This is a genomic window from Qipengyuania thermophila, assembly GCF_004153605.1.
Classification (GTDB): Bacteria; Pseudomonadota; Alphaproteobacteria; order Sphingomonadales; family Sphingomonadaceae; genus Qipengyuania_B; species Qipengyuania_B thermophila.
Window position 1 is genome coordinate 1 of sequence record NZ_SDSI01000001.1, and the last position, 111,316, is coordinate 111,316.

A 111,316-nucleotide genomic window follows, 5' to 3' on the forward strand; every position below is an offset into this window, starting at 1 on the left:
CCGGCGCCGGTCGCGGTTCGGGCCGGGCGTCGCGCGGCACCTGCAACCGCGACACGTCGACGGCCCCCGGCTCGACCGCCGCCGTGCGCGTGGCGCTGAACTGGGCGAACAGCTCGGCAAAGGCAGGCGCGCTCGTCGCAGGCTGCGGCGCAGGAGCGGAGGTGGCCGCCACCGGCACCTCCAGCCGCAGCGCAGGCGCCGCCGGTTCTGCCGGCGCCGCGGGAAGCTGAAGCCGCGGCGCAGGTTCGGCCGGCACAGCTGCGGGCGCCGGCACAGCTGCGGGCGCAGATGCTGGCGACGAGGCGGCCGCGCTCGACGCCGCCACGTTCGCGGAAGGCGCGGCTGCACCCCGTGCGCCCGGCCCCCGTACCGAAGTCACGCGGGCGCCGCGGCTGGCGGGCGCGGCCGGCGGAACGGAGGCGCCGAGCGGCGGTCCCGCCGGCGCGAGGCGGGAAGACTCCCGCGCCGGTTCGGCGGGACGAGCGGCGAGAGCGGGCGCCGCTGTGCCGGCGTTCTCGGGGAACACGCCGAGATGCACCGCCGCGACCTGCTGGGTCGAGGTCAGCCGGCCAAGCTGTCCCAGATACGGGACGAGAGCATCGGCAAGTCCGGCGGGCATCACCTGGCGCGCCAGATCGACGGCTTCGCGCTCCCGCGCGAGGATCGCCAGCCCGAACGCCCGCACCCTGTAGGCATGGACGTCCCGCGCCTCGAGCAGCGGCAGCAAGGTGGCCTCGAACCCGGCCCGGTCGCCGGTCACCGCCTGGCTGATCGCCAGCTTCTCCCGCACGCGCGGATCGTCGCCCCGCGCGAGGGCGAGACGGTACTGCTGCTGCGCAGAGACGTGGTCGCCGACGAGATCGAACGCCAGGCCGCGCTCCGCGGCGAAGAGCGCGACCTGCGCCCCGCCCTGCTCCGCCTCGTGGAACAGGCGCAACGCCTCGACCGGGCGACGCTGGAACACCTGCACGGCGGCAAGACCCAGCTTGACCCGCGGGTCGCCGGGGGCGAGCGCCTCGGCCCGGCCGTAGAAGGCCACGGCCGCATTGATGTCCTCGAGCTTCAGCGAGGCGTTCCCCGCCTCGATGAGCGCCGCAACGCTGCGCGGTTCGGCCGCCAGCCGCTGCAGCGCCCGGCGCAGGTCATCGGCCGCGCGGGGTGGAAGCGGCTGCACGATCTCCCGCTGCGCCTGCGCCGGCGCCGCGTCCAGCATCGCCAGGGGCAGGCCCAGCAGCAGCGCCGCGCCGCGAAGCAACCGGCCGCGGCACCGTGCGCCGGGCAGCGGAGTGCAGGATGAGCCTCGCATGCCGTCAGCCTACCGAGCGTGGTTGAACCCCGCCTGACCGCCTACTGGTTGTTCTGCCGGCCAAGAAAGCGGGGGATGTTGAGCGTCGGACCGGCCTCGTCGTCCTCGTCATCCTCGTCGGTCTTGCTGCCGCGGGACAGATTGGCCATCCGCTCGAACAGGGTCGATCCTGTCGCCGCGCCGGCGCGCGAGCCGCGGCCCGTTCCCGCGTCGTCGCCCGCCTCCGCCGCGCTGCGCCGGCGCCCTTGCGGCTTGGTCTGCAGCAGGCTGGCGGGCGGCTCGAGCGGAGCCGTGTCGTCGACGAAGCTGTCGCCAAGCTCCAGCGGCTCCTCGTCGCGCACCTGCCGGCCGCCGGCCGCCAGGCGCCCGCCGGCCGCCTGCTCCCGGTCCGGCCGCTCGGCGCGCTCCTCGGCCTCGCCTCGCCGCAGTCCGGCCAGCGGATCGACAATGCCGTCCACGTCCTCAAAGGCCTCGTCGTCACCGCTTTCGTCGAACGCATCGCCATAGGCGACGGCGACCGGCTCCTGCGGGGCAGAAGCCGGCGCGGCCGCGACGGGCGCGCGCGGCGCAGCGCCCTCGTCGCGCGCCGGATCCAGCGCCGGCCGGCGCGGCGGGCGGGCGTCGGCCAGCACGAACGGCTTGGGCTCCGCCTCCGCCGGCGCTGCCGCGCTGCTGTCGATGCCGGTCGCGACGACCGACACGCGGATGCGTCCCTGAAGCTCGGGATTGAAGGCCGATCCCCAGATGATGTTCGCATCCTCGTCGACGAGGTCGCGGATGTGGTTGGCCGCTTCGTCGACTTCGAGAAGCTTCATGTCCTCGCCGCCGATGATGGAGATGATAACGCCCTTGGCTCCGGCCATCGACACGCCGTCGAGCAGCGGGTTGGCGATGGCCTTTTCCGCCGCCTCCAGCGCGCGGTTTTCGCCCTCGCCCTCGCCGGTGCCCATCATGGCCTTGCCCATCTCCTGCATCACCGACCGCACGTCGGCGAAGTCGAGGTTGATGAGGCCCGGCATGACCATCAGGTCGGTGATCGAGCGCACGCCCTGCTGCAGCACCTCGTCGGCGAGCTGGAACGCCTCCTTGAAGGTGGTGTCGGGTTTGGCGACGAGGAAAAGGTTCTGGTTCGGAATCACGATCAGCGTGTCGACATGCTTCTGCAGTTCGGCGATGCCCGCTTCGGCAGCGCGCATCCGCCGCGTGCCTTCGAACTGGAACGGCTTGGTCACCACGCCCACCGTCAGCACGCCCTTGCGCCGGGCCGCTTCGGCGATGACCGGGGCCGCCCCGGTTCCGGTGCCGCCACCCATGCCCGCAGCGATGAACACCATGTTGACGCCGTCCAGCGCCTCCTCGATCTCGCGCGCGGTCTCCTCGGCTGCCGCCTTGCCCACTTCCGGCCTCGCGCCTGCGCCCAGACCCCCGGTGATGGTCGGGCCGAGCTGAATCCGGTGTTCGGCGGTGGAATTGCTCAGCGCCTGCGCATCGGTGTTCGCCACGATGAAATCCACGCCCTCGATCTGCGCGGCCATCATGTTGGCGATGGCGTTTCCGCCCGCACCGCCCACGCCCACGACCATGATCTTGGGGCGCAGTTCGTCGGACGGAGCAGGGCCGATATTGATGCTCATAGCATGGTTCCTCGATTCATCGCTCGTGCGGGACCCGGCGCATCCGGGTGGCGGAGGACTGCGCCTGGCACGAGAGTGGGCTGGTCGGCGGGTGGGTTAGCACGGCAGGGGACAACGACGCAAAACCTCCGTGGTGAAAAAATCGTCAGAAATAGGCCCGCACCGCCCTCAGCAGCCGTTCGAAGGCGCTGCCCTTCCGGGGGTCGGCGGCGGCCTGCGCGGCGTGACCGGCCGCGCGGATGTCGTGCGGCGGATCCGCGGCATACAGGCACAGCCCCGCAAGCACGGTGAAGCCGGGGCCGGCATGCGCCGCCGGCAGGCCCGGCAAGGCGGGCGGGCGGCCGATGCGCACCGGCCGGGCAAGCGCCCCCTGCACATAGTCGGCGATGCCCGCCAGTTCGGCGCCGCCGCCGGTCAGGACGACCTTGCCGGCGCGTGCGTGGCCGAAGCCGAGTTCGCGCAGGGCGTCGCCAAGCGCCGCGGTGAGCTGTGCCAGCTGATCGGTGACCACGGTCACGAGCTCGGCGCGCGGCACCCGGTTGCGGTCGTCGGCGCCGCGCACCGTCACCTCGTCCGCGTCCTCGTCGGTGGGGCTGAACACGCACACCATCTCCTTGTGGTCGGAAGGAGTGGCGATGGCGGACCCGGAGACGCATTTCAGCCGCTCGGCGTGCTTGCGCCGGATGCCGAAGTGCGATGCCACGGCGTCGGTGATCCCTCCGGCGCCAAAGGGGATGGCCCGCATGCCGAGGATCATTCCGGCCGCATGCACCGACACGTTGGTCACATCCGCGCCCAGCTCGACCAGCGCCACGCCCAGCTCGCGTTCCTCGCGGGTGAGGCACGCGGCGCTGGCGGCCAGCGGGGAGGCCACCACCTCTTCGACATCGAGATGCGCATGCTGCACCGCCTCGATCAGATTGCGCACCGGCGGTCCGTCGGCCAGCATGACATGCACGTCCACGCCGAGCGTTTCGGCGTGCAGGCCGCGCGGTTCGGCCACCCCGTGCGCGCCGTCCAGCGTGTAGTGCGCCGGCTGCGCATGGAGCACCGTGCGGCCTTCGGGCTGGATGTGCAGCCGCGCAGCGTAGAGCAGGCTGTCGATGTCCTCCTCCTCGACCCGGCGGCCGCCGATCTCGATGTCGACCCGCTCGATGCGGCTGTGCAGGCCGGCCGCGCTGCACCCGACCCACACGCGGCCGACCGCCACCTGCGCCTCGCGTTCGGCCCGCTCCACCGCGTCGCGCACGGCGAAGCTGGCGCCGTGGATCTGCGTCACGTAGCCGCGCCGCACGCCCTGGCTGGCGCGATGGCTGGAGCCGAGCACGGTGAGCGCGCCGGACTCGTCCTGCCCGACGATCATCGCCGAAGTGCGGAACGAGCCGATGTCCACGGCGGCAAAGGTCTTGCTGACGCGGGTGTCGCCCATGAGTGTCAGCGCGTCTCCGCCCGTCGGGTGCCGCTGCGCGTGTCCAGCTCGGCCAGCCGGGCATCGCTGCGGCCGGGGACGCGCATGTACATGCGGTCCGGCGCGCGCATGTCGAACCAGCTCACCTCGCCGCCCAGCAGACGGTTCGTGCCGTCGAGCCGGGCAAAGGTGACCAGCGCCGCCGCGGCGGTGACCTCGTCCTGCGGCAGAGCCAGCACCTGCCCGGTGTCGAAGTGCAGATCCCAGCGGCGGTTGCCGATCCAGTGCGCTTCGCGGACCCGGCCCTTGAGCGCCGGAGCGGCATCGAGCAGGTGCTCGAGCTCGCCGACCTGCCGCGCCGCGCCCGCGCCCGCGACCCGCAGCAGCTCCGGCATGGCCGCCGGGTCGACCGGCTCCAGCGTCTCCCCGGTCGCATCGATCAGAACCGTTCCTTGCGCAGTCCGCAGTACGGCGTGGGGCTGCCGCTCCACCACGTCGATGACGAGCATGTCGGGCAGCTGGCGCGACACGCGCGCATCGGCCACCCACGGCAGGGCAAGCAGATCCTCGCGCAGGGCGGCGGCGTCGAAGCCGGCCATCGACTGTTCCCGCTCCGCCAGCGCGCGCCGGTAGATGAGCTGTTCGTCCATCCGCTCGACCCCGGTGACCGCGACCCTGTTCACCCGGTAGCCGGCATCGGCGGCAATCTGCGCCAGCCGTTCGCCGGCGAGTGCGGGCAGACCAGCCAGACTGGCGACGAACCATGCCAGCATGGCCGCCATGGCCAGGATGAGCACGACCAGCAGCGCATGCAGCCGCTCGGCGGAGATCGGCAGCACGGCGAGCACGCTGTCAAGTGTGGAATGGGTGCGTGCTCGCATCGCGCGCGCGGCGCCCGCCCGGCTGCGCGCCGCGGCAGCGCGGCGCACGCCCTTGGCGCCGCCCCGGCTAACCGTCGCCATCGGAAACTTTCCCGAAGCGCGTCAGCGCATCGGCGACGATCAGTTCCACGAGCTCGGCGTAGCTGATGCCGCAGCTGCGGGCCTGCTCGGGCACGAGGCTCAGCGGCGTCATGCCCGGCTGGGTGTTGATCTCCAGCACGTAGAGGCCGCTTTCGCCCAGTTCCTCGTCCCAGCGCAGATCGGTGCGGGTCGCCCCGTGGCAGCCCAGCGCCCGGTGCGCCGTCAGTGCATGCTCCATGCACAGGGCGGCGATGTGCGGCGGAATCTCGGCCGGGCAGACGTGCTCGGTCAGACCGTCCGTGTACTTCGCGTCGAAATCGTAGAAGCCGCTCTTGGGCCGCAGCTCGGTGACGCCCAGCGCCCGCGGTCCTCCCGCCTGCGCCAGCACCGCCACGGTCAGCTCGCGCCCCTTGATGTAGGGTTCGGCCAGCAGTTCGGCGAATTCCTGCCACGGTCCGGTGGCCTCGCGGCGAATGGGATTACCGTAATCCGACGCATCGGTGACGATGGCCACGCCGACCGACGACCCTTCGTTCACCGGCTTGAGCACGTAGGGGCGGGGCAGCGGATCGGCGGTGTGAATGTCCTCGCTGCGCACCACCCGGCCGCCGGGCATCGGGACACCGTGCGGGATCAGCGCCTGCTTCGTCAGCTGCTTGTCGATCGCGATCACCGACGTCGCCAGCCCCGAATGGGTGTAGGGCAGCCCCATGAGGTCGAGCAGCCCCTGCACTGTGCCATCCTCCCCCGGCACACCATGCAGGGCGTTGAACACCACGTCCGGCGCCGCCGCCGCAAGCCGGGCGGGAACATCGCGGTCCATGTCGATCCGCGTCACCCGGTGTCCGCAGTCTTCCAGCGCGTCCGCCACGCCCTCGCCGCTCATCAGCGACACCGGCCGCTCGCTCGACCAGCCTCCCATCAGAACGGCAACATGAAGCTTCGCCAGACCGCTCACGGACGCCCCACCCGCTGAATCTCCCATTGCAGATCAACACCCGTGCGGGCGCGCACCCGGTCGCGCACGAGTTCACCCAGCCCTTCTATCTGCGCGCTGGTGGCGGTGCCAGTGTTGATCAGGAAATTGGCATGTTTCTCGCTGACCTGCGCGTCACCGAGGCGCAGGCCGCGGCACCCGGCAGCATCGACGAGGCGCCATGCCTTGTGGCCGGGAGGGTTCTTGAAGGTCGACCCGCCCGTCCGGGTGCGCAGCGGCTGCGTCGCCTCGCGCGCCGCGGCGATCCGGTCCATCTCGGCGGCGATCGCCTCGGGGTCGCCGGCCGTGCCGCGGAACCGGGCGCCGACGACCACCGCCCCTTCGGGCAGGTCCGAATGGCGGTAGGTGAAGCCAAGCTCGCAGGCGCCGAGCCGCAGACACGCGCCGTCGGGCATGATGACGTCGCAGTCGTGCAGGATGTCGGCCACTTCGCGGCCGTAGGCTCCGCCGTTCATCCGCACGAACCCGCCCACGGTGCCCGGAATGCCGCGCAGGAATTCCAGACCCGCAAGGCCGGCGTCGCGAGCCCCGGATGCAACGCGGATGCCCGAAGCGCCCCCGCCGCAGGCGAGCAGCCCCCCCTCCTCCACCGTCACCCCGGCGAAGGCCTTGCCCAGCCGGATGACGACGCCCGGGACGCCGCCGTCGCGCACGATGAGGTTGGACCCCAGCCCGAGCGCCATCACCGGCAGCCGGCCGTCGAGCCAGCGCATGAATGCCTGAAGGTCGTCGCGGTCCTCCGGCTCGAACAGCCAGTCCGCCGCACCGCCGCTCTTGAACCAGGTCAGCTTCGCCAGCGGCGCGTTCTGGATCAGCGCGCCGCGGACCGGAGCCTCGGACAGCAGCGCCGGCGGACGATCGTCGCACCCGCCGTCCGGCGCATGGCTGCCGTCGAAGTGCGGCCAGTCTTCGGGCTGGTCACTCATGCGGCGCGCTCCTCCCGGGCACGCTGAAGATCGCGCGGGAGAGCCGCCGCCCAGCGGGTGATGTCACCGGCCCCGAGGCACACGACATGGTCGCCGGCCTGAACCGCGGATGCGAGGACGTCGACCAGTTCGGCGTAGTCGCGCACGGCCACCGCCGCGCGGTGACCTTGCTCGCGCAGGCCCTCGGCCAGCGCCTCGGCGTCGATCCCCGGCACCGGCTCCTCGCCGGCGGGATAGACCGGCGTGACAAAGACCATGTCCGCATCGGTGAACGCCGCCTTGAACTCCTCGAACAGGTCGCGCAGCCGCGTGAAGCGGTGAGGCTGCGCCACGGCGAGGACGCGGCCGGGCACCGCGCCGACCGAAGCCGCCTCGCGCGCGGCGGCGAGCACCGCCCGGATTTCGACCGGATGGTGCGCATAGTCGTCGATGATGGCGACCTCGCCATCCCCGGCCGTCACTGCGCCGACGCGGGTGAAGCGTCGCTTCACGCCCACGAACCGCGCCAGAGCCGCACGGATGACATCCGCCTCACAGCCCAGCTCCAGCGCCACCGCGATCGCCGCCAGCGCGTTCTGCACATTGTGCCGGCCCGGCATGGGCAGATGGATGTCGGCGATGCGCGTGGTGGCCCCGTCGCGGGCGCGGTGGACCACATCGAAGTCGTTGCCGCCCGCCCGGGCGCGCACCTGCTCTCCGCGCACATCCGCTTGCGCCGCAAATCCGTAGGTGACGACGCGCCGGTCGCGGATGCGCGGGATGATTCGCTGCACCTCGGGGTGATCGAGGCACAGCACCGCCGCCCCGTAGAACGGCACGTTGTGGATGAACTCGACAAAGGCGTCGCGCACCGCCTCGAACGAGCCGTAATGGTCGAGATGCTCGGGATCGATGTTGGTGACCACGGCGATCTGCCCGTCGAGGCGCAGGAAGCTGCCGTCGCTCTCGTCGGCTTCGACGACCATCCAGTCGCTCGCGCCCAGGCGAGCGTTGGAGCCGTACTGGTTGATGATCCCGCCGTTGATGACCGTGGGATCGATCCCGCCCGCGTCCAGCAGCGCCGCGACCATGCTGGTGGTGGTGGTCTTGCCGTGGGTGCCGGCGACGGCCACCGTGCGCTTGAGCCGCATCAGCTCGGCCAGCATCTCCGCGCGCCGGACCACCGGGATGCGCCGGTCCAGCGCGGCGACGACTTCCGGGTTGCTGCGCTTGACCGCGGTGGAGGTCACGACCACCCCCGCATCGCCGAGATTGGCGGCTTCGTGGCCGATGGCGACGTTGATGCCGCGTTCGCGCAGACGCTCGACCGTGGCGCTCTCCGCCGCGTCCGAACCCTGCACCGCATAGCCCAGATTGTGCATCACCTCGGCGATGCCCGACATGCCGATGCCGCCGATGCCGACGAAATGGATGGTCCCGATGCTGGTGTCGACGCCCCTCATCGCCCGCGCTCCCGCCCGTTGATGCCGGCCGCGGCACCGCGCGGTCCTGCGGTGGCGGCCTTGCCCTGCCGGTCGTGGACGCGGATCACGTCCATCAGTCCGGCGCCGCCGCACTGCTCGACAAGATCGGCCAGGTCGCGAGCCGCGTAGGGGCGGCCACAGTTCCACGCCGCATGGGCGGCGTTCGCCAGCCCGTCGGGACGCTCGGCCAGCACCTTGATCTGCCGCGCCAATTCCTTGGGCTGGAAGGCGTGCTCGCGGATCGCCCGCGCTCCGCCCGCCGCGACAAGCTCCCGCGTGTTGGCGGCCTGATGATCGTCGGTGGCGATGGCGAGCGGCACGAGGATGGCGGGCCGGCCGACCACCGACAGCTCGGCAATGGTGGAGGCGCCCGCCCGGCCGATGAACAGATGGGCATCGGCCAGCCGGGCCGCCATGTCCGTGAAGTAGGTGCCCAGCTCCGCGGGAATGCCGTGTTCCCGATAGCGGGCGCGCACGGTCTCCAGATCCTCGGGCCGGCACTGCTGCGTGACCTGAAGCCGCTGCCGCAGGGCGGGCGGCAGCATCGCCAGCCCGTCCGCGACCACGGCGGAAAGGATGCGCGCACCCTGGCTGCCACCCGTGACCAGCACCCGCAGCAGCCCCTCGTCCGTCGGCCGGGGATAAGGCTCGCCGCGCAGGTCGAGAAGCTCGGCCCGGACGGGATTGCCGACGAGATGCACCTTGCGCCGGGCCGCAGCGGGGATCCGGTCAACCTGCTCGAAGGCGGTGGCGATGGCATCGACCCGCCGGGCGAGCAGCCGGTTCACCCGTCCCAGTACGGCGTTCTGTTCGTGCAGCACCGTCGGGATCCCGGCGCTGCGGGCCGCGAGCAGGGTCGGCAGCGACGGATAGCCGCCGAACCCGACCACCGCGCTCGGCTGGAAGCTGTCGAACAGCCGCAGCGCCATGCCCCGTCCGCGCAGCACCGCCAGCACTCCTCCCGGCCAGTGCAGCGGATTGCCGCCGAACCGGCCGGCGGGAATCACATGGGTCGTGAGCGCGTCCGGCCGTCCCGGAATGGCGGCGCCGCGCTGATCGGTGATGAGCGCGACGTGGTGGCCACGCCGTTCAAGCTCCACCGCCAAGGCGAAGGCCGGCAGCAGATGGCCACCGGTCCCGCCTGCGGCGAGAACGTAGTGCCGGGTCGGTCCGGTCATCGGTCGGCGTCCCGGTGGATGGAGGCGACGGCCGCGAGTCGGCGCGGCGGCGTGGTTACGCGGCTGTCCAGTCCGAACAGCCGGGCGAGACCCGGCGTCGTACGCGACAGGTGCGGATTGCGCCGCGAGATGCTGAGCAGCAGCCCGACCGTGAGGCAGATCGCGATCGTCGACGACCCGCCATAGCTGACCAGCGGAAGCGTCATCCCCTTTGACGGAAACAGCTTGAGATTGACGAGAATGTTGATGAACGCCTGCCCGCCGAGCACGGCGGTGAGCCCGGTGGAGGCGAGCATGGTGAACAGATCGTCGGCGTCGAAGGCGCGCATCAGCGCGCGCAGCACGATGACGAGATACAGCACCACCACCATCGCGCAGATGAGCAGGCCGAACTCCTCGCCGATGACGGAGAAGATGTAGTCGGTGTGCGCCTCGGGCAGCGACAGCTTGCGCGTGCCGAGCCAGAAGCCGGTGCCCGTCCAGCCGCCGGCAAGCAGCGTGCGCCAGGCGAGATCGACCTGGTCATAGGCGGAGCCGCCGCCCAGGAACGCGTCGATGCGGCTGCGCGCATTGTCGTAGAAGACGTAGGCGGCGAGCAGCAGTCCGGCGCCGGCGGCGAGCAGCACGCCCAGCCGCGCCAGCGGCACGCCCGCCAGCAGCAGCAGCACGCCGCAGACGCCGGCGAAGATGACCGCGCTGCCCAGATCCGGCTGCATCATCAGCAGCGCGATGACGACCGCTGTGAACGCCATCGTCGCCTGAATGACGGGGAGATCCGTTTCGCGCAGGCGCCACGACAGCACCCACGCCAGCGCGACTGCGAAGGCCGGCTTCAGGAACTCCGACGGCTGGAAGCGGATGCCGAAGTTGAGCCACCGGTGCGCGCCGTTCACCTCGACGCCGATGAGGGGCACGAGCAGCAGGCAGACGCTCATCACTCCTGCCATCAAGACGGCGATGCGGCGCGCACTGGTGCGGGGGAGAAGCGACACCAGCAGCAGGGTGCCAAGCCCGAGCGTTTGCCACACGAGGTGTTGCCAGAAGAAGTGGAGGTCGGACAACGCAACGTCGCTCGTGGACAGGCGGCGGGCCGAGGCCGGGGACGCCGCCGCGACGGCAACCGTTCCGATGCCCATCAGCAGCAGGACGAGCAGCAGCAGCGGACGATCGATCTCGCGCCACCAGATCCGCAGCTCCGCCTTCAGCCGGTCCGCCGGGGACGCCGCCCGGCTGTCCCCGCGCGCGCCCGGTGTTCTGCCGTTCACGCCCGCCATGCTCATGCGCCGGCTTCCCGACCGGCCGCCCTTGAATCCTGAGCCGCCGCATCACCGACAAGCGCGGCGAATGTGCGGCCGCGCTCCTCGAAGTCAGCGAACTGGTCGAAACTCGCGCAGGCGGGTGACAACAGCACCACGTCCCCCTTTGTCGCCGCCGCGGCGGCCCGACGAACTGCTTCGGCCAAGGTGCCGCATTCCTCCACATTCGTCCTGTCGGCCAGCATCGCGGCGAAGGACGGACCCGCCTCGCCGATGGTATAGGCGACCGCGACATGCGCGGTCCAGTCGGCAAGCGGCCCCAACCCCGCCTCCTTCGCCTGCCCGCCCACGATCCAGTGGACGATCGGCCTTCCGTCCTGCGGCGGAAAGGCCGCCAGGGCCAGCGCCGCGGAGGCAGGATTGGTCGCCTTGCTGTCGTTCACGAAGGCGACGCCGTGGCGGGTTGCGATGTGTTGCAGCCGGTGCGGCAGGCCGGCGAAGGTCTGCAACCCGTGCATCAGCGCGTCCTCGCCTGCGCCCAGCGCATTGCAGACCGCGATGGCGGCGGCCGCGTTCTGCGCGTTGTGCGGTCCCTGCAGGGCCGGCCATCTCCGCTGGTCAAGCCCGGGCACCGCCGGGATGGTCCGGACGTCCCGCCCTTCGTCCCGAAGCGTGTCGGCCAGCGCGCGGCTCGGCAGATCGGACGTGCCGACCACCGCCACCTGCCCCGGCTGCTGCATGGCGAACAGCCTTGCCTTGGCCGCGGCATAGGCGTCGAAATCGGGATAGCGGTCGAGGTGATCGGGCGTCACGTTGAGCAGCACGGCCACGTCGCAGGCCAGCGTGCGGGTGAGGTCGATCTGGAAGCTCGAGAGTTCGAGCACATAGACCCCGCCGTCGGGCAGCGGCTCCTGCGCGAGGATCGGCAGACCGATGTTACCCCCCATGGTCGCCGACACGCCTGCAGTCACGAGGAGGTGATGGACGAGCGCGGTGGTGGTCGACTTGCCATTGGTGCCGGTGATGCCCACCACCCGGTGCCGGGGCAGGCCTGCGCGCGCGCCGGCGAACAGCTCCACGTCGCCCACCACCGGAACGCCGCAGGCGCGGGCGTGCCGCGCGATCGGGTGGCGGTTCAGCGGGACGCCGGGGCTGACGACGATTCCGGCGGCTCCGGTCAGGTCGCAGGCGAGCGGATCGGCGATGGCGGCGCGTCCGGCGAAGGGCGCGCGGGCCTGCGGATCGTCGTCCCACACCAGCAGATCGGCCCCGGCCGTCAGCAGCGCCTCGGCCGTGGCGCGGCCCGATCGGGCGAGACCGAACACCACATAGCGCTGGCCGGCCCAGGCGGTGCTGGTGATCACCGCAGCTTGAGGGTCGACAGACCGATAAGCGCGAGCACGATGGCGACGATCCAGAAGCGGATGACCACGGTCGACTCGCTCCAGCCGAGCTGCTCGAAATGATGGTGGACGGGGGCCATGCGGAACACCCGTCGCCCGGTCCGCTTGAACCAGAACACCTGCACGATCACCGAAAGCGCCTCGAACACGAACAGCCCGCCGACGATCGCCAGCACCACTTCGTGATGGCTGGCCACGGCGATCGCCCCCAGCGCGCCTCCGAGCGCCAGACTGCCCGTGTCGCCCATGAACACCGCGGCAGGCGGTGCGTTGAACCACAGGAAGGCCAGCCCCGCTCCCATGATGGCCGCGCAGAAGATCGCCAGCTCGCCCGCCCCGCGCACATGGGGGATGCCGAGATAGGTCGAGTAGTCGACCCGCCCGACGAGGTAGGCGATGATGGCGAAGGTGCCCGCCGCGATGATGACCGGCATGATCGCCAGCCCGTCGAGCCCGTCGGTGAGGTTGACCGCATTGCCCGCACCGACGATCACCACGGCGGCGAAGACGTAGTAGAACGGGCCGAGCGGGATCGACACGCCCGGCAGGAACGGCACGTAGAGGTCCGTGCTGATCTGGCTGACGATGATCCACGCCGCCAGCCCCGCAACCACGAATTCCAGCATCAGCCGGACGCGTCCCGACACGCCGCGGTGGCTATGCTTCGTCACCTTGTCGAAATCGTCGAGAAAGCCGATGATGCCGAAGCCGCCGGTGACCGCCAGCACCGCCCAGATGAACGGGTTGCGCAGGTCCATCCACAGCAGCACGCCGAGCATCAGCGACACGAGGATCATCAGCCCGCCCATGGTGGGCGTGCCGCGCTTGTTGAGGTGGGATTGTGGCCCGTCGACGCGGATGGGCTGCCCCCGCCCCTGCCTCACGCGCAGCATGGAGATGAAGCGCGGTCCGATGAGGAGACCGATCAGCAGGGCCGTCAGCAGCGTCGCGCCCGCCCGGAAGGTCTGGTAGCGGACGAGGTTCAGGATGCCTTCGAAGTTCAGCCACTCGGCAAGAAGGAACAGCATTCACCCCGTCCGGTGCAGGAGTTCGTCGACCAGTCGCGCAAGCTGCATGGAATTGGAACCCTTGACCAGCACTGCATCCCCTCCGATCAGACCGTAGGCGCCAATATGCGCGATCGCGTCTGCAACCGTGGCGAAGTGCACGCAGTCGGGCTTGCCGCCGGCTGACTGGATCCCGCTGCTGCGCAGCTCCCGCGCCAGCGCCTGCATCTCATCGCCAACGAGCACCACATGGTCAAGTCCCGCGCTCTTGACCGCCTCGGCCAGCCCGGCATGGAAGCGTTCGGAGAAGTCGCCCAGCTCCTTCATGCTTCCCAGCACCGCGATCCGGCGACCGGCCGGCGTCTGCCCCAGTTGCGCCAGCGTGGCCCGCATGGAGGCCGGATTGGCGTTGTAGCTCTCGTCGATTACGAGAGCCTTGCCCCCCGCCGCGGGCACCCGGTGGCGCGCCCCCCGTCCCTTCAGCCCGCCCATCTCCGCCAGCGCCAGCCCGGCAGCGCCGGCGTCGCCGCCGACGGCCAGCACCGCCGCCATCACGGCCAGCGCGTTCATCGCCCAGTGCTCACCCGGTTCGGCCACGGAGAACACGAGCCGCCCTCCCGAATGCTCCACCGTGACGAGCGAACCGCCGTTCGCGGCCGCGATCCGGTCGACCAGCCGCATGTCGGCACCGGGGGAGGCCCCGAACGACACGATCCGGATGCCGTACGCCCGCGCCGCCTCGGCAAGCTGAGGGAAATAGGGAGAGTCCGCCGGGATCACGGCTACACCGCCCGGTTCGACGCCGTTGAAGATCTCGGCCTTGGCGGCGGCGATCGCCTCCATCGAACCCAGGTTCTCGATGTGCGCGGGCGCGATGGCGGTGATGACCGCGACATGCGGGCGCACCTGACGAGTCAGCGCGTCAATTTCGCCGGCGTGATTCATGCCCATCTCGAACACGCCGAACGAGGTGCGGGCGCTCATCCGGGCGAGCGACAGCGGCACCCCCACGTGATTGTTGTAGGAGCGCACGGAGCGGTGGGCCCGGCCGCGGCTTCCCCGCTCCAGCGCGACGAACAGCGCCTCCTTGACGCCGGTCTTGCCGACCGAGCCGGTCACGCCGACGATGGTCGCGCGCGACCGGCGGCGCGCGTGCGCGGCGAGGTCGTGCAGCGCCTGCCGCGTGTCCTGGACAAGGATGTGCGGATGATCGACCGGCCGCGAGACCAGCGCCGCCCGCGCGCCACGCGCCATGGCCGCGTCGACGAAGGCGTGGCCGTCCGCCTGCTCGCCCGGCAGGGCGATGAACAGGTCCCCGTCGCGCACGTCGCGGCTGTCGATCTCGACACCCGAGACGCAGAAATCCTCGCTCGCCGTTCCGCCGGTCGCCGCGGCGAGTTCGGCCGCGGTCCAGAGCGCCGCCGCCGCCGCTCCGTCGGGCCGGGACGGCCAGCGGGAGAGAGCCGGGATGGACGTCATGTCATGTCTCCTTGCGCCGCGCAGTCGCGCGCGACCAGCACGTCGTCGAAGGGAAGCACGCGCACGTGTTCGTCCCGCCCGACGATCTGTCCCTGTTCGTGCCCCTTGCCGGCGATCAGCACGATGTCCTTCGGCCCCGCCATGGCGACGGCCGCGGCGATCGCCTCCCGCCGGTCGCCGCGCTCGATGACCTCAGGGCCGCCGTCCTGCCGCGGGATGCCGGCCAGCACGGCCGCACGGATGGCCGCCGGATCCTCGCCCCGGGGATTGTCGTCGGTGACGATCACGACGTCGGCGGCGGCGGCAGCGGCGCCCATCTCGGCCCGCTTGCCCTGGTCCCGATCGCCCCCGGCGCCGAAGACGATCAGCAGACGGCCCCCGACATGCGGCCGCAGCGCGTCTAGCGCGGCGGTGATCGCTTCGGGCGCGTGGGCGTAGTCGATGTAGATCGGCGTGCCGCGACGCGAGATCGCCGCCCGCTCGAGCCGCCCGCGCACCGGCTGTAGCCGGGCCAGACCGTCGAAGGCGTGACGGACCGGGACGCCGGTGACGATCGCCAACCCCGCCGCCACCAGCGCATTCGCCGCCTGATAGGCGCCGATCAGCGGCAGCGACAGTGTCTGGCGTTCGCCGGCGCATTCCACCACCAGCTGCTGGCCCAGCTGCGACGTAGCGTGGGTGACGAGGCGAAGGTCCGCGTCCGCGTGCCCGCCGACGCTGAACACCTGCCCGCCGCGGCGGCGCACCGCGTCCGCCACGCGCGTGTTCCATGCGCTGCCGTCATGCCAGACGACCGCCGGGGCGCCGGCGGGCAGCAGCTCGGTGAACAGGCGAAGCTTGGCCGCGAAATAGTCCTCCATGGTGCCGTGGTAGTCGAGGTGGTCGCGGCTGAAGTTGGTGAATGCCGCCGCGCTCAGGGCGACGCCTTCGCTGCGGTGCTGCGCGAGGCCGTGGCTCGAGGCTTCGAAGGCGACGTGGGTGACGCCTTCGCGGGCAAGCCCCGCCATGTTGGCCAGGAAGGTCACGATGTCGGGCGTGGTCAGCCCGGTCGACAGGCTGCCGTCCGGCGTCGTCACGCCCAGCGTGCCGATCGAGGCGGCCCGATGCCCCGCCATGCGCCACAGCTGGCGGGTCATCTCGACGGTCGATGTCTTGCCGTTGGTCCCGGTCACGGCGACGATCGTGTCGGGAACAGGCCGGAAGAAGGCGGCAGCGAGCGTTGCGAACAGGGCGCGGGGCTCGTCGGCCGCGATGTGCACGGCGCCTTCCACCCTCACCGACGGACGCGCGACCACCGCCACGGCGCCGGCGGCGATAGCCGCGTCGATGAACGCTTCGCCGTTGAAGCGGCTGCCCGGAAAGGCGCCGAACACGGTGCCGGGGGCGACCTTGCGATGATCGATCGCGAAGCCGGTCACGCGGACGTCCGGCGACGGCACCGCCGTTTCATGGCCCGCACGTTCGAGGAGGGCAGTCAGCCTCACCGCTGCGCCTCGGGCACGAGCGGGACGAGATCGCTGATGTCGACGTCGCGCGTCTCGTCCGGGCGCACGCCGAGGATCGGGCCGATGCGGGGCACCAGCCGCCCGACGATCGGCGCCGCGTTCCAGGCGGCGGTGCGCTGGTACGAGCTGGCGACCGTGCCGCGCGGTTCGTCCAGCATCGCGATGACGACATAGCGCGGCCGGTCCATCGGGAAGGCGGCGGCAAAGGTGGAGACGATGGCGCTGCGCTGGTATCCGCCGGCCCCCGGCTTCTCCGCCGAACCGGTCTTGCCCCCGACGCGATAGCCGGGAGCATCGGCGTTGCGCCCGGTGCCGAACCGCGAGGTCATGCGCAGGAGCTGCCGCATGCGCGAACTGGTCGACTCCTTGAACACGCGCCGCCCCTGCGGCACCTCGCCGGGCGCCAGCTTGTGCATGGTTGCCGGCCGCCAGATGCCACCGTTCACCATGGCGGCGTAGGCGCTGGCGAGGTGCAGCGGGGTCACCGCCACGCCGTGACCGAACCCGATGGTCATGTTCTGGAGCCGCGGCCAGTTGTCGCCGGGCCAGATCGGATAGCCGCGGGCCGGCAGCTCGATGGCGGGCCGCTGGTTCATGCCGAGATCGATCATCGTCTGCCTCAGCCGGGCCGGCCCCAGCTCGTCCGCCACCCGCGCCGTCACGGTGTTGGAGGAATGCATGAGCATCTGCGGGATGTTGAGCGTGCTGCCGAGCGGGTGGCTGTCGTTGATGGTGAAGCGACCGACGCGCACCGGGGTCGCGTCCCAGCGGGCACCGAAATCCCGCACCACGCCGGCGTCGATGGCCGCCGCGATGGTCAGCGGCTTGAACGTCGACCCCAGCTCATAGACCTGGTTCGTCACCCGGTTGAACATCAGCTGGGCGCCGACCGCGTCCAGCCGGTTGGGATTGAATTCAGGCATGGAGGCGAGCGCCAGCACCTCGCCGGTGTCCACATCCAGCACGATGCCGGCGGCGCCCTGCGCGGCGACGAGCTTCATTCCGCGCTCCAGCTCGTCCTCCAGTGCGCCTTGGACGCGCATGTCGATGGACAACGGCACGGGTGTCGCCCGCCGCGCCGGGTCGCGCAGCCGCGCATCCAGCACCTGCTCCATCCCCAGCCGGCCATGGCCGTCCGCGCCGACATAGCCGAGCACGTGCGCGGCCAACGTGCCCTGCGGATAGTGACGGTCCATCTCGCGCGGGGTTTCGAGCGCGATTTCGCCCAGATCGTGCACACGGTTGGCATCTTCCGGAAGGATCCGCCGGCGCAGGTAACCGGCGCGGCCGGCGGCCAGCTGCGCCCGCAGGCGCTCTTCGTCGAGATCCGGGAAGATGGCATGCAGACGAGCGGCCACGCGCACGGGCGTGTCGACCAGCGGCGACTGTCCCTCGCCCATGGCGTCCGGATTGAACCACAGGGAATAGGCCGGAAAGGCGCGCGCCAGCGGCACGCCGTTGCGGTCGGTGATTTCGCCGCGGGCCGGAAGGAGGGCCTGGGCCAGCGGCGTGCCGGTGGCCGCTCCGGCATCCGCGCCGACGAACACCAGGCGCACCAGCGCCACGAAGGCGACGAACATGAAGAACGCCGCCACCAGCAGCAGCCGCTGCCGCGCGCGCGCAAGGCTCTCGCGCCGGATGTTCACCAGCTGGACGCGCCCCGAGCCGAGCGCGCGATCGAGGGTCAGCGCATTCACGGGCCGCTCCGCACCAGCCGGGTGCCGTAGGCTGCCGCCGTGCCAGTTCCTGCGGTCAGCCGCCGGGCAAGCCGGGCCGCGTCGGACCCGCCTTGTTCGGCGCGGCCCGCTTCCTCGTCGCTCTCGTCGGAGGTGGCGAGCAGGGCCACGGCCCGATGGAACTGCTGGCGGCCACGCTGCACCGCGTCGCTGTCCAGCGCGCGGGCAAGTTCCGTCAGGGCGCCGGAACTCATCTCGACATGACCGCCCCTCGCCAGCCGGATCGGTGACGGGGCACCGCGCGCGGGATCGGCACCCAGGGCCGCGAGCTGCGTGCCGTCGTCGATGAACTGGTCGCCGGAGGGCGCCCGGAAGCCGAACTCCACCTCGTTCCACTCGGCCAGCTGGCGCTGGCTCGAGCGGGTCTCGAACTCGGTTTCGAGCAGCAGGCGATCCTGCTCGACCTGCACGATCCGCCGCTCGAGCCAGTGCACCTCGCTGCGCACCGCGTTGACCCGGAGGGTGAGCGCGACGGCTGCGACCGCGGCCACCAGCACGAGGGCGGTGCGGGCGGCGCGGCCAAGGGTCGGCAGTGCGGCGATGCGGATCGTGGTCATGCCATCTCCTGCATTGACGGTGCGGGTTCGCGGGGCGGATGGGCGGTTCTCGCGGCGTGGCGCAGGACTGCCGACCGGGCGCGCGGGTTCCCCTCCACCTCGGCGTCAGAGGGGCGGATCGGGCGGCTGACGTTTCGGAACACCGGCGCGGGGGGCGATTGCTCCGGCAGGTGACGCGACACGGCGCTCCGGGCACTGGCCTCGCGCAGGAAGGTCTTGACGATGCGATCCTCGAGACTGTGGAAACTCACCACCGCCAGCCGGCCGTTCTCGCGCAGCAGCCATTCCGCCGCCTGCAGACCGGCCTTCAGCTCGTCCAGCTCTCCGTTGACGTGGATCCGGATCGCCTGGAACGTGCGGGTCGCCGGATCCTTCCCGGCACCGGCTCGGTGGCCCAGCGCCCGGCGCACGACCCGTGCCAGCTCGCCGGTCGTGCGCAGCGGCCGGGCGGCCACGATGGCGCGCGTCACCCGCTGCGACTGCCGTTCCTCGCCGTAGCGGTAGAGCACGTCGGCAATCGTCTCGGGCGCAGCGTCGTTGAGGAAGTCGGCCGCCGACAGGCCCGTCTGGCTCATCCGCATGTCGAGCGGGCCGTCGAGGGCGAAGGCGAAGCCGCGCTTGGCCTGGTCGAGCTGCATCGACGAGACACCGATGTCCATGACCACACCGTCGACGGCGCGCACGCCGCAGGCCTCGAGCGCCGCGACCATTTCGGAGAACCGGCGGTGGTGCAGCACCAGCCGCGCATCCGGCCCCTGCGCCTCGGTCCAGGTCGCGCCGCTGGCGATCGCGTCCGGGTCGCGGTCGAAACCGTGCACGCGCGCGCCCCGGTCGAGCAGCGCACGGGTGTACCCGCCGGCCCCGAATGTCGCGTCGACGACCACGTCGCCGGGCCGGGGATCAAGCGCGGCCATGACCTCGTCGAGGAGAACGGGAACATGCGCCGCGGTCATTGGCGCCGTCCCCGCGACGCGCCTGCATCCGCAACAAGGCTGGCGCAGGCTGCCTTGGCTGCGTCCCACTCGGCGCCCATGCTGTCGAGCACGGCAGGGTTCCACATCGTGAAGAAACGTCCGGCGCCCTGAAAATACAGGCCCTCGCCAATGGCGGCCAGAGTCCGCAGGTGATCGGGCATGACGAAGCGTCCGCTGTCGTCGAACGGCACCTCGGTGAAGGCAAACAGCTGCGAGGCGCGCAGATCGCGATCGTAGTCGCGGCCGAGCCGGGTGTTCAGCTCCTCCTCCCGGTCGAGCTGCGCTTCCAGCTCGTCCTTCCGCGACAGGCCGAAGCCGATGAGGCAGTTCCACCGCTCATGCTTGGCGAGGCACAGCACGCGCCCGTCGCTCGAGTCGCGGACGGCCTTGCGGAACAGCGGCGGCAGCACGAAGCGGCCCTTGTCGCCGGCGGGCGAGTACGCTTGGCCACTGTACCCTGCGAATGCCACTTCCCCCGCCGCCTCCAGCAAAGCCACAACCCCGCTGACACGACCTCCCCGTGCACCCCCGCGCGTTCGCGCGGGCGCTCATCCCGTGGTCCGGGATGCGTGAATACGTGCGCCTGCTTCTGCTTCCGATGGTGTAACCACACGCATGCGGGGATGGAAGGGAAAAATACGGGAATTTGCGGGAAACGCAGCCAACTTCTTGAATCCCAGCAGTATCCTTGCTGACGCGGGCGAATGCGGCGCCCCCGCCACGACGGGCGAAGGTCATCGCCGCAGGGCGCGCAGGGACAGGAATGGCCGCATCCGCAGCCGCGATCGCGCGCCTATCCCGTAAAATCCCCGAAAGGAGCGGCGCCGACCCTCAGGGGGTGTCGAAGCCGAGAGCGAGTATGGCTGCGAAAGCGGCGCGCGTTGCGGCGCTGTCGCGTTCGCGGTCCATGAAGGCGGTATCCGCCACCAGCAGCACCCGTCCCTCACCGACGCGGCAGATTGCCAGCACACCTCCTGCACCGATGGTGCATGGCCGGTCACCCCCGCCGTCAAGGACGCGCCATTCGGCGTGCTGGTCAAGCGGGAGCGAAGCATGGCCCACGGTGACCGCATCCTGCTGATTGTCGGGGATGACCATCGCCAGCCCCCATCGCGCCACGACCGGCGGCACCAGCGCCACGTCGTTGAAGCGCCGCGGGTCGCCCAGCGGATAGCGGGAGTGCTCCGTCACCAGCGGGTCGAGAACCAGGATCGCGCGCCCGCCTTCGCGCACCCAGCGGTCCAGAGCCACGTTGTCAGCCGCGGTGATGGCGCGCGGCTGCGCGATGAACAGGTGGCGCAGCCCGGCCAGCTCGCTGACCGGGACGCCCTGGTCGTCACCCAGCCGGTCCAGCGGAACCAGCTCATGCCGTTCCTCAAGCACGGTTCGCGCCCAGTGCGTTTCCTGCGGCCCGCGCAGCGCGTCGGCCACGCCGTCCGGCTCGCCCCAGTAGATCGGCAGACCGCTGATGAACCCGAGCGCCGTGCGCTCCTGCACGGCGGTCCCCCGCGCCGCCGCGTGTCCGCCCCCCTGCTCCGGGGCGCAGGCGGCAAGGGCGAGGAGAACCGCGCCGATCAGGCCGGCTCGGCGCATGCCGAGGCCCGGGTCACTGCGGCGCCGGCGGCGGTGCCGCGGCCCGGCCTGAACTCGCAGGTGACGGGGAGGAACGGCTGTCCGGCAGATTGGGGACGACGCCGGCGCTGATCAGAGGGTCGGTCGCCGCCGGGGACGGAGGCGGCGAGGGAGAAGTCACGGCTTCGGGCACGGCCGCCCGCTCGGCGAGATCGGCGCGCCGTTCGATGGCATCGGCAAGCGACACGAGCAGAAACATTGCCGCCACTCCGCCGACGCCGAATTGCAGCCGCTGCAGCGTCTCGCCGCGGCGCCGCCGGTCGCCAGGCTCCGCAAGCCGGCGGCGTTTTCGTCCTGCGCCGTCCGTGCGGGTCAGCCGCCGGACGAACTCGCTGTTCGAAACCATTCCCGCCTCTTGCGCCAGAACAGGCGCAGGATCAAGCAATTGCGGCCACCGCCCGGAGCCTACGCCTTCAGTCCTCCGGCGCGATCGCCACCCTCAGCCCGTCCAGCGCGTCGGTGACCGGAAGCTGGCACGACAGGCGCGAGGTGGGACGCCGGTGCTCGCTGCTCTCCAGCAGGTCGTCCTCGTCGGCGCTCATCGGCGGCAGCCGGTCGAGGTGGGCCGGATCCACATGCACATGGCACGTCGCGCAGGAGCAGCACCCGCCGCACAGCGCCAGCAGTTCGTCGAAACCGGCGGCGCGAATCGCCTCCATCACGCTGAGGCCGGCGGTAGCCTCCACCGTGCTTTCGCGTCCCTCCCGGTCGACGATGGTGAGTGCAGGCATGGATGGCTCCTGGCAAGAAGGTGCTGGCTGTGCGCGGCCGGTGGCTGCTAGAGCGCACGCATGCCATTTGCAAGCTGCCCCCCGCCCCGCAGCGTCCGGTGACGCCCGCGCATCACGAACTGCGCCGGGCGCTTGGTCACCTCGCCCGCAGAGACCCGGCGGTGGCGTTGCAGCTCGAGCAGGCCGGCTGGCCGGAGCCGCGCGTGCGCCCGCGCGGCATGGCGACGCTGCTGCGCACGATCGTCGGACAACAGGTCAGCGTCGCGGCGGCCGACGCGATCTGGAGGCGGCTGGCCGAGGCTCTGGACGGCGCGAACGATCCGGCCCGCCTCGCCGCTGCCAGTGACGCCAGCCTGCGCGCCTGCGGCCTGTCTCGGATGAAGATCGCCTATGCCCACTCGCTTTCAGCGCACCTTCTCGACGGCAGGCTCGTTCTCGGCGCGCTTCCCGCTGACGACGAGGAGGCCGTGCAGGCGCTGACGCGGGTCAGCGGGATCGGCCGGTGGTCGGCGGAAATCTATCTCATGTTCGCCGAGCAGCGGCCGGACATCTGGCCGGCCGGCGACCTTGCCGTGCGCGAGGGCATGCGGCGCATCCTCGCGCTGGAGGAGCGGCCGTCCGAACGCGCTGTCCGCCAGATGGGACCGCGCTGGTCCCCGCACCGGTCGGCGCTCGCCCTGCTCGCATGGCACGTCTATGCGGCGCCGCCGCTGCGATAGCGGTTGCCCTTGCCGTGACCGGCGTGCCATGCTCTGCCCGACGGACCGGCGCAGTGCCGGCAGGAGAGGACGGGAAGGCGCATGATGATCCGACACACGCGATGGACACTGAGCTGCTGCGCCGCGCTGGCGCTGAGCGCTTGCGCGACCGTCCCTGCAAACGATGGAGTTGCAATGACCGCCACCCGCACCGCCACCGACAGCCGCACGGCGCAGGTCGCGCCGCTGATCCCGCGCGAGGTGCTGTTCGGCAATCCGACCCGGTCGGGCGGCCAGATCAGCCCCGACGGACGCTGGCTGAGCTGGCTGGCACCGGTGAACGGCGTGATGAACATCTGGATCGCTCCGGCCGACCGCCCCGAAGCCGCGCGGTCGATCACCGCGGCGACCGAGCGGCCCATCCGGCAGCACTTCTGGTCGCCCGACGCCCGCAGCGTCCTGTACATCCAGGACAAGGGCGGCGACGAGAACTTCCTGCTCTACGCCATCGACGTGGCAAGCGGTCAGGAGCGCAACCTCACCCCGTTCGAGCGCACCCGGGTGACGATCGTCGGCACGTCGGAATCGCGCAAGGACCGCATTCTCGTCGGCCTGAACAACCGCGACGCGCGGTTTCATGACGTGCATCTGCTCAACCTGAACACGGGCGAGCTGACGCTGGTGCTGGAAAACAACAGCTTCACCGGCTTCCTCGCCGACGACAATCTCGACCTGCGCATGGCGGTGCGTCCCAACGCCGCGGGCGGGAACGACTTCTTCCCCATCGTCAACAACCAGGTGGCGCAGACACCGTCGGAGAGCACCACGCTGGAGGATGCGCTCACCACCAGCCCGGCCGGTTTCACGACGGATGGCCGCACGATGTACTGGATCGACAGCCGCGGCCGCAACACCGCCGCCCTGATCGCCCAGGATGTCGCCAGCGGCGAACGCCGCGTGATCGCGCAGAACGAGCGCGCCGACATCGGCGGCGTCCTGGCGCATCCGCGCACGGGCGAAATCCAGGCCTACTCCTTCACCTACCTCAAGCCGGAATGGACGGCGATCGATCCGAAGATCGGGGCATCGCTGGCGTTCCTGCGCGAGCGGCTGCCCGGCCAGTTCGGCGTGCAGTCCCGCACGGAGGACGACACTCGCTGGATCGTCTGGAACGATCCGGTCACGGCCCCCACCAAGGCCTACCTCTACGACCGGCGCGCCCGGACGCTGACCGAGTTCTACACCTCGCGCCCCGAACTCTCGGGCGCGCCCCTGCAGCCGATGCACGCCTTCGAGATTCCGGCGCGCGACGGGCTGATCCTCCCCTCCTACCTCACCCTCCCGCCGGGGTCCGACCGCGACGGCGACGGCCGGCCCGACAAGCCGGTGCCGATGGTGATGGTGGTGCATGGCGGGCCGTGGGCGCGCGATGGCTACGGCTACAACGCGACCCACCAGTGGCTGGCGAACCGCGGCTATGCGGTGCTGGCGGTCAACTTCCGCGGCTCCACCGGGTTCGGGAAGGAGTTCATCAACGCCGGCAACCTGCAATGGGGCCGCAAGATGCACGACGATCTGATCGACGCCATGAACTGGGCTGTCGAGCGCGGTGTGGCGCAGCGTGATCGCGTCGCCATCATGGGCGGCTCCTACGGCGGCTACGCGGCGCTTGCCGGCCTGACCTTCACCCCGGAAACCTTCGCCTGCGGCGTCAGCATCGTCGGACCCTCGAACCTCGAAACCCTGCTGAAGTCGATCCCGCCATACTGGGAGCCGATCATCTCGCAGTTCCACAACCGGATGGGCAACCCCAACACGCCCGAGGGGCTGCAACTGATCCGCGAGGCCTCGCCGCTGCACAAGGCGGACCGGATCGTGCGGCCGCTGCTGATCGGACAGGGGGCCAACGACCCGCGCGTCGCGCAGGCGGAGAGCGACCAGATCGTGTCCGCCATGCAGGCCAAGAACATTCCGGTCACCTACGTGCTGTTCCCGGACGAGGGGCACGGCTTTGCCCGCCCGGTGAACAACATCGCCTTCAACGCGGTCACCGAGAACTTCCTCGGCAGCTGTCTGGGCGGCCGCGCCGAGCCGATCGGCGCTGCACTGGAGCCGTCGTCGGCGCAGATCGTCACCGGAGCGGACTATGTCCGCGGCCTGCGCGAGGTGGCCCGCAACTGAAGAAGGAATCCGGCGCGGCAAAGATGAACCACGCTGCGCCTACCATCTGCCGGAGAGCCAATGGCCTATTCGATCTTCATCACGGGCGGCGCGTCGGGCATCGGCCTTGCCATGGCCCGCCTGTTTGCCGAACGCGGCTGGTTCGTGGGCCTCGCCGACATCGACGAAGCGGCCATGGCCCGGGCGGCGGACACGCTCCCGCCCGGCCGCGTCTCCACGCACCGCCTCGACGTGCGCGACCGGGAGCAATGGGACGAAGCCCTGACCGCCTTCGAGAACAGCGCCGGCGGACAGCTCCATGTGGTTGCCAACAATGCCGGCATTCCGCTCGGAGGTGACCTCGCCGAGAACAGCACCGCCGAGATCGAGCGCTGTCTCGACATAAACCTCAAGGGCGCCATCTTCGGCGCTCAGGCCTCGCTGCCGTTCCTGCGCAGGACCGCTCCCGACGCGTGCCTGCTCAACACGGCGAGCGCCGCCGGAATCTACGGCACCAGCGGCGCCTCCGTGTACTCGGCGACGAAGTTCGGGGTGCGGGCGCTGACCGAGAGCCTCGACGGCGAGTGGGCCGCGCACGGCATCCGCGTGCGCTCGCTGATGCCGGCCTTCATCGACACGCCGCTGCTCGCCCACACGCCCAACGCCCGCAGCAACGAGTCGATCCGGCAGCGCGTCCTGAACGCCGGGCTGGAAATCACGCCGGTGACCGAGGTCGCGGAAGCCGCCTGGCAGGCGGTGCATGGCGACCGGCTGCACACGCTGGTGGGCGCGACGGCGCGGCGCATGGCGTTCGCGGCGAGGTGGATGCCGGCCCGCCTCAGGAAGATGGCGCGGGCGGGAACACAGCCGCTGGGCCGCTGAACCGCGGCCGCTCAGACGAGCGCGTTGACAGCCTTGGCGAATTCCACGTCGCGATGGGACAGCCCGTCCGCGTCGTGGGTGGTCAGGACGATCTCGACCTTGTTGAAGACGTTGCTCCACTCCGGGTGGTGGTCGTGCTGCTCCGCCAGCAGCGCGACCCGCGTCATGAACCCGAACGCTTCCGAGAAGTCCTTGAATTCGAAGTGGCGCTCAATGGCCTTGCCCTCGCGTGACAGGGTCCAGTGCCTGAGCGCGAGCAACCACACATCACGCTCCTCAGCGGTCAGAACCTCCACGCTGCGCACCTTTTCCTCCTCGCTTGTCCGGCGCGGCTCCATCGCCTATCCCCCCCGCGCATGCAAGCGCAACTGGTGGCCCGCGACATCGCCTGCCGGCGCGGCGACCGCCTGCTGTTCCGGGGTCTTGATCTGACGCTTCTCGCAGGGGACGCCGTTCACGTGCGCGGGCCGAACGGGTGCGGCAAGACGAGCCTGTTGCGCATTCTCGCCGGGCTGCTCCGCCCGTTCGCAGGCGCGGTCGAGCGTTCTGCCTCGCTCGGGCTGGTCGATGACCGCTGCGCCCTGCCCGACAGCTGGACCCTCGGGCAGGCGCTTGGCTTCTGGAGCCGGATCGACCGCGGCCCGGTGCCGGCGGCGGCGGCGGCCGATCGCCTCGGCATTGCGCCTCTTCTCCATGTGCCGGTGCGCTTCCTGTCCACCGGGCAGCGGCGCCGGGCGGCTCTTGCGCGGCTGCTGGGACAAAGTGCGCAGGTGTGGCTGCTCGACGAGCCGTTCAACGGCCTCGACGCGGACGGGGAAACCGTCCTCACCGGCATTCTGCAGGCCCATCGCGACGCGGGCGGCTCGGTGGTGCTCACTGCGCATCGCATGCTGCCGCTGGCCAGCAGCGCCGTCCTCGACCTGCCCGCCCACGCTCCTCGATGCGACTGATCGCCGCTCTCCTGCGCCGCGACGTCGGCATGCTGCTGAGCGGCGGGAAGCAGGGCGGCAGCATGCTGCCACTGATGTTCTTCCTCGCGGTCGCGGCGCTCTACCCGTTCGCGGTCGGTCCGGACGCAGCCATGCTGCGCCGCACGGGAGGAGGGGTCGTCTGGATCGCCGCCCTGCTCGCCTCGCTGCTCCCCGTGGACAGGCTCATCGCGCCGGACCTGGAGGACGGAACGCTGGACCAGCTCGCCATCCGGGAGGTCGCGGAAGAAACGGTGCTCGCCGCACGGATCGTCGCCCACTGGCTCAGCTTTGCCCCCCTGCTGCTCCTCGCGACCTTCGTTGCCGCGGCGCTGTTCAACCTGACGGGGGAACTGCTCGCCTATCTCCTGCTCGGCCTTCTCGCGGGGACGCCGGGTCTGGCAGCGCTCGGCGTGCTGACCGCGGCCCTGCTGTCGGGGGTGCGCAGCGGGCCGGCTCTCGGCGGGCTGATCTTTCTCCCCCTCGCGGTGCCGCTGGTGATCTTCGGTGCCGGCAGCCTCGTGCGGCTCGAACCCGCGGCGATCCTGCTGACGGCGGCGGTCAGCCTCGTGCTGATGGCTGTCGCCCCGTTCGCGGGCGGCGCGGCCCTGCGCGCGGCGCGGGAGGATCAGGCGTAGGGCGGCGCGTGCAGCCCGCGGGGACTGAGGGTGAAAATCTCGCAGCCATCCTCGGTGATGCCGACCGAATGCTCGAACTGGGCTGACAGCGACTTGTCCCGCGTCACCGCCGTCCACCCGTCGCTGAGCAGCTTCACATGCGGGCGCCCGAGATTGATCATCGGCTCGATGGTGAAGAACATGCCGGGACGAAGCTCCGGGCCGGTGCCCGCGCGCGCGGCATGGATCACCTCGGGCGCGTCGTGGAAGAGGCGGCCGAGCCCGTGGCCGCAGAAGTCGCGCACCACCCCGTAGCGCTGCCGTTCCGCATGGGCCTGGATGGCGGCGCCGATGTCGCCCAGCCGGTTGCCCGGACGCGCCTGTTCGATGCCGATCATGAGACACTCGTATGTCACTTCGACCAGCCGGCGTGCCTTCAGCGGCACGTCGCCGACCAGATACATCCGGCTGCTGTCGCCGTGCCAGCCATCGAGCAGCGCGGTGACATCGACATTGACGATGTCACCTTCCTTCAGCGCCCGTTCCGACGGCATGCCATGACACACGACGTGATTGATGGAGATGCAGGAACTGAACCCGTAGCCGCGATAACCCAATGTTGCCGGCACCGCGCCGGCCGCCAGCATGAGCGAGCGCACCCGGTCGTCGACCGCGGCCGTCGTCACGCCCGGACGGATGAACGTCACCAGATCGTCGAGGATCTCCGCCGCGACCCGGCCGGCGCGCCGCATGCCGGCAAAGCCGTCGGGCCCGTGCAGCTTGATGCTGCCGTCCCGGTAGGCGGTCTCGTCGCCCTCAATGATCTGATACTGCGTCATGGCGGCGATATAGGCCGCACACACCGCAAATGCCAGCAAGCCGCCCGCCGCTCCGGTTGCCAAGCCGCGCGCGACACGGCAGAGCAGGCCGCATCCTCCTTGCCGTGCGCCCGCGCACGCGCTCACGGAAGTTGCGCAATGGCTGCCGAAGAAACCTTGATCAGAGCCGACCGCGGCGAGGCTGCGACGGCGATCCACCTGGTCAGCACGGACAGTTTCGCGGCCTGGTCGCGGGACCTGTCGGCCGCCCAGCGCGCGCTCCTCGAGGCGCAGCGTTTCACCGGCGCGGGTTTTCAGACCGCGATCGTCCCGGACCAGCACGGGTGGTTCGCCGTTGGCGGAGTCGCGGATCCCGCCTCGCTGTCGAGCTGGTGCCTTGCACGGCTGGCCGAAGTTCTCCCGGCGGGCGTCTACCGGCTCGTGACCGGCGATGCCGGCGCGGCGGCGCTCGGTTGGCAGTTGGCGCAGTACCGCTTCACCCGCTACGCCCGGGCGGAGGACGCGCCGGGGCCGCGGATCCTGCTCGTCCGCGATGCGGCCCGTGTGGAGGCCATGCGGGCAGAGGCGGACGCGGTGACATTGGTGCGCGACCTTGTGAACACGCCTGCCGAGGACATGGGGCCGGCGCAGTTGGAAGACGCGGTGCAGCAGGTGGCCCGGCGGCATGGCGCCGCGCTCACCGTGATCCGCGGCGATGCGCTGGCCCGCGACTACCCGCTCATCCATGCCGTCGGTCGGGCCGCTGCCCGCTCGCACGCACCGCGGCTGCTGCACATGGTCTGGGGGGGGGAGGGCGACCCGGTGCTGGCGCTGGTCGGCAAGGGCGTGTGCTTCGACACCGGCGGCCTCGACATCAAGCCGTCGGCCGGCATGGCGCTGATGAAGAAGGACATGGGCGGAGCGGCGCACATGCTGGCGCTCGCCCGCCTGGTCATGGACGCCGCCCTCCCGGTCCGCCTCCACCTGCTGATCCCGGCGGTCGAGAATGCGATTGCGGGCAACAGTTTCCGTCCCGGCGACGTGTTGCAAAGCCGCCGCGGGCTGAGCGTCGAGGTGACGAACACCGACGCCGAAGGGCGGCTGATCCTCGCCGATGCGCTGACCCGCGCGTGCGAGGAGAAGCCCGATCTCGTCATCGATTTCGCCACCTTGACCGGCGCAGCGCGGGTGGCGCTCGGCCCCGAACTGCCCGCCATCATGGCGCGGCGCGACGGCACGGCCGATGCCATGCTCGCGGCCGGAAAACGATGCGATGACGAGGTCTGGCGCCTGCCGCTGCACGAACCCTATGGCGACTGGCTGAAATCGCCGGTGGCCGATCTCGTCAACGCCCATGGCAACGCCTTCGCCGGGGCGACGGTGGCCGGACTGTTCCTCGACCGCTTTGTCGAGCCGGACGTCGACTGGCTGCACTGCGACACCTTCGCCTGGCGCGCAGATGCCCGGCCCGGCCGGCCCAAGGGAGGCGAAGCGCTCGGCCTGCGCGCGGCGTTCACCATGCTGCGGCAGCGTTACGGGCGTGGCTGAGCGGCCGCGCAATGCTCCGGTGCGCGCGCTGCTCAACTTGTCCCGCGCGCGTTCGCCTGTATAGGCGGTGCGCAATGGAACTCCTGTCGTGACAGAGCCGCAGCCGCGCGCCCGCCTCGACGCCGCGTCAGGCGCGGGACCGATCGCCTCCGGCTACACCATCCCGGCCGAACCGTTGCGGCTGACCGGAGCGGTGGACCGGCCGGTGCCCGGCACCCTGCCGCTGCGCGGCGATCTGGCGCACATCGCCCTTGCCCGCACCCATCTGGTGCAGAACTACGTCGCGCCCCTGCCGGGAGCCGTCGGCGCGCGGCCGACGTCCTTGCGCCTGCAACCCGCCGAGGACTCCCCGGTCGTGGCCGAGCTGGCGCCGGCGCAGCCTCTCGAAATCCTCGACAGGGCGGGAGCGTGGATTTGGGTGTGTCTCGGCCCTCAAGGCCCGTCCGGCTATGTGCCGGCATCGGCGCTGGCCTGACGGGCGGCGGCCGGACAGACGCGGTGCCCGCCACCCTGTTCATCGACGGTGCTGCGGGCACCACGGGGCTGGAAGTGGCCGAACGCCTTGCACCCCGGCCCGAGTTCCGGCTCGTCACCCTTGACGCGGAGCGGCGCAAGGATCCCGCCGCGCGCCGGGAGGCGCTGAACGACGCGGACTTCGCCATCCTGTGCCTGCCCGACGAGGCTGCGCGCGAGGCCGTGGCGATGGTCGATCCCGGCAGCCGGGTGCGGATCATCGACGCCTCCAGCGCCCATCGCACCGCTGCGGGATGGACCTACGGACTGCCGGAGATCACCGGCCGGCGCGCGGTCGCCGAAGCGCGCCGTGTCAGCAACCCCGGCTGCTACCCGACCGGCTTCCTCACCCTGCTGGCGCCGCTGACGCGGTGTGACCGGCACCCACCGCTGCTCCCGGCCGACTGGCCCTACACCGTCAACGCGGTGAGCGGCTATTCCGGCGGCGGCAAACCGCTCATCGCGCGCTTCGCTGACGAGAGCCGGCTGGCATTCCGTGCCTACGGCCTGACCATGGGGCACAAGCATCTGGCCGAGATGCAGGCGCATGCGCACCTCGTTCATGCGCCGGTGTTCTCGCCCTCCGTGGTGCGCGCCTATCGCGGCATGGTGCTCGACATCCCCCTGCCGCTCGGCGCCATGCGCACCCACGCGACCGCCCGCGACCTCCACGCCCGCTGGCTGGACGTGTATGCCGACTGCCCGGCGGTGCGCGTCGCCGCGTGGGGTGCGGATCCCGGCGAGTTGCTGCTTGAAGACGGGGCACCATCCTGGGACGGCATCGACCTTCACCTGTTCGAGGCGCCCGGCGGCGGGCAGCTGCGCCTGGTGGCGAAGCTGGACAATCTGGGCAAGGGAGCAAGCGGGGCCGTGGTGCAGTCGCTCAACCTGATGGCGGGGCTGCCGGAGACCGCCGGCCTCAGGCTGGATGGCGAGTTCACGGGGGGCGAGTGATGGCGGTGGATAACGCGCAAAACTTATCTTGCAGTGCAGCAAGCATCGCATACTCTCCGCCACACAGCGCCGCAGCCATGTCCGAGGCGGCCGGCAGCGCCGGGAGTGCCGGGTGAAGAAGATCGAAGCCATCATCAAGCCGTTCAAGCTGGACGACGTCAAGGATGCCCTTCAGGAAGTGGGCATCGGCGGTTTGACCGTCATGGAGGTCAAGGGCTTCGGCCGCCAGAAGGGCCACACCGAGCTTTACCGGGGTGCCGAGTACGTCGTCGACTTCCTGCCGAAGATCAAGCTCGAGTTCGTCGTGCCCGACAGCCTTGCCGAACGCTGCGTCGAGGCGATCGCGGACGCGGCGCAGACGGGCCGGATCGGCGATGGGAAGATCTTCGTCAGCCACGTCGAAAGCGCGCTGCGCATCCGCACCGGCGAGGCGGGCGATGATGCGCTCTGAACTTGCCCTCTCCGCGTGCCGCGCGCACCGTGTGTTCCGCTCCTGTCACGAAAGTCACCGCCATGCCCTCTGCCAGTGAAGTGCTCAGCCAGATCAAGGATCAGGACATCGAATGGGTGGACCTGCGGTTCACCGATCCCAAGGGCAAGTGGCACCACCTGTCCATGGCGGCGGGCGCGCTCGACGAGGATCAGCTCGAGGACGGGCTGATGTTCGACGGCTCGTCCATCGCCGGGTGGAAGGCGATCAACGAATCGGACATGATTCTGAAGCCGGATCTGGCGCGCACCTTCCTCGACCCGTTCAGCGCCACCCCGATGATGATCCTGTTCTGCGACATCGCCGACCCTGCGACCGGGGAGGCGTATGGGCGCGATCCGCGATCGATCGCCAAGCGCGCGGAGGCCTATCTCAAGTCCACGGAAATCGGGGACACGATCTATGTCGGCCCCGAGGCCGAGTTCTTCATGTTCGACGATGTCCGCTTCGAGGACGGCTATGCCGGTTCCGGCTTCGAGATCGACGATGTCGAGCTGCCGACCAACAGCGGCCGCGACTACGAATCGGGCAATCTGGGCCACCGGCCGCGTGCCAAGGGCGGCTATTTCCCCGTCGCGCCGGTCGACAGCGCGGTCGACATCCGTGCCGAGATGGTGGCGACCATGCTCGAAATGGGGCTGAAGTGCGACAAGCACCATCACGAGGTGGCCGCGGCGCAGCATGAACTCGGCATGATCTTCGGCACGCTCGTCGAGACGGCCGACAACATGCAGATCTACAAGTATGTCGTGCATCAGGTGGCGCACGCCTACGGCAAGGCCGCGACCTTCATGCCCAAGCCGATCAAGGACGACAACGGGTCGGGCATGCACACGCACATGTCCATCTGGCAGAACGGCAAGCCCACCTTCGCCGGCAACGGCTACGCCGGGTTGTCGGACACGTGCCTGCACTTCATCGGCGGGGTGATCAGGCACGCCCGCGCCCTCAACGCCTTCACCAACCCGACCACCAACAGCTACAAGCGCCTCGTGCCCGGCTTCGAGGCGCCGGTGCTGCTCGCCTACTCGGCGCGCAACCGCTCCGCCTCGTGCCGCATTCCCTATGGCGCGGGCGACAAGGCCAAGCGGGTCGAATTCCGCTTCCCCGACGCTCTGGCCAATCCCTACCTCGCCTATGCCGCGCTGCTGATGGCCGGGCTCGACGGAATCCAGAACCGCATCCATCCCGGCGAAGCGATGGACAAGAACCTGTACGACCTGCCGCCGGCGGAACTGGCCGATGTGCCGACGGTCTGCGGCTCGCTGCGCGAGGCGCTCGAGGCGCTCGAGGCCGACCACGAATTCCTGCTGAAGGGCGACGTGTTCAGCAAGGACCAGATCGACTCCTACGCCGAGCTGAAGTGGGAAGAGGTGATGCGCTGGGAAACCACGCCCAGCCCGGTCGAATACGACATGTATTTCAGCGCCTGACCCGAGCGTGCCCGCCCCGGCTGGCGGCGTCTTGACGCCGCGCCGGTGCTTGCGCGCCCGTCGCCGGGCGCTTATCTGACACGTGCTGCCGGGCCCCTCTGGCGAACGCTGCCGGTGCGTTCGCGATGTCGGCGGACTCATCCTGTTCTTGACCGGCGGAAGAACGGCGATGAGTCTCCACCTGCTTCTCGCGCTCGACTTGGCGATTGTCGCCGCCGCGGCGCTGTCCAGCCTGCTGTGGCTGCGGGCGAGCCGCGGCCGATTGCGCCGTGTCAGCCGGGCTGAAGTGCTCGACCACGCGGACTACAACCGGCTCGTCTGCGCCATCAACCGGGCGCAGATCCGCAACTCGCACGCCGCGCTCGCCACCGGGGTGGTGGCGGCCTTGGCGGGGGCGCGGCTGCTCCTGGCGGTGGCGTCGTGATGCTGCTCTCGCTGCTCGCGGGGCTGGCGCTGCTCGCGGCCGGCGGCGAACTGCTCGTCCGCGGATCGGTCGGGCTGGCGCAGCGGCTTGGCGTGTCACCGCTGCTGGCGGGGCTGGTCATCGTCGGTTTCGGCACCTCCACGCCCGAGCTGAGCACCAGCGTGCAGGCGGCCCTCGGCGGAGCGCCGGGGATCGCCATCGGCAATGTCGTGGGCTCGAACATCGCCAACATCCTGCTGATCCTCGGCGTGTCGGCGCTCATCCTTCCGCTTGCGGTGGACCGCACCGCCTTTCGCCGGGACTCGCTTGCGCTGGCGGGTTCCACGCTGCTGTGCGCCGCGGCGGTTCTGGCCGGCACGATTGGGCGGACGAGCGGCGCGGTGCTCCTTGCAGGGTTGGCGGCCTATGTGGTGTGGGCCTACCGCTCGGAGCGGCGCGGCGACGATGCGGAGCGGCGCCGTCACGAGACGGAGGCGGCGGACGCGAACGTCCGGGCGAGGAACGCGCTGCTGCTCGCGCTGATGGTGGTGGCTGGCCTCGCCGCGGCCATCTTCGGCGCCAGACTGCTGGTGGATGCGGCGGTCACGCTGGCGGGCAGGCTGGGCGTGTCGGAAACCGTCATCGGTCTGACGGTGGTTGCGGTCGGAACCTCCCTGCCCGAACTCATCGCGTGTCTGGTGGCCGTCGCGCGCAAGCACGCCGACGTTGCGCTCGGCAACATCGTCGGCTCCAACATCTACAACGTGCTTGGCATCCTCGGCCTCACGGCCGTGATCCAGCCGATGACGGTTCCCGCCGAACTGGCGCGGTTCGACGTCTGGGTGCTGCTCGGCGTGACGGCGCTGCTCCTCGTGCAGCTTCGCAGCGGCTGGCGCGTGAGCCGGACCGAAGGCGCGCTGCTGTGCGCGCTGTTCGCGGGCTACACCGCCTTTCTCATTCTTCGCTGAGGCGCTGCCCGCGCGCCGCGGTCGATTTCCATTTTCCTACTGCATCGGCGCGTGTCTATTGCCCCGGCCTCATCGGCATTGACGAGGTGATGGCATGCAGCGCAGCATCGTGTTCGACACCGTTCGCGCGATCTTGGGACGGCGCCTGCGGGCAGCGGAAGTGCGGGCGCTCGATGGCGCGCTCGACCGCGCGCTGCATGGCGGGCTGCGGGATTCGCGCAGCCGGGACGCGCCGGATCACCCGCCCTGTGCCGCTCGGCAATGGACGGTGAGCGACAGGGGCGTTGCCCTCGTCAAGCGGTTCGAGGGCTGCGCGCGGCGTCTCGCCGACGGACGAGTCGCCGCCTACCCCGATCCGGGGACCGGGGCGGAGCCCTGGACGATCGGCTGGGGAGCGACCGGTCCTGAGATCGGGCCGGACACGGTGTGGACGCAGGACCAGTGCGACCAAAGACTTGCCGCAGACCTTGCCCGTTACGCCGCAGAAGTGGCGCGTGCGCTCGCGGGGGCAGCTACAACTCAGGAGCAGTTCGATGCGCTGGTGAGCTTTCACTACAACACCGGCGCCATCGGACGCGCGACACTGACACGCAAGCACAGGGAAGGAGACTACGCCGGCGCTGCGGCGGAATTCGGACGCTGGACCCGAGCCGGGGGGCGGGTCCTGCGGGGGCTGGTTCGAAGACGCGCGGCAGAAGCCGCACTGTACGCGGCGGGGACGAGCCAGGGACCCCGCTGACCGCCGGACGAGGTCCGGCATCGGGATCGCACCAGAACACATTGGAGTTCACGTATGAAGATTGCCTCTGCGGCGCTGCTCGGGACAGCGGCCGCGATACCGGCGGCTGTCATGGTTGCGCCGGCCAGCGCCAGAACCGCCTTCGACAGCTGGCTCGACCAGCTGGTCACCGGACCGGCGCCCCTCGCCTCCAGAATGACCGAAGCCTTCACCGCGCTCGAGCGGCTGAAGGCCATTCTCGCGCAGTTGCAGGCGGCGCAGGCGGCCGCGGCGCAGCAACCGCCAGCGCCCCCCGCCGGCGGCCACGCGCACCATGCCGGCGGCGACGTGCGCCCGGCGCCGACGCCCAGCGCAACCGCCGCCCCGGCCCCGATGCCGGGCACAACGACCGGAGAAAGCGCGCCGACCGGCCGGTTCATCCCGACGCCGGGCCTTGACGGACTTGCCGCCGTCGCGTCCGGCCTCGCGCAGGGACCGTTGCTGAAGAAGGTCCCGCCCGCCGACACCGGCCGTCCGGACGTGGTGGGCGCCTTCCGCTTTCTGTGCCAGCCTTCGCATCTCGCCTACGCCGACCCGGTGATGTTCCCCGGCGACAAGACGGGCAAGTCGCACCTGCACCTGTTCTTCGGCAACACGGCGGCCAACGCCGACTCGACCTTTGAGAGCCTGCGCCGGACCGGCGACAGCAGCTGCATCAATCCGGGCAACCGTTCCGCCTATTGGAAACCGGCCCTGATCCAGACGAATGGTGCCGGACGCGACGAGGTGGTCATGCCGACCTATCTCAACATCTACTACAAGCGCCGTCCGGCGAGCGACCCGTGGTACCGGGCGAACGGCGTCACTCCGGTCAACCTGCCGCGCGGGCTGCGCTACATCTTCGGCTGGCCGACCGTGAAGCCGCAGTACAAGTGTGTCGACCCGCGCACGTGGAGCGAGGTCGGGACGGCTGGCCCGGACATGCAGGCCGTGCTCAGCCGTTGTCCGGTCGGCGCGGAGCTCTATGCCATCGTCGACTCGCCGGGCTGCTGGGACGGCAAGAACCTCGACAGCCCCGACCATCGCAGCCACATGAGCTACACGCGCGGCGGAGCGGAGCACAACTGGGTCGAGAAATGCCCGTCCACCCATCCGTACGAGATCCCGAAGTTCACGCTTCAGGCGGCTTTCAAGATCCTGCCGACGGACCGGCCGGCGACCTGGCGCTTCTCGAGCGACATGATGATGCCAGGCGCACGGCCTGGCTCCACCTTCCACGCCGACTGGTTCGGTGCGTGGGAGGACAGCATCGCCGACACCTGGCAGGAGTGGTGCATCAACAAGCTGCTCACCTGTGCCTCGGGCAATCTGGGCAACGGCACCATGATGGAGGAGAGCGCGACCTTCCGGCAGATGCTGCAGAACCGGGACCGCCGCGTTCCGGTGCCTGCCGTGTGAAGGCCGGTGCGGGCGGGGGCGCTCCCCTCGCCCGCACCGTTTTCACGCTTCGGGTGACATCGGCCCCGTCACCGGCACGGCTCGATCACGCAGCCGCGTGGATCACGCCGGCCGAGGATCAGGCACGGACGAAGGAGCCGACGCGGCCTTCCTTGGCCGGACCGGGGCTTGCCAGTCCCCGCCCGGCGTCGGATGCCCTGATCAGCGCGTCCTGCTCCTCCTCGCCGATCAGCACCCAGCCGCTGCGGGTCAGCTTCTCCATCGGGCGGAAGCGGATCTTGTACTGCATCCGCGCCGAACCCTTCACCCAGTAGCCGAGATAGACATAGGGCAGGTTCATCTGCGCCGCGCGGCGGACGTGGTCGAGAATGATGTATGTGCCCAGCCCCGACCGCGCCGCATCGACCGGATCGTAGAAGCTGTACACCATCGACAGGCCGTCGCTCTGCACATCGGTCAGGCACGCCCCGACCAGCTCGCCGGGCCGGTCCCCGTCCGGGCGACGGTATTCGACCATGCAGCTCGTGACCGGCGTGTGCTCCACCATGTCGGCAAAGTCCGATTCCTCCATGCCTGCCATGCCGCCATGCGGGTGGCGCGCGGCCAGATAGCGCTGCAGCAGGTCGTACTGCTCGGCCGTCGCCCACGGGCGGCACTCGGACGCCATCAGGTCGGCATTGCGCCGGATCGTCCGCTTCTGCGATGCCGATGCGGAAAACCTTTCCGCGACGATGCGCACGGACACGCAGGCGGTGCAGTCGACGCAGCTCGGCCGGTAGGCGACCGTCTGGCTGCGCCGGAAGCCGATCCGGCTCAGCGCCTCGTTGAGCTGGTCCGGCTCTTCCCCCCGCAGTTCGGTGAACACCTTGCGCTCGGTCCTGCCCGGCAGATACGGGCACGGCGCGGGGCTGGTGACAAAGAAGCGAGGGAAGCGGGTCGGTGCCGTCACGTGCCTAGCAAGTCCTCGTCTGCCCCGGTGGGTGGCCGCGCTGCGGCGGCTGCTTCCCTTTATGTGCAAGCCGGCGCAAAGGTAAAAGACCTTTAACCATCAAAATCGTGCCGTGTCTCGCGCGGCCTTTATGCACCGCTCGCCGCCGGTCCCTCAGTCGAGCTGCACCGGCTCGATGCGGTAGCCCTGCGCGCGCAGGCTGGCGATCAGCTTCTCGATCTGGCGCGCGTCACGCGCCTCGCACTCGATGTCGGTGAACAGACCCTTGGCCGGCAGGGTCGTGAAGATCCGCTGGTGGTGGATCTCGATGATGTTGACGTCGTGCCGGCTGAACTCGCTGATGACGCGGTAAAGGGCGCCGGGGCGGTCCTGAAGGTGCACGCGCAGCCGCGACAGCCGGCCCTGCCGCGCCAGATCGCGCAGCAGCACGTTGGCGAGCAGGCGCGTGTCGATGTTGCCGCCGCACAGGACGAGGCCGACCCGCCTCCCGGCGAAGCGGTCGGGACAGGACAGCACCGCCGCCAGACCGGCCGCGCCCGCCCCCTCGACGACGGTCTTCTCGATCTGCAGCAGCAGGGCGACCGCGCTCTCCAGCGCCGGTTCGTCGACCAGCACGATGTCGCTGACCAGCTTCTCGATCACGGCGGCGGTGAACTGGCCGGGCTCCTTCACCGCGATACCCTCGGCCAGCGTGTCGCCCCCGCACGGCAGCCGTGCGTGGGTGAGACGGTTGTGCATGGACGGAAACAGCCGTGCCTCCACGCCGATGATCTCCGTGGCGGGCGACAGCGCTGCGGCCGCCGTGGCCATGCCTGCGATCAGCCCGCCGCCACCGATCGGCACCACGAGGCAGTCCAGCTCCGGCTGCACCGCCAGCATCTCGAGCGCCACGGTGCCCGCTCCGGCGGCGACATGCGGATCGTCGAAGGGGTGCACGAAGGTGAGATCGCGCTCGGCCTCCAGTTCGCGGGCATGCGCGGATGCGTCGTCGAACGTCTCGCCGTGGAGCACGACGACACCGCCCACGCTTTCGGTCTGCATCACCTTCACCGTCGGTGTCGTGCAGGGCATCACGATCGTCACCGGCACCCCGAGGCGCGTGCCGTGATAGCTCAATCCCTGCGAGTGGTTGCCGGCCGAGGCGGTGATCACGCCCCGGCGCCGCTGCTCCTCCGACAGCAGCAGCAGGGCGTTGAGCGCCCCGCGTTCCTTGAAGGCGGCGGTGAACTGCAGGTTTTCGAACTTCAGCCAGATCTCGGCGCCGGTGATGGCGGACAGGGTCTGCGACAGCAGCATCGGGGTGCGGACCACCGCCCCCTCGATCCGCCGCGCCGCCGCCTCGATGTCCGCGATGGTCAGTGTGTCGGCGCGCTGCGGCCCAGATGCCGTCTTCTGCCCCTGCACAGCGTCGGTCCGCATCGATCCTCCTGTCGTGGCCAGCCCGACAGGGCGCCACCGCCATGGCCATACGAGCCGCCGCCCGCACGTGCAACGCAAGGCGTTTGCAATCGCCGGCGAAACATGGAAGCAAGCGCCGCCGGAGCGGTCGCCCCTGCTCCATCGATGCGAAAGGAACCCGCGTGCCTGTTGCTGCCTTCGTCCGCGCGATGCTGGCCCTTGTCGGCGCCGCCGTCCTGCTGCTGGCGCAGCCCGCCCGCGCGGACACGCGGATCGAAAACGTAAACGGCCTCACCGTCGCGGCCGACGGCTCGATCCAGCGTTTCGTCGCCATTCTGATCGGCACCGACGGCAAGGTGAAGGCGACCTATCGCCGGGGTGAACGCCTGCCCCGCCTGCGCGGCACGCGCATCGACGGAGGCGGGCGGACGATGATTCCGGGCATGATCGATTCCCACGTGCATGTGATGGGCATCGGCTTTGGCGCGCTCACGCTCGACCTGTCGTCCACCAGCAGCCTGGAAGAAGCCTTGCAGGCGATCCGCACCTTCGCGGCGGAAAATCCCGACCGCCCGTGGATACTCGGGCGCGGCTGGAATCAGGAACGCTGGAAGCTCGGCCGTTTCCCGACCGCCGCCGACCTCGACTCCGTGGTCAGCGACCGGCCGGTCTGGCTCGAACGCGTCGACGGGCATGCGGGCTGGGCGAACAGCGTGGCGATGCGGGTGGCGGGGGTCGATGCCCGCGCCGCCGACCCGGCCGGCGGCCGGATCGAGCGCACCGCGTCGGGCGCTCCGTCCGGCGTGTTCGTGGACAGCGCCGCCGATCTTGTCGGGCGCGCCGTGCCGCAGCCCCGTGCGGTCGAACGCGACGCCGCGTTGCGGGAAGCGCAGGAGCTGCTGCATGCCTTCGGCATCACCGCGGTGGCCGACATGGGGACCACGCTGGAGGACTGGCAGGCGTTCCGCCGGGCCGGCGATGCCGGCTGGCTGACCCTGCGCATCATGGCCTATGCCGCCGGGGTGGAGGCGATGGACCAGATCGCCGGGCCGGGGCCGACGCCCTGGCTGTACTGGGACCGTCTGCGCCTCAACGGCGTCAAGCTGTATCTCGACGGCGCGCTCGGATCGCGCGGCGCCTGGCTGAAACAGCCCTACGCCGACGATCCGGCCAACCGCGGCCTGAGGCTTCTGGACGACACGCGGCTGCGCAACCTGATGAGCCGCGCGGCCATGGGCCAGTTCCAGGTGGCCGTCCACGCGATCGGCGACGCGGCCGACGCCGAAATCCTCGCCGCGGTGCACGAGCTGGCGGGCACATACACGGGTGACCGGCGCTGGCGGGTCGAGCACGCGCAGGTGATCGACCCGGCGGACCTGTCCCTCTTCGGAGCCCATGGCATCATCGCCTCGATGCAGCCGGTGCACCAGACATCGGACCGGCTCATGGCCGAGGCCCGGCTTGGTCCGGCGCGGCTGCGCGGCGCCTATGCGTGGCGCTCTGTGGCGGAGAACGGGGCGCGCCTGGCCTTCGGCTCCGACGCCCCGGTCGAATCGCCGGCTCCCTTTGCCGGCTTCGCCGCCGCGATCTCCCGTGTCGACGCGGCAGGACAGCCAGCCGGCGGCTGGATGCCCGAAGAGGCGGTCACCCCGGCGCAGGCGTTTGCCGCCTTCACCGCGGGCGGCGCCTATGCCGGCTTCGCCGAAGGGCGGTTCGGCCGGCTGGTGCCGGGCGAATGGGCGGATTTCATCCTGATCGACCGCGATCCCCTGACCACCCCCGCGGCGCGGCTCCGCGAGGCGGTGGTGCACGAAACCTGGGTCGCGGGCTACCCGGTGTACCGGCGCGGTTCATGAGGCGCGCGTCAGAGCAGCCGCTTGCACGGGAACCGCAAAAGGAGATGACATGAGCATGACGAAACGCCTTGCCGCGATGGCCTCTGCCGCAGCGGTTCTGATCGCCGCGCCACTGGCGGCCGCGCAGCTGCCGGCCCGTGCAAGCGCGCCGGCGAAGGACGCCTCCGAACTGGCGGCCACGTCCGATCTGCTGTTCTTCGGCGGCATCGCGGTGGTGGCCGCAGCGATCCTCCTGCTGCAGGCGGACGAGGAAGGCGCCCCGATCAGTCAATGATGGTTAATGGCTGGTCAACAAATTGTGACATTATTGTCGCGGCCGCGCAAGCAGGCAGACGAGCGTTGGCAAATCAACGACGAAACGCGCGCGGACGGGCTTGCCTTGACCATGGCCGTCGCTTATTGGTCCGGCGAGACTGACGTCTTTCGAGTTTACTTGGGGAGTTACCGATGAAGATTCGTAATGCCTTGGCGGCCACCGCCGCCCTGACGCTGGTTGCGGCTCCCGCCGTGGCGCAGGCTGATTTCTCGCGCATTTCGGCTCCGGTCGAAGGTGAATCCGAACTCGCTGGCAGCAGCGTGATCATCGGTCTGCTGGCCGCCGCCGCGGTGGTTGGCGCGATCCTGATCGCCGTCGACAACAACGACAATCCGATCAGCCGCTGATCAGTCGGTTCTACTGACGAAACGAACGGGGTCGCTCACGCGGCCCCGTTTTCGTTTCAGAGCCAGCATATCGCCCGGACAGCTCCGGCTCTCGGACGATCCGTGCAAGCAAGGCTGCGCCCTGTCTCTCAGGACGCGTGCTCTTCCTCGGACCGCTGCACAACCGGCCCTGTCTCCTCCGCGGCGCGCAGCCGCGCCTCCTTGCGTTCGAACATCTTCATGACCAGCAGCGATGCTTCGAACAGCAGGTAGAGAGGAACGCCCAGCACGATCTGCGAGCCGGGATCAGGCGGCGTGACGATGGCGGCGACGATCGCGACCCCCACGATCACATAACGGCGCGCGCGGGCGAGCTGCTCGTGACGCACCAGCCCGGCGCGGTTCAGCAGCAGCAGCAGGACCGGCAGAAGGAAGCTGATCCCAAAGGCGAGGATGAACTGCATTACGAGCGCAAGGTACTCGCCCGCCGCCGGAAGCGCCTCGATCGGCAGTCCTCCGACCGATCCCTCGAAGCCGAGAAACCAGCGGAACGCCGTCGGCATGACCACGAAGTAGGCGAGCGCGGCACCGGCCGTGAACAGGACCGGGGTGGCGATCAGGAAAGGCAGAAACGCCTTCTTCTCGCGTGCGTAGAGACCGGGCGCGACAAAGGCCCACAGCTGGTTCGCGATCAGCGGGAAGCTGATGAAGAAGGCCGCGAAGAGCGCGACCTTCAGCTCGACGAAGAACGCCTCGTAAAGCTGGGTGTAGATCAGCCGTCCCTCGCCCGCAGGAAAGGCGGCGAGCAGCGGCTGGACGAGAAAACCGAAGATGTCGGAGGCGAAGTACAGGCACACGGCAAACGCCGCCGCAAGCATCACCACACAGCGGACCAGCCGGGTGCGCAGCTCGATGAGGTGGTCGAGCAGCGGAGCCTGCGTGTCGTCGATGTCGCTGAACATGGCCGAGATCTAGTCCGGGCGAGGCGCCGGGGCATCCGAAGGCTGCGCCAGGTCGGCGGCCGCGGCGGTGCCGGATGGCTCCACACCCGTCCGGGAGAGTCCGGCCGGCGCGCCGCCCTGCGGCGGGGCCAGCGGCGCGGCCGTGTCCCGCACAAGGGCGGGATCGGCGGCGTCGGGGTGCGTGCGCATGATCTGCGCGTTGCGTTCGCGCCACTCGCGCTCCATCTCCTCGAGCTCGGCGTCGCGGATCATGGCGTCAAGCCCGGCGCGAAAATGCCCGGACACGCGGCGCACCTTGCCGATCCACCGTCCGGCGGTGCGCAGCGCGAGCGGCATGTCCTTGGGACCGATCGCCAGCACGGCGACGATCACGATCACCAGCAGTTCTGTCGCGCCGATATCGAACATGCACCGCTATGCCGGGCAGGCCACTGGCCCGCCCCGCACCTCACTCCGTCCGGTCGCCGGGGCGGGCGGTCGTCGTCTGCACCGGCTCCACTGCCGGAGGCGGAGCGTCGGCTGCCGGCAGGCGCGGCGGCGCAGGGTTTTCCTCGCCTTCGTTCATGCCGGCTTTGAAGCTGCGGATGCCCTTGCCGAAGTCTCCCATCATCTCGGAGATGCGGCCACGGCCGAACAGGACCAGGATGATGAGCGCGATGATCAGCAGCTGCCAGGGGCCAAGCGACATGGGGAACCTCGTTTAAGGATACGGGCACAGATATACGCCCTCGGGACCACACTTACCAGTGGCACCCTGAACCGCCGTTCAACAGCGACGCGTCAGCCGAGGGGGAGACCGGCCGCCGCGAACAGCGCGTCCCGCTTCTCCACCAGCTCGTCATGAAGGGCGGCGCCTTCCTGCGGCGACAGGTCCTGCGCGCCATCCGCCGCGAGGGCGCGCGCCAGACGCTGTTCCGCCGCCGCGGTCAGGCGTGGCAAGGTGTCGGCCAGAGCGTGCATGTCGGACAATCTGGCCCAGCAGTTCAGCACCACGTCGCACCCTGCCGCCAGTGCCGCCGCTCCTCGCGCCGCGATGGGACCGTCCAGCGCCTCCATGTCGATGTCGTCCGTGAGCAGCAGTCCGTCGAACCCGATCGCGCCGCGGATCACCTCCTCGATGACGGGCCGCGACAGGGTCGCACAGCGATCCGCGTCCCACGCCGTGTAGACGATGTGCGCGGTCATGCCGATCGGCGTTGCCGCAAGGGCGCGAAAGGGCGCGATGTCCTGCTCGAGCGTGTCGGCGGACGCGGTCACCACCGGCAGCGCCTTGTGGCTGTCGACAGCGGCGCGCCCGTGGCCGGGCATGTGCTTGAGACAGCCGGCCACGCCGGCTCGGGCAAACCCGGCAATCATCGCCCGGCCGAGGGCGGCGACCTGTCGGGCATCCGATCCGAGCGCGCGGTCGCCGATCACCGAGTCGGCGTCGGCTTGCCGCAGGTCGAGCGGCGCGTGGAAATTCACCGTCACCCCCGCTTCGGCGAGCGCCAGTCCGATCGCCTGCGCGTTGGCGCGGATCGCCTCGATGGCGCTGGCCGGCGCGAGGTCGAACAGCCGGGCGAACATTTCCCCGCTCGGGTAGGCAGCCCAGTGAGGCGGCTTCATCCGCGCCACCCGGCCGCCTTCCTGGTCGATGCCGATGAAGAGGGTGTCGCGCCCGTGCAGGCTGCGCAGCGTGTCGGTCAGCCGACGCACCTGATCCCGGTCGACGCAGTTGCGCTGGAACAGGATATAGCCGACCGGGTCCGCCTCGCGGAACAGCGCCGTCTCGTCCGCGCTGAGCTGCGGACCGGCGATGCCGAAGATCGCAGGTGTCATCGCGTGCGCGCGCTTGGCGGGTCCGTTGTCACTGCTTGACCTGGCAGTTCAGCCCGTCGGCGCGCAGCGCCTCGCACAGCTGCCTTGCGCTGGCGACATCGGGCGCCACGGCCTGTAGCCGGTACACGGTGCCGATGTCCGCCACGCCCTGCACCACCCGGTGACGCACGCCCTGCAGGGCCTCCGTCTGCCGCACGAGGGTGGCCCAGCCGCGCTCCGCCGCCGCGGGACTGTAATAGGCGCCGACCTGCACCCCGACACCGGCACGCTCGGACGCGGCGGGTGCCGGGGCCGCACCGGCGGTCGCGGGGGTGGCGGGCCGGGCCGCCACGCGCGCGGACGATGCCGGAGACGCGGTCGGAGCGGGCATTGCCGGCGCGGGCGCCGGGGGGGTCGAAGGAGCGTCGGCAAGGCGCGCCTCGCGCCGCTGCCCCTCGCCCACGGCGAAGCTGGTGTCACCCGTGCCGGCATGCTGTTTGCCGCCCGGGTCATCGGGCCGCACGCGATATGGACCCTCGGGCGCGGCGATGATGCCGCCATCGGCGACCGGCTCGTCCGACCGGTTGAGGAACCACCACACGCCGCCGCCGACCAGCGCGAGCAGGGCAAGGGCCGCCAGAACCCCGGCGGTGATCCTGACCGGATCGCGGGCCGGTGGCGCAACATCGTCGGAGGAATCGAGCCAGGGCAGGCGATCCTCGTCGTCGAGCAGTGACAGCTCTTCGGCCCGGTCGTCCCATGACGGCTCGCCCCAGCCGGGGCGCGGAAAGCGGCTGTCATGCGGCGGGGTGGCGGCCATACTCACATCTCCTCGACAGCTGTCACTCCAAGGATCGCAAGGCCGTTGCGGATGACCTGGCCAATCTGCGCCACGACGAACAGGCGCATCCTGCTGACAGCGGGGTCGCCCGTCAACACGATGCGTTTCGCCGGATCGTCGTTCCCCAGATTGTAGAACGCGTGAAACGCCGCGGCCAGATCGAACAGGTAGAAGGCCACCCGGTGCGGTTCGCGCGCCTGCGCCGCGCTTTCGACGATCCGCGGGAACTGGGCGGCCATGCGCACAAGCTGCACTTCGTCCGCGGCGAGCGCGCCCAGATCGCCGCCATCAGGTGCAAGCCCCTCGGCCGCGGCCTTGCGCAGGGAGGCGCAGATGCGGGCATGGGCATACTGCACGTAGAAGACGGGGTTGTCGCGCGAAGCCTCGACGACGCGCGCGAAGTCGAACTCCATCTGCGCGTCGGGCTTGCGGGTCAGCATGGTGAAGCGCACGACGTCGGCGCCGACCTCGTTCACCACATCGGCGACGGTGACGAAGGAGCCCGCGCGCTTGGACATCCGCACCGGCTCGCCGTCGCGCAGGAGCTGCACCATCTGGATGAGCTTGACATCGAAGGGGATGCTGCGTCCCTCGCCCTCGGACAATGCGGCCACGGCGGCCTTGATCCGCTTCACCGTGCCGGCGTGGTCGGCGCCCCAGATGTCGATGAGCGCGTCGGCGCCGTGCGCCTTCTGCATGTGATAGGCGAGATCGGCGCCGAAATAGGTCCAGCTGCCGTCCGACTTGCGGATCGGGCGATCCTGATCGTCGCCGAAGCGGGTGGACCGGAACAGGGGCAGCGCGACCGGCTCCCAGTCATCCGGCGGCGCCTTGCCCTTCGGCGCCTCCAGCACTCCGTCATAGACGAGGTCGCGCTCGCGCAGCCATGCCTCGGCCGCGGCCGGCTTGCCGGCCTCCTGCAACGCCGCTTCGGAGGCGAACACGTCGTGATGGATGCCGAGCAGGGCAAGGTCAGCCCGCACCAGCGCCATCATGGCGTCCACCGCGCGCCGCCGGAACAGCGGGAGCCACTCCTCCTCCGCAGCATTGCGGAACCGGTCGCCGAACTCGTCGGCCAGAGCGGCGCCGACCGGCCGCAGATATTCGCCGGGGTAGAGGCCGGCGGGGATCTCCTCCACCGCATCGCCGAGCGCCTCGCGGTAGCGCAGATGGGCCGAGCGGGCGAGCACGTCGACCTGTGCGCCGGCGTCGTTGATGTAGTATTCGCGGATCACCTCGCAGCCGGTGAACGCGAGCAGGTTGGCGAGCGCATCCCCGACGACCGCGCCGCGGCAATGGCCCATGTGCATGGGGCCGGTCGGATTGGCCGAAACGAACTCGATGTTGACCCGTTCGCCCTTGCCGCGCGTCGAACGTCCGTAATCGGACCCGCAGCGCGCGATCAGGCGCAGCTCGTCCTGCCACACGCTGTCCGCGAGGCGCAGGTTGATGAAACCCGGACCGGCAATCTCCACCGTGGACACCTGCGGCTCTGCGCGCAGCTTCTCCGCGATCGCTTCGGCAAGCGCCCGCGGACTGGTCCGCGCAGCGCGCGCCAGCACCATGGCCGCATTGACGGCAAGATCGCCGTGCGACGCATCGCGGGGCGGCTCCACCGCGACGCCGGTGCGCGCAAGCCCACCCGGCAAGGTTCCCTCGTGTTCAAGGGCGTCGAGCACCGCGTGGAGGCGGCGCTCCATCGCGGCATGCACGGGCAGGTTCAGAACGGCAGCAGCAGCATCATCCATGGCGCCCGCCGGTTAGCCGACTGGCGGGAAAGCGCAAGGGAGCGGTTCCCGCCGTCCGCGCGGCCTCAGCGGGTGACGTTGTAGGCCAGCTGCTCGGGCGTGAGCTGGAAGCCGACGAGGAGCTCGAAGGTGGCGCTCTGCACCGCCGCCCGCACGGCCGGGTCGGCGAGCGGATCAAGGGCGGCATCGGGATCGCCGGGGCGGCGGCGGCGGGTGATCTGCTCGCGGATCTCCGCCGGCAGCGTTGCCTCGGCCCGGTTCACGAAGGCCGCGGCGCGCGCGGTGGCGCTGGCCCGCTCCTGCCCGTCACCGAAATCGACGACGACCGTCCCGACCCGCTTCGACACGATGGCGCTTCCCCCGCGGAGCACGGTCACGAAATAGGGCAGCTCCACCCGGCGCGCGCCGCGCGTGTCCAGCCGCCGCGCCAGCACGTCGAAGCTCGCCTCGGTGTACACCTGCTCGCCCTGATCGTTGCACGCCGGCCGCACGTTGGTGATCACCGCGGTGACATCGATGTCGCTCGCCGTCCGCTGCCCTCCGGGGCGGAACAGCGTGATGTCTCCCGTGTGGGCCGGAATGCCCACCGCGGGACACACGGAGCGCACCGCCGTGATCCCGACCGCCTCGCCGAGCACCAGCTCCCCTTCGCGCGCGCAGCCTGCAACACCGGCGGCCGCGACGAGCAGAAGCGGCAGCGCTGAACGGGAGGATGGCATGGTGGACGGGTTCCTCTTGCAAGACGGCAGCAGGGCCGAGCCCTAGCCGCCGCGTCGCGGAAGCGCTAGAGGGAGGAAGATGAACGCCCACTTGCCTGTGTCCGCCGCCCGCGAGCCGCGCACCCCGCCCACCGCCGGCGCGGCCGCAACCCGGCCGGGTCTCACCCTGCTGATCGCCGCGCCGCGCGGTTTCTGCGCCGGGGTCGACCGCGCGATCGAGATCGTCAAGCGCGCCCTCGAACGCTATGGCGCGCCGGTCTATGTCCGGCACGAGATCGTGCACAACCGCTTCGTGGTGGACTCGCTCAGGGACAAGGGCGCGGTTTTCGTCGAGGAACTGGACGAGGTGCCGGATGACCGGCCCGTGGTGTTCAGCGCTCATGGTGTGCCGAAGTCGGTGCCGGCGGAAGCACGGCGGCGGGACTTGATCTATGTCGACGCCACCTGTCCTCTCGTCAGCAAGGTGCACCGCCAAGCCGAACGCCAGCTGGAAAAGGGGCGTCACATCCTCTTTATTGGCCATGCCGGCCACCCGGAGGTGATCGGCACGATGGGGCAGGTGCCGCCGGGCACCATCACGCTCGTCGAGACGCTGGAACAGGCGCAGGTGGTGACCCCGCCCGCCGGCGTGCCGCTGGCCTATCTCACCCAGACAACCCTTTCGGTCGACGACACAGCGGCGATCACGGCGGAGCTCGAGCGGCGCTTTCCCGACATCGCCGCGCCCCGGGCCGAGGACATCTGCTACGCGACATCCAACCGCCAGGCCGCGGTGAAGCAGATCGCGCCGGGCAGCGATCTGGTGCTGGTGATCGGCGCGCCGAACTCCTCCAATTCGCTCCGCCTCGTCGAGGTTGCCGAACGCTGCGGCACGCCGGCGCGTCTGATCCAGCGGGCCGCGGACATCGATCCCCTCTGGCTTGACGGCGTCGGCACCATCGGTCTCACCGCCGGCGCGTCGGCTCCCGAGGCGCTCGTGCGCGAGGTTGTCGACCACCTTGCCCAGTGGCGGACCATCGAGGAGCGCACGGTCGTCAGCACGGAAGAGAACATGATCTTCAAGCTGCCCCGCGAACTCACCGACTAGGGCCGGCGCGATCGGGCAGGACCGGCGGTGGCGGTCTACAGCGACTATTCCCCTGCGGAACTCGCCGCCCTGCTGCGCCCGTGGGATGTGGGAGACCTCGAACGGGCGCAACCCATCGCCGCCGGCGTGTCGAACAGCAACTGGCATGTCCACACCCGGCGCGGGGCCGCACGGACACGCCATGTCCTGACCGTCTTCGAGCGGCGCATCGACCCCGCCGAACTGCCGTTCTTTCTCGGCCTCGTCGATCATCTCGGACGCGGCGGCCTGCCCGTGCCGGCGCCCGTCCCCACGGTCTCGGGGGAGCTGTGGACCTGGCACCGGGGCAAGGCGGCGGCGCTGCTGCACTTCCTGCCCGGCGAGGTGATCGACCGCCCCGATGCCGCCCAGGCGCGATCGGCAGGACGGGCGCTCGCCCGCATCCATCTGCGCGCCGCCTCCTTCGCGAAAGGACGCCGCCAGACGCTGGGGCGCGCGGCGTGGCGCAGGATGCTGGACGCGGTCGGGCCGGACAGGCTGGCGACGCTGGCTCCGGATCTGCCGGCGCTGCTGGCCGAGGAGCTGGCGTTCCTCGACCGGAACTGGCCCGACCGCCTGCCGAGCGGGATTGCCCATTGCGACCTGTTCCCGGACAACGTGCTGCTGGACGGGGCGAGGGTCACGGGACTGCTGGACTTCTACTTCGCCGCCACGGATTTCTACGCCTATGACCTCGCTATCGCCGTGCTCGCCTGGTGTTTCGACGAACGCGACGGTGCGTTCGCGCGCCCCCGGCTCGAAGCGATGATCGCCGGATACGAGGAGCACAGGCCGCTGCTCGCCGCGGAGCGCCGAGCCATGCCGGTGCTGCTGCGCGGCGGCTGCCTGCGCTTCATCGCCTCGCGCGCGGCGGACTGGTTCGATGCCGACGCGCCGAGCGCCGGAGGTCGCAAGGATCCCCTCGCCTTCGTGCGGCGGCTGCACGTCTGCCGCTCCCTTGATGCAAGCTTCTTTTCCGATCCGCCGCAAGGTGCCATAGCCGGGGCATGAAGCATGTCGAGATCTTCACCGACGGTGCCTGCAAGGGCAATCCGGGACCGGGCGGATGGGCCGCGCTGCTGCGCATGGGGCGGCACGAGAAGGAACTGAGCGGCAACGAGAGCGAGACGACCAACAACCGGATGGAGATGATCGCCATCATCCGCGGACTGGGAGCGCTCATCGAGCCGTGCATGGTGACGGTGCACACCGACAGCCGCTATGTCGTCGATGGCATCACCAAATGGGTGCATGGCTGGAAGAAGCGCGGCTGGATCAGCGCGAGCCGCAAGCCGGTCCGCAACGCCGATCTGTGGCATGAACTCATCGCCGCCGCGGCGCCGCATCAGATCGAGTGGGTCTGGGTCCGGGGACATGCAGGACACCCGGAGAACGAGCGCGTCGACCAGATCGCAAGCCGGCAGGCGGAACAGGCCCGCGCCGAACTGGCCGCGGCGGGCTGAACGCCGCCGTCAGCCGAGTCGCTCCGGGCCGAACGGGCGAAGATCAAGATCGGCGGTCATCGCGGAGCGGCCACTGCCCGCGACCGCCTCCGCCATCAGCCGCGCCGCGGCCGGCGCGGTCTGGATGCCCGAGCCGCCCTGCCCGGCGAACCAGATGAACGCACGGTCGCCCGGGTCGGGTCCGTACACCGGCAGCCGGTCGGGCGCGAAGCTGCGCAGTCCGGCCCAGCGGCGCTCGACCGCCTCGACCCGCCAGCCGGTGGCTTCCTCGAGGCGGCTGATGGCGACGGCGACATCGAGTTCCTCGGGCGCCGCGTCGCATGGGGGGCTGGGAGTCTCGTCATGGGGGCTGAGCCACAGCCGGTCGCCTTCCGGGCGGAAGTAGAACCGGCCGCTGATGTCGAGCACGAGCGGAAGGTCGCGGGGTGCCGGCGGGTCGACGCGCACCTGCACCACGGTGCGGCGCAGCGGCTGGATGCCCGGCGCGCGCAACCCGGCGGCCGCGGCGACGCAATCGCTCCATGCCCCGGCGGCATTGACGAGCGCGCCGGCGGTCAGCGTGCCGCCGCCGTCCAGGCGAAGACGCCAGCCTGACCCGGTGCGGTCGATCGGCCCGACCCCGGCCTTCACCCGCAACCGCACGCCGGCGGCGGCGGCGCGGCGCAGATAATGCTGGTGCAGCGCCGCGACGTCGATGTCGGCGCAGTGCGGCTGCCAGATCCCGTGGACCCAGCGGGCGCGCAGCTGCGGCACACGACGCTGAAGATCCGCCGCGCCAAGCCGGTAAAGCTCGGCGCCCGTGGGGGCGAACCGCGCCAGAAAGGAGTCCACCTCGGCCTCCGCGTCGGCCTGTGCGATGTAGAGCGCGCCCCGCTCGCTAAGAAAGCCGCGGTCCCGTAGATAGGCACCCGAGGCGCGGGTGAGCGGAACGAGCGCCGGCCCGCCGTAGCACTCCTCCCAGAACGCCGCCGACCGTCCCGTGGTGTGGTAGCCTGCCACACTTTCCCGCTCCAGCAGGAGGATCCGGGTGTCACGAGGAAGCAGCGCCGCCAGCTCCGCCGCGATGCTGGCGCCAGCGATGCCTGCCCCGATCACGGCGATGTCGCACGCCTCGTCCGTCATCGAGCAGGCGCGGCGGCACGGTCGAGAAAGCCGGCGATCGCGGCCATCGCGCGGCCGCGCACGCCGTCAGCCTCGCGCAGCAGCTCGTGCCGCGCCTCCGGGCCGAAGCGCATCAGCGTGGCTCCGGGGATGCGGCGCGCCGCTACCGCGATCGCGCGGTAATCCACCAGCCGGTCGTGTTCCGCCGCCAGGATCAGCACCGGGATGTCGATCCGCTCCAGCACGCCGGGAGCGAAAAGCGCCCGCATCGACGCATAGGCCCGCTCGACCCAGCCCCAGCTTCCCGGCCCCATCGCGAGGTCGGGGCGCGCGTCGCGCCACCACAGCTCGTCGGCATACCGGTCCGCATCGTGGGTCAGCAGCTCCTGCCGCGCGGCGGGCACCGCGCCCGGTTTTTCGCTCCAGCGCCAAGCCGGCCGGGCCGCATCGCCCATGCGGCACATCGCGCGCGCCACATGATGCAGCATGAAGACCGGCAGCGGCGGCCCGACGAACCCCAGCATCGGCGCTGACAGCACGAGCGCTGCGGGCCGGACCCTGTTTTCCGCGACCGCGCGCAGAGCCAGATGCCCGCCCATCGAGTGCGCGACCAGCACGTGCGGAGCCGGCGCGGCGGCACGCCACTCCTGCCAGAACGCGGCAAGATCATCGATCCACTGGCGGAAATCCTCGACATGGCCGGTGAACGCGTCACGGCCCAGCCGGCCCGATCCCGCCTGCCCGCGCCAGTCAAGGGCGGTCACCGCCCAGCGGGCGTCGTGCCACTCGCCGAAGGCTTCCAGATATTTCTCGTAGGCGTCGCCGCGTCCAGGCAGGAACAGCAGCGAACCGCGCGCGCCGGCGCCCGCAGCCCAATCGAAGCGCCGGATGACGTGCCCGTCCGGCGCCGTCCACCGCGCCTCCCGCGCATCGTCGGGAATGCTGCGCCGCCGGTGGCCGGCAGTCCCCCCGGCAGGCTCAACGCCGGCAACATGGTTACCGTTTGGTAAGCCCTGCTGCGTAAGACCCTTCGTCATCGACGCGACCTGTGCCCGAACGGATTGAACCATGACCAATGACGCGCTGTACTACGGACTGCTCGGAATGCTGGCAATCGCCCTGCTGGCGGCGGCGTTCACCGACCTGCGCGAACGCCGGATCGGCAACCGCCTGAACGCGGCGGTGGCGCTCGGCGCACCAGTGTACTGGTGGGCGGCGGGGTTCTCCCTGTGGCCGGAGGTTGCCCTGCAGATCGGCTTTGCGGTGCTCGTCGCGGCCGTCCTCATCGGCCTGTGGTCGCTGAAGTTCATCGGCGGAGGCGACATCAAGCTGCTCGGTGCGCTCGCGCTGTGGATCACGCCCTGGTCCTACGGCACGCTGCTGATCGTCATGGCGCTGGTCGGCGGCCTGCTCACGATCCTCATCGCCGCCTTCCACGTCGCTGCCCGGCGCAAGGGTCGCCCGGTCATCCCGTACGGGGTTGCGATCGCCGCCGGCGGGCTGTGGGTGCTCGGCATCGACATGGCCGGACTGACCGGCGTCTGAGGGCGAGCCGCAACAACCACATCTTAACCACTGCACGCATACACACCGAAACCATACGGGGCCCGTCCCAGACGGAGCGGGCGGACAGAGGGGGCTGACACGGCCATGGACAAGAAGAAACTGGTTCTGCTCATCGGCGCGCTGATCGTGGCGGTCGGCACCGCGATGGTGGCGCGCTCCATGTTCGCCGGCGCGGCCGCACCGACGGCACAGGCGGCAACCACCCTGCCGCAGAAGAACGGCCCGAGGGTGCTTGTGGCGCAGCGCGCGCTGCCGGCCGGCACCATCATCACCGCCGAGGCGCTGCGCTACCAGGAGTGGCCGGACGAGCTGGTCCAGGACGCCTATTTCCTCGACGGCAACTCGAACATCGAGGCGCTGCTCGGCACGGTGGTGCGGTTTCCAATCACCGCCGGCCAGCCCGTCACCCAGGGAGCGCTGGTGAAGCCGGGCGAGCGCGGGTTCCTGGCCGCGGCGCTTGGTCCGGGCATGCGGGCCGTCACGGTGCCGGTCTCGGATGAAACCGGCGTTGCCGGCTTCGTCTTCCCCGGCGACCGGGTCGATCTCGTCCTGACCCAGTCCGTCGACGGCGACAACGGGGAGAGCCTCAAGGCCGCGGAGACCATCCTGCGCAATGTGCGCGTCCTCGCCACCGACCAGTCGATGAAGGAGGAGAAGAACGAGCTGGGCGAGATGGTCGCCAAGACCTCGCGCACCGTCACCCTCGAGGTCACGCCGCGGATCGCCGAAAAGGTCGCCGTGGCGCAGTCGCTGGGCACCATCAGCCTCTCGCTCCGCTCGCTGACCGACACGGTCGGCAGCGTCGAGGAGGCGCTGGCGTCCGGCGACGTGCAGATCCCGGCCAACGCCACGCCGGAGGAGGAGGAGCGGATCCTGCGCCGCCTCGCCAGCCGGCCGCAGGACACCCGCGGCACCTACTCCACCGGCGGCGACGTGTCGCGGTTCCAGCGCCGCACCCTGCCTCCACGTCGTGGCCTGGGCGGCGGCGGCAGCGAGGCGCCCGTCATCACCGCACAGCCGGCCGGCTATGCACCCGCCGCTGCGCCCGGCGGCCAGCCTGCCGAGGTGCGCCCCACCGGCCCGATCGTCCGCGTCGCCCGCGGCAACACCACCACTGCGGTGCCGGTGAAGTGATGACCGCGACCGATCCGTCATCCGCCCCGCGTCGCCTGCCGAACCTGAAAGGCAAGACCATGAAACGCCTGACCGCAACCCTGCTCGTGGCGACTGCCGCCCTGCTGCCGACCCCCGCCTTCAGCGGCGCGGCGCAGGCCCAGGCCGCCTCGCCCGCCCGCCAGACGATCGTGATGTCGATCGGCAAGGGCCAGCTCATCACCATCCCCGGAACCATGAGCGACATCTTCGTCGCCGATGACCGGGTCGCCGACGTCCAGGTGAAGTCGCGCAACCAGCTCTACGTGTTCGGCAAGGCAGGGGGCGAGACGACGCTTTATGCCAGCAACGCCGCCGGCGACATCGTGTGGTCGGCCAACGTCCGGGTCGGATCCAACATCGACAGCATCGACCAGATGCTCGCCCTGGCGATGCCCGACGCGCAGATCTCGGTCGCCACCATGGGGACCAACACCGTGCTGCTGACCGGGACGGTCGCGGCGCCGGAGGATGCGGCCGAGGCCCAGCGCCTCGTCCAGGCCTTCACCGGCGAGAACTTCAACGTCATCAGCCGGTTGCGGATGGCCGTGCCACTCCAGGTCAACCTCCAGGTCCGCATCGCGGAAGTGCGCCGGGATTTCGTCCGCGCCATCGGGGTGAACCTTGCCAGCGGCGACTCCACGGGCGGCTTCCAGTTCGGCATCGCCGGCGGGCGGGGCGCCTTTCCGCAGTACACGCCGGGCGGGCCGCTCGGCACCGGACTGACCGAGGGCGCCGATGGCAGTTCCATCGTCAGCCGGCTCGGCGGGGCAACCACCATCGCCGCCTTCGGCCGCTTCCTCGGGCTCGACATCGCCTCGGCGCTCGACCTCGCCGAGCAGCAGGGGCTGGTCACCACTCTGGCGCAGCCGAACCTCACCGCCCTGTCCGGCGAGACGGCGGATTTCCTTGCCGGTGGCGAGTTCCCGATCCCGATCCCGCAGGGCATCGGCCAGACCACGATCGAGTACAAGAATTTCGGCGTGAGCCTCGCCTACACGCCGACCGTGCTCGCCAACGGGCGCATTTCGCTGCGCGTGCGGCCGGAAGTGTCGGAGCTGTCCAGCTCGGGCGCGGTCGTGCTCAACGGCTTCCGTGTCCCCGCGCTGACCACGCGGCGGGCCGAAACCACGGTGGAGCTGGGATCCGGGCAGAGCTTCATGATCGCCGGGCTGCTCAGCAACAGCGCGCAGAACACGCTGGAGAAGGCGCCGATCCTCGGCGACCTGCCGATCGTCGGCAACCTGTTCCGCTCGCGCAGCTTCCGCCGCGGCGAGACGGAGCTGGTCATCATCGTCACGCCGTATCTCGTGCGTCCGGTGAACGCCCGCGACGTGCGCCTGCCGACGGACGGGTTCCGCGCCCCGACGGAGGCGCAGGCGGTGCTGGGCTTCCAGGAGAACGACGGTGTCAGCGGCGCGGTCCGGCCCGAGCCGACCGCCCGCGACGCGCAGGGACAGGCGCCGGGCGTCTCTCCCGGCATCTCGCACGCGCACCCTCCGGCTCCGGCCGCCGCGCGCTCCGGGCGCGAACAGCAGCGCGCCGAGGCTGCCGTTCCCGGCTTCTCCTTCAATCCGAAAGGCAACTGACCATGACGGGCAAACCACTGACGACACGCATGGCCTTTGCGCTTGCCGGATGCGCGGTCGCGCTCGGCGGATGCGGAGGCATGCCGGGCAACCGTTCGCTCGACAGCACCAAGCAGGCGGTGGTCGAACGCACGACCATGGCGCTCGACCTGTCGACCAGCTTCGACGGGCTGCCGATTGCCGAGCGGCAGCGGCTGGACGGATGGTTTCAGGCCATGAACCTGCGCTACGGCGACCGGGTGGCCGTCAACGACAGCGCCGGCAATCCCGCGACGCGTCAGGCGGTGGCGGAACTGGCGGGACGCTATGGCCTGCTTCTCAGCGACGCCCCGGCGTTCGCCGCCGGCTCGGCACCAGCCGGTCAGGTCCGGGTGGTCGTGGTCCGTTCGGTCGCCAGCATGCCCGGTTGCCCCGACTGGTCCGCGCGCAGCGACATCAATCTCGCCAACGCGACCTACCCCAATTTCGGCTGCGCCATCAACGGCAACCTCGCGGCCATGGTCGCCAACCCCGAAGACCTGATCCAGGGGCAGGCCGGCACCGGCGAGACGGTGGTCCTCACCTCCACCAAGGCGATCAACAGCTATCGCGAGCAGGCGCCCACCGGGACCGGCGGCCTGAAGGAAACCAGCACCAGCGGCGGAGGTAACTGAGCATGAACGCACCTTGGAAAAGCGGCATGGGCGGCCGCGATCCGTTCGCCGCCTTCCTCTGCGACGAAGCGGCGCTGGACGTGCTGCGCCCGGTCGTCATCGAGATGGGGTGGCAGCCCGAGAAATGCGCCAAGGGCGGGCTGCGCAACGCGGTCCAGTCCCTTTCCGTCTCGGCCAGTCCGAACATCCTGATGGTGGACCTGTCCGAAAGCGGCGATCCGCTCAACGACATCAACGGTCTCGCCGAGGTGTGCGAACCGGGCACGGTGGTGATCGCGGTGGGGCAGGTGAACGACGTGCGGCTGTACCGCGACCTCCTTGCCAGCGGGATTCAGGACTACCTGCTGAAGCCGCTCTCGGCGACGCAGCTTCGCGACGCGCTGAACCAGGCGCAGGCCATCTTCGCCGCCCCCAAGGCGGGGGATAACCACGCCGCGCGGCGCCACATCTCGACGGCGGTGGTCGGCACGCGCGGGGGTGTGGGCGCCTCGACACTGGCGACGTCGCTCGCCTGGCTGTTCAGCACCACGCACAAGCTGCCCACCGCGCTGCTCGACCTCGACGTGCATTTCGGCACGGGCGCGCTGGCCATGGATCTCGAGCCCGGCCGGGGTCTGACGGACGCGATCGACAATCCGAGCCGCATCGACGGCCTGTTCATCGAACGCGCGATGATCCGCGCCAACGACAACCTGGCCATCCTGTCGGCGGAGGCGCCGATCAACTCGCCGCTGCTGACCGACGGCACCGCCTTCCTGCAGCTGCAGGAGGAGTTCCGCCAGGCGTTCGAGATGACGGTGGTGGACCTCCCGCGCAACATGCTGATCAACTTCCCTCACCTGCTGGCCGACGTGAACGTGGTCGTGGTCACGACCGACATGACGCTGGCCTCGGCGCGGGACACGATCCGCATCCTCTCCTGGCTTAAGGCCAACGCCTCGCACGCCACGACGCTGGTGGCGGCGAACAAGGTGCAGACCGCGGCGGCCGAGATCTCCAAGGCGGACTTCGAGGCGTCGATCGAGCGCGGCATCGATTTCTTCATCCCGTACGACCAGAAGGCGGCGGCGCACGCGGCCAAGCTGGGCCAGCCCTTCGTTCAGGCGAACGGCGCGAGCAAGCCGGCGGCGGTGATGGCGCAGATCGGCGAGACCATCATCGGCAGCGCGGACGAGCAGTCCGACAGTCCGGCGAAGGGCAAGAAGTCGCTGCTGGGCGGATTCGATCTCAAGTCGATGATCTCCCGCAAGGCGGGAAAGACGGCGCAGAAGGTCGGGGCCTGACCGGGGTGCCGGATCGACGGCGCCGCGTGCCGGATCGTGAAAGGGTGACGCGATGAGCTTTGTTCAGACCATGCTGCTGGCCGCGGGACTGCTCGCGCTGATGATCATGGGCTACATGCTCGTGAGCGAGCCGTCCACAGGCAAGGCCACGCAGCGCCGCCTCCAGGCGGTCCGCTACCGCCACTCGGACAGCACCGACGCCAAGGTCGAGAGCCAGCTGAAGAAGGCGATCGCCGCGCGCAAGCCGAAGGTCCACCACGCCGCCGGCTCGCAGTCGCGGATCCAGGCCCTCGCCCTGCGGCTCGACCGCACCGGCAAGAACTGGACGGTCACGCAGTACATCTACGTGTCGCTGGGCCTTGCCCTCGTGGTGGCGCTGCTGCTCTATGTGAGCTTCGGCACGCTCGCGCTTGCCCTGCTGTTCGGCGTCGTCGTCGGTGCCGGCCTGCCTCACCTGCTGGTCGGGCGGCTGATCACCAAGCGGACCAACGCCTTCAACGCGAAGTTCCCGGACGCCATCGAGCTGCTCGTGCGCGGCCTGCGTTCGGGTCTGCCCGTCACCGAGACACTTTCGGTCGTCGCCTCCGAGGTTCCGGCGCCGGTGGGCACGGAGTTCAAGACGATCGTGGAACGGATCAAGATCGGCCGGACCATGGAGGACGCGCTGCAGGAGACCGGCGACAAGCTCGGCATTCCCGAGTTCAACTTCTTCTGCATCACCCTCGCCATCCAGCGGGAGACCGGCGGCAATCTGGCCGAGACCCTGTCCAATCTGAGCGACGTGCTGCGCAAGCGCGCGCAGATGAAGCTCAAGATCCGCGCCATGAGCTCGGAGTCGAAGGCCTCGGCCTACATCGTCGGCGCCCTGCCGTTCCTCGTCGCGGCCATGATCACCTGGATCAATCCCGAGTATGTCAGCGGGTTTGTCACGGACCAGCGGCTGATCGTCGCCGGCATCGGCGGCGCGATCTGGATGAGCATCGGCGCCTTCATCATGGCCAAGATGGTCAGCTTCGAAATCTGACGCGCAGGAAGGGGCTGCACGCATGAACACTCCCGCCGGACCGACCCTGCTGGGCGTCGACGTCATCATGATGGGCACCGTGCTCGCCGCGGTGGCGGCGATGGCGGTCATGCTCGCCATCTACGCGGCGGTCACCGTGCGCGATCCGATGGTCAAGCGCGTCAAGGCGCTCAACGCCCGGCGCGAGCAGCTCAAGGCCGGCATCGTCACGAGCAACGCGAAAAAGCGGCAGAGCCTGGTCCGCAAGACCGACACCACCGAACGGGTCAAGGACACCCTCGGCCGGATGAAGGTCCTCCAGGACACGCAGATCCAGGACATTCAGCAGAAGCTCGCCTATGCCGGTTTCCGCAACAAGGATCTGGCCGTGCTGGTCATCATGGCCCGGCTGGTCCTGCCGATCGCTTTGGGTGGCCTGGTCGGCCTCGCGGTTTACGCCTTCGACTTCTTCCCGGACTGGGGCCAATTCAAGCGGTTCATCGCCTTCGCCGGCGCCACCCTCCTCGGCTACAAGGGGCCGGAAATCTATCTCAAGAACCTGGCCACCAAGCGCACCGAGGCCATTCGCAAGGGCCTGCCCGACGCGCTCGATCTGCTGGTCATCTGCGCCGAAGCGGGTCTGACGGTCGATGCCGCCTTCAACCGCGTGGCCAAGGAACTCGGCCGTGCCTATCCCGAGCTTGGCGACGAGTTCCTGCTGACCTCCATCGAGCTGAGCTTCCTCAGCGAACGCAAGAAGGCTTTCGACAATCTTGCCTACCGCGTCAATCTGGAGGCGGTGAAGGGCGTGGTCACGACCATGGTCCAGACCGAGAAGTACGGAACGCCGCTAGCCTCGGCGCTTCGTGTGCTGTCGGCCGAGTTCCGCAATGAACGGATGATGCGCGCGGAGGAGAAGGCCGCGCGCCTGCCGGCGATCATGACGATCCCGCTGATCCTGTTCATCCTGCCGGTGCTGTTCATCGTCATCCTCGGTCCGGCCGCCTGCGACATCTCCGACGCATTCAGCGGCGGGGCCATCGGCGGCTGAACCACAGCGGCGCCGGACCACGGCGCGGGCGCGGCGCGGACACGCCGCTCCCGCGCTGCGCGGTTCAGCGGGGCGCCATCCGGATGGCGCCGTCGAGGCGGACGTCCTCGCCGTTGAAGTAGCCGGTCTCGATCATGCACAGCGCCAGCCGGGCATACTCCTCCGGCCGGCCGAGGCGCTTGGGAAACGGCACGGAGGCGTTGAGCGCCTCGATCGCCTTTTCCGGCAGGCCCATGAGCAGCGGCGTGTGGAAGATGCCCGGCAGGATCGTGTTGACCCTGATGCCTTCGTTCATCAGGTCGCGCGCGATCGGCAACGTCATTCCGACGACCCCTGCCTTGGACGCCGAATAGGCTGCCTGGCCGATCTGGCCATCTTCGGCCGCGACGGAAGCCGTGTTGACGATCGCCCCGCGCTCGCCTTCGTCATTAAGCGGGTCAAGCGTCATCATCCCCGCCGCCGATTTCGCGATGCAGCGGAAGGTGCCGATCAGGTTCACCTGAATGACGAACTCGAACGCGGACAGCGGGTAGTGCTTGATCTCGCCGGTCTGCTTGTCCCGGCTGGCGGTCTTGATCGCGTTGCCGATGCCCGCGCAGTTCACGAGGATCCGCTCCTGCCCGTGCGCCTGGCGCGCGGTGGCGAACCCGGCATCGACATCCTGTTCGCTGGTGACATTGACCTTGCAGAACACGCCGCCGACCTCGTCGGCAAGCGACCGCCCCTTCTCCTCGTTCATGTCGAAGATCGCCACCTTGGCGCCCTTCGACGCCAGCAGCCGCACGGTGGCGGCACCCAATCCCGACGCTCCGCCCGTCACCACGGCGGGCGTGCTGCTGCCGACATCCATTCCCGTTCTCCTGTCTGTCTGAAAGGTCAGAGCGCCTCGACGATGGTGACGTTGGCGACGCCGCCGCCCTCGCACATCGTCTGCAGGCCGTAGCGCTTGCCCCGCGCCCTGAGCGCATGGACCAGCGTGGCCATGAGTTTTGTGCCGCTGGCGCCGAGCGGATGGCCGAGCGCGATGGCGCCTCCGTTGACGTTCAGTCGCTCCGGGTCGGCGCCGGTGTGCTTCAGCCAGGCGAGCGGCACGGAGGCGAACGCCTCGTTGACCTCGAACAGGTCGATGTCATCGATCCGCATGCCGGCACGCTCGAGCGCGCGGTCAGTGGCGAACAGCGGCTCTTCCAGCATGATCACCGGGTCGCCGGCCGTCACCGTGAGGTTGACGATCCGCGCCAGCGGCGTCAGCCCGTGACGTTTCAGCGCCTCTTCCGACACGACGAGCACCGCGCTCGACCCGTCGCAGATCTGGCTGGCCGACGCGGCGGTGATCCGGCCCTCGGGGCTGAGCAGCTTGACCGAGGCGATGCTTTCCAGCGTGGCGTCGAAGCGGATGCCCTCGTCCACGTCGTGCTGTTGCGGCCCGTCGGGCGTGTCCACCTCGATCGGGACGATTTCCCTGGCAAAGGCCCCCTCCTGCGTCGCCGCCTTCGCCCGCTCGTGGCTGCGCAGCGCGTAGCGGTCCAGTTCCTCCTTGGACAGGTCGTGCTTCTGCGCCATCATCTCGGCGCCGACGAACTGCGACCACTGGATGCCGGGATATTTCGTTTCGAGGCCGGGCGACTTGTAGTGCCCCAGCCCCTCTTTCATGTGGAACATGGCGGTGGACCCCATGGGCACCCGCGACATGCTTTCGACCCCGGCGGCGATGACGACATCCTGCGTGCCGCTCATCACCGCCTGCGCGGCAAACTGGATCGCCTGCTGCGAGGAACCGCACTGCCGGTCGATGGTCACGGCCGGGGTCGACTGCGGCAGGCGCGAGGCCAGCACGGCGTTGCGGCCGACCTGCATCGCCTGCTCGCCGCCCTGACTGACGCAGCCCATGATCACGTCGTCCACGGCGCCGGGGTCGATCCCGCTGCGCTCGACCACGGCGTTCAGCGCATGAGCCGCGAGATCCACCGGGTGAACCCCGGCCAGACGCCCGCCGCGTTTGCCGCCCGCCGTCCGGAGCGCATCGACGATATAGGCGGTGGACATGACGACGCTCTCCCTCGTTGCTGTTTGCAACGGGTTTACGGCGGCCGCCCCGGAGGGTCAAGCCGGGGGGCGGTGCGCCTCAGCGGACGCGCACTGCGCGCAGGCCCGGCCGCCCGGCGACGGACAACCTGTAGCTGCCCAGCAGGCCGCGCGTGACGGTCGCCTCCTGCCCGACACGCGGCAGTGTCTGGAAGTAGCCGCTCTCCGTCGTCTGCCACACCGCATCGTCGATCTGCACCAGCCAGTTGCCCGAGCGCGTCGTCTGCACCGCCCGGATGGTGCCCGTGACCGATTCCGGTTCCTCGTCCGCGCCACCGTCCCGCACACCCGGAAACAGCCGCACTCCGCCGAGTGGCAGGCCGAACAGCGACCGGCGGGCCGCGCGCACCTCCTCGATGCTGGTGACGGCGATCCGGCCTTCCCGCCGCTCCTCCTCCAGCGCCGCGACCGTACGGTCGTAACAGGCGAGCCGTTCGGCATCGGCCGGCAGGCTCCTGCAGTCGACCACCGCCCGCAACGGCGCCGGCGGCTCGGCGGAAGCACTGCGTCCTTCCTGCGCCGCAGCCGGCAACGCCAGAACCGCCGCCCACGCGGCCAGAAGCACTCGGCAAGACCTCGTCATGTCAGCAAATCCTCGACCCTCAGCCTCAATCAGCCCCGCCTTTTTGCGCCGGCGCGCCTTGAACAGCAATGTTGCTGTTTTGCGACAGTGCAGATGGATCATGAGGCGCGGCGGCACTGCGCGATTGCGGGGCGCATTGTTCCTGAATAACCACCGCAGCCAATCACGCCTCGCTGCGGGCGGCGCGTGCATTGTCGAATCACCAGCAAGGACGTCATCCATGTCGCAATCCTACCGCCGTCACCTGATGACCGGATCGCTCCTCGCGAGCGCGTTCGTTCTCGCTCAGCCCGCTTACGCGCAGGCCGCCCGGGACCAGAACCGCCCGGCCGAGAACCTCCAGGTCGCCCCGGCCGAAGCGGCGCCGGACAGCCAGTTCGAGCCCGGCTCTGAAATCGTCGTCACCGGCACGCTGATCCGCAACCCCAACATCGAAGCGTCGGCGCCCGTGACCTCCATCGGCCGCGCCGAAGTCGAGCTGCAGCAGGTCAACGTCGCCGAGGAACTGCTGCGCGAGATCCCGGGCGTCGTGCCCTCGATCGGCTCGCAGGTGAACAACGGCAATGGCGGCGCCTCCTTCGTCAACCTGCGCGGCCTCGGCACCAACCGCAACCTGGTGCTGGTTGACGGGCGGCGCATCGTGCCGGCCAACATCGGCGGCGCGGTCGACCTCAACAACATCCCGCTCGCCCTGCTCGAGCGGACGGACGTGCTGACCGGCGGCGCCTCGACCACCTACGGTGCGGACGCGGTCGCCGGTGTCGTGAACTTCGTCACCCGCCGCAACTTCGCCGGCATCGATCTCGGCCTCAGCCAGCAGATCACCGAGCGCGGCGACGGCAACATCTTCCGCGGCGACCTGACGGTCGGCGCGAACTTCGACGATGGCCGCGGCAACGCCGTGCTGTCGGTCGGCTACCAGAACGCCAACCCGGTGTTCCAAGGCGCGCGCGACTTCTCGCGGTTCAACGTCGACTCCGTTTCCGGCAATGCCGGCGGTTCGGGCACCAGCGTGCCGACCCGCGTGTTCATCCCCGGCACCGGCACCCGCGTGCTCGACAACGGCGTGTTCCGCCCGGCAACGCCGGCTGATGCGTTCAACTTCAACCCGTTCAACATCTTCCAGACGCCGTTCGAGCGCTTCAACATCTACGGCGCCGCTAACTACGAGGTGACGCCGGGGATCGAGGTCTATGCCCGCGGCCTGTTCTCCAAGAACACGGTCTCGACCATCATCGCTCCGTCGGGCGCCTTCGGCTCGCAGCTGACCTTTGGCGTGAACAACCCGTTCCTGAGCGACGCGGCCGCCAACACGCTGTGCCTCGCCTCCGGCGCGACGCAGGCGGCCTGTACGGCGGCGCGCACGGCTGCTCCGGGTTCGGCGGCGGACATCCGCCTGACCAACATCGTGCAGCGCCGCTTTGTCGAAGGCGGCGGTCGCGTGTCCGAGTACACCACCACCCTGTTCGACACGGTGATCGGTGTCCGCGGCGACATCACGGACAACATCGGCTTCGACCTGTTCGGCTCGTACGGCGAGAGCGAGAACACGCAGCGCCAGCGCAACAACGGCCTGCTGTCGCGTCTTCGGCAGTCGGTGGATGCGGTGCGCCTGCCGAACGGGCAGATCGCGTGCCGCAACACCGCCAATGGCTGCGTCCCGCTCAACATCTTCGGCGGGCCGGGCAGCATCACGCCCGAAGCGTTCAACTTCATCAACGCCTCGGCCAGCGGCTCCAACATCGCCAGCCTGGCGACGGTGCGCGGTGTCATCTCCGGCGATATCGGCTTCACCTCGCCCTGGGCGACGGAAGCGTTCGGCTTCGCCATCGGCGGCGAATACCGCGACTACAGCGCCGGCCGCTCGTCCGACATCGCTCAGCAGACGCCGGGCGAGGTGCTGGGCAACGGCGCCGCGTCGCCGGACGTCCTCGGCGGCTATGACGTCAAGGAAGCGTTCGTCGAAGTGATCGCGCCGCTGATCGTCGACCGTCCGCTGTTCCACAGCCTGCAGCTCGAACTCGGCGCCCGCGTGTCCGACTACTCGACCACCGGCACGAGCTGGACCTACAAGATCGGCGGCAGCTGGGAACCGGTGCCGAGCATCAAGTTCCGCGGCGGCTACAACCGTGCGACCCGTTCGCCGAACGTGGCCGAACTGTTCGACCCGCTGCGCACCGGTCTCGACAACAGCGCCATCGATCCGTGCCAGCTGGCTCTGCCGACGCTGAACGCCAACCTGCGCGCGGTCTGCCTTGCGCAGGGCGCGCCGGCGAGCACGATCGGCAACATCCAGCCGCCGTCGGCCGGCCAGATCAACATCACGTTCGGCGGCAACCCGAACCTCGATGTCGAGCGGGCCGACACCTACACCGCCGGTGTGGTGCTGCAGCCGGTGTTCATCCCCGGCCTGACGATCAGCGCGGACTACTACAACATCAAGGTCACGGACGCGATCACCTCGCCCACCGTGGGCGACGTGTTCTTCCGCTGCTTCGGCACCTCGTCGTTCAGCGCCACCACCCCGGTTGATCCGGGTGCCGGTGCCGCGACGAACCCGGCGTGCACGGCCATTCGGCGCAACCCGGTCACGGGCGGCATCGACGGCGACGTGTCGACGACGCCGGGCCTGCCCCTGCCGCTGACGAACCAGGGCATCATCCGCAGCAGCGGTGTCGACCTGATCGCCAACTACCAGCGCGATCTGGGCTGGGCCGGTCTGGCGCTCAGCTTCGCCGGCAACTGGACCGACAAGTCGCAGTTCCAGCCGACCCCGCTGAGCGAGAACCTGGAGTGCGTTGGCCAGTACGGGCTGGACTGCGCCTCGCCGCTGCCCGAGTTCTCGTTCTCGCAGCGCACCACGCTGACGTTCGACCGGGTCTCGCTGTCGCTGCTGTGGCGCTTCATCGACGATCTGCGGGTGCAGGATGACGCCGCCGGCGACTTCCAGCCGCGCTTCGAACGGATCGACGAGAAGCACTACTTCGACCTGTCGGCCCGCTACGAGATCACCGACCGGGCCAACATCATCTTCAGCGTGTTCAACCTGTTCGACAAGGATCCGCCGATCGTGGGCAGCACCATCGGTGCCACCGCCTTCAACAGCGGCAACACCTATCCGTCGACCTACGACCCGCTGGGCCGTCGCTACGCTGTGGGTGTCAACCTGCAGTTCTGAGGCCGGCAAAATCGGTGAACGGGAAGGGGGTCGCGTCTGCGGCCCCCTTTCTGCTATGGGGAACCCCGAGGAGACATGATCATGCGGACGACCAGCCTGAGCCTTGCCGCGTTCCTGACGGCCTTTGTCACGGCCCAGCCTCTCGCAGCCCAGCAGCAGGCGGTTGACGCGTCAGGGGCGCCCCACGCTGCGGCTGAAGGCGCGCCGACCGGCCCGGAGCCGCAGATCTGCCGGGTGCAGGACGTGACCGGTTCCCATGTGCGCAAGCGCAAGGTGTGCCGCACCGCGGCCGAGTGGCGGCGCCTGGCGGACGACCACCGTGCCCAGGCGCAGGAATATGTCGAACACGGCCGCGGGGGCTCACGCGGCAACTGAGGCGCCGCCCCCGCTTCCCAGCGGCCGCGCAACGATGTTTCGCTCGCCGCCGCCCCCGCCGCACCTTCTTGTTGCATTTGGGTGACATCCGCTGAGAAAGCTTCAGCCCCGCTCGTTCATTTGCCCTTCATCGGCTTGCGGGGCATTGCCTGCTTCGGCTTTAACGGTCTCCGCCTTGCCTTTGGCTCGATAAGGGGACTGTTTGAACATGAGACATGCTTTCGCGAAGGCCATGACCGGCCGCGCCGCCCTGTTTACCGGCGCCGGCGTCGTGGCGCTCGCCGCCGCCGCTCCGGGGTTTGCGCAAACCACCGCCACGATCCCGGACGAGGAAGAAGTCGCGCGGACGAACACGGGCACGACGGGCGAGCAGATCATCGTCACCGGCTCGCGCATCGCGCGTCCCAACCTCGAGTCGACCACTCCGATCGCGTCGGTCACGGCGCAGGACCTGACCGAACGCGGCACGCCGAACATCGGTGACGCGCTGGCCGAGCTGCCGGCGCTGGGCTCTGCCTTCACCCAGGCGAACTCGACCCGCTTCATCGGCACCGCGGGCATCAACACCCTCGACCTTCGCGACCTTGGCTCGGCGCGGACGCTGGTGCTCGTCAATGGCCGCCGTCACGTGACGTCGCAGCCCGGCACGTACGATGTCGACACCAACACCATCCCGTCCGACCTGCTCGAGCGGGTCGACCTGGTGACTGGCGGCAACTCGGCCGTTTACGGGTCCGACGCCATCGCCGGGGTGGTGAACTTCATCCTGCGCCGCGACTTTGACGGCGTGCGGGTGCGCGGACAGGCGGGCCTGTCGGACGAGGGCGATGCGGCGGGATATTTCGCCAGCATCACGGCGGGACGCAACCTGTTCGACAACCGCCTGAACGTCGCGTTCTCTGCGGAATGGGACCGGCAGGACCAGCTGCTCTCGCGGCAGCGCGACAGCTTCACCGGCGCGCTTTCCGGCTTCCCCAACTTCACGACAACGGAACCGACCACCACCTACAACCCGCTGACGCGCACCACCACTCCGGTGCCGAACCGCAACAACAACGGCATCCCGAACACCACGCTGGTCCGCGGCCTGCGCTTCGCGCAGCTGAACGAGAACGGGATGCTGCAGACGGTCTGTCCGTACCTCACCAACGCGCAGTACGACGCGCTGTCTCCAGCCGCCCGCGCGCGGCATGAGCAGCGCCTTCAGCTGAGCTGCGCCTCCGTCACCCGCGACCCGCAGGGCCGCTTGGTTCCGAACAGCTTCACCCCGACTGGCGGGGGCGTGAACCATTTCTGGTCGTTCGACCCGACCGGCCAGTTCCTCGTCCGGAGCGTGCCGACCGGCGACCTGCGCCCTCAGGGTGGCGGCGTGATCGGCGGGCTGGGATCGACCGGTCTCGAAGAGGCGCAGCTGCGGCCCGAGCTGGAGCGTTATGCCTTCAACGTCCTGCTGAATGCGGATCTCGGCACGGCTTTCCGTCCCTTCCTCGAAGCGAAGTATGTGCGGATCGACGCCGTCCAGCAGTCGACCCAGCCGACCTTCTCGACCGGCCTGCTGCGCAGCACCTTCCGCCTCGACAACCCGTTCCTGACCCCTCAGGCACGGCAGCAGATCATCGAGATCAACGGCCTCGACCCGGCGGCGCCGGCAGTGGTGAACGGGACGCAGACCTTCCAGTCGTTCCGCTTCAACTACGACCTCGGCACGCGGTCGGAAGATCACCGACGCGAGCTGTGGCGCATCGTCGGCGGCGTGGCGGGCGACCTGTCCACCACGGGCAACCTGCGCTACGAAGTGGCGCTGAACTACGGCCGGTCGGAGACGTATTACGACACCGGCGGCAACATCAACATCGCGCGCTACAACAACGCCACTGACGCCGCGCGCGATGCCAACGGCAACATCGTCTGCCGCATCAACCTCAACCCGGCCACGGCCGATCCGGCGTGCGCCCCGCTCAACCCGTTCGGGTACGGCAACGCCTCGCAGGCGGCCCGCGACTACGTCCTCGCCGTCTCCTCGCGCGAGCAGTGGGCAGAGCAGCTCAACGCCACGGCGTTCATCTCCGGCGACAGCAGCGGGTTCTTCAACCTGCCGGGCGGCCCGGCCGGGTTCGCGCTCGGTGTCGAGTACCGCCGCGAGGACGCGTTCTCGGCCTATGACGACTTCACCGTCAGCGGGCAGAGCTTCCTCAACGCCATCGGCGCCTTCGATCCGCCGGCGCAGACCATCCGCGAAGCCTTCGCGGAACTGCGGGTGCCGATCCTTGCGGCCGTTCCGTTCTTCAACGAACTGACGGTCGAGGGCGCGGTGCGCGTCTCCGACTACAACACGCAGGACGATCTCGTCTGGGCGTACAACGCCGGGGTGATCTGGTCGCCGTTCCAGGATCTGCGCATCCGCGCGGCCTACGGGCGGGCGGTGCGGGCGCCGAACATCGGCAACCTGTACTCCACCCAGTCGGAAACCTTCCTCAACGGCCTCGTCGATCCTTGCAACCAGACGGTCATCAACGAGAACCCGAACCGCGCCCGCAACTGCGCCGCGGCGGGTATCCCGACGACCATCGTGGTGGGCGGCGAAACCCGTCCGTGGACGAACGTCGCCGCGTCGGGCATTTCGGGCTTCAATCAGGGCAACCCGAACCTGTCTCCCGAAAAGAGCGACAGCATCACGGTCGGCTTCGTCTACCAGCCGTCGTTCCTGTCCGGGTTCTCGTTCTCGGCCGACTACTATGACATCAAGGTGTCGGAAGTGATCAGCGGGCTGGATCCGCAGGCGATCATCAACCGCTGCTACGATGATCCGGTGGGTCTCGACAATCCGTTCTGCGCCGCGGTCTTCCGTCGGCGGACGAACGATCCGCTGACCGACTTCACCTTCCAGGGTCAGCAGAACCGGACCTTCCCCGGCGTGCCGCAGATCGACATTCCGCGCATCGGCCCCTCGTTCATCAACCAGCCGTTCAACTTCGCTGAACTGCGGGCGCGGGGGATCGACTTCGAGGTGGCCTATGTGGGCGCCCTGTCGGACACGATCCGCCTGAACTCACGCCTGCTGGTGACGCACAACCTCGAACGCGAGAACTTCACCTTCATCACCGATCCGGAACGGTCCACGCGGCTCAACGGCGTTCTGGGCATTCCGGAGTGGGCGGCGAGCCTGTTCTCGACCCTCGACTTCGGCGAGGTGGACTTCTCCTACAACGCGCGCTTCGTCAGCCGCATGACCGTGGGCGCGTGGGAGACGCAGTTCTCGCATCAGGGTCGTCCGCCGGAAAACCCGGACGCGTTCCCGTTCACCCACTATCCGGACATCCTGTACCACAACATCCGGTTCGGCTTCGAACCGGAAGGCACGCGGTTCCGGTTCTACGCGGGTGTCGACAACGTGCTCGACCAGCTGCCGCCGTCGCCGCTCGACGGACGCGGAGCGGGCAGCGGGATCTACCCGAACGTCGGCCGCTTCTTCTACGCGGGTGCCGTCTTCACCTTCTGACCGTAAGGCAGAGCCGCAAAGGAAAGGGCTCCGGCATGATGCCGGAGCCCTTTCCGTTTGGCCAAGGAATGGACGATCGGATCAGGCCGCCTGTGCATTGGCGGCCGCGCTGCCTTCGACCACCATGACGAGCTCGCCGTCGCCTTCGTCGATGCGCACCGTGCTGCCGTCGGTCACTTCGCCCATCAGCAGCTTCTCGGCCAGCGGGTCCTGCAGGTAACGCTGCACCGCCCGTTTCAACGGCCGGGCGCCATAGACCGGATCGTAGCCCACCCGGCCCAGCCACTTGCGCGCCGCTTCGCTGAGGTCGAGGGTGATCTTCCGGTCGGCCAGCAGCTTCTGCACCCGCGCGACCTGTAGATCGACGATCGGCGCCATGTGCTCCTGTCCCAGTCGGTGGAACAGGATGATCTCGTCGAGGCGGTTGAGGAACTCGGGACGAAAGTGGCTCCTGACCACCTCCATCACCTGCGGCTCGACATCGGCGACGCTCTGGTCCTCGGTGATGGCCGACAGATACTGGCTGCCGAGATTGGATGTCAGGATGATGAGCGTGTTGGCGAAATCGACCACCCGCCCCTGCCCATCCGTCAGCCGCCCGTCGTCGAGCACCTGGAGCAGCACATTGAAGACGTCGGCGTGCGCCTTTTCGACCTCGTCGAACAGCACCACCTGATAGGGGCGGCGCCGCACCGCTTCGGTCAGCACGCCGCCCTCCTCGTAGCCGACATAGCCCGGAGGCGCGCCGATCAGCCGCGCCACTGCGTGCTTCTCCATGAACTCGGACATGTCGATGCGGACCATCGCGCTGTCGTCGTCGAACAGGAACCCGGCAAGCGCCTTGGTCAGCTCCGTCTTGCCCACCCCGGTCGGGCCAAGGAAGAGGAAAGAGCCGAGCGGCCGGTTGGGATCCTGCAGCCCGGCGCGGGCGCGCCGCACCGCCTTCGACACCGCCGACACCGCCCGTTCCTGGCCGATCACGCGGCGACCGAGGATCTCTTCCATCTTCAGCAGCTTCTCGCGCTCGCCGGCCAGCATGCGGTCGACCGGGATGCCGGTCCAGCGGCTCACGACCGCCGCGATGTCATCCTCCGTCACCTCTTCGCGCAGCAGCGCGTTGGCGGTTTGCCCCTGCGCCTCGGCCAGATGCCGCTCGAGTTCGGGGATCCGGCCGTAGGACAGCTCCCCCGCCCGGGCCAGGTCTCCTTCGCGCTGCGCCTGCTCAAGCTCGATACGCGCCTGATCCAGTTCCTCCTTGAGCCGGCTTTCGGCCTGGATCTTGTCGCGCTCTCCCTGCCAGCGGCTGGTCAGTTCGGCGGATTGCTGCTCCAGATTGGCCAGTTCGGCGCGCAGGCTGCCAAGCCGGTCCTGCGATGCCTTGTCGGTCTCCTTCTGCAGCGCCTGTTCCTCGATCTTGAGCTGGATGATGCGACGATCGAGCGCCTCGATCTCTTCCGGCTTCGATTCGACCTCCATGCGGATGCGGCTGGCGGCCTCGTCCATCAGGTCGATCGCCTTGTCCGGCAGAAAGCGGTTCTGGATGTAGCGATGCGACAGCTGCGCCGCGGCGACGATCGCGCCGTCGGTGATGCGCACGCCATGATGCAGCTCGTACTTGTCCTTGATCCCGCGCAGGATGGAAATGGTGTCCTCCACGCTCGGCTCGTCGATGTAGACAGGCTGGAAGCGGCGCTGGAGAGCCGGGTCCTTCTCCACATACTTCTGGTACTCGTCGAGCGTCGTGGCGCCGATGCAGTGCAACTCGCCGCGCGAGAGCGCCGGCTTCAGAAGATTGGACGCATCCATGCTTCCTTCGGAGGCGCCGGCGCCGATCAGCGTGTGCATCTCGTCGATGAACAGGATGATGTCGCCTTCAGCCGCCTTCACCTCGTCGAGAACGGCCTTCAGCCGCTCCTCGAACTCGCCGCGATACTTCGCCCCGGCGATCAGCGCTCCCATGTCGAGAGACATCAGGGTGCGGCCCTTGAGGCTGTCCGGCACGTCGCCATTGGCGATGCGCAGCGCCAGCCCCTCGGCGATGGCGGTCTTGCCCGTGCCCGGCTCGCCGATGAGGGCAGGATTGTTCTTGGTCCGCCGTGCGAGGATCTGGATCGTGCGGCGAATCTCCTCGTCCCGGCCGATGACCGGATCGAGTTTGCCGTCGCGCGCCGCCTGCGTCAGGTCGCGCGCATACTTCTTCATGGCATCGTAAGCCTGTTCGGCGTTGGCGCTGTCCGCAGTGCGGCCGCCGCGCAGCTGGGTGATCGCCTGCTCCAGCGCCCTGGCATCGACACCGGCGGTCTTGAGCGCCTGACCCGCCGACGTCGTGGTCGCCAGAGCGAGCGCAACCAGCAGCCGCTCCACGGTGACGAACGAGTCGCCCGACTTCTCCGCGATCTGCTGTGCCTGGTCGAGCACGCGGACAGCGTCATTGTCGAGCCCGGGCGTCTGCTGCGCGCCGCCGCCGGTCACGGCCGGGATCCGGCCAAGTGCCGCATCCACTTCCGCCTGCACACGCCGCGGATCGCCCCCGGCGCGGGTGATCAGCCCCGACGCCATGCCTTCGCCGTCGTCGATCAGCGCCTTCAGCAGATGGATCGGCGCAATCCGCTGATGATTGAGGCGAATGGCCGTCGTCTGCGCGGCCTGCAGGAAGCCCTTGGCGCGGTCGGTGAATTTCTCGAGGTTCATGTGCTCTCCCTCACAAGCAGTCTGGCGTCAGATAGTGTTGCAGTTTTGCAACGCAAGAGGTGACGACATTTCGCGCCGATCGAAACGGTGTGCGCAACAATTTGGCCAATTCCGGCGGTTGATGGCAATTGCCGTTGCTCCGCCGGGCGCATCTTGGCAAGGAAGCGCCCCAAGCCAGCCATATGGCGCATTCCGGGTGAAGGTGGCCTCTGTATGAAGATTCGTTCGATGTGGGCGGGGGCCGCGGCACTTGCTCTGTGCGCATGTGCGACAACCGTGCCGACGGGCATCACCCCGGCGGCTCCTCCCGCCGCCGGCGCCGACGGGCAGACCGCGGCTCCGCTGGACCGGCTTGTCGGTGAAGTGCGCATCCCGCACGAGAAGTTCACCCTCGCCAACGGTCTCGATGTCATCGTTCACGAAGACCGCAAGGCGCCAATCGTCGCGGTGGCGGTGTGGTACAATGTCGGCTCGAAGGACGAGCCTCAGGGCCGGACCGGCTTCGCGCATCTGTTCGAGCACCTCATGTACAACGGTTCGGAGAACGCGCCCGAGGATTTCTTCGAGTACCTGCAGCAGATGGGCGCGACCGATTACAACGGCACGACCAGCTTCGATCGGACCAACTATTTCCAGACGGTCCCGCGCGGCGCGCTCGAAAAGGCCCTGTGGCTCGAGTCCGACCGGATGGGGTATCTTCTGGGCGCCGTCACCCAGGCGAAGCTCGACAACCAGCGGGGCGTGGTCCAGAACGAGAAACGGCAGGGCGACAATCAGCCCGGCGGGCTGGTCTTCTACGAAGTCGCCCGCACCCTTTTTCCCGCGCCGCACCCCTACAATCACACCCCGATCGGCTCCATGGCGGATCTCGACGCCGCGACGCTGGAGGATGTGAGAAACTGGTTCCGCGACAAGTACGGCCCGAACAACGCGACGCTGGTGCTGGCCGGCGACATCAGCGCGGCCGAGGCGCGGCCGCTGGTGGAAAAGTGGTTCGGAGCGATTCCGCGCGGGCCGGTGAACGAGCCGGCGCAAGCGAATGTGCCGGAACTGGCGCAGGACGTGCGCACGGTCATGCGCGATCAGGTCGCGGCACCGTCCATCACCCGCTACTGGTCGGCACCGGGCATCCTCGACCGGGATCTGGTCGCCCTTCAGGTGGGGATGCAGATCCTTGGCGGCCTCTCGTCCAGCCGCCTCGACAACGCCCTGGTGCGTGACGAGAAGATCGCCGTCAGCGTGTCGGCCGGCAACTTCGCCTTCCAACGGGTCGGCATCATCTCCGTCAGCGCCACGGCCAGCCCCGTCAGCGACCCCGCCACGGTCGAGGCGCGCATGAACGCCGTGGTGGATCGCTTCATCGCCGAAGGCCCGACGGAAGACGAGGTGCGCCGGGCCACCACCACGAATGTCGCCGGCACGATCCGCGGGCTGGAGCAGGTGGGCGGGTTCAACGGCAAGGCGGTGACGCTCGCCTCGGGCGAGGTGCTGGCCGGCGACCCTGAGTTCTATGCCCGGCAACTCGAAGTGCTCGCCTCCCTGACCCCGACCGACGTGCGCGCGGCGATGCAGCGCTGGCTGCGGCGGCCCGCCCTGACGCTCGTGCTCGAGCCGGGTGAGCGTGACGGCACCTACGCGGAGGCTGCGGTCGTCAACCGGCCGGCGGCGCCCGAGGAGCAGATCACGGTGAGCAAGGTGCGCCCCGCGCCGCCGATCGGCCCCGTGCCCGCGCTCGACTTCCCGGCTGTCGAGCGGGCGACCCTGGCCAACGGGATGCGCGTCACCTACGCCCAGCGCACCGCCATTCCCAACACGCTCGTCAGCGTATCCTTCGACGCCGGCAGTGCGGCCAACCCCGCTGCCCGGCGCGGTCTCGAGACGCTCACCCTCAACCTCATGGACGAGGGCACGACCTCCTTGTCGTCGCAGCAGCTCGCCGAAGCGCGCGAGCGGCTCGGCGCGGCCATCAGCACCGGCAGCAGCGCCGACCGCTCGGTGTTCACGCTCGACGCGCTCAGCGCCAATCTTGAACCCTCCCTCGATCTTCTGGCCGACATCGTCCGCAATCCCGCGTTCGACCCCGGCGAGTTCGAACGGGTTCGCACCCAGCAGCTGACCGGTATCCAGCAGCAACTGCGCACGCCCGCCTCCATCGCGGCCCGCGTGCTCACGCCGATCATCTATGGCGAGGACAGCCCGTATGGGGGGCCGGCCAGCGGCACTCCGGCTTCCGTCCGTGCGATCACGCGCGACGATCTGGTGGCCTTCCACAGCACCTGGATCCGGCCCGACAATGGCGAGATCTTCGTGGTCTCGGATCGCCCGCTGAGCGCGGTGCTGCCGGTGCTGGAACGGACACTTGGCGACTGGCAGGCGCCCACGACGCCGCGCGGGAACAAGGCGTTCGGCGCCTTCGCCGCCGCGCCCGCGGCAAGCCGCATCGTGCTCGTCAACCGGCCCAATTCGCCGCAGTCCTACATCCTTGGCGGACAGCTGACGCCGGCCTCCGCCCGTGACGCGACCATTGTCGACCTGCTGAACGCCAACAGCGCACTGGGCGGTGATTTTCTGTCGCGGCTCAACATGAACCTGCGCGAGTCAAAGGGATGGTCCTACGGCGTTCGCGGAAGCGCGGGGCTGGCTGAGCGGGCCGTCACCTACCAGGTGGCCGCGCCGGTTCAGGCCGACCGCACCGGCGACGCGCTGGCGGAGCTGATCAAGGATCTGCAGGGCTTTGTCACCACCAGCGGCGTCAGCGACGCGGAGCTGTCCCGCATCGTCACCTCGCGGATCGGCGAATTGCCCGGCCAGTTCGAGACTTCGGGTGCCGTGCTGCGCGCGTTGCAGCAGAACGCGCTGTACGGCCGGCCCGACGATTACTACGAGACGCTGGCGGACCGTTACCGCGGACAAACCCGCGCCAGTCTCGACGCCGCGGCGCGTGCCGCCATCCGCCCCGGGCAGTTCGTCTGGGTCGTGGTCGGGGACGCGAGCGTCGTCGCCCCGCAGCTCCAGCGGCTGGGTCTGGCGGTGGAGACCCGGGAACTCGCGTCGCTCACCAGTGGTAATTGAACGACACGGGATCCGCACGAACCCCCTCACTTTGCAAGGAGAGAATGCATGTCAGTTGCCGGCACCTACGACACCGTCGTCAAGAGCCCGATGGGCGATCAGAAGGGCACCTTCACCGTTCAGCCCAGCGACGATGGCAGCAGCTTCACCGGTTCCATGGCCGGCGGCATGGGATCGATGGACGTGAAGAACGGCACCATCAACGGCAACGAGCTGAGCTGGTCCATGGACATGACTGTGCCCATGCCGATGACCCTCAACTGCACGGCGACGGTCGATGGCGACCAGCTCACCGGCAAGGTGAATGCCGGCGCTTTCGGTGACATGCCGCTGACGGGTACGCGGAAGAACTGAGCGATTCCAGAGCGGGACGGCCGCGGCGATACGCTGCGGCCGTCCTTGCGTCCTGAATCACAGAAGGGAAATCTGCTCCTCGCCCGACGGCTGACGCCGTGCTTCAGACATGCGCGCGCACAGCCTGATAGGCCGCCGCCGCCACCGTGTTCGCGAGGTTGAGCGAGCGGATGTGGGGCGAACACATCGGCAGCCGGAACTGCCGACCGGGAAAGCGGCCCCATACCGCGTGCGGAATGCCCCGTGTCTCGCCCCCGAACACCAGTACTGCGTCCTCGGGGTAGTCGGGTTCGAAGAACGAACGGCTGGCGTGCTCCTCGAACAGAAACATCTGGTCGTCGCGCGGCTGGCGTGCGGCGATGAACAGGTCCCAGCTCGCATATTCCGCCAGCCGCACATGCGGCCAGTAGTCGAGGCCGGAGCGCTTCACCCGCGCATCGGTGATCTCGAACCCGAGCGGGTGGATCAGCACCAGCTCTGCATCGAGCGCCACGCAGGTCCGGCCCACAGCGCCGGTGTTGCCGGGGATTTCCGGCTGGACGAGGACGATGGAGAGCACGGGGCGCCCGTCACCCGTCGAGCCTGGCTTTCAGCACGGCGTTGACCAGTCCAGGGTTGCCCTTCCCCTGCATCGCCTTCATCACCTGCCCGACGAAGAAGCCGAACAGCTTGTCCTTGCCGCCGCGATACTCGGCCACCTTCTCGGCATTGGCGGCCAGCACCCGGTCCACCGCCGCCTCGATCGCGCCGGCGTCGGATTCCTGCTTCAACCCTTCTGTTTCGGCGATCTCTTTCGGGGCGCGGCCTGACCTGAGCACGTGCTCGAAGATTTCCTTGGCCTGCCCGCCGGAAATGTCGCCCCTCGCCTGCATGTCGAGGATCGCCGCCTGCGCCGCGGCCGTGGCGAAGGCCGGATTGGCTTCGGCCCCCAGAGCGTTCATCACGCCCGGGGCGATCGACAGGATCCAGTTGGCGACCGCCGTCGCCACCTCGGTCTCGCCCTTGCCGCTGCTGCGCGCCGTCTCGGCCAGCAGCGTCTCGAACCGGGCAAAGGTCTCCACCTCCGCCGTCAGCTCGCGCGCGTTGTAGGGGGAAAGACCGAGCACCTCGATGTAGCGGCGGCGCTTGGCGTCGGGCAGTTCGGGCAGGGACGCACGGCACTCCTCCACGAAGGACTCGTCCAGTTCCAGCGGCAGCAAATCCGGATCGGGGAAGTAGCGGTAATCCTGCGCGTCCTCCTTCGACCGCATCGAGCGCGTGGTTCCCGTGCCGGGGTCGAACAGGCGCGTCTCCTGCACCACGGTGCCGCCGTCCTCGATCAGCTCGACCTGCCGGCGCGCCTCGTGCTCGATCGCCTGCATGACGAAGCGGACCGAGTTCACGTTCTTCGTCTCGGTCCGGGTGCCAAGCGGCTCTCCGGGGCGGCGCACCGACACGTTCACGTCCGCGCGCAGGGAACCTTCCTCCATGTTGCCGTCGCACGAGCCGACATAGCGCAGGATCGCGCGCAGCTTGCGCAGATACGCGCCGGCTTCCGCCGGCGAACGCATGTCGGGCCGGCTGACGATCTCCATCAGGGCGACGCCCGAGCGGTTGAGATCGACATAGGACATGCTCGGATGCTGGTCGTGCATCAGCTTGCCCGCGTCCTGCTCGACGTGGATGCGTTCGATGCCGATGCGCTTGTCCTGAAGGATGCCGGCCTTCTCGTCCGCTTCGACGAGCAAGGTGCCCTCGCCCACCAGCGGGTGGTAGAGCTGGCTGATCTGGTAGCCCTGCGGCAGGTCGGCGTAGAAGTAGTTCTTGCGGTCGAACCGGCTCCACCGGTTGATCGTCGCCTCGACCGCCAGCCCCGTGCGGACCGCCTGCCGGATGCACTCCCGGTTCGGAACCGGCAGCATCCCCGGCATCGCGGCATCGACGAGACTGACCTGCGTGTTCGGCTCCGCGCCAAAGGCGGTCGAGGCGGTCGAGAACAGCTTGGCGCGGCTCGTCACCTGCGCGTGAACCTCAAGGCCGATCACGACCTCCCATTCGCCTGTTCTGCCCTGGATGCGATAGGTGGTCATTCTGGTTCCCGATCGGCTTTGGCCGCGTCCATCATCACCGTCACCACCACCGCTGCGGGCGGGCGGTGAAGCCGGCACGTTGCTCGATGGCGAGGCCGGCGTTCAGGACGCCCTGTTCGTCGAGCGGCTTGCCGATGATCTGCAGCCCCAGCGGCAAACCGTCGGGGTTCAGGCCGCCGGGGACGCTCATCGCGGGCAGGCCGGCGAGCGAGGCCGGGACGGCGAACACGTCGTTCAGATACATCGTCAGCGGGTCTTCGGAGAGCGATCCGAGCGGGAAGCTGGCGGTCGGCGTCGTCGGAGCGAGGATCACGTCGCACTCGGCCCAAGCATTCCGGAAGTCGCGGGCGACCAGCGTCCTGACCTTCTGCGCCTGGGTGTAATAGGCGTCGTAGAAGCCGGCGGAGAGCACATAGGTGCCGATCAGGATCCGCCGCTTCACCTCGTCGCCGAAGCCGGCGGCACGCGTGGCGGCGTACATCTCCTGCAGCCCCACACCCGCCGGCGCCTCCCGCAGGCCGTATCGCACGCCGTCGTAGCGCGCGAGGTTCGACGACGCCTCGGCGGGCGCGACGATGTAGTAGGCCGGCAGCGCGTAGTCGGTGTGCGGCAGGCTGATGTCGACCAGCTGCGCGCCCGCGTCGCGCAGCCATGCCTTGCCCTGCTCCCACACGGCAACAATGGCCTCGTCCATGCCCTCGCGCCGGTATTCGCACGGAACGCCTACCTTCAGACCACGCAGGTCCGCATCCAGCGCAGCGCTCCACTGCGGCACGGGTTCATCAAGGCTGGTGGCGTCCTTGGGATCGAACCCGGCCATCGCCTCCAGCATCACCGCGCAGTCTTCCACGCTGCGCGCCATCGGGCCGGCCTGGTCCAGCGACGAGGCGAAGGCCACGACGCCCCAGCGGCTGCAGCGCCCGTAGGTCGGCTTGATGCCGCAGATGCCGGTGAACGCCGCCGGCTGCCGGATGGAGCCGCCCGTGTCCGTGCCGGTGGCGGCAGGACACAGCCGCGCCGCAATGGCGGCGCTGGACCCGCCGGAGGATCCCCCCGGCGACATCGGCGTCTCTCCGCCGTCGCTGCGCCGCCAGGGGGAGACGACATTGCCGAAGTGACTCGTCTCGTTCGACGACCCCATGGCGAACTGGTCGAGGTTGAGCTTGCCCAGCATCCCCGCGCCCGCATCCCACAACCGCTGCGACACGGTGGACTCGTAGGGCGGCACGAAGCCTTCGAGAATCGCGCTGGCGGCGGTGGTCTGCACGCCGCGGGTGGCGAACAGGTCCTTCATCCCGATCGGCACGCCGGCCAGAGGTCCAAGCGGCTTCCCCGCAGCGCGGTCGGCATCGACCCTGGCGGCGGCGGCGGCGGCGTGGTCCGGCGTCGTGACGATGAAGGCGTTGAGCGCGCCCCCCTCAGCCACGGCCGCGTTGAAGGCATTCGCAACCTCGGCTGCGGTGAAATCGCCCCGTGCGACCCCGTTGCGCAAGGCCATCACACCCAAGTCAGTCAGCTGCGTCATTCGATCACCTTGGGCACGCCGAAAAAGCCGTGCTCGGCCGCCGGAGCGTTGGCGAGCACATCGTCGCGCCGCCCGCCGCCCGTGTCCGGATCGGCATCGACGACATCCTCGCGCAGGCGGAGGCGGTTCGGGATCACGGCCGTCATCGGCTCCACGGCGCTGGTGTCGACCCGCGACAGCTGTTCGACCCAGTCGAGGATCTTGGACAGTTCCGGCGCGAGGCGCGCCAGCTCGTCTTCGCTCATGCGGACACGCGCGAGCCGGGCCACGCGGGCCACCTCTTCGGATGTGACGGACATGGAGCGCGCGTTACCGGCAGGCGCGGCAACCATCAAGCGCGCGTTTAGCGCCCCTGCGGCCGCCCCCGCGGATCCGGCGCGCCCGGTTCCGGCTGGGGCTGGGCCGCGCCGTGGCCCTGACCAAGCAGCTGCCGCAAGACGGCGAGACGCTGCTGGAACTCCCCTTCGGGCATGAAGTCGATGAGCTCGACCTCGAACACCAGGTCGGCGTTCGGCGGGATCGGCGAACCGGGCTGCGGGTTGGGCCCGTACGCCTGGTCCGAGGGGATCTCCAGCCGGTAGCGTCCGCCCTTCTGCATCTGCAGCAGCCCGTCACGGAAACCCGGGATCATGTTGGAGAGCGGCAAAGGCACACCCTCGGGAAAAATGCCCTGAACCGGCAGGGGCAGATCCTGCGATTCGTCGAAGACTTCCCCGGTGTCGGCCAACGTGCCGCGGTAGCGCACGAACACGACATCGTCGGCGGAGGGCCGGGCGCCCGTTCCCGCAGTCAGCGTCTCGACCTGCAGTCCGCGCGGAACGGTGGCCACCGCCACGCCCCCCGCGAGCGCCAGCGAAGCGGCGATCGCCAGCCACAGCTTGGTCCGCGACCCGCGGGCCAGCGGCTGAAGGGGAACGCGCGTGATCTCGGTCATGTTCAGCCTTCGCCTGATCCAGCCCGGAAGTGAAGAAGCAATCGGCAGCGCCGCTCCGCACCGCTCCGTGCGGGCAGCGGCGTCACCGAAGCGTCAGAGCTTGACGCCGTCGCGTTCGGCCCGCTTGCGGTCCATCTTGCGCGCCCGGCGGACGGCGGCCGCTTTCTCGCGCGCGCGCTTCTCGCTCGGCTTCTCGTAGTGGCGACGCAGCTTCATTTCGCGATACACGCCCTCGCGCTGCAACTTCTTCTTCAGCGCGCGAAGGGCTTGGTCAACATTGTTATCGCGAACCATGATCTGCATAAATCAACACACCTCGATGAACCGGACACGCGGGCACCATCGCCTAGCCGCATGAACTGCAAACAACAAACAGCCGCTCCCGGAACCGGGTGCAGCTTCGTCTCCTGCTCCCTACAGCACACCGCGCGGCTGCGCAAGCATTGCCGAACCACCCCAGCCGCAGCGGGCAACTGGTCACGCGCGACCTGCCCCGCTATGGCGGCGGCATGAGCAGCGCCACCCTGTCGTCCCTTGCCCCCGTCGCGCTTGGCGGCGCGCTGGGCGCGGTGATGCGGTTCGTGCTCGGACTGGCGGTGGTCAAGTGGATGGGTCCATCGGCCGTGGCCTTCCCCTACCCGACCCTCATCACCAACATCGCGGGGAGCCTGCTGCTCGGCGTGCTCGCCGGCGTGGTTCTGCGCGAGGGGGCCCAGTGGCACGGCTGGAGCCTGTTCCTGGCGGCCGGTGTCTTGGGCGGCTTCACGACCTTTTCCACCTTCAGCCTCGAAGTGGCTCTGCTGATCGAGCGCGGCGCGGCTCTCAAAGCGGCCGCCTATGTAGGGACGTCGCTGCTCGGGGGAGTGATGGCCCTGTTCGGCGGTCTTGCGCTGGGTCGGATCGTCGCATGACTGGCGCCGATCCCGGCGGCTCCGTGCGCCAGTTCGAGGTGTCGGCCGATGACGACGGCATCCGGCTCGACCGCTGGTTCAAGCGGCACCTGCCGCAGATCGGCTTTGCCACCGTCTCCCGCTGGGCGCGCACCGGACAGATCCGCGTCGATGGCCGGCGCGTCGCGGCGGACGATCGCCTCGCCAAGGGTCAGATCGTGCGCGTTCCTCCCGGAGGTGCGCCGGCGACGCCGCGGGCGGCCGTGTCCCTTGGTCCGGAAGAGCGGGAACTGGCCGCCGCGATGGTGATCCGCGCCACGCCTTCGGCGCTCGTGCTGAACAAGCCGCCGGGGCTGGCGACGCAGGGCGGCACCGGAACGAAGCGTCATGTCGACCGCCTCCTCGACGCGTTCGCCGAGGGAGAGGCACCGCGGCCGCGCCTCGTGCACCGGCTCGACAAGGACACGTCCGGTGTCCTGCTGGTCGCCAGGACACCGGGAAGCGCCGCGTACTTCGCCAAGAAATTCGCCAGCCGGAGCGCGCGCAAGGTCTACTGGGCGCTTGTGGTGGGTGTGCCGGACGTGCCGGAAGGAACGATCGACGCCCCGCTCGCCAAGCAGCCGGGGACGGGTGGCGAGAAGATGCATGTCGACGAAAGCGGCGGGCAGCCGGCAAGGACGCGCTACCGCGTGGTCGATCGCGCGGGCAAGCGCGCCGCCTGGCTCGAACTCGAACCGCTGACGGGCCGCACGCACCAGCTTCGGGTGCACTGCGCCGCACTTGGCCATCCGATCGTGGGCGACGGAAAGTACGGCGGCGCCGACGCCTTCCTCACCGGCGCGATCAGCCGCAAGATGCACCTCCATGCCCGCAGGCTGGTGATCGGTGCGCCGGGTGGCGAACGGATCGACGTCGTGGCCGACCTGCCCGACCACTTCGCCGCCTCGATGGAGCAGCTCGGCTTCGACCCCGGCGCCAGCGATGCGGCGCCCAGCGACTTCTCGCCGCCGCCGCGCTCGCCCGAGGACCAGAAGCGTGCGGCGCGCGCGCATGCGAAGACCTACCGGAAGGCGCGGCGCGGCGAGAGGCGTGGCCGTGGCAGACAAGCGGGGCACCGGGAGCGCCGCCGCTGATGCACCCGGATGCGACCTATGCGGATCTTGACGAACCGCGCGCACTCGCCACGGCGGACCGCATCGGCTTCGCGCAGATCATCACCGTGGTGAACGGCAGCCCTGCCCTAGCCTATGCTCCGGCCGTGCGCACAGACGCGCGGACGTTCTGCTTCCACCTGGCGCGCGCGAACCGCGTCGCCCCGCACCTCGCCGGCACGCGCGCGGTGCTGAGCTTCCTCGGTCCCCACGGCTACATCACGCCGGCCTGGTATCATGATCGTGGCGGAAGCGTTCCGACCTGGAACTACATCGCCGTCGAACTGGAAGGCACCGTGCGGTTGGTGCCGGAGCCGGACCTGCTGCAACACATCGACGCTCTGGCGCAGCGCCACGAGCCGCAGATGAGCGGCACGCCGTGGGTCCGATCACGCGTGGATCCGGACCGCATCGCCCGGATGGTCCGCGGCATCGCCGGCTTCGCCCTTGCGGTCGACCAGGTCCGCGCCACGCGCAAGCTGGGTCAGGACAGGTCCGCGCGGGACCGGGCCGGCGTTGTGCTCGGGCTGGAGGCCGCCGGCAATCCCGGCTTGGCGGCTGAAATGCGACACCCGTGATCCGGCTGGCTGTCTTTGACTGTGACGGCACGCTGGTCGATGGCGAGGCCATGGTGTGTCAGGCCATGCGGGCTGCCTTCGCCGGGGAGGCGCTCGCCCCGCCCGCCGATGCCGCGGTCCGCCAGGTCGTCGGCCTCAGCCTTCCGCTGGCGATTGCGCGTCTTGCGCCCGACCAGACTGCGGCACGGCGCAGCCGTCTCGCCGAGCGGTATCGCTCCGCCTTTGCGGCCACGCGTGACGGGACGGCGCATCAGGAACCGCTGTACCCGGGGATCGAGGATCTGGTGCGGGATCTGCGGAACAGCGGCTGGACCCTCGGCATCGCGACAGGCAAGAGCAGCCGCGGTGCCGCAGCCACCCTTGCGGCGCATGGCCTTGCGGGCAGCTTCGCCACGGTCCAGACGGCCGACCATCACCCATCCAAGCCCCATCCGTCCATGCTGTTCGCCGCCATGGCGGACGCAGGCGCGGAGCCGTCGAACACGGTGATGATCGGCGACACCGTGTTCGACATGCACATGGCGGTGTCGGCCGGCGCCCGTGCCGTCGGCGTTGCATGGGGCTACCACACGCGTGCAGACCTGCTCGCCGCCGGCGCAACCGCCGTTGCCGACAGAGCGCAAGATTTGGGAGCCTTGCTTGCCGCCTTCTGACCATCAGGCCCGCCGTCGCTGGGCGGTGATGCAGCTTGTCCGCATGGTGGCCGTCGCGGCGGCCCTGTTCGGGGTCTACGCGCTGGCCGAGCGGGGTCTTGCCCGCCCCGACCTCGGCGCGCCGCTCCTCCTGCTCGGCGCGGCCGGCTTTTTCGCCGGGCCGGCCCTGCTGGCGAAACGGTGGAGGAGCCGGTGAAGCGGTTCTACCGCGATGCGACCGTGGAAAAAGTGGACGGCGGGTTCGCCGTCGCGCTCGACGGCCGCGTGCTGCGTACCCAGCGCGAGCGGCGGATCCAGTGCCTGCCCAGCAGGGCCAGCGCCGAGCTTCTGGCTGAGGAATGGGCGCGCCAGGGCGACACGATCGATCCGTCCGACTTTCCGCTGCGCGCGCTGGCCGATTTCGCCTTGGAGGAAATCGCCCACGCCCCCGAAGCGGCGACCGGCCGCATCCTGCGGTTCGGAGAGACCGACACGCTGTGCTATCGCGCCCATCCGGATGAACCGCTCCATGTGCGCCAGATCGCTGTCTGGGATCCGCTGCTCGCCGACCTCGAACGCCGCCTCTGCGTCCGCTTCAGACGGATCGGCGGCGTAAGCTACCGGCCGCAGCATCCCGAAACGCTGCACGCTCTGCACGACGTCCTCACGCCGCTTCATCCCGTGGTTCTGGCCGCCGCCGAGCAGATGGCGAGCCTTTCGGCCTCGCTGGTGATCACCCTTCTCGCGACCTTGCCCGGCGCGGACGAAGACGCCTTGTGGAGCGCGGCCACGCTTGAAGAGGAGTGGCAGGCCGAGCAATGGGGCCGCGAAACGACGGCGGAGGAGCGGCGCAGGCGCCGGCGCGCCGAGTTCGCCACCGCCCGCCGGTTCGCCCTCGCCGCGCTGGATGGAGAGCGGATCCTGCCAGGCTCATGACGCCGCGCTTGGGCGGCGCGCTCACCACACGTGTCCCTCAGCGCCGCCGAGCCTTCCGGGAACGAGCGGCCGCATGGGTCATGTTTTGCTCAGTTCGGAACCAAGCTTGAGCACCCTGTCTCCGTCATCCTGCTTGATGAGATAGGCAGGGTTATCTTTTGACCCGTGACGCGTGATCTTGCTGCCCTTGATGGTGCGGCTGACGTCGCGCTCGAACCGCTCCACGATCTTGCCCTCGGCCGTGCCGCCGCCCCAGTGCCACGTCACCGTGTCACCCTTGGAGAAGCGGTTGTCGGCCACGCCGCCTGCCTCAGTTCCGGTTGGCCGGGTTCGGCATGGTGGTGGTGGTGTTGGCGTCGGCGGCGCCCGGCTGGTTCTGCAGGGTGCGGGCCGAACCTTCGTCGCCGAGCAGCACACCGTCCGTGCTGCTGCTTCCGCCGGCGCGGTCCTCCGCGGCGCGGATGCGCTGATCGACGGTGGCCGCACCCTCGATTTCATCCTGGGTCGAGGCGCCGATGATCCACACCGACAGCAGCAGGATGGCCGCGATCGCCGTCCCGAAGATCAGCACCCATCGCGCCACATTGTTCTTTGAACCCGCCGATGCCTCGACATCGCGGATGTGAATTTCCTCGTCCGGACTCGCCATTGCTGCTTTCCTTGATGCGGTCCTGCGGCGGACCTTCGCCCCCTTGGTGACGTCGCAACGGACCACCGCCCGCCGGGTTCCAGCAGGCGCTTCTGTGGATGGCCCGCCCGGATCAGTCGCGCAGCAGTTCGTTGATGGCGGTCTTGCTCCGCGTCTGTGCATCGACCGTCTTGACGATCACCGCGCAGTAGAGCCGCGGATCGCCCGTCCCCCCACCTTCGCGCGCCGAGGGCGCGCTGCCGGGAACGACGACGGAATAGGGCGGCACCTCGCCGCGGTACTCGCGCCCGCTCTGCCGGTCGATGATGCGGGTGGAGGCGCCCAGATAGACTCCCATCGACAGCACCGCACCCTCTCCGACACGAACCCCTTCGGCGACCTCGCTGCGCGCGCCGATGAACGCCCCGTCGCCGATGATCACCGGCTCTGCCTGCAGCGGCTCGAGCACGCCGCCGATCCCCGCACCGCCGGAGATGTGGACGTTGCGCCCGATCTGGGCGCATGACCCGACGGTGGCCCAGGTGTCGACCATCGTCCCCTCGCCGACATGGGCGCCGATGTTGACGAAGGACGGCATCAGCACGGTTCCGCGCCCGATGAAGGCGCCGCGCCGCACGACGGCGCCGGGCACTGCGCGGATGCCGGCATCGCGGAAGCGCCCCTCGTCCCAGCCGGCAAACTTCAGCGGCACCTTGTCGAACCACGGCCCGGGCACGCCGTCGGTGTCGCCGTCGCTCCTCATCACCCGGTTGTCGTTGAGCCGGAACGACAGCAGCACAGCTTTCTTCAGCCACTGGTTGACCGTCCACCCGCCGTGGGAATCGGGCGAGGCGACGCGCGCGTCGCCGCTGTCGAGCAGGTCCAGCGCGGCGTTGACGGCCGCCGTGATCTCGCCGTCGCCCGGACCGAGTTCGCCGCGGCGCTCCCATGCCGCCTCGATCCGGTGCTGCAGATCCCCGACCATCGCTGCCTTTCCCCCTTTCGTGGTGTGTCGATGCTTGGCCGTAGGCGCGCCGCTTTCCTCCTGCAAGCCGCCGTCGCACACCCCACCCTGCGGCGCACCCGGCCGCGCCTTTAAGCGCCTGTTAACGGCTTGGGACCGAGTGACAGAGGAGAACACGCGCAGGATAGCAGATGGAACATCGGGGAATGGGGATCAGGTGCGGCGTGGGCTTGAGACTTGTTCTCGCCGGAACGGCGGCGCTGGCGCTGTCGGCGTGCGGCGGCAGCGGCGGAAGCCGCGTCAACCCGGCCCCGCCTCCCCCCACCGGCGGGCCGGCGCCCGCTCCGTCGCCAAGTCCCTCACCGACGCCGAACTTCGACACCGCGGAAGTGCGCCGCTCTGACGGACCGCAGTTCCACAATGCCGTGACGGCATGGCGCAGCAACATCACCGGGCGCGGGCAGACGATCGCCATTGTCGACACCGGCATCGACCAGACCAACCCGGAATTCACCGGCCGGATCTCCGCCGCTTCGCGCGATGTGGCGGGCAACGCAAGCGTGCAGGCGGAAAACGATCACGGCACCAATGTCGCCCTCGTGGCCGCGGCGGCGCTGAACAACACCGGTGTTGTCGGCATTGCGCACCAGGCCACGATCATGGCGCTGCGCGCCGATCGTCCGGGCACCTGCGCCCGCCGTTCGGACGGCTCGCTGGAAGGATGTCAGTTCTTCGACAGCGACATCGCCCGCGGCGTCGATGCGGCGGTGGCGGCGGGAGCCCGCGTCATCAATCTCAGCCTCGGCGGCGGCACGCCGACGGTCACGCTTCGCAACGCCATCAACCGCGCGGCGCAGGCAGGCGTGGTCATCGTGGTGGCGGCGGGCAATGGCGGGAACGCAACCGGCGCGGATGCCAATCCGGCCGAGCCGGATCCCTTCGCCTCCGGCATCCTGACCGCCGGCGGTGCCAATGTCATCATCACCGGCTCGGTCGATGAGAACGGGGCTTTCTCCAGCTTCAGCAACCGCGCCGGCTCGCGCGCGCCATCCTTCCTGTCGGCACAGGGGCAGGGCATCTGCTGCGTGTACGAAAACGGCGACATCCGGGTCACGACCGAGGCCGATGGCCGCCGCTTCGTCACCGTGTTTTCGGGGACGAGCTTCGCCGCGCCGCAGGTGTCGGGCGCGGTGGCCTTGCTGGCGCAGGCGTTTCCGAACCTGACCGGCGCGGATATCGTGCGCATCCTCCTCGACAGCGCCCGGGATGCCGGGGCCGCCGGTGTCGACGAGGTGTACGGACGCGGCATCCTCGACATCGCCCGCGCCTTCGCGCCGCGCGGGGCGACGAGCCTCGCCGGCTCCGACACGCGGCTCGCCCTCGGCGACAGCACCGGGGTCGCCTCGCCGGCGATGGGCGATGCGCTTGCCCGCGGCGCGCTGAACAGCGTGCTGACGGATGGGTATCGTCGCGCCTACGCCATCGATCTCAGCCGCGGCATGACCGCCGCCGCGCCGGCGCAGCGGCTGCACGCGGCGGTCGGGCAGCACGGCCGCTCCCTGGGCGGCTCCGAGGGGCCGCTGGCGCTGGCAGTGTCGATCGGGGCGCCCGGCGAGGCTCATGGTCCGTCCGTGGCGCCGATGCCGCTGCCGCTCGCGCTCACGGCTCAGGAAGCCGCCGGCGCCCGCGTGCTTGCGGCCACCGCGGCGGCGCGGCTGTCCCGCTCCACCACGCTGGGCCTCGCGGTGGAGGGCAGCGCCGACGCGCTTGTCCGCCATCTCGACGGCCGCGCGCCCATGCCGTTCCGGATGGTCGGGGAGAGCGGCAGCGACAGCGGCTTTGCCCGCACGGACACGGTTGCCGTGGCGCTGCGCAAGGACGTCGGTCCGTGGGCGTGGACAGCCAGCGCGGCGAGCGGAGACGCGTATCTCGGCGGTTACCGACATGGCTGGGACACTCTGTCGCAGCGGCGGGAGCGCCGCCCGGCCACGACCCTGGCACTGGCGCTCGACGGCACGGTCGGCCTCGTCGACCTGTCCGGGTCGCTGACCTGGCTGAGCGAGCGCGAGACGGTGCTCGGCGGCTACTTTCACCCGGCGCTCGGTGTTGCAGGCGCGAACACCGTCTTTGCCGATGCGCGGCTGGCCTTTGCTCCGGCGCGCGGATGGACCCTCGCGGCGGCAACGCGCCACGGGTTCACGGGCACGGGATCGCCCGCCGGCGGCGCCGGCGCGATCAGGAGCCGCGCGCTCACGCTCGACCTTGTGCGGACAGGCGTGCTCCAGACGCACGACATGCTCGGCCTGCGCCTGTCACAGCCGCTGCGGGTCACGTCGGGCGGCCTCGATCTGCTGCTGCCGGTCGACTACGACTACGCCGCTGCCGCTCCGGTGCTGGGGTCGCGGCGCCTGCCGCTGGTGCCGCGCGGACGCGAACTGGCGGGCGAACTGTCGTGGGCCGGCACGCTGTGGCACGGACAGGCAGGCGCCAGCCTGTTCTACCGTCGCCAGCCCGGCCATGTCGCCGCCGCTCCGGATGATGCCGGGCTGCTCCTGAGCTGGAGCCGCTCCTTCTAGGGCAGGCCGGCGCGGCGCGCAAACAGATAGGCGGTGTGGACCAGCGGCCCGACGCGTTCGGACATCTGGCGCGCATGCGCCGACGACGCGGTGCCATCGATCACGCGCTTCTTGATCCCCTGCATGATCCCCGCCAGCCGGAACAGGTTGTAGGCGAAATACCAGTCCATCGGCGGCACCGGATAACCGGTCCGCGCGACATAGCGGTCGACCGCCTCCTCCATGGTCGGGATGCCGAGCGCTGCATGGTCCAGCCCACCGATCCCGGCCCTTCCGTCGGGCGGGTTCACCCAGTTGAGCATGAGGTAGGCGAAGTCGGCCACCGGATCGCCGAGGGTGGACAGCTCCCAGTCGAGAACCGCCGCCACGCGCGGCGCATCGGGAGCGAACAGAAGATTGTCGAGGCGGTAGTCGCCATGCACGATCCCACTGGCGTGCTGCGGCGGCACCGTCTGCGGCAGCCATTCGATCAGCCGGTCCATCTCCGGCAGCGTTTCGGTTTCCGACAAACGGTACTGGGTCGACCAGCGGGCGATCTGCCGCGCGCAGTAGTCTTCCGAGCGGCCGTAGTCGGCGAGACCGATCGGGTCGGCATCCGTCAGATGGAGATCGGCCAGCGTGTCGATCATGGCATGGTAGAGCGCGCGTCGTTCATCGGCGGACGCGCGGGGCATCGCCCCGTTCCACAGGCTGCGTCCGTCGACGAGCTCCATGACGAAGAACTTCGATCCGATCACCGTCGCATCTTCACACAGACCGAACATGCGCGGGACGGGAAAACCCGTCCGGCCCAGCGCCGTCATCACCCTGTATTCGCGATCGACCGCATGCGCGCTCGGCAGGAGCTTGCCGAAGGGCTGTCGGCGCAGCACGTAGCTGCGCCCCGGCGTGTCGATGCGGTAGGTCGGGTTGGACTGGCCGCCCTTGAACTTGGCGAGCGCGACGGGTCCGGCGAACCCTTCCACGTGGTCGCGCAGCCATGCCGTCAGCGCGGCCTCGTCCAGTCGGTCGCGCTCGGGCACGTCGATGATGCCGACCATCTCCTGTTCGTAGTCGATCCCCGCCATCAGCCGAACACCACCACCGAACGGGCCTGATGACCCGCGCGCAGCCGGTCGAAACCCTCGTTCACCTGCGCGAGCGGGATCCGCTCGGCGACGAGGGTGTCGAGGTCGAGCAGTCCGCGCATGTAGAAGTCGACCAGCCGCGGCAGGTCCACCGGAAAGCGGTTCATGCCCATGATGGCGCCCTGAAGCCGCTTGCCGCTGAGCAGATCCATCGCGGACAGCCCCACCTTGCAGTCGAGCGGCATCATGCCGAGGATGGTTGCCGTTCCTCCACGGCGCAGCGCCTTGACCGCAAGGGCCGCCGACTCCGGCCGGCCGACCGCCTCGATGGCATGGTCGACGCCGCCCTTGGTGAGCGCCACGATCTCCTCTGCGGCCGTCGGGGAGAGGGCATCCACTGTGTCAGTTGCCCCCAGCACCTCGGCCAGCGCCCGCTTCTCAGGCTGCGGATCGGCAGCCACGATCCGCCCCGCTCCCGCGATCCTCGCCGCGTTGATGGCGGCGAGCCCGACCCCGCCGCAGCCGATGACCGCCACCGTCTCGCCCGGAACCAGCCGCGCGGCGTTGAACACCGCCCCGGCGCCGGTCGTCACCGCGCAGCCGATCACGGCCGCCCGGTCGAGCGGCATGTCCCGGTCGATGGCGACGCAGGCGTGTTCGTGCACGAGCATCGTTTCCGCCAGCGCCGACAGGTTGAGCATCTGGTGCACCGGACCGTCGCCCCGGCGAAGGCGCGGCGGCTGCTGAGGCGAACGCCGCGTCTCGCCGCCAAGACACAGTGCCATGCGGCCCGTCACGCAGAATTCGCAATGTCCGCAGAAAGCCGACAGGCAGGTGACGACGTGATCGCCGGCCTTCACGGTCCGCACCTCCGAACCGACCTCGAGGACCACGCCCGCCGCCTCGTGGCCCGGCACGCACGGCAGGGCATGGGGATAGGCGCCGTCGATGAAGTGCAGGTCCGAATGGCACAGGCCGCAGGCCGCGGTGCGGATCAGCACCTCCCGCGGACCCGGCTTGTCGACTGTCAGCGTGTCGAGGACAAGCGGCTCCCCCGTCCGCTCCAGAACCGCCGCCCGGCTCATGCGGCGCTCGCGCCCGCGCTGCCGCCGCCGCTGCCGGCCGCAAGGCCCGCACCGACACCGTCATTGCCGTCCGGTCGGGCCGCGTGGCGGGCGAACTCGATCCGCGCAATGGCCCGCGCGTGCACTTCGTCCGGCCCGTCGGCGAGCCGCAGCGTGCGCTGGTGGGCATAGGCGCGCGCGAGGCCGAAATCATCGGAGACACCCCCGCCGCCATGCGCCTGAATGGCATCGTCGATGATCCTGAGCGCCATCACCGGCGCCTGCACCTTGATCATCGCGATTTCCTGCGCGGCCGCCTTGTTGCCGACCTTGTCCATCATGTCGGCCGCTTTCAGGCACAGGAGCCGGGTCATCTCGATGTCGATGCGCGCCCTGGCGACCCGCTCTTCCCACACGGAATGCTTGTAGATCGGCTTCCCGAAAGCCTCGCGCGATTGCAGCCGGCGGCACATCTTCTCCAGCGCCTCTTCCGCGACCCCGATCGTCCGCATGCAGTGGTGGATGCGTCCCGGCCCCAGACGGCCCTGCGCGATCTCGAACCCGCGCCCCTCGCCCAGCAGCATGTTCTCGGCCGGGATCCGCACGTCCCTGAGCTCGATTTCCATGTGCCCATGCGGGGCGTCGTCATAGCCGAACACGGGCAGATGGCGCAGCACGGTCACGCCCGGCGCGTCCAGCGGCATCAGCACCATCGACTGCTGCGCATGGCGGCTGGCGCTGGTGTCGGTCTTGCCCATGAGGATGGCGATCTTGCAGCGCGGGTCGCCGGCTCCGCTCGACCACCACTTGCGGCCGTTGATGACGTATTCGTCGCCGTCCCGCTCGATGCGGCACTCGATGTTGGTCGCATCGGATGAGGCGACCTGAGGCTCGGTCATGAGGAAGGCGGAGCGGATCTCGCCGTTCATCAGCGGACGCAGCCACTTCTCCTTCTGCTCGGCCGTTCCGTAGCGGTGCAGCACTTCCATGTTGCCGGTGTCGGGCGCCGAGCAGTTGAACACTTCGCTGGCGAAGCCGATCCGGCCCATCTCTTCGGCGCACAAGGCATATTCGAGATTGGTCAGCCCCGGCCCGTCGAACTCGAAGCTGTCGTCGACATGCTGGTGGCCGGCGTTGCGCGGCGGCATGAACAGGTTCCAGATGCCCTGCCGCCGTGCCTCCTTCTTCAGATCCTCGACGACCTGGATGACCTTCCACCGTTCGCCCGCGCGGTCCTGCTCGTCATAGACGGGCACGGCGGGACGGACGTGCCGGGTGATGAAGTCGCGCACGCGCCCCTGCCAGTGTTGCTGCCGCTCGGTGGGGTGGAAATCCATGGCTGTGCGTCCTCTCTGTTGTGGGCACGGGATGCCGTGTCCGCGCGCCGGGCGCAACCCGCTCAGGGCACGCCCGGCGTGCTCGCGCCCGGATTGTGCCCCGCGGCGGCGAGCGCCGCCAGCCGCGCCTCGTGATCGGCGCGGTTGATGGGAAACCGCGCCAGCCAGAACGACGTCACCACCGCCAGCACCAGCGACACGGCGGCAAAGACAAGGATCAGGCGATCGATGACGGCGCCGTCGACCGCGCCGGGCACCGCGCCCTCCGGCAGGCCGGCGAAGGCGACGATCAGCCCGGCCGCGAAGATGCCGATCCCGCCGGCGCACTTCTGGATGAACCAGTTGCCGGCGTAGAACGACCCCTCCGCACGCCTTCCGGTCCGCTCCTCGAAGGCCTCGACGATTTCGGCCACCATCGACGACCCGGACAGCAGAACCACCACGCTGGCCCAGTTCGCCACCAGCAGGAAGCCGAAGATCAGGACCGTGGATGCCACACCGCCCGGTTCCGGCCAGAACCCGAGGAGAAACAGCGTGTAGGGCGTAAGCCAGCAGGCCACGCCGAGCAGCACGATCCGCGACGCCGTCACCGCCTTGCCCCAGCGGCGGTGGAGCGGCCCCACGGTGAGAAACACGGCGACGATGCTGGCGAACAGGACGAAGGGCAGGATGTTGAACGCGCCCGGGGTGAACTGCCAGACATAGAGATACAGGTAGTTGATGAGCGCGAAGGTGATGCCCTGGCTCACATAGGCGGCCACCGAGCCGGCGGCGAGGATCACGAAGGCGCGTTCGGAAAACGCCTCGCGGATTTCGGAGAACGCGCCGCGGAAGGAGAACGGGGCGTGCCGATGGGCCGGGTATCCGGCCACCCGCCGGTGCTGCGCCAGCGCCGATCCGAGCACCGAGACCGTGATGAGCGCGCCGCCGAAGATGCCGAACGCGGCATAGCCGTCCGGGTCCAGCATCCCGCCCGACAGGAACACGCCATAGGCGAGCAGGAGCATCAGCAGCCCGCCCGCCCACCCCAGCAGCCCGCGCCAGCGGAACAGGTCGGTCCGTTCGTCATAGTCGCGGGTGAGTTCCGGCACGAGGGCGGCGGAGGGCACCTCGACCATCGACAGCAGCAGCCGCACCGTGACCGCAACCGCCAGCAGCCGCCAGAAGGACGGCTCCTCGCCGGGAAAGGCCCACAGGACCGACCACATGATGCCGAGCGGCACGGCCGCCGCATACATCCACGGCAGGCGCCGGCCCCAGCTTGTGTAGGTGCGGTCGGACAGGTTGCCGAGCAGCGGATCGATGCACGCGTCGATGAACAGCGCCAGCATCAGCGCGAGGCTGACGGTGGCCGCTGGCATGCCGAGCACCTGATTGTAGTAGAGCAGCAGGAACACGGCAAAACCGTTGTCCTTGACGCCGAAGGCCACGGCTCCGAACCCGTTGGCAAGCTTGATCCGGAGGGGGAGCGGCTGCGCCGCGGACGCTGGCGCCGCGCCGCGGCGCGGCGTTCCTGCCAGCTCCTCATCCCGCACCGCCTGCTCCATGCCGACTCCCGCAGCTTGCCGGTCCAAGCCTAGGGCGCGCCGGAGCACCGTCAATGGCGGGCGCAATGACGCTACGGCATCCGGGCGAAGGCCATCGCGGGGTTGCGGAGCCCTGATGACGCGGCCTAGTGTCTGCCGGCCGCGGGGCGACGCGGCGGGCTGAAGGATGAGGATCATGGCCGACCTGACCCAGTTTCGTGAACAGACCCGCACCTGGCTGCAACAGAACTGTCCGCCCGAGATGCGCGAGCCGGTCCGGTCCGAGGACGACATCTACTGGGGCGGGCGCGACGCCCGCTTCGCCAGCGAGGCGCAGCGGGTCTGGTTCGAGGCGTGCCGCGACAAGGGCTACACCGTTCCGGCCTGGCCCAAGGAGTATGGCGGCGCGGGATTGTCGCCGCCGGAAGCCAAGGTGCTGCGCGAGGAGATGGCCCGCATCGGCGCCCGCCCGCCGCTGTCCTCCTTCGGCATCTGGATGCTCGGACCGGCCCTGCTGCACTTCGGCACCGAGGGACAGAAGCAGCGGTTCCTCCGCGAAATCGCCCGCGGCGAGGTCCGCTGGTGCCAGGGCTATTCGGAACCGGGCAGCGGATCGGACCTCGTCTCCTTGCAGACGTCCGGCGAGGACCGGGGCGACCACTGGCTCGTCAACGGCCAGAAGGTGTGGACCTCCTACGCGGACAAGTGCGACTGGATCTTCTGCCTCGTACGCACGGATCGGGAGAACAAGTATCGCGGCATCACCTTCATGCTGTTCGACATGACGACGCCCGGCGTGTCGACCAAGCCGATCAAGCTCATCAGCGGATCGAGCCCTTTCTGCGAGACGTTCTTCGACGACGTGAAGGTGCCCAAAAGCTACGGCGAGGACATCCCCGCGCAGGTGGGCGAGGTCAATCGCGGCTGGGACGTGGCCAAATACCTTCTCGGCCACGAGCGCGAGATGATCTCGGGCGCGGACAGTTCCGAGCGCACCGCAGGAATAGGGGCCGCGATGAAGCGGGTGGCCGAGGGCGGCGGCGGCAGTCTCGACCCGCTGCTGAGGGCCGAGCTTGCCCAGTTCGACGTCGACGCGCTTGCCTACGCGTGCATGGGCGAGAAGTTTCTCGACGAGGTCAAGGTCGGCAAGGCCCACCCGGCGCAGCCGAACATGATGAAGTACGCCGGAACGGAACTGAACAAGCGGCGCCACGAGCTGATGATGGCGGTCGGAGGCTCGCGCGCGCTGGAATGGGACAGCGAGGAAACCGCGGGCGGCAAGCCGGCGCGTGACTGGCTGCGGACCAAGGCCAACAGCATCGAGGGCGGCACCAGCGAGATCATGCTGAACGTCGTCGCCAAGCGCATCCTCGACCTGCCGGGCGGTTAAGGGGCGCCGCCGGCGCGATCACAGCAGAGGACGAGTGCGCATCGGCCGACGATCGGCTGATGACGGAAGGGACAAGAGGATGCCGCTTTACCACACCGACGACCAGCAGATGCTGCACGACACCGTTGCGCCGTTCATGGCGGAGGAAGGCGGCATTGCCCGGCAGCTGCGGCACTGGCGCGACCGCGACTGCCCCGACGGGTTCGGGCATGCGCTGTGGCGGCAGTTCGCGGAGATGGGGTTCACCGGCATCCTCGTCGCGGAAGAGGACGGCGGTCTTGGCATGGGCCATGTCGAGGCGGGCATCCTCCTCGAGGAGGTCGGCCGCAACCTCACGCCCTCGCCCTTCCTCGCCACCTCCGTGCTGGTCGCCAGCGCGCTGCGCCATGGCAGCGACGATGTGCGCGGGCGCTGGCTGCCCGGCCTGCTTTCGGGCGAGACCGTCTACTCCGCCGCGATCGACGAGGGGCCGAAACACCGCCCCGAGCGCATCGCCTGCCGCGCCGAGCGTTCGGGCAACGGATTCCGCCTGACGGGTCAGAAGGACTTCGTGCTGCACGGGGCGAGCGCCGACATGATCGTGGTCGCGGCGCGCACCTCCGGCGAGGACGGTGAAACCGACGGCATCACCCTGTTCGCCGTCCCGCGCGATGCCAACGGAATGCAGCACCAGCCGGTGCGGCTGGTCGACAGTTCGGTGGCGACACACACCCGCTTCGACGGCGTGGAACTCGACGGCGACGCGGTGATCGGCGAAGTCGACGGCGGCCGGGTGGTGCTCGACGCCATGCTCCGTGCCGGGCGTGTCGGCGCAGCGGCCGAAGGGGTGGGCGTCGCGCGCGGCGCCATGGACATGACGGTCGGCTATCTCAAGCAGCGCAAGCAGTTCGGCCGGTTCATCGGCGAGTTCCAGGCCCTGCAGCACCGGGCGGCGCATCTCTATGCGGAGGTGGAGATCGCCAGGGCGGCAGTGATGAAAGCGGCGCAGTTGCTCGATGCCGGCGCCGAGCAGGCCGACCTGATGACAAGCGTCGCCAAGGCCAAGGTTGCCAAGGCGGCGCGGTTGGCGGTTCAGGAGGGCGTGCAGATGCATGGCGGCATCGGCATGACCGATGAATACGACATCGGCTTCTACATGAAGCGTGACCGGGCGCTGGCGGAGTTCCTGGGCGACGAGCACTATCATGCCGGACGGGTCGCGGCGCTGAGCGGATACTGATCCGCCGGGCGGATGCAGGTCCCCAGGCGCGGCTCGACGCACGGCGGCTGACTGGCTGAGAACAAGCGGAGTTCACCTCAATGAACCTTACAGACCTTTTCTCCCTCGACGGCCGGGTGGCGCTCGTCACCGGCGGATCGCGCGGCATCGGGCGGATGATCGTCGAAGGCCTGCTCGCCGCGGGCGCGGCGTGGGTCTACATCGTCGCCCGCAAGGCGGAGCAGGTGGAGGAAACCGTCGACGCGCTGGGCGGCAAGGTGATCGGCCTTGTCGGCGATCTCAGCCAGATGGACGGCATCCAGCGGCTCGCGGACGAGCTGGCCGCGCGCGAGGACCGGCTCGATCTGCTCGTCAACAATGCAGGCGCGGCGTGGGGCGCGGAGTTCGAGGAATTTCCGGAGGCCGGCTGGGACCGGACGATGGACCTGAACCTCAAGACGCCCTTCTTCCTGACGCAGAAGCTCTACCCGCTGCTGAAAGCCGCCGCCTCGCCCGACCGCCCGGCCAAGGTGCTCATGATCGCGTCGATTGACGGGATGAAGAGCAATCCGTGGGAAACCTATCCCTATCAGGCGTCGAAGGCGGGCCTCATCCACCTCACCCGCCGGATGGCCGCGCGGCTGATCCGCGACAACATCGTCGTCAACGGCATCGGTCCCGGAGCGTTTCCGTCCGCCATGAACCGCGCCGCCCGCGACAACGAGGAGATGGTCAGCCGCGGCATTCCGGCGCGCCGGGTCGGCGTGACCGAGGACATGGCGGCGGGCGCGATCTACCTGCTCAGCCGCGCGGGCGACTATGTGGTAGGCACGACGATCCCCATCGACGGCGGGGTCGTGAACGCGAATGTCGGGGCTGGAAACTTCGTCGATCCGTCGGGGCGGTGAGAGGACAGGGGGCCGATGGATACGGCCCTCACCCCATCAGGCCGCGCACGAAATCGACCAGCCCGGTCTGCCGCGCCCGCCTGAGCCGCTCCGCCTTCAGGATGCCGTGCACGGCGGCAAAGCACCGGTCGAAGTCGTCGTTGACGACCACGTAGTCATAGCCGTCCCAGTGGCTGATCTCAGAGCGGGCGCGGGCCATGCGGTACTGGACCACGTCCTCGCTGTCCGATCCGCGTGAGCGGAGCCGTTCCTCCAGCGCCGCGATCGAGGGGGGCAGGAGGAACACGCGGACGACGTCCACCTCCATCCTCTGATAGAGTTGCTGCGTTCCCTGCCAGTCGATGTCGAACAGGAAGTCCTGTCCCGCCTTCAGCCCGGCCTTGATCTGCGCCTTGGGCGTGCCGTACAGGTGGCCGAACACCTCCGCCCATTCGAGCAGTTCGCCATCGTCGACCATGCGGCGGAACGCCGCTTCCGTGACGAAGTGGTAGTCGCGCCCGTCGACCTCGCCCGGTCGCGGCTGCCGGGTCGTGACGGACACCGACAGGCGGATGTCGCTGTCATTCTCCAGCAGGCTGCGCGCAACGGTGGTCTTGCCCGCGCCGGAGGGCGAGGAGAGGATGAACATCAGGCCGCGGCGCTGAAGCTGGTCACGACTGGCGGGCACGCTGTCAGGAGGCATAGCCGCTGTTGGCGCAAACCGGCCGCCTTGCGCAAGGGGCCGCTGGCAGCGCGCCCCCCGTGTTCAATCGGCCATGCTGGCCAGGGTGTCTTCACCCTCCCGCTGCGCCTTGGCTTTGCCCTTCCGCCGGGCCTGGCTCCGTTCGTACAGCGCCTTGGCCAGCAGCGTGCCGCCGACCAGCGCCGCGCCCGGCACCGACCGGGTCGCGACCCGGCTCGCCCCCGCCAGCGCCAGCGTGCGCAGGATCGACTTCTTCTCCACGATCCGCTTGGCCTGCGTGTCGTCATACCGGTTCTGCAGGACCGACTTGTGCACGGTGTTGCGCATCAGCTGCGAGATGCCGCGCATCGCGATGTCGGCCATGAACATGTTGGTGGCCGGATTGGGCGACAGCCCGAGCGTTCCCGGCCCGTCGCTGCGCGCCAGCGGCTTCGTCAGGCGGCTGAGCTGGCGCCCCGCCATGTCGGTGACATGCTCGTCCCGCTCGTCGCTTGCGCCGGCGGCTCCCCGCCGTCCGCCCTTGCGCCCGTGCTGCCCGGTGGCGTTCCTCGTCATCACGTCATCCCATGCACCTTGGCCGGGAGAGTGTTCGCGCCCGGCGCCTACTTCTTGCGGCCGAAATCGACCGTGACGACGTTCGAGCCGTCCTCGCCCTGTTCAACCGTGGGCGCGGAGGCCGGTTCCCCCCCGTCATTGACGCTGTCGGAGGCGCCGTGAGGTTCGGGATCGGCGGCGACGGCCTGGAAATGCAGCCCGAAATCGACCGCAGGATCGACGAACTGGGTCACCGCCGCGAAGGGAATGGTGAGCTTGGCCGGACGCTGGTTGAAGGACAGGCCGACGCTGAAGCCCAGCTCGTCCACCGTGAGATCCCAGAACTTGTTCTGCAGGACGATCGTCATTTCGTCCGGGAACCGCTCGCGCAGATGCGGCGGGATGTCCACACCGGGAGCGCCCGATTTGAAGGTGATGTAGAAGTGGTGCGCACCCGGCAGCACGCCGCCGCTGTCCTCCACGATCGACAGAACCCGGCCGACCACGGCGCGCAGCGCCTCCTGCACGATCGTGTCGTAAGGGATCAGGCTGTCGCGTGGCTCCTCGCTCATGGATGTGTCGTGACCTGCCCGCCGCCCCCGGTCAAGCACGAATGCAGCGCTTGGATTGCCGCACGCAGCCGTTATAGCCCCACCCATCATGCGCAGCGCCACCATCTCCCGCCACACCGCCGAAACCCGCATCGAGGTCGCGGTCGATCTTGACGGAACGGGCCGCTACGACGTGGCCACCGGGATCGGCTTTCTCGATCACATGGTGGAGCAGGTCGCCAAGCACTCGCTCATCGACATCACCATGAAGGTGGAAGGCGACCTTCACGTTGACCAGCACCACACGACCGAGGACAGCGCCTTGGCGCTCGGGCAGGCGCTGCTCAAGGCGCTCGGCGACAAGGCCGGGATCGGGCGGTACGGCCACGCCTATTCGCCGATGGACGAGACGCTGGCGCGGGTGGCGCTGGACCTCTCGGGGCGCTCCTACCTCGTCTGGCGCGCCGGCTTCACCCAGGCCAAGCTGGGCGAATGGGACACGGAACTGATCGAGCACTGGTTCCACTCCATCGCGCAGACGGCGGGCATCACCCTGCATGTGGAGGTGCTGTACGGCACCAACAACCACCACGTCTGCGAGGCAATCTACAAGGGGTTTGCCCGCGCGCTGCGCCAGGCGGTCGAAAAGGACCGCCGCAAGGGCGAGGCGGTGCCGTCCACCAAGGGACAGCTCGGTGGCTGACAACGCCGCGGTCTGCCTCGTCGACTACGGCGGCGGCAACCTTCATTCTGTCGTCAACGCGTTGCGGGTTGCGGGGGCGACGGTCACGGTGAGCGCCGACGCGGATGTGATCGCCAGGGCCGACCGGATCGTCCTGCCCGGTGTCGGCGCCTTTGCCGCCTGCGCCGCCGGCCTGCGCGCGGCAGACGGGGTCATCGAGGCGCTGCACCACCGGGTGCGCGGCGGCGGGGTGCCGTTTCTCGGCGTCTGCGTCGGCATGCAACTGCTCGCCACGACGGGAGAAGAACACGGCGAAAGCGCCGGGCTGGACTGGATCCCGGGGACCGTGCGCCGGATCGATCCCGCGGATCCGACGGTCAAGGTGCCGCACATGGGCTGGAACGATGTCGTGCCGATGCCGCACCCCGGCCCCGCCGAACTGCTCGTCGACGGGGAGGCGTACTTCCTGCACTCCTATGCCTTTCATCCGGTGAGCGGCCGCGACATCGCCGCGATGACCGACCATGGCGGCGGGCTGGTGGCGGCCGTGGGACGCGACAACATGCTCGGGGTGCAGTTCCATCCTGAGAAGAGCCAGCGCTACGGCATCGGCCTGCTCGAGCGGTTTCTGGAGTGGCGACCATGATCGTGTTTCCGGCCATCGACCTCAAGGATGGTCAGGTCGTGCGCCTGTCCGAAGGCGACATGGCCCGCGCGACGGTCTATGGCGGCGATCCGGCCGCGCAGGCTCGCGCCTTTGCGGAAGCGGGCGCGCAGCATCTCCACGTGGTCGATCTCGACGGGGCGTTCGCCGGAGAGAGCCGCAACGCTGCCGCGGTGGAGGCCATCATCGACGCCTTTCCCGGCCACGTGCAGCTTGGCGGAGGCATCCGCAACGCGCAGGCGGTGGAACGGTGGTTCTCGGCGGGCGTGTCGCGGGTCGTGATCGGCTCCGCAGCCCTGAGCGACCCGCCGTTCGTGCGGGACATGGCCCGCACGTGGGAGAACGGCATCGTGGTGGCGGTGGACGCGCGTGACGGGATGGTGGCGACACACGGCTGGGCCGACGTGTCGGACGTCCCCGTCGCCGACATGGCGCGGTGGTTCGAGGACGCCGGCGTTGCGGCGCTGCTGTTCACCGACATCGGCCGCGACGGGCTGCTGAAAGGGGTCAACGTCGATGCAACGGTGGAACTGGCCCGCGCGGTCAGCCTTCCCGTAATCGCCAGCGGCGGAGTGAAGGGGCTGGACGACATCTACCTCCTTTCCCTGCACGCGGCCGACGGCATCGAGGGGGTGATCACGGGCCGCGCGCTGTATGACGGCCGTCTGGATCTCGGCGCCGCGCTGGCGTTGGCCGGGCGCGCGTCATGACGGTCCGCATCCGCGTCATCCCCTGTCTCGATGTGGCGGACGGCCGCGTGGTGAAGGGCGTCAACTTCGTCGAGCTGCGCGACGCGGGCGATCCGGTCGAGCAGGCGCGCGCCTATGACCAGGCCGGCGCCGACGAACTGTGCTTCCTCGACATCTCGGCCAGCCACGAGGGGCGCGGCACGCTGCTCGACGTGGTGCGGCGCACGGCCGAGGTCTGCTTCATGCCGCTGACCGTAGGCGGCGGCGTGCGGACGGTGGAGGATGCGCGGGCGCTGCTGCTGGCTGGCGCCGACAAGGTGGCGGTCAACTCCGCCGCCGTTGCCGACCCCGATCTCGTCGCCCGGCTGGCCGACCGTTTCGGCAGCCAGTGCGTCGTCGCCAGCATCGACGCCCGCGCCGTGACCAGCGGCGACGCGCGCGGATGGGAAGTGTTCACGCATGGGGGGCGCCGGGCCACGGGTCTCGACGCGGTCGAGCACGCGCGCCGGCTTGCCGATCTGGGCGCGGGGGAGCTGCTGGTGACCTCGATGGATGGCGACGGGACGCGTGAGGGCTACGACCTCGAACTCACGCGTGCCGTGGCCGACGCGGTGCCGGTGCCGGTCGTGGCCAGCGGCGGCGCGGGAACCCTGCAGCACCTGGTCGACGGCGTCACGAAGGGACACGCCAGCGCCGTGCTGGCCGCCTCGATCTTCCACTGGGGCCAGCACACCGTGCGCGAGGCGCATGCCGCCCTGCGTGCGGCCGGATTGCCGGCCCGTGGCTGATCCCCGCATTCTCTCGCGGCTCGAGGCCGCCATCGCGCGGCGCCGCGCGGCGGACGATGCGCAAAGCTACGTGGCGGCGCTGCACCGGCGCGGGCTTCCGGTGATCGCCCGCAAGCTGGGCGAGGAAGCGGTGGAGACGGTCGTCGCCGCGCTGTCGGGCAGCCACGAGGAGACGGTCGGCGAGGCGGCCGACCTGATCTTCCATCTCCTCATCCTGCTGTCCGCCCGGGAGGTGCCGTTCGACGCCGTGCTCAATGAACTGGCCCGGCGGGAGGGTGTCTCCGGGCTGGAGGAGAAAGCCATGCGGAGTGAACGCGATGCCGATTGATGCGACGCAACCCTATGACCACGGCAACATCTTTGCCCGGATCCTGCGCGGGGAGCTGCCGGCGCGGATCGTGCACGAGGACGAATGGGCCATTGCCTTTCACGACATAAACCCCCAGGCGCCCGTGCACATTCTTGTCGTGCCGCGCGGCCCCTATGTCAGCTGGGACGATTTCTCCGCGCGGGCGGACGCCGAGGAGATCGCCGGCTTCATCCGCGCCGTAGGAGCGGTGGCGCGGGCGCACGGGCTCGTCGCGCCCGGCTACCGCCTGCTGGCGAATGTCGGCGGGCATGGCGGACAGGAGGTTCCGCACCTCCACGTGCACCTGTTCGGTGGCGCTCCGCTCGGCCCCATGCTCGCGCGATAGGGCATCGGCCATGCGCGGCGTGGCCGGGTTGCCCCCGGCTGCTGCCCTCGGCTAGGGGTGGGCCGCACATGCACACCCATTCCGCGCCACCGCCTGCACCCGCCCTCCCCGACGGCGTCATCGACGGCGACCGGCATCTGTATGCCGTGCGCGTCTACTACGAGGATACGGATCTGTCCGGGGTGGCCTACCACGCCAACTACCTGCGCTGGTTCGAGCGGGCCCGGTCCGACCTGCTGCGCCGCCTGGGCATCGACCAACGCGCGGCAGTCGAAGCCGGCGAAGGGGCATGGGCGGTCGCCGACCTCGGCCTGCGTTTCCTCAGCCCCGCCCGGCTCGACGACGACGTGCTGATCGTCACCCGCTGCACCGAACTGCGCGCCGCCAGCTGCCGCATGGCGCAGCAGGCCTTTATCGGCGAGACGCTGTGCGCGGACGCGACCCTGCGCGTCGGCTTCGTCTCGCCGAGCGGCCGCCCGCGGCGTCAGCCGGCGGACTGGCATGCCCGCTTCACCGCTTTTGTCACCGCCCAGCCTGCGAGGCCCTGATCCCAGCATGTTTGACCGTTTCCTTCTCACCGCGGCGCCGACGAGCCTCGACCCGCTCGAACTGTTTCTCCAGGCCGACATCGTCGTAAAGCTCGTCATGATCGGGCTGGTGGTGGCGAGCATCTGGGTCTGGGGCATCATCGTCGCTTTCGTCCTGCGCATGCGTCGCCTGCGAGCCGACAGCACGCGGTTCGAGCACGATTTCTGGCGCACCGGCGATTTCGAGACTGTCCAGTCGGCCCGGCGCCGGCGCGACATCCCGCCCGCACGGGTGGCCGAGGCGGCGATTGCGGAACTGCGCCAGTCGGTGAAGGCGGGCGCCGTCGATCAGGTCGCCGCCCGCGAACGGATCGCCACGGCGATGGACAACCAGATTGCCGAGGAAGCCGATGCCCTGTCGCAGCGGCTCACCTTTCTCGCCAGCGTCGGGGCGGTGGCGCCGTTCGTGGGGCTGTTCGGAACCGTCTGGGGCATCATGAACAGCTTCTTCCAGATCGGGGCCCAGGAATCGTCCTCGCTGGCGGTCGTGGCGCCCGGCATTTCCGAAGCGCTGTTCGCCACCGCGATCGGCTTGTTCGCCGCCATCCCGGCTGTTGTCGCCTACAACCGGTTCTCCGACCAGGTGAACCGGTTCGAGGCCCGGTTGCAGCGCTTCGCCGGCCGACTGCATGCCAGCCTCAGCCGCGAGCTGGAGCAGGAGGCCGCCTGATGGGGATGAGCCTTGGCACCACCCGCCGCAAGGGCGCCCGCGGCGGCCGCGCGCCGATGGCCGAGATCAACGTCACTCCCTTCGTCGACGTCATGCTGGTGCTGCTCATCATCTTCATGGTGACGGCGCCGCTGCTGACGGCCGGGGTTGCGGTGGATCTGCCCGACAGCCGGGCCGCGGCGCTGCCTCAGGACCGGGAACAGGTGACCATCTCCATGACCTCCGACGGGACGATCTACCTCGACGACACCGTCGTGCCCGCCGGTGAGCTGGCGGAACGCCTGTCGGCGCTCGCGCCCGTCCAGTCATCCGGCTCCGCTCCGGCCGTGACGCTGCGCGCCGACCGTACCCTGCCCTATGGCAACGTGATGGCCGTGATGGGCGAGCTGAACCGGGCGGGCCTGAACTCCATTTCGCTGGTCACAAACAGTTCAGTCAGCGCGCCCTAGCGTCGAGCCCTGCCATGCCGAGAGCCGTCGCCAGCACGATCCCGAGCCACTCCGGTGAAGAGCGCGTCGGTCTGATCGTTGCCGCCGCGCTGCATGCCGGGCTGCTCGCCTTTCTCCTCACTCGTCCCGCGCCGGCTCCCACGCCGATGCCGCGCGAAGAAAGGATGGTCGTCAACCTGTCGCCGGATGTCGGCCGGTCGGACACGGCGCCCGATCCGGTGCCGGCGAGCCGGGCCGCGGTGGCCCCGCAGCTGGACACCGAAACGGCCGCTCCTCTCCCCGAGCCGCTGCCTGCCCCGGTGCCGCCCGCCGCTCCGCCTGCACCTCCGCAGCCCGCCATCGCGGAGCCGGTGCCGCGGCCCGTCGCATCGCCACCGCCTCGTCCGCAACCGCAGCCCCAGCCGCAACCTCAGGCGCGCGCCCAGCCCCAGCCCCAGCCCCGGCAACAGGCGCCCGCGCCGGCTCGTCCTGCGCCGGCACCCGCAGCCCAGGCACCTGCCCCGCCCGCAACCCGGGCCGCAGCCCCCACCGCGCGCCAGAACACCGCTCCGGCAGCCCCGTCCGCGCCCGCCGCCCGCCCCGCACCCGCGCAGCGTCAGGCGGCGAGCCGCATCGGCAGCGATTTCCTTGCCGGCATGGGCAGCGCGGACACCAACGAGACGCGCGCACCCGCCACGCGCGCCGGCGCACGCTCGCAAGCGTCGATCATCTCGGCGCTCACCCGCCAGATCAAGCCGCACTGGAGTGCGCCCCAGGGCGTGGACGCGGAACGGCTCGTCACCATCCTCGCCTTCACGCTGAACGAGGATGGCAGCCTTGCCGGACGGCCGCGGGTGGTCAGCCAGTCCGGCGTGACCGAGGCGAACGCCGCGCAGCGGGCGCTGCACGCGGAACGCGCCATCCGCGCCGTGCAACTGGCGGCGCCCTTCGACCTCCCGCGGGAGGATTACAGCGCCTGGCGGAACATCACCGGCGCCCGTTTCGACAGGAACCTATCGCAATGATGAAAGCCCTTGGCAAAGCCGCGCTGCTGCTTTCCGCAGCCCTGACCCTTCCCGTCCTCGCCCAAGCGCAGGATCTTGGCCAGCGTCTCCCGCCGGAAGGCGGCGTCGACCGCGTTCCGGTGCAGGGATCGTCCAGTCCGCAGGCGGACGGGCTGACGTTCACCGTCACCGACGAGAACGAGTGGCAGGATCTCTCCATCGCCATTCCGGCCTTCGCGACCGACCGCGACCAGCCGACCCCTGCCAACGCCCAGGGCACCGCCGCCCTTGGTCGGGCGATCGGGCAGGTCATCTACAACAATCTGCGCAACAACGGCCTGTTCCGCCCCGTCGGCCCGGACGCGCTGCCGCAGACCGGCTTCGCCCAGGTCACCGCGCCGACCTACAGCGTCTGGAGCGCCCGCGGCAACGAGATGCTGCTGCAAGGCTTCGTCCGGGCAGGTGCCGACAACCGGCTGACGATCGGCTGCTACCTCTACGACGTGGCGCTGCGGCAGGAGGTCGCGCGCGAAGGCTGGGTCGTCCAGCCGGGCGAATGGCGGCGGGCCGCGCACAAGTGCGCCGATCTCGTGTATTCGCGCCTCACGGGCGAAAACCCGTTCTTCGACAGCCGCATCGCCTACATCGCCGAGACCGGACCCAAGGACAACCGGGTCAAGCGCCTGGCGATCATGGATTCGGACGGCGCCAACCACCGCTTCATCACCAACGGCCGCTCGACCGCGCTCACCCCGCGCTTCTCGCCCGACTATTCCAAGCTGCTCTACCTGTCCTACGTCGACGGCAATCCGCGCATCTACGTCTATGACGTGGGCACCGGCACGCAGCGGCTGGTGGTGGAGAACCGCAATCCCACCATCGCGCCGCGGTGGTCGCCCGACGGCCGCTACATCATGTTTTCGATGGCGGTGGCCGGCAACACCGACATCTACCGGGTGCCGGCAGCCGGAGGTCCGGTGGAGCGGCTGACCGACGCGCCTGGCATCGACGTGGGCGGGTCGTACTCGCCCGACGGGCGAAGCATCGTGTTCGAATCCGACCGGTCCGGGTCGCAGCAGATCTACATCATGAACGCGGACGGCTCGAACCAGCGGCGCATCTCGTTTCACGGCGGACGCGCGGCCACCCCGGAGTGGAGCCCGCGCGGCGACCAGATCGCCTTCACCCACATCGCCGGCAATTTCCGCATCGCCACGATGACGCCTGATGGCCGCAACCTGCGCCATCTCACCAACAGCTGGCAGGACGAGGCGCCGACATGGTCGCCGAACGGTCGCATCATCCAGTTCTTCCGGACCGAGCGCGGGTCCGGCCGCACGGCATTGTGGCAGGTCGATCTCACCGGCCGCAACGAGCGGCAGCTGCCGACGCCGGTGGACGGGTCGGACCCTGCATGGGGACCGATCCTGCCGTGAACCGTTCCAATCCTGCGCCGCGGCGCACATCATCCACAACTGGGGAAGGATCGACATGCTGAAATCACACCATCTGGTCATGGCCCTGGCGGCGGGCACCCTGGTGCTTGGCGGATGCCGCAGCCGCGCGCCCGAGGAACTGCCACCCACGCCCGTTCCGCCCTCCACGGCGCCCGGCACCGGCGTCGGCACCGGCACCGGCGGCGCGGCGCAGCCCGGGACCCAGGCGCATTTCGAGCAGACAGTGGGCGGCCAGACGGTGATCTACTTCGACACCGACCGGTACAACATCGACTCCGCCGACCAGGCGGCCCTGCAGGCGCAGGCGCAATACCTGCGGCAGTTCCCGAACGTCACGGTCACGATCGAGGGTCATGCCGACGAGCGCGGCACGCGCGAATACAACCTCGCGCTCGGAGAACGCCGGGCGAACGCGGCGCGCAACTATCTGGTCGGCCTGGGGATCGCCGACAGCCGCATCCGCACGGTCAGCTACGGCAAGGAGCGGCCGGTAGCGCTCGGCTCCACCGAGGCTGCCTGGGCGCAGAACCGGCGCGCCGTCACCGTCGTCATCAATTGAACGGACGGGGCCGCACCGCCACGGGTGCGGCCCGCCTTTCGGCAGCAGTGGAACGGCTGGTCTTGAACATGCGCGGGTCCTATGCTGCGCCGATGCCGTTCCGGTGCATCTCGTGAGCAGTTCACGTCGATCCCTCGACTGGGGATTTCCTCGCTGGCGCGGCTACGGCAGCTCTCGCGAAGCGGCACAGGTGCGTCTCTGCGACCGGCACGGGTGCGAGGAACCGGGCGATTGCCCCGCACCCAAGGCGCCCAACAGCACGGAGCGGTGGCATTTCTGCCGCCGGCACGCCGCCGAATACAACAGCCGCTGGGACTACTTCGCCGGTCTCGAGGCGGAGGAACGCGAACAGCGCGTCCGCTCTGAACGGCACACGGCCGACGGCTATGCGCGGGCGCAGCACTACGGCTGGGCAAGCGATGGCGACGGCTCGCGCTCGGCCGACGAGATGCGGGCGCTCGGTGTGCTCGGCCTCGACGCCGACGCCGACATGGCCGCCGTCAAGCGGGCGTGGCGCGAACGCGCCAAGCTCGTCCATCCCGATGTCCGCCCCGACGACGCCGACGCGGCGCAGCAGTTCCGCCGGCTCCAGCTCGCCTACGAGGTTCTGAAGGCGGCCGAAGAACGGCGGACGTGGCGCGGCTGATCCCCGGGGGACGCAGCCACGCGCGGCGGCCGCCAAGGTATCGCTGGTTGACTTTCCGGCTCCACACGCCCACATGGCCCGCAGACGGGACGCTTTGGCAGCGTGAAACGGCGGCGAAGAGGCCGCGAGCTGCGCCCCGTCATGTCCAAGAGCTTCCCTTTTCACGCGGGTCGTTCCGAACCCGCTTCGCGCGTGGCTCGGCCTCGTGCGTCGCCGCACATGAAAGCGACACCAAATCCAATGTCATTTGAACTGCTCGGGCTGTCCCAGCCCGTTCTCCAGGCGCTCAGCGAAAAAGGCTACACGGCGCCCACGCCCATCCAGGAACAGGCGATCCCGCTGGTCCTGCAAGGCCGCGACCTGATGGGCATCGCCCAGACCGGCACCGGCAAAACGGCCGCCTTCACCCTTCCCTCCATCGACCGGCTGCGCGCGGCCGAAAGAGGGACGCCGCGCCGCTCGTGCAGGATGCTGGTGCTCGCTCCGACACGCGAGCTGGCGGGCCAGATTGCCGATGCCGCGCGCGATTACGGCGCCTTGTCAGGGCTCTCCACCGCGGTCATCGTCGGCGGCACGTCCGTCAACCGCGACCGTCAGAAGATGGCGCGCGGTGTCGACATTCTGGTCGCAACGCCCGGACGCCTTGTCGACCTGCTCGATCAGGGCGCGATGACGCTGAACCATGTGGAGATCCTCGTGCTCGACGAGGCCGACCAGATGCTGGACCTCGGCTTCATCCACGCGCTGAGGAAGATCGTCGGCCTGCTGCCGCAGAAGCGGCAGACGCTGCTGTTCTCGGCCACCATGCCCAAGGCCATCAAGGATCTGGCGGCGCGGTATCTGCGCGAGCCGGCGCATGTCTCGGTGACGCCGGCGGCGACGACTGCCGAACGGGTGACGCAGTATGTCTGCCATGTCAGCCAGCCGGAAAAGCAGGCGCTGCTCACCCTTTCGCTGAGCAAGGGGCTGGCATCGGACGAGATCGACCGCGCGCTGGTGTTCACACGAACCAAGCATGGCGCCGACCGGGTGGTGCGCCATCTCGACAAGGCCGGCATCCGCGCCAACGCCATTCACGGCAACAAGAGCCAGCCGCAGCGCGAACGGGCTCTGGACGAGTTTCGCCAAGGCCGCGTCCGCGTGCTGGTGGCGACCGACATCGCCGCGCGCGGCATCGACATTCCGGGCGTGAGCCACGTGTTCAACTTCGAGCTGCCGAACGTGGCCGAACAGTATGTCCACCGCATCGGCCGCACCGCGCGGGCGGGCCGCGACGGCTCGGCCATCGCCTTCTGCGCGCCGGACGAGAAGGCGTATCTGAAGGACATCGAGAAGCTGACCCGCCAGACCTTGCAGCCGATCCCCTTGCCGCCGTCCTTCCGCGCGGCGGTGGAGCAGCTCGGGAGAATGCCGGAAGAGCCTTCGCGGCAGGTGCACAGCCGGCCCGAGCCGCGCCTGAAGGTCCAGGCGAAGCCGGCACCGCACCGCGGCGCGCGGCCGCCGCAGGGCGGCGAGCGCGGACGGGCGGGTCGCGGCGGAGGCCGGCGATCGAGCGGCGGAGCGCGGGCGGCGCGCTAGCGAGCGGAGCGCTTTCTCTCTTGCCGGGGAGAGAGAAAGCGGTTCCCGTCAGACTGCGCCGAGCGCCTGTTCGAAGTCCGCAATCAGGTCGTCCGCATCCTCGATCCCCACGCTGATCCGCACGAGGTTGTCGGAGATCCCCAGTTCCGTCCGCCGCCCCTGAGGCACGGACAGGTGGGTCATTGACGCCGGGTGGCTCGCCAGGGTTTCCGTGCCGCCGAGGCTCACCGCGAGCTTGGCCACCTTCAGCGCGTCGAGGAAACGGAAGCATTCCTCCTCCCCGCCCTTCAGGAACACGGAAAAGGTCGAGCCGGCGCCGAGGCAATGGCGTTCGTAGATGTCCTGCTGGCGCGGATCGCTGATGAAGCCGAGATAGCCCAACCCCTCCACCTTCGGGTGGTCGCGCAGGTAAGCGCAGACCTTGGCGGCGTTCTCGCCTGCGCGCGTCATGCGCAGTTCCACCGTCTCGAGGCTGCGCAGCAGCATCCAGGCGGTGTTCGGGTCGGCAATGCCGCCCATCGTGTTGCGCAGGGAGCGGACCGGGTTCATCCACTTCTTCGCCCCCGCCACACTTCCCGCAACGAGGTCGCTGTGACCGCCGACATATTTGGTCAGCGAATAGGCGACGATGTCGGCCCCGTGCTCCAGCGGCCGCTGCCACAAGGGGCCGAGAAAGGTGTTGTCGATCGCGATCGGAGGGCCGTCCGCGCCGAACGCCGCGTCGCGCGCATCGCGCACCGCCTGCACATCGACCAGCGCATTGGTCGGGTTGCCGGGCGACTCAAGGTAGATCATCGCCACCTTGCCTCCCTGCTCGGACGCCATCTCGGTCGCGCGGGCAAGGATGTTGTCGAGTTCGTCGCGGGTCGCGCCGGCGGGGAAATCGACATAGGAGACGCCGAACCGGCTCAGCGTCTTGGCGACGAACCCTTCGGATGCGGCGTAGAGCGGCCCGGAGTGGACGATCACGTCGCCGGCCGAACAATAGGCCATCATCAGGATGCAGATCGCGGTCATCCCGGAGGAAAAGCACAGCGCGTCCTCGGCCCCGTCCCAGATGGCCAGGCGGTCCTCCAGAATTTCCTGGTTCGGCCCGTTGAAACGCGAATAGACGAGGCCCTCCGCCCCGCCCTCGCGGATGCCGGTGATCCCCTCGAAATGCCGCTTGCCCGCCGCCGCGGATTCGAAGGCGAAGGTGGAGGTGAGAAAGACCGGCGGTTTCAGCGATCCTTCCGACAGCACCGGATCGTAGCCATAGCCCATCATCAGCGTCGCAGGCTTGAGCCTCCGGCCATTGAGGCTCGTCACCTCCGGCTTGGGCTTGCGCCGGGGGAGCGGATTGCCGGACGAATCGAGTGCATCGGGCATGAAAAAACCTTCCTTGGTCGTGTGGCCCCCAGGAAGGCGGGGGCAGGTCGTGCCGGAGGGGCGCTGGCGATCCTAACCTCCGCAGGACCGCATCTCCGCCACCAGCAGCATGGGAGGCGACGATTAACGGGGGCACGCGGCGCTTTCAATCTCCGGCCCGCCCGACCTCGGCACGACGTCGCGCGGGTTCAGGGGCGTGCAAGCTCCCCTCGGTCAGGATTCGGAACATGATCCGCCTGCCTGCCGCCCCGTGCCTGCTCGCCGCTCTCCCCGTTGCGTTTGTCGCGCAGGCGCAGTCGCCATCTGCCGAGCAGTGGGAGATCGGTCCTGTCGAGCGCGGACGCAGCCTGTCGCCCGGCATGCCGCCCACGCTGGAGGCCACGCGCGACGGACCGGCGTTCCGTTTTCCGCAGCCGAGCGCCGCAGCAGGCCATGTGCACTACGTCACCGTTCCCGTCAGCTCGCTGGAACGCGCGCGCCGGATCACCCTGCGCTACCGGATCGATGCCGCCCCCGGCGTGCGCTTCGTGCCGCAGGAAGCGCCGCATGAAGAAGCCAGCCTGTCGCTCTATTTCCAACAACGCGGCGATGGCTGGACCCGCCGCTTTCCCACCCACCGCTGGTACGCGCCGTCCAGCAAGGTCATGCCCCTGCGTCCGGGCACGCACACGGTGACGGTCGCCATGAACGAGCCGTGGGTCGCGGTCCTCGGCGGCACTTCCCACGATCTGCCCGAGGACTTCGCCGCGGCACGGCGCGACACGGCGCGCGTGGGCTTTGTCTTCGGATCGGCAGCGAGCGGGCGCGGCCATGGCGTGTTCGCCACCGGACCGGCTCGTTTCACCATTCTCGACTTCCGGATCG

Annotated in this window: 111 protein-coding genes (1 of these 111 cut by a window edge); 57 read left to right on the forward strand and 54 right to left on the reverse strand. The window is 69.6% G+C overall.

The window, feature by feature from the left end; all coding sequences use genetic code 11:
- The 20 genes from ETO60_RS00005 to ETO60_RS00100 all read right to left on the reverse strand — a co-directional run.
- On the reverse strand, window positions 1–1,306 hold a 1,306-nt coding region (locus ETO60_RS00005; protein ID WP_130001627.1), incomplete at its 3' end, for a tetratricopeptide repeat protein.
- 41 nt (window positions 1,307–1,347) lie between these two features.
- Entirely contained in the window at window positions 1,348–2,940 is a 1,593-nt protein-coding gene (gene ftsZ, locus ETO60_RS00010) for a cell division protein FtsZ (protein WP_130001629.1), read from the reverse strand.
- 145 nt (window positions 2,941–3,085) lie between these two features.
- The gene (gene ftsA, locus ETO60_RS00015) at window positions 3,086–4,369 is read right to left on the reverse strand and encodes a cell division protein FtsA (RefSeq protein WP_130001631.1); all 1,284 of its coding nucleotides are present in this window, start codon (window positions 4,367–4,369) and stop codon (window positions 3,086–3,088) included.
- Window positions 4,370–4,374: 5 nt separating this feature from the next.
- Window positions 4,375–5,310 (reverse strand): cell division protein FtsQ/DivIB, encoded by a 936-nt coding sequence (locus tag ETO60_RS00020; protein ID WP_130001633.1) that lies wholly within the window; start codon window positions 5,308–5,310, stop codon window positions 4,375–4,377.
- On the reverse strand, window positions 5,297–6,295 hold the full coding sequence (locus ETO60_RS00025; RefSeq protein WP_130001635.1) for a D-alanine--D-alanine ligase: 999 nt from the start codon (window positions 6,293–6,295) through the stop codon (window positions 5,297–5,299). Before ETO60_RS00025 ends, ETO60_RS00020 begins: the two co-directional genes overlap by 14 nt.
- Complete coding sequence (gene murB / locus ETO60_RS00030) at window positions 6,265–7,233, reverse strand: UDP-N-acetylmuramate dehydrogenase (protein WP_130001637.1); 969 nt, start codon at window positions 7,231–7,233, stop codon at window positions 6,265–6,267. The genes ETO60_RS00025 and murB overlap by 31 nt, the downstream gene beginning before the upstream one ends.
- Window positions 7,230–8,675, reverse strand: coding sequence for a UDP-N-acetylmuramate--L-alanine ligase (gene murC / locus ETO60_RS00035; RefSeq protein WP_130001639.1), 1,446 nt, complete (start codon window positions 8,673–8,675; stop codon window positions 7,230–7,232). The genes murB and murC overlap by 4 nt, the downstream gene beginning before the upstream one ends.
- A complete protein-coding gene (murG, locus tag ETO60_RS00040) occupies window positions 8,672–9,874 on the reverse strand; it encodes an undecaprenyldiphospho-muramoylpentapeptide beta-N-acetylglucosaminyltransferase (protein WP_130001640.1) in 1,203 nt (400 codons plus the stop codon). Before murG ends, murC begins: the two co-directional genes overlap by 4 nt.
- Complete coding sequence (locus tag ETO60_RS00045) at window positions 9,871–11,154, reverse strand: FtsW/RodA/SpoVE family cell cycle protein (protein WP_234026229.1); 1,284 nt, start codon at window positions 11,152–11,154, stop codon at window positions 9,871–9,873. The genes murG and ETO60_RS00045 overlap by 4 nt, the downstream gene beginning before the upstream one ends.
- Window positions 11,151–12,494, reverse strand: a complete 1,344-nt coding sequence (gene murD / locus ETO60_RS00050; RefSeq protein WP_130001642.1) for a UDP-N-acetylmuramoyl-L-alanine--D-glutamate ligase — start codon at window positions 12,492–12,494, stop codon at window positions 11,151–11,153. Before murD ends, ETO60_RS00045 begins: the two co-directional genes overlap by 4 nt.
- Window positions 12,491–13,561, reverse strand: a complete 1,071-nt coding sequence (gene mraY, locus ETO60_RS00055; protein WP_130001644.1) for a phospho-N-acetylmuramoyl-pentapeptide-transferase — start codon at window positions 13,559–13,561, stop codon at window positions 12,491–12,493. Before mraY ends, murD begins: the two co-directional genes overlap by 4 nt.
- On the reverse strand, window positions 13,562–15,019 hold the full coding sequence (locus tag ETO60_RS00060; protein ID WP_130001646.1) for a UDP-N-acetylmuramoyl-tripeptide--D-alanyl-D-alanine ligase: 1,458 nt from the start codon (window positions 15,017–15,019) through the stop codon (window positions 13,562–13,564).
- A complete protein-coding gene (locus tag ETO60_RS00065; RefSeq protein ID WP_130001648.1) occupies window positions 15,016–16,503 on the reverse strand; it encodes a UDP-N-acetylmuramoyl-L-alanyl-D-glutamate--2,6-diaminopimelate ligase in 1,488 nt (495 codons plus the stop codon). The genes ETO60_RS00060 and ETO60_RS00065 overlap by 4 nt, the downstream gene beginning before the upstream one ends.
- Complete coding sequence (locus ETO60_RS00070) at window positions 16,500–18,221, reverse strand: peptidoglycan D,D-transpeptidase FtsI family protein (RefSeq protein WP_199798801.1); 1,722 nt, start codon at window positions 18,219–18,221, stop codon at window positions 16,500–16,502. Before ETO60_RS00070 ends, ETO60_RS00065 begins: the two co-directional genes overlap by 4 nt.
- Window positions 18,218–18,817 carry a hypothetical protein gene (locus ETO60_RS00075; RefSeq protein WP_130001650.1) on the reverse strand — a complete coding sequence of 200 codons (600 nt, stop codon included), beginning with the start codon at window positions 18,815–18,817 and terminating at the stop codon, window positions 18,218–18,220. Before ETO60_RS00075 ends, ETO60_RS00070 begins: the two co-directional genes overlap by 4 nt.
- Window positions 18,814–19,770, reverse strand: a complete 957-nt coding sequence (gene rsmH, locus ETO60_RS00080; protein WP_130001652.1) for a 16S rRNA (cytosine(1402)-N(4))-methyltransferase RsmH — start codon at window positions 19,768–19,770, stop codon at window positions 18,814–18,816. Before rsmH ends, ETO60_RS00075 begins: the two co-directional genes overlap by 4 nt.
- Window positions 19,767–20,261 (reverse strand): division/cell wall cluster transcriptional repressor MraZ, encoded by a 495-nt coding sequence (locus ETO60_RS00085; RefSeq protein WP_130001653.1) that lies wholly within the window; start codon window positions 20,259–20,261, stop codon window positions 19,767–19,769. The genes rsmH and ETO60_RS00085 overlap by 4 nt, the downstream gene beginning before the upstream one ends.
- A gap of 361 nt (window positions 20,262–20,622) precedes the next feature.
- A complete protein-coding gene (locus ETO60_RS00090) occupies window positions 20,623–21,384 on the reverse strand; it encodes a hypothetical protein (RefSeq protein WP_130001655.1) in 762 nt (253 codons plus the stop codon).
- A gap of 13 nt (window positions 21,385–21,397) precedes the next feature.
- Window positions 21,398–21,769 (reverse strand): hypothetical protein, encoded by a 372-nt coding sequence (locus ETO60_RS00095; protein ID WP_130001657.1) that lies wholly within the window; start codon window positions 21,767–21,769, stop codon window positions 21,398–21,400.
- Between the two features lie 67 nt (window positions 21,770–21,836).
- The gene (locus ETO60_RS00100; RefSeq protein ID WP_130001659.1) at window positions 21,837–22,154 is read right to left on the reverse strand and encodes a 2Fe-2S iron-sulfur cluster-binding protein; all 318 of its coding nucleotides are present in this window, start codon (window positions 22,152–22,154) and stop codon (window positions 21,837–21,839) included.
- A 98-nt stretch (window positions 22,155–22,252) separates the two neighbouring features.
- Here ETO60_RS00100 and ETO60_RS00105 point away from each other — a divergent pair, with 98 nt between their 5' ends.
- The 3 genes from ETO60_RS00105 (at window position 22,253) to ETO60_RS00115 (ending at window position 25,894) form a co-directional block, all read left to right on the forward strand.
- Window positions 22,253–22,873, forward strand: coding sequence for a DNA-3-methyladenine glycosylase family protein (locus ETO60_RS00105; protein WP_234026230.1), 621 nt, complete (start codon window positions 22,253–22,255; stop codon window positions 22,871–22,873).
- Window positions 22,874–23,047: 174 nt separating this feature from the next.
- Entirely contained in the window at window positions 23,048–25,033 is a 1,986-nt protein-coding gene (locus tag ETO60_RS00110) for a S9 family peptidase (protein WP_130001663.1), read from the forward strand.
- A gap of 60 nt (window positions 25,034–25,093) precedes the next feature.
- Entirely contained in the window at window positions 25,094–25,894 is an 801-nt protein-coding gene (locus tag ETO60_RS00115; RefSeq protein WP_130001665.1) for an SDR family oxidoreductase, read from the forward strand.
- Between the two features lie 11 nt (window positions 25,895–25,905).
- On the opposite strand, the gene ETO60_RS00120 is transcribed toward ETO60_RS00115, so the two are convergent.
- On the reverse strand, window positions 25,906–26,232 hold the full coding sequence (locus tag ETO60_RS00120; protein ID WP_130001668.1) for a 4a-hydroxytetrahydrobiopterin dehydratase: 327 nt from the start codon (window positions 26,230–26,232) through the stop codon (window positions 25,906–25,908).
- Between the two features lie 33 nt (window positions 26,233–26,265).
- Here ETO60_RS00120 and ccmA point away from each other — a divergent pair, with 33 nt between their 5' ends.
- On the forward strand, window positions 26,266–26,844 hold the full coding sequence (gene ccmA, locus ETO60_RS00125) for a heme ABC exporter ATP-binding protein CcmA (protein WP_315850252.1): 579 nt from the start codon (window positions 26,266–26,268) through the stop codon (window positions 26,842–26,844).
- Window positions 26,835–27,500, forward strand: a complete 666-nt coding sequence (locus ETO60_RS00130) for a heme exporter protein CcmB (RefSeq protein ID WP_130001672.1) — start codon at window positions 26,835–26,837, stop codon at window positions 27,498–27,500. The genes ccmA and ETO60_RS00130 overlap by 10 nt, the downstream gene beginning before the upstream one ends.
- On the opposite strand, the gene map is transcribed toward ETO60_RS00130, so the two are convergent.
- A complete protein-coding gene (map, locus tag ETO60_RS00135) occupies window positions 27,491–28,318 on the reverse strand; it encodes a type I methionyl aminopeptidase (RefSeq protein WP_130001673.1) in 828 nt (275 codons plus the stop codon). The genes ETO60_RS00130 and map overlap by 10 nt on opposite strands.
- Before the next feature lie 138 nt (window positions 28,319–28,456).
- On the opposite strand from map, the gene ETO60_RS00140 reads away from it, so the two are divergent.
- From ETO60_RS00140 to ETO60_RS00180, 9 genes are all read left to right on the forward strand, one after another.
- Window positions 28,457–29,845, forward strand: coding sequence for a leucyl aminopeptidase family protein (locus ETO60_RS00140; protein WP_130001675.1), 1,389 nt, complete (start codon window positions 28,457–28,459; stop codon window positions 29,843–29,845).
- A gap of 88 nt (window positions 29,846–29,933) precedes the next feature.
- Complete coding sequence (locus ETO60_RS00145) at window positions 29,934–30,320, forward strand: hypothetical protein (RefSeq protein ID WP_234026231.1); 387 nt, start codon at window positions 29,934–29,936, stop codon at window positions 30,318–30,320.
- 23 nt (window positions 30,321–30,343) lie between these two features.
- Window positions 30,344–31,312 carry an N-acetyl-gamma-glutamyl-phosphate reductase gene (argC, locus tag ETO60_RS00150; protein WP_130001677.1) on the forward strand — a complete coding sequence of 323 codons (969 nt, stop codon included), beginning with the start codon at window positions 30,344–30,346 and terminating at the stop codon, window positions 31,310–31,312.
- A gap of 112 nt (window positions 31,313–31,424) precedes the next feature.
- Window positions 31,425–31,763, forward strand: coding sequence for a P-II family nitrogen regulator (locus ETO60_RS00155; protein ID WP_130001680.1), 339 nt, complete (start codon window positions 31,425–31,427; stop codon window positions 31,761–31,763).
- A 62-nt stretch (window positions 31,764–31,825) separates the two neighbouring features.
- Window positions 31,826–33,235, forward strand: coding sequence for a type I glutamate--ammonia ligase (gene glnA / locus ETO60_RS00160; RefSeq protein WP_130001682.1), 1,410 nt, complete (start codon window positions 31,826–31,828; stop codon window positions 33,233–33,235).
- A gap of 169 nt (window positions 33,236–33,404) precedes the next feature.
- The gene (locus ETO60_RS00165; RefSeq protein WP_130001684.1) at window positions 33,405–33,659 is read left to right on the forward strand and encodes a hypothetical protein; all 255 of its coding nucleotides are present in this window, start codon (window positions 33,405–33,407) and stop codon (window positions 33,657–33,659) included.
- The gene (locus tag ETO60_RS00170; RefSeq protein ID WP_130002915.1) at window positions 33,659–34,606 is read left to right on the forward strand and encodes a calcium/sodium antiporter; all 948 of its coding nucleotides are present in this window, start codon (window positions 33,659–33,661) and stop codon (window positions 34,604–34,606) included. Before ETO60_RS00165 ends, ETO60_RS00170 begins: the two co-directional genes overlap by 1 nt.
- 94 nt (window positions 34,607–34,700) lie before the next feature.
- On the forward strand, window positions 34,701–35,345 hold the full coding sequence (locus tag ETO60_RS00175; protein ID WP_130001686.1) for a lysozyme: 645 nt from the start codon (window positions 34,701–34,703) through the stop codon (window positions 35,343–35,345).
- Window positions 35,346–35,399: 54 nt separating this feature from the next.
- Entirely contained in the window at window positions 35,400–36,782 is a 1,383-nt protein-coding gene (locus ETO60_RS00180; protein ID WP_130001688.1) for a DUF1996 domain-containing protein, read from the forward strand.
- A 118-nt stretch (window positions 36,783–36,900) separates the two neighbouring features.
- Here ETO60_RS00180 and ETO60_RS00185 read toward each other — a convergent pair whose 3' ends face one another.
- Window positions 36,901–37,731, reverse strand: coding sequence for an arginyltransferase (locus ETO60_RS00185; protein WP_130001690.1), 831 nt, complete (start codon window positions 37,729–37,731; stop codon window positions 36,901–36,903).
- Between the two features lie 153 nt (window positions 37,732–37,884).
- Entirely contained in the window at window positions 37,885–39,150 is a 1,266-nt protein-coding gene (locus ETO60_RS00190; protein WP_130001691.1) for a threonine ammonia-lyase, read from the reverse strand.
- Between the two features lie 188 nt (window positions 39,151–39,338).
- Here ETO60_RS00190 and ETO60_RS00195 point away from each other — a divergent pair, with 188 nt between their 5' ends.
- The 3 genes from ETO60_RS00195 to ETO60_RS00205 all read left to right on the forward strand — a co-directional run bounded on the left by ETO60_RS00195 (window position 39,339) and on the right by ETO60_RS00205 (window position 41,648).
- Window positions 39,339–40,985 carry an amidohydrolase gene (locus tag ETO60_RS00195; RefSeq protein ID WP_130002917.1) on the forward strand — a complete coding sequence of 549 codons (1,647 nt, stop codon included), beginning with the start codon at window positions 39,339–39,341 and terminating at the stop codon, window positions 40,983–40,985.
- Between the two features lie 49 nt (window positions 40,986–41,034).
- Window positions 41,035–41,259 (forward strand): hypothetical protein, encoded by a 225-nt coding sequence (locus tag ETO60_RS00200; protein ID WP_130001693.1) that lies wholly within the window; start codon window positions 41,035–41,037, stop codon window positions 41,257–41,259.
- A 173-nt stretch (window positions 41,260–41,432) separates the two neighbouring features.
- Window positions 41,433–41,648 (forward strand): hypothetical protein, encoded by a 216-nt coding sequence (locus tag ETO60_RS00205; protein ID WP_130001695.1) that lies wholly within the window; start codon window positions 41,433–41,435, stop codon window positions 41,646–41,648.
- 128 nt (window positions 41,649–41,776) lie between these two features.
- Here ETO60_RS00205 and tatC read toward each other — a convergent pair whose 3' ends face one another.
- The 7 genes from tatC to ETO60_RS00240 all read right to left on the reverse strand — a co-directional run bounded on the left by tatC (window position 41,777) and on the right by ETO60_RS00240 (window position 47,694).
- A complete protein-coding gene (gene tatC, locus ETO60_RS00210; protein ID WP_130001697.1) occupies window positions 41,777–42,589 on the reverse strand; it encodes a twin-arginine translocase subunit TatC in 813 nt (270 codons plus the stop codon).
- Window positions 42,590–42,598: 9 nt separating this feature from the next.
- Entirely contained in the window at window positions 42,599–42,997 is a 399-nt protein-coding gene (gene tatB / locus ETO60_RS00215; RefSeq protein ID WP_130001699.1) for a Sec-independent protein translocase protein TatB, read from the reverse strand.
- A 40-nt stretch (window positions 42,998–43,037) separates the two neighbouring features.
- Window positions 43,038–43,277 carry a twin-arginine translocase TatA/TatE family subunit gene (gene tatA / locus ETO60_RS00220; protein WP_130001701.1) on the reverse strand — a complete coding sequence of 80 codons (240 nt, stop codon included), beginning with the start codon at window positions 43,275–43,277 and terminating at the stop codon, window positions 43,038–43,040.
- 92 nt (window positions 43,278–43,369) lie between these two features.
- Window positions 43,370–44,407: a beta-N-acetylhexosaminidase gene (gene nagZ, locus ETO60_RS00225; RefSeq protein ID WP_130001703.1), complete on the reverse strand. Its 1,038-nt coding sequence runs from the start codon at window positions 44,405–44,407 to the stop codon at window positions 43,370–43,372.
- Between the two features lie 28 nt (window positions 44,408–44,435).
- Window positions 44,436–45,206: an SPOR domain-containing protein gene (locus ETO60_RS00230; protein ID WP_130001704.1), complete on the reverse strand. Its 771-nt coding sequence runs from the start codon at window positions 45,204–45,206 to the stop codon at window positions 44,436–44,438.
- A 2-nt stretch (window positions 45,207–45,208) separates the two neighbouring features.
- Window positions 45,209–46,975 (reverse strand): arginine--tRNA ligase, encoded by a 1,767-nt coding sequence (gene argS, locus ETO60_RS00235; RefSeq protein ID WP_199798803.1) that lies wholly within the window; start codon window positions 46,973–46,975, stop codon window positions 45,209–45,211.
- A 65-nt stretch (window positions 46,976–47,040) separates the two neighbouring features.
- Window positions 47,041–47,694, reverse strand: coding sequence for a hypothetical protein (locus ETO60_RS00240; RefSeq protein ID WP_130001706.1), 654 nt, complete (start codon window positions 47,692–47,694; stop codon window positions 47,041–47,043).
- Window positions 47,695–47,773: 79 nt separating this feature from the next.
- Between ETO60_RS00240 and ispH the strand changes: the two genes are divergently transcribed.
- From ispH to rnhA, 3 genes are read left to right on the forward strand one after another with little or no spacing between them, the layout of a single operon-like run.
- Window positions 47,774–48,781, forward strand: coding sequence for a 4-hydroxy-3-methylbut-2-enyl diphosphate reductase (gene ispH, locus ETO60_RS00245; RefSeq protein ID WP_130001708.1), 1,008 nt, complete (start codon window positions 47,774–47,776; stop codon window positions 48,779–48,781).
- Window positions 48,782–48,808: 27 nt separating this feature from the next.
- Entirely contained in the window at window positions 48,809–49,810 is a 1,002-nt protein-coding gene (locus ETO60_RS00250; RefSeq protein WP_130001710.1) for a homoserine kinase, read from the forward strand.
- The gene (rnhA, locus tag ETO60_RS00255) at window positions 49,807–50,262 is read left to right on the forward strand and encodes a ribonuclease HI (protein ID WP_130001712.1); all 456 of its coding nucleotides are present in this window, start codon (window positions 49,807–49,809) and stop codon (window positions 50,260–50,262) included. Before ETO60_RS00250 ends, rnhA begins: the two co-directional genes overlap by 4 nt.
- Window positions 50,263–50,271: 9 nt before the next feature.
- Here rnhA and ETO60_RS00260 read toward each other — a convergent pair whose 3' ends face one another.
- The gene (locus tag ETO60_RS00260) at window positions 50,272–51,384 is read right to left on the reverse strand and encodes an NAD(P)/FAD-dependent oxidoreductase (RefSeq protein WP_130001714.1); all 1,113 of its coding nucleotides are present in this window, start codon (window positions 51,382–51,384) and stop codon (window positions 50,272–50,274) included.
- Window positions 51,381–52,400 carry an alpha/beta hydrolase gene (locus ETO60_RS00265; protein WP_130002921.1) on the reverse strand — a complete coding sequence of 340 codons (1,020 nt, stop codon included), beginning with the start codon at window positions 52,398–52,400 and terminating at the stop codon, window positions 51,381–51,383. The genes ETO60_RS00260 and ETO60_RS00265 overlap by 4 nt, the downstream gene beginning before the upstream one ends.
- Before the next feature lie 31 nt (window positions 52,401–52,431).
- Here ETO60_RS00265 and ETO60_RS00270 point away from each other — a divergent pair, with 31 nt between their 5' ends.
- The 7 genes from ETO60_RS00270 to ETO60_RS00300 all read left to right on the forward strand — a co-directional run bounded on the left by ETO60_RS00270 (window position 52,432) and on the right by ETO60_RS00300 (window position 59,660).
- Window positions 52,432–52,908 carry an A24 family peptidase gene (locus tag ETO60_RS00270; RefSeq protein WP_130001716.1) on the forward strand — a complete coding sequence of 159 codons (477 nt, stop codon included), beginning with the start codon at window positions 52,432–52,434 and terminating at the stop codon, window positions 52,906–52,908.
- Between the two features lie 105 nt (window positions 52,909–53,013).
- Complete coding sequence (gene cpaB / locus ETO60_RS00275) at window positions 53,014–54,063, forward strand: Flp pilus assembly protein CpaB (RefSeq protein ID WP_130001717.1); 1,050 nt, start codon at window positions 53,014–53,016, stop codon at window positions 54,061–54,063.
- A gap of 59 nt (window positions 54,064–54,122) precedes the next feature.
- On the forward strand, window positions 54,123–55,670 hold the full coding sequence (locus ETO60_RS00280; RefSeq protein ID WP_234026232.1) for a type II and III secretion system protein family protein: 1,548 nt from the start codon (window positions 54,123–54,125) through the stop codon (window positions 55,668–55,670).
- A gap of 2 nt (window positions 55,671–55,672) precedes the next feature.
- Window positions 55,673–56,323: a CpaD family pilus assembly protein gene (locus ETO60_RS00285; RefSeq protein ID WP_234026233.1), complete on the forward strand. Its 651-nt coding sequence runs from the start codon at window positions 55,673–55,675 to the stop codon at window positions 56,321–56,323.
- Window positions 56,324–56,325: 2 nt separating this feature from the next.
- Window positions 56,326–57,606, forward strand: a complete 1,281-nt coding sequence (locus ETO60_RS00290) for a pilus assembly protein CpaE (RefSeq protein ID WP_130001721.1) — start codon at window positions 56,326–56,328, stop codon at window positions 57,604–57,606.
- Between the two features lie 52 nt (window positions 57,607–57,658).
- Window positions 57,659–58,630: a type II secretion system F family protein gene (locus ETO60_RS00295; RefSeq protein WP_130001723.1), complete on the forward strand. Its 972-nt coding sequence runs from the start codon at window positions 57,659–57,661 to the stop codon at window positions 58,628–58,630.
- Between the two features lie 22 nt (window positions 58,631–58,652).
- Window positions 58,653–59,660 carry a type II secretion system F family protein gene (locus tag ETO60_RS00300; protein WP_130001725.1) on the forward strand — a complete coding sequence of 336 codons (1,008 nt, stop codon included), beginning with the start codon at window positions 58,653–58,655 and terminating at the stop codon, window positions 59,658–59,660.
- 64 nt (window positions 59,661–59,724) lie between these two features.
- Here the strand turns inward: ETO60_RS00300 and ETO60_RS00305 are convergent, their stop codons facing one another.
- From ETO60_RS00305 to ETO60_RS00315, 3 genes are all read right to left on the reverse strand, one after another.
- Window positions 59,725–60,510: an SDR family NAD(P)-dependent oxidoreductase gene (locus ETO60_RS00305; RefSeq protein ID WP_130001727.1), complete on the reverse strand. Its 786-nt coding sequence runs from the start codon at window positions 60,508–60,510 to the stop codon at window positions 59,725–59,727.
- A 26-nt stretch (window positions 60,511–60,536) separates the two neighbouring features.
- Entirely contained in the window at window positions 60,537–61,706 is a 1,170-nt protein-coding gene (locus ETO60_RS00310) for an acetyl-CoA C-acetyltransferase (RefSeq protein WP_130001728.1), read from the reverse strand.
- A gap of 79 nt (window positions 61,707–61,785) precedes the next feature.
- Window positions 61,786–62,328, reverse strand: coding sequence for a hypothetical protein (locus ETO60_RS00315; RefSeq protein ID WP_130001730.1), 543 nt, complete (start codon window positions 62,326–62,328; stop codon window positions 61,786–61,788).
- 220 nt (window positions 62,329–62,548) lie between these two features.
- Between ETO60_RS00315 and ETO60_RS00320 the strand changes: the two genes are divergently transcribed.
- The 3 genes from ETO60_RS00320 to ETO60_RS00330 all read left to right on the forward strand — a co-directional run bounded on the left by ETO60_RS00320 (window position 62,549) and on the right by ETO60_RS00330 (window position 69,380).
- Window positions 62,549–65,506, forward strand: a complete 2,958-nt coding sequence (locus tag ETO60_RS00320) for a TonB-dependent receptor domain-containing protein (protein WP_130001732.1) — start codon at window positions 62,549–62,551, stop codon at window positions 65,504–65,506.
- A gap of 81 nt (window positions 65,507–65,587) precedes the next feature.
- The gene (locus tag ETO60_RS00325) at window positions 65,588–65,881 is read left to right on the forward strand and encodes a hypothetical protein (RefSeq protein ID WP_130001734.1); all 294 of its coding nucleotides are present in this window, start codon (window positions 65,588–65,590) and stop codon (window positions 65,879–65,881) included.
- Window positions 65,882–66,089: 208 nt separating this feature from the next.
- Entirely contained in the window at window positions 66,090–69,380 is a 3,291-nt protein-coding gene (locus ETO60_RS00330; RefSeq protein WP_130001736.1) for a TonB-dependent receptor domain-containing protein, read from the forward strand.
- Between the two features lie 81 nt (window positions 69,381–69,461).
- Here the strand turns inward: ETO60_RS00330 and clpB are convergent, their stop codons facing one another.
- Window positions 69,462–72,071, reverse strand: a complete 2,610-nt coding sequence (gene clpB, locus ETO60_RS00335) for an ATP-dependent chaperone ClpB (protein ID WP_130001738.1) — start codon at window positions 72,069–72,071, stop codon at window positions 69,462–69,464.
- Window positions 72,072–72,284: 213 nt separating this feature from the next.
- On the opposite strand from clpB, the gene ETO60_RS00340 reads away from it, so the two are divergent.
- Entirely contained in the window at window positions 72,285–75,143 is a 2,859-nt protein-coding gene (locus tag ETO60_RS00340; RefSeq protein WP_199798804.1) for a M16 family metallopeptidase, read from the forward strand.
- Window positions 75,144–75,191: 48 nt separating this feature from the next.
- Complete coding sequence (locus ETO60_RS00345; protein ID WP_130001740.1) at window positions 75,192–75,497, forward strand: hypothetical protein; 306 nt, start codon at window positions 75,192–75,194, stop codon at window positions 75,495–75,497.
- Window positions 75,498–75,600: 103 nt separating this feature from the next.
- Here ETO60_RS00345 and ETO60_RS00350 read toward each other — a convergent pair whose 3' ends face one another.
- The 6 genes from ETO60_RS00350 to rpsU all read right to left on the reverse strand — a co-directional run bounded on the left by ETO60_RS00350 (window position 75,601) and on the right by rpsU (window position 80,328).
- The gene (locus tag ETO60_RS00350) at window positions 75,601–76,056 is read right to left on the reverse strand and encodes a tRNA (cytidine(34)-2'-O)-methyltransferase (RefSeq protein ID WP_130001742.1); all 456 of its coding nucleotides are present in this window, start codon (window positions 76,054–76,056) and stop codon (window positions 75,601–75,603) included.
- 10 nt (window positions 76,057–76,066) lie between these two features.
- Entirely contained in the window at window positions 76,067–77,566 is a 1,500-nt protein-coding gene (gene gatB / locus ETO60_RS00355; protein WP_130001743.1) for an Asp-tRNA(Asn)/Glu-tRNA(Gln) amidotransferase subunit GatB, read from the reverse strand.
- A gap of 40 nt (window positions 77,567–77,606) precedes the next feature.
- Window positions 77,607–79,091 (reverse strand): Asp-tRNA(Asn)/Glu-tRNA(Gln) amidotransferase subunit GatA, encoded by a 1,485-nt coding sequence (gatA, locus tag ETO60_RS00360; RefSeq protein ID WP_130001745.1) that lies wholly within the window; start codon window positions 79,089–79,091, stop codon window positions 77,607–77,609.
- The gene (gene gatC / locus ETO60_RS00365) at window positions 79,088–79,390 is read right to left on the reverse strand and encodes an Asp-tRNA(Asn)/Glu-tRNA(Gln) amidotransferase subunit GatC (RefSeq protein ID WP_130001747.1); all 303 of its coding nucleotides are present in this window, start codon (window positions 79,388–79,390) and stop codon (window positions 79,088–79,090) included. Before gatC ends, gatA begins: the two co-directional genes overlap by 4 nt.
- Window positions 79,391–79,434: 44 nt before the next feature.
- Window positions 79,435–80,025 carry an FKBP-type peptidyl-prolyl cis-trans isomerase gene (locus tag ETO60_RS00370; RefSeq protein WP_130001749.1) on the reverse strand — a complete coding sequence of 197 codons (591 nt, stop codon included), beginning with the start codon at window positions 80,023–80,025 and terminating at the stop codon, window positions 79,435–79,437.
- A 93-nt stretch (window positions 80,026–80,118) separates the two neighbouring features.
- Window positions 80,119–80,328, reverse strand: coding sequence for a 30S ribosomal protein S21 (gene rpsU / locus ETO60_RS00375; protein WP_130001751.1), 210 nt, complete (start codon window positions 80,326–80,328; stop codon window positions 80,119–80,121).
- Between the two features lie 140 nt (window positions 80,329–80,468).
- Here rpsU and ETO60_RS00380 point away from each other — a divergent pair, with 140 nt between their 5' ends.
- Genes ETO60_RS00380 through ETO60_RS00405 form a run of 6 tightly spaced genes read left to right on the forward strand, consistent with a single transcriptional unit; the run spans window position 80,469 to window position 84,212 of the window.
- A complete protein-coding gene (locus ETO60_RS00380; RefSeq protein ID WP_315850254.1) occupies window positions 80,469–80,936 on the forward strand; it encodes a fluoride efflux transporter FluC in 468 nt (155 codons plus the stop codon).
- Entirely contained in the window at window positions 80,933–82,048 is a 1,116-nt protein-coding gene (locus ETO60_RS00385; protein WP_130001754.1) for an RluA family pseudouridine synthase, read from the forward strand. The genes ETO60_RS00380 and ETO60_RS00385 overlap by 4 nt, the downstream gene beginning before the upstream one ends.
- Window positions 82,048–82,644 carry an FMN-binding negative transcriptional regulator gene (locus ETO60_RS00390; RefSeq protein WP_130001756.1) on the forward strand — a complete coding sequence of 199 codons (597 nt, stop codon included), beginning with the start codon at window positions 82,048–82,050 and terminating at the stop codon, window positions 82,642–82,644. The genes ETO60_RS00385 and ETO60_RS00390 overlap by 1 nt, the downstream gene beginning before the upstream one ends.
- Complete coding sequence (locus ETO60_RS00395) at window positions 82,644–83,297, forward strand: HAD-IA family hydrolase (RefSeq protein ID WP_390612537.1); 654 nt, start codon at window positions 82,644–82,646, stop codon at window positions 83,295–83,297. Before ETO60_RS00390 ends, ETO60_RS00395 begins: the two co-directional genes overlap by 1 nt.
- Window positions 83,284–83,493, forward strand: coding sequence for a hypothetical protein (locus ETO60_RS00400; protein WP_130001759.1), 210 nt, complete (start codon window positions 83,284–83,286; stop codon window positions 83,491–83,493). Before ETO60_RS00395 ends, ETO60_RS00400 begins: the two co-directional genes overlap by 14 nt.
- The gene (locus tag ETO60_RS00405) at window positions 83,478–84,212 is read left to right on the forward strand and encodes an ATP12 family protein (protein WP_234026234.1); all 735 of its coding nucleotides are present in this window, start codon (window positions 83,478–83,480) and stop codon (window positions 84,210–84,212) included. Before ETO60_RS00400 ends, ETO60_RS00405 begins: the two co-directional genes overlap by 16 nt.
- Before the next feature lie 78 nt (window positions 84,213–84,290).
- Here ETO60_RS00405 and ETO60_RS11335 read toward each other — a convergent pair whose 3' ends face one another.
- From ETO60_RS11335 to dapD, 3 genes are all read right to left on the reverse strand, one after another.
- A complete protein-coding gene (locus ETO60_RS11335; protein ID WP_234026235.1) occupies window positions 84,291–84,512 on the reverse strand; it encodes a hypervirulence associated TUDOR domain-containing protein in 222 nt (73 codons plus the stop codon).
- Window positions 84,513–84,522: 10 nt separating this feature from the next.
- Entirely contained in the window at window positions 84,523–84,861 is a 339-nt protein-coding gene (locus ETO60_RS11340) for a hypothetical protein (protein ID WP_234026236.1), read from the reverse strand.
- Between the two features lie 112 nt (window positions 84,862–84,973).
- Window positions 84,974–85,825 (reverse strand): 2,3,4,5-tetrahydropyridine-2,6-dicarboxylate N-succinyltransferase, encoded by an 852-nt coding sequence (dapD, locus tag ETO60_RS00415; RefSeq protein WP_130001765.1) that lies wholly within the window; start codon window positions 85,823–85,825, stop codon window positions 84,974–84,976.
- A 203-nt stretch (window positions 85,826–86,028) separates the two neighbouring features.
- Between dapD and ETO60_RS00420 the strand changes: the two genes are divergently transcribed.
- Window positions 86,029–88,380, forward strand: coding sequence for a S8 family peptidase (locus ETO60_RS00420; protein ID WP_234026237.1), 2,352 nt, complete (start codon window positions 86,029–86,031; stop codon window positions 88,378–88,380).
- Here the strand turns inward: ETO60_RS00420 and ETO60_RS00425 are convergent.
- The 4 genes from ETO60_RS00425 to ETO60_RS00440 all read right to left on the reverse strand — a co-directional run bounded on the left by ETO60_RS00425 (window position 88,377) and on the right by ETO60_RS00440 (window position 93,395).
- On the reverse strand, window positions 88,377–89,447 hold the full coding sequence (locus tag ETO60_RS00425; protein WP_130001767.1) for a phosphotransferase family protein: 1,071 nt from the start codon (window positions 89,445–89,447) through the stop codon (window positions 88,377–88,379). The genes ETO60_RS00420 and ETO60_RS00425 overlap by 4 nt on opposite strands.
- The gene (locus ETO60_RS00430) at window positions 89,447–90,532 is read right to left on the reverse strand and encodes a Zn-dependent alcohol dehydrogenase (protein ID WP_130001769.1); all 1,086 of its coding nucleotides are present in this window, start codon (window positions 90,530–90,532) and stop codon (window positions 89,447–89,449) included. The genes ETO60_RS00425 and ETO60_RS00430 overlap by 1 nt, the downstream gene beginning before the upstream one ends.
- Complete coding sequence (locus tag ETO60_RS00435) at window positions 90,529–91,848, reverse strand: acyl-CoA dehydrogenase family protein (RefSeq protein WP_130001771.1); 1,320 nt, start codon at window positions 91,846–91,848, stop codon at window positions 90,529–90,531. Before ETO60_RS00435 ends, ETO60_RS00430 begins: the two co-directional genes overlap by 4 nt.
- Before the next feature lie 62 nt (window positions 91,849–91,910).
- A complete protein-coding gene (locus ETO60_RS00440) occupies window positions 91,911–93,395 on the reverse strand; it encodes an MFS transporter (protein ID WP_130001773.1) in 1,485 nt (494 codons plus the stop codon).
- Between the two features lie 175 nt (window positions 93,396–93,570).
- On the opposite strand from ETO60_RS00440, the gene ETO60_RS00445 reads away from it, so the two are divergent.
- The 3 genes from ETO60_RS00445 to ETO60_RS00455 all read left to right on the forward strand — a co-directional run bounded on the left by ETO60_RS00445 (window position 93,571) and on the right by ETO60_RS00455 (window position 96,870).
- A complete protein-coding gene (locus tag ETO60_RS00445) occupies window positions 93,571–94,764 on the forward strand; it encodes an acyl-CoA dehydrogenase family protein (protein WP_130001775.1) in 1,194 nt (397 codons plus the stop codon).
- Window positions 94,765–94,843: 79 nt separating this feature from the next.
- Window positions 94,844–95,983, forward strand: coding sequence for an acyl-CoA dehydrogenase family protein (locus tag ETO60_RS00450; RefSeq protein ID WP_130001777.1), 1,140 nt, complete (start codon window positions 94,844–94,846; stop codon window positions 95,981–95,983).
- A gap of 80 nt (window positions 95,984–96,063) precedes the next feature.
- Window positions 96,064–96,870 (forward strand): SDR family oxidoreductase, encoded by an 807-nt coding sequence (locus ETO60_RS00455; RefSeq protein WP_130001779.1) that lies wholly within the window; start codon window positions 96,064–96,066, stop codon window positions 96,868–96,870.
- A 28-nt stretch (window positions 96,871–96,898) separates the two neighbouring features.
- On the opposite strand, the gene gmk is transcribed toward ETO60_RS00455, so the two are convergent.
- The 3 genes from gmk to ETO60_RS00470 all read right to left on the reverse strand — a co-directional run bounded on the left by gmk (window position 96,899) and on the right by ETO60_RS00470 (window position 98,658).
- Window positions 96,899–97,552, reverse strand: coding sequence for a guanylate kinase (gmk, locus tag ETO60_RS00460; RefSeq protein ID WP_234026238.1), 654 nt, complete (start codon window positions 97,550–97,552; stop codon window positions 96,899–96,901).
- 63 nt (window positions 97,553–97,615) lie between these two features.
- Window positions 97,616–98,107 carry a hypothetical protein gene (locus tag ETO60_RS00465; RefSeq protein ID WP_130001781.1) on the reverse strand — a complete coding sequence of 164 codons (492 nt, stop codon included), beginning with the start codon at window positions 98,105–98,107 and terminating at the stop codon, window positions 97,616–97,618.
- 47 nt (window positions 98,108–98,154) lie between these two features.
- Window positions 98,155–98,658 (reverse strand): SspB family protein, encoded by a 504-nt coding sequence (locus ETO60_RS00470; protein ID WP_130001783.1) that lies wholly within the window; start codon window positions 98,656–98,658, stop codon window positions 98,155–98,157.
- An 88-nt stretch (window positions 98,659–98,746) separates the two neighbouring features.
- Here ETO60_RS00470 and hisB point away from each other — a divergent pair, with 88 nt between their 5' ends.
- The 14 genes from hisB to ETO60_RS00540 all read left to right on the forward strand — a co-directional run bounded on the left by hisB (window position 98,747) and on the right by ETO60_RS00540 (window position 109,084).
- A complete protein-coding gene (gene hisB, locus ETO60_RS00475) occupies window positions 98,747–99,340 on the forward strand; it encodes an imidazoleglycerol-phosphate dehydratase HisB (protein WP_130001785.1) in 594 nt (197 codons plus the stop codon).
- Window positions 99,333–99,965: an imidazole glycerol phosphate synthase subunit HisH gene (gene hisH / locus ETO60_RS00480; protein ID WP_130001787.1), complete on the forward strand. Its 633-nt coding sequence runs from the start codon at window positions 99,333–99,335 to the stop codon at window positions 99,963–99,965. Before hisB ends, hisH begins: the two co-directional genes overlap by 8 nt.
- On the forward strand, window positions 99,962–100,693 hold the full coding sequence (gene hisA / locus ETO60_RS00485; RefSeq protein ID WP_130001789.1) for a 1-(5-phosphoribosyl)-5-[(5-phosphoribosylamino)methylideneamino]imidazole-4-carboxamide isomerase: 732 nt from the start codon (window positions 99,962–99,964) through the stop codon (window positions 100,691–100,693). The genes hisH and hisA overlap by 4 nt, the downstream gene beginning before the upstream one ends.
- Window positions 100,690–101,460: an imidazole glycerol phosphate synthase subunit HisF gene (hisF, locus tag ETO60_RS00490; RefSeq protein ID WP_130001791.1), complete on the forward strand. Its 771-nt coding sequence runs from the start codon at window positions 100,690–100,692 to the stop codon at window positions 101,458–101,460. Before hisA ends, hisF begins: the two co-directional genes overlap by 4 nt.
- A complete protein-coding gene (locus ETO60_RS00495) occupies window positions 101,453–101,788 on the forward strand; it encodes a phosphoribosyl-ATP diphosphatase (RefSeq protein WP_234026239.1) in 336 nt (111 codons plus the stop codon). The genes hisF and ETO60_RS00495 overlap by 8 nt, the downstream gene beginning before the upstream one ends.
- Complete coding sequence (locus ETO60_RS00500; protein ID WP_130001794.1) at window positions 101,778–102,155, forward strand: histidine triad nucleotide-binding protein; 378 nt, start codon at window positions 101,778–101,780, stop codon at window positions 102,153–102,155. Before ETO60_RS00495 ends, ETO60_RS00500 begins: the two co-directional genes overlap by 11 nt.
- Before the next feature lie 68 nt (window positions 102,156–102,223).
- Window positions 102,224–102,703: a YbgC/FadM family acyl-CoA thioesterase gene (locus tag ETO60_RS00505; protein ID WP_130001796.1), complete on the forward strand. Its 480-nt coding sequence runs from the start codon at window positions 102,224–102,226 to the stop codon at window positions 102,701–102,703.
- A 7-nt stretch (window positions 102,704–102,710) separates the two neighbouring features.
- A complete protein-coding gene (gene tolQ, locus ETO60_RS00510) occupies window positions 102,711–103,412 on the forward strand; it encodes a protein TolQ (RefSeq protein WP_130001798.1) in 702 nt (233 codons plus the stop codon).
- Window positions 103,412–103,861 (forward strand): protein TolR, encoded by a 450-nt coding sequence (gene tolR / locus ETO60_RS00515; RefSeq protein ID WP_130001800.1) that lies wholly within the window; start codon window positions 103,412–103,414, stop codon window positions 103,859–103,861. Before tolQ ends, tolR begins: the two co-directional genes overlap by 1 nt.
- Before the next feature lie 14 nt (window positions 103,862–103,875).
- Window positions 103,876–104,865 (forward strand): TonB C-terminal domain-containing protein, encoded by a 990-nt coding sequence (locus tag ETO60_RS00520; RefSeq protein WP_130001802.1) that lies wholly within the window; start codon window positions 103,876–103,878, stop codon window positions 104,863–104,865.
- Entirely contained in the window at window positions 104,865–106,280 is a 1,416-nt protein-coding gene (gene tolB / locus ETO60_RS00525; protein WP_130002930.1) for a Tol-Pal system beta propeller repeat protein TolB, read from the forward strand. The genes ETO60_RS00520 and tolB overlap by 1 nt, the downstream gene beginning before the upstream one ends.
- Before the next feature lie 55 nt (window positions 106,281–106,335).
- A complete protein-coding gene (gene pal / locus ETO60_RS00530) occupies window positions 106,336–106,860 on the forward strand; it encodes a peptidoglycan-associated lipoprotein Pal (protein WP_234026240.1) in 525 nt (174 codons plus the stop codon).
- Window positions 106,861–106,972: 112 nt separating this feature from the next.
- A complete protein-coding gene (locus ETO60_RS00535; RefSeq protein WP_130001803.1) occupies window positions 106,973–107,506 on the forward strand; it encodes a J domain-containing protein in 534 nt (177 codons plus the stop codon).
- 240 nt (window positions 107,507–107,746) lie between these two features.
- A complete protein-coding gene (locus tag ETO60_RS00540; RefSeq protein WP_130001805.1) occupies window positions 107,747–109,084 on the forward strand; it encodes a DEAD/DEAH box helicase in 1,338 nt (445 codons plus the stop codon).
- A gap of 48 nt (window positions 109,085–109,132) precedes the next feature.
- Here the strand turns inward: ETO60_RS00540 and ETO60_RS00545 are convergent, their stop codons facing one another.
- Window positions 109,133–110,452 (reverse strand): cystathionine gamma-synthase family protein, encoded by a 1,320-nt coding sequence (locus ETO60_RS00545; RefSeq protein ID WP_130001807.1) that lies wholly within the window; start codon window positions 110,450–110,452, stop codon window positions 109,133–109,135.
- A gap of 227 nt (window positions 110,453–110,679) precedes the next feature.
- On the opposite strand from ETO60_RS00545, the gene ETO60_RS00550 reads away from it, so the two are divergent.
- On the forward strand, window positions 110,680–111,316 hold the 5' portion of the coding sequence (locus ETO60_RS00550; protein WP_130001809.1) for a hypothetical protein. It continues 5 nt past the right edge of the window; only the first 637 of its 642 coding nucleotides appear in the window; it begins with the start codon at window positions 110,680–110,682; its stop codon lies off the right edge, out of view.

Excerpts from the sequence above, each read along its gene's own strand:
- ETO60_RS00260 (WP_130001714.1), bottom strand. The coding sequence starts at position 51,384 with ATGACGGACGAGGCGTGCGACATCGCCGTGATCGGGGCAGGCATCGCT.
- ftsA (WP_130001631.1), bottom strand. The coding sequence starts at position 4,369 with ATGGGCGACACCCGCGTCAGCAAGACCTTTGCCGCCGTGGACATCGGC.
- ETO60_RS00390 (WP_130001756.1), top strand. The coding sequence starts at position 82,048 with ATGCACCCGGATGCGACCTATGCGGATCTTGACGAACCGCGCGCACTC.
- ETO60_RS00310 (WP_130001728.1), bottom strand. The coding sequence starts at position 61,706 with ATGTCCACCGCCTATATCGTCGATGCGCTCCGGACGGCGGGCGGCAAA.
- gatC (WP_130001747.1), bottom strand. The coding sequence starts at position 79,390 with ATGTCCGTCACATCCGAAGAGGTGGCCCGCGTGGCCCGGCTCGCGCGT.
- ETO60_RS00315 (WP_130001730.1), bottom strand. The coding sequence starts at position 62,328 with ATGACGAGGTCTTGCCGAGTGCTTCTGGCCGCGTGGGCGGCGGTTCTG.
- ETO60_RS00505 (WP_130001796.1), top strand. The coding sequence starts at position 102,224 with ATGCACACCCATTCCGCGCCACCGCCTGCACCCGCCCTCCCCGACGGC.
- ETO60_RS00540 (WP_130001805.1), top strand. The coding sequence starts at position 107,747 with ATGTCATTTGAACTGCTCGGGCTGTCCCAGCCCGTTCTCCAGGCGCTC.
- nagZ (WP_130001703.1), bottom strand. The coding sequence starts at position 44,407 with ATGACACCTGCGATCTTCGGCATCGCCGGTCCGCAGCTCAGCGCGGAC.
- rpsU (WP_130001751.1), bottom strand. The coding sequence starts at position 80,328 with ATGCAGATCATGGTTCGCGATAACAATGTTGACCAAGCCCTTCGCGCG.
- ETO60_RS00305 (WP_130001727.1), bottom strand. The coding sequence starts at position 60,510 with ATGGATGTCGGCAGCAGCACGCCCGCCGTGGTGACGGGCGGAGCGTCG.
- tolB (WP_130002930.1), top strand. The coding sequence starts at position 104,865 with ATGAAAGCCCTTGGCAAAGCCGCGCTGCTGCTTTCCGCAGCCCTGACC.
- ETO60_RS00295 (WP_130001723.1), top strand. The coding sequence starts at position 57,659 with ATGAGCTTTGTTCAGACCATGCTGCTGGCCGCGGGACTGCTCGCGCTG.
- rnhA (WP_130001712.1), top strand. The coding sequence starts at position 49,807 with ATGAAGCATGTCGAGATCTTCACCGACGGTGCCTGCAAGGGCAATCCG.
- ETO60_RS00090 (WP_130001655.1), bottom strand. The coding sequence starts at position 21,384 with ATGCGCCGAGCCGGCCTGATCGGCGCGGTTCTCCTCGCCCTTGCCGCC.
- glnA (WP_130001682.1), top strand. The coding sequence starts at position 31,826 with ATGCCCTCTGCCAGTGAAGTGCTCAGCCAGATCAAGGATCAGGACATC.
- map (WP_130001673.1), bottom strand. The coding sequence starts at position 28,318 with ATGACGCAGTATCAGATCATTGAGGGCGACGAGACCGCCTACCGGGAC.
- ETO60_RS00470 (WP_130001783.1), bottom strand. The coding sequence starts at position 98,658 with ATGAGCGAGGAGCCACGCGACAGCCTGATCCCTTACGACACGATCGTG.
- clpB (WP_130001738.1), bottom strand. The coding sequence starts at position 72,071 with ATGAACCTCGAGAAATTCACCGACCGCGCCAAGGGCTTCCTGCAGGCC.
- ETO60_RS00240 (WP_130001706.1), bottom strand. The coding sequence starts at position 47,694 with ATGCCATCCTCCCGTTCAGCGCTGCCGCTTCTGCTCGTCGCGGCCGCC.
- ETO60_RS00285 (WP_234026233.1), top strand. The coding sequence starts at position 55,673 with ATGACGGGCAAACCACTGACGACACGCATGGCCTTTGCGCTTGCCGGA.
- ETO60_RS00120 (WP_130001668.1), bottom strand. The coding sequence starts at position 26,232 with ATGGAGCCGCGCCGGACAAGCGAGGAGGAAAAGGTGCGCAGCGTGGAG.
- ETO60_RS00200 (WP_130001693.1), top strand. The coding sequence starts at position 41,035 with ATGAGCATGACGAAACGCCTTGCCGCGATGGCCTCTGCCGCAGCGGTT.
- ETO60_RS00455 (WP_130001779.1), top strand. The coding sequence starts at position 96,064 with ATGAACCTTACAGACCTTTTCTCCCTCGACGGCCGGGTGGCGCTCGTC.
- tatB (WP_130001699.1), bottom strand. The coding sequence starts at position 42,997 with ATGTTCGATATCGGCGCGACAGAACTGCTGGTGATCGTGATCGTCGCC.
- ETO60_RS00190 (WP_130001691.1), bottom strand. The coding sequence starts at position 39,150 with ATGCGGACCGACGCTGTGCAGGGGCAGAAGACGGCATCTGGGCCGCAG.
- ETO60_RS00430 (WP_130001769.1), bottom strand. The coding sequence starts at position 90,532 with ATGAGCCGGGCGGCGGTTCTGGAGCGGACGGGGGAGCCGCTTGTCCTC.
- pal (WP_234026240.1), top strand. The coding sequence starts at position 106,336 with ATGCTGAAATCACACCATCTGGTCATGGCCCTGGCGGCGGGCACCCTG.
- ETO60_RS00465 (WP_130001781.1), bottom strand. The coding sequence starts at position 98,107 with ATGACGAGGAACGCCACCGGGCAGCACGGGCGCAAGGGCGGACGGCGG.
- murG (WP_130001640.1), bottom strand. The coding sequence starts at position 9,874 with ATGACCGGACCGACCCGGCACTACGTTCTCGCCGCAGGCGGGACCGGT.
- ETO60_RS00385 (WP_130001754.1), top strand. The coding sequence starts at position 80,933 with ATGACTGGCGCCGATCCCGGCGGCTCCGTGCGCCAGTTCGAGGTGTCG.
- ETO60_RS00140 (WP_130001675.1), top strand. The coding sequence starts at position 28,457 with ATGGCTGCCGAAGAAACCTTGATCAGAGCCGACCGCGGCGAGGCTGCG.
- gatB (WP_130001743.1), bottom strand. The coding sequence starts at position 77,566 with ATGACCACCTATCGCATCCAGGGCAGAACAGGCGAATGGGAGGTCGTG.
- ETO60_RS00060 (WP_130001646.1), bottom strand. The coding sequence starts at position 15,019 with ATGACGTCCATCCCGGCTCTCTCCCGCTGGCCGTCCCGGCCCGACGGA.
- ETO60_RS00325 (WP_130001734.1), top strand. The coding sequence starts at position 65,588 with ATGCGGACGACCAGCCTGAGCCTTGCCGCGTTCCTGACGGCCTTTGTC.
- ETO60_RS00280 (WP_234026232.1), top strand. The coding sequence starts at position 54,123 with ATGAAACGCCTGACCGCAACCCTGCTCGTGGCGACTGCCGCCCTGCTG.
- ETO60_RS00345 (WP_130001740.1), top strand. The coding sequence starts at position 75,192 with ATGTCAGTTGCCGGCACCTACGACACCGTCGTCAAGAGCCCGATGGGC.
- ETO60_RS00165 (WP_130001684.1), top strand. The coding sequence starts at position 33,405 with ATGAGTCTCCACCTGCTTCTCGCGCTCGACTTGGCGATTGTCGCCGCC.
- ETO60_RS00100 (WP_130001659.1), bottom strand. The coding sequence starts at position 22,154 with ATGCCTGCACTCACCATCGTCGACCGGGAGGGACGCGAAAGCACGGTG.
- mraY (WP_130001644.1), bottom strand. The coding sequence starts at position 13,561 with ATGCTGTTCCTTCTTGCCGAGTGGCTGAACTTCGAAGGCATCCTGAAC.
- hisB (WP_130001785.1), top strand. The coding sequence starts at position 98,747 with ATGCGCAGCGCCACCATCTCCCGCCACACCGCCGAAACCCGCATCGAG.
- ETO60_RS00340 (WP_199798804.1), top strand. The coding sequence starts at position 72,285 with ATGAAGATTCGTTCGATGTGGGCGGGGGCCGCGGCACTTGCTCTGTGC.
- ETO60_RS00230 (WP_130001704.1), bottom strand. The coding sequence starts at position 45,206 with ATGGCCGCCACCCCGCCGCATGACAGCCGCTTTCCGCGCCCCGGCTGG.
- ETO60_RS00170 (WP_130002915.1), top strand. The coding sequence starts at position 33,659 with ATGCTGCTCTCGCTGCTCGCGGGGCTGGCGCTGCTCGCGGCCGGCGGC.
- ETO60_RS00450 (WP_130001777.1), top strand. The coding sequence starts at position 94,844 with ATGCCGCTTTACCACACCGACGACCAGCAGATGCTGCACGACACCGTT.
- ETO60_RS00320 (WP_130001732.1), top strand. The coding sequence starts at position 62,549 with ATGTCGCAATCCTACCGCCGTCACCTGATGACCGGATCGCTCCTCGCG.
- ETO60_RS00370 (WP_130001749.1), bottom strand. The coding sequence starts at position 80,025 with ATGACCGAGATCACGCGCGTTCCCCTTCAGCCGCTGGCCCGCGGGTCG.
- ETO60_RS00095 (WP_130001657.1), bottom strand. The coding sequence starts at position 21,769 with ATGGTTTCGAACAGCGAGTTCGTCCGGCGGCTGACCCGCACGGACGGC.
- tolR (WP_130001800.1), top strand. The coding sequence starts at position 103,412 with ATGGGGATGAGCCTTGGCACCACCCGCCGCAAGGGCGCCCGCGGCGGC.
- murC (WP_130001639.1), bottom strand. The coding sequence starts at position 8,675 with ATGAGGGGCGTCGACACCAGCATCGGGACCATCCATTTCGTCGGCATC.
- ETO60_RS00195 (WP_130002917.1), top strand. The coding sequence starts at position 39,339 with ATGCTGGCCCTTGTCGGCGCCGCCGTCCTGCTGCTGGCGCAGCCCGCC.
- ETO60_RS00045 (WP_234026229.1), bottom strand. The coding sequence starts at position 11,154 with ATGAGCATGGCGGGCGTGAACGGCAGAACACCGGGCGCGCGCGGGGAC.
- ETO60_RS11340 (WP_234026236.1), bottom strand. The coding sequence starts at position 84,861 with ATGGCGAGTCCGGACGAGGAAATTCACATCCGCGATGTCGAGGCATCG.
- ETO60_RS00265 (WP_130002921.1), bottom strand. The coding sequence starts at position 52,400 with ATGACGAAGGGTCTTACGCAGCAGGGCTTACCAAACGGTAACCATGTT.
- argS (WP_199798803.1), bottom strand. The coding sequence starts at position 46,975 with ATGGATGATGCTGCTGCTGCCGTTCTGAACCTGCCCGTGCATGCCGCG.
- hisA (WP_130001789.1), top strand. The coding sequence starts at position 99,962 with ATGATCGTGTTTCCGGCCATCGACCTCAAGGATGGTCAGGTCGTGCGC.
- ETO60_RS00075 (WP_130001650.1), bottom strand. The coding sequence starts at position 18,817 with ATGACCACGATCCGCATCGCCGCACTGCCGACCCTTGGCCGCGCCGCC.
- cpaB (WP_130001717.1), top strand. The coding sequence starts at position 53,014 with ATGGACAAGAAGAAACTGGTTCTGCTCATCGGCGCGCTGATCGTGGCG.
- ETO60_RS00440 (WP_130001773.1), bottom strand. The coding sequence starts at position 93,395 with ATGGAGCAGGCGGTGCGGGATGAGGAGCTGGCAGGAACGCCGCGCCGC.
- tatA (WP_130001701.1), bottom strand. The coding sequence starts at position 43,277 with ATGTCGCTTGGCCCCTGGCAGCTGCTGATCATCGCGCTCATCATCCTG.
- ETO60_RS00205 (WP_130001695.1), top strand. The coding sequence starts at position 41,433 with ATGAAGATTCGTAATGCCTTGGCGGCCACCGCCGCCCTGACGCTGGTT.
- ETO60_RS00545 (WP_130001807.1), bottom strand. The coding sequence starts at position 110,452 with ATGCCCGATGCACTCGATTCGTCCGGCAATCCGCTCCCCCGGCGCAAG.
- ETO60_RS00520 (WP_130001802.1), top strand. The coding sequence starts at position 103,876 with ATGCCGAGAGCCGTCGCCAGCACGATCCCGAGCCACTCCGGTGAAGAG.
- ETO60_RS00290 (WP_130001721.1), top strand. The coding sequence starts at position 56,326 with ATGAACGCACCTTGGAAAAGCGGCATGGGCGGCCGCGATCCGTTCGCC.
- ispH (WP_130001708.1), top strand. The coding sequence starts at position 47,774 with ATGAACGCCCACTTGCCTGTGTCCGCCGCCCGCGAGCCGCGCACCCCG.
- ETO60_RS00425 (WP_130001767.1), bottom strand. The coding sequence starts at position 89,447 with ATGGCGGGGATCGACTACGAACAGGAGATGGTCGGCATCATCGACGTG.
- ETO60_RS00025 (WP_130001635.1), bottom strand. The coding sequence starts at position 6,295 with ATGGGAGATTCAGCGGGTGGGGCGTCCGTGAGCGGTCTGGCGAAGCTT.
- ETO60_RS00300 (WP_130001725.1), top strand. The coding sequence starts at position 58,653 with ATGAACACTCCCGCCGGACCGACCCTGCTGGGCGTCGACGTCATCATG.
- murB (WP_130001637.1), bottom strand. The coding sequence starts at position 7,233 with ATGAGTGACCAGCCCGAAGACTGGCCGCACTTCGACGGCAGCCATGCG.
- ftsZ (WP_130001629.1), bottom strand. The coding sequence starts at position 2,940 with ATGAGCATCAATATCGGCCCTGCTCCGTCCGACGAACTGCGCCCCAAG.
- hisF (WP_130001791.1), top strand. The coding sequence starts at position 100,690 with ATGACGGTCCGCATCCGCGTCATCCCCTGTCTCGATGTGGCGGACGGC.
- tolQ (WP_130001798.1), top strand. The coding sequence starts at position 102,711 with ATGTTTGACCGTTTCCTTCTCACCGCGGCGCCGACGAGCCTCGACCCG.
- rsmH (WP_130001652.1), bottom strand. The coding sequence starts at position 19,770 with ATGACCGCGGCGCATGTTCCCGTTCTCCTCGACGAGGTCATGGCCGCG.
- ETO60_RS00330 (WP_130001736.1), top strand. The coding sequence starts at position 66,090 with ATGAGACATGCTTTCGCGAAGGCCATGACCGGCCGCGCCGCCCTGTTT.
- ETO60_RS00445 (WP_130001775.1), top strand. The coding sequence starts at position 93,571 with ATGGCCGACCTGACCCAGTTTCGTGAACAGACCCGCACCTGGCTGCAA.
- ETO60_RS00175 (WP_130001686.1), top strand. The coding sequence starts at position 34,701 with ATGCAGCGCAGCATCGTGTTCGACACCGTTCGCGCGATCTTGGGACGG.
- ETO60_RS00180 (WP_130001688.1), top strand. The coding sequence starts at position 35,400 with ATGAAGATTGCCTCTGCGGCGCTGCTCGGGACAGCGGCCGCGATACCG.
- dapD (WP_130001765.1), bottom strand. The coding sequence starts at position 85,825 with ATGGTCGGGGATCTGCAGCACCGGATCGAGGCGGCATGGGAGCGCCGC.
- gmk (WP_234026238.1), bottom strand. The coding sequence starts at position 97,552 with ATGCCTCCTGACAGCGTGCCCGCCAGTCGTGACCAGCTTCAGCGCCGC.
- ETO60_RS00130 (WP_130001672.1), top strand. The coding sequence starts at position 26,835 with ATGCGACTGATCGCCGCTCTCCTGCGCCGCGACGTCGGCATGCTGCTG.
- ETO60_RS00115 (WP_130001665.1), top strand. The coding sequence starts at position 25,094 with ATGGCCTATTCGATCTTCATCACGGGCGGCGCGTCGGGCATCGGCCTT.
- ETO60_RS00500 (WP_130001794.1), top strand. The coding sequence starts at position 101,778 with ATGCCGATTGATGCGACGCAACCCTATGACCACGGCAACATCTTTGCC.
- gatA (WP_130001745.1), bottom strand. The coding sequence starts at position 79,091 with ATGACGCAGCTGACTGACTTGGGTGTGATGGCCTTGCGCAACGGGGTC.
- ETO60_RS00270 (WP_130001716.1), top strand. The coding sequence starts at position 52,432 with ATGACCAATGACGCGCTGTACTACGGACTGCTCGGAATGCTGGCAATC.
- ETO60_RS00110 (WP_130001663.1), top strand. The coding sequence starts at position 23,048 with ATGACCGCCACCCGCACCGCCACCGACAGCCGCACGGCGCAGGTCGCG.
- ETO60_RS00020 (WP_130001633.1), bottom strand. The coding sequence starts at position 5,310 with ATGGCGACGGTTAGCCGGGGCGGCGCCAAGGGCGTGCGCCGCGCTGCC.
- tatC (WP_130001697.1), bottom strand. The coding sequence starts at position 42,589 with ATGTTCAGCGACATCGACGACACGCAGGCTCCGCTGCTCGACCACCTC.
- ETO60_RS00435 (WP_130001771.1), bottom strand. The coding sequence starts at position 91,848 with ATGGATTTCCACCCCACCGAGCGGCAGCAACACTGGCAGGGGCGCGTG.